82 protein-coding genes (2 of these 82 running past the window's edge) are annotated in these 86,978 nt (G+C 68.3%); 49 read left to right on the forward strand and 33 right to left on the reverse strand.

The window, feature by feature from the left end:
• A protein-coding gene (locus ABL308_08960) for a MarR family transcriptional regulator (protein XBQ15090.1) crosses the window boundary here: on the forward strand, positions 1-296 show its 3' portion. Its footprint begins 223 nt before the window's first position; only the last 296 of its 519 coding nucleotides appear in the window; the start codon falls outside the window, past its left edge; it ends in the stop codon at positions 294-296.
• A gap of 32 nt (positions 297-328) precedes the next feature.
• Positions 329-1,765, forward strand: coding sequence for a sulfotransferase (locus tag ABL308_08965; protein ID XBQ15091.1), 1,437 nt, complete (start codon positions 329-331; stop codon positions 1,763-1,765).
• Between the two features lie 16 nt (positions 1,766-1,781).
• On the opposite strand, the gene ABL308_08970 is transcribed toward ABL308_08965, so the two are convergent.
• Positions 1,782-2,936 carry a sensor histidine kinase gene (locus ABL308_08970; GenBank protein XBQ15092.1) on the reverse strand — a complete coding sequence of 385 codons (1,155 nt, stop codon included), beginning with the start codon at positions 2,934-2,936 and terminating at the stop codon, positions 1,782-1,784.
• A 381-nt stretch (positions 2,937-3,317) separates the two neighbouring features.
• Between ABL308_08970 and petA the strand changes: the two genes are divergently transcribed.
• The 8 genes from petA to ABL308_09010 all read left to right on the forward strand — a co-directional run bounded on the left by petA (position 3,318) and on the right by ABL308_09010 (position 9,306).
• Positions 3,318-3,932: a ubiquinol-cytochrome c reductase iron-sulfur subunit gene (gene petA, locus ABL308_08975; GenBank protein ID XBQ15093.1), complete on the forward strand. Its 615-nt coding sequence runs from the start codon at positions 3,318-3,320 to the stop codon at positions 3,930-3,932.
• A gap of 10 nt (positions 3,933-3,942) precedes the next feature.
• The gene (locus tag ABL308_08980; GenBank protein ID XBQ15094.1) at positions 3,943-5,253 is read left to right on the forward strand and encodes a cytochrome b/b6; all 1,311 of its coding nucleotides are present in this window, start codon (positions 3,943-3,945) and stop codon (positions 5,251-5,253) included.
• 11 nt (positions 5,254-5,264) lie between these two features.
• Positions 5,265-6,071 carry a cytochrome c1 gene (locus ABL308_08985; GenBank protein XBQ15095.1) on the forward strand — a complete coding sequence of 269 codons (807 nt, stop codon included), beginning with the start codon at positions 5,265-5,267 and terminating at the stop codon, positions 6,069-6,071.
• Positions 6,072-6,164: 93 nt separating this feature from the next.
• A complete protein-coding gene (locus tag ABL308_08990; GenBank protein XBQ15096.1) occupies positions 6,165-6,776 on the forward strand; it encodes a GrpB family protein in 612 nt (203 codons plus the stop codon).
• Positions 6,773-7,648 (forward strand): S-methyl-5'-thioadenosine phosphorylase, encoded by an 876-nt coding sequence (locus tag ABL308_08995; protein ID XBQ15097.1) that lies wholly within the window; start codon positions 6,773-6,775, stop codon positions 7,646-7,648. Before ABL308_08990 ends, ABL308_08995 begins: the two co-directional genes overlap by 4 nt.
• An 86-nt stretch (positions 7,649-7,734) precedes the next feature.
• Positions 7,735-8,559 carry a hypothetical protein gene (locus tag ABL308_09000; GenBank protein XBQ15098.1) on the forward strand — a complete coding sequence of 275 codons (825 nt, stop codon included), beginning with the start codon at positions 7,735-7,737 and terminating at the stop codon, positions 8,557-8,559.
• A gap of 87 nt (positions 8,560-8,646) precedes the next feature.
• Positions 8,647-9,066 (forward strand): hypothetical protein, encoded by a 420-nt coding sequence (locus tag ABL308_09005; protein ID XBQ15099.1) that lies wholly within the window; start codon positions 8,647-8,649, stop codon positions 9,064-9,066.
• A 3-nt stretch (positions 9,067-9,069) separates the two neighbouring features.
• Positions 9,070-9,306, forward strand: coding sequence for a helix-turn-helix transcriptional regulator (locus ABL308_09010; GenBank protein XBQ15100.1), 237 nt, complete (start codon positions 9,070-9,072; stop codon positions 9,304-9,306).
• Here the strand turns inward: ABL308_09010 and ABL308_09015 are convergent.
• The 6 genes from ABL308_09015 to ABL308_09040 all read right to left on the reverse strand — a co-directional run bounded on the left by ABL308_09015 (position 9,303) and on the right by ABL308_09040 (position 18,151).
• Positions 9,303-11,942: a ligase-associated DNA damage response DEXH box helicase gene (locus ABL308_09015; protein XBQ15101.1), complete on the reverse strand. Its 2,640-nt coding sequence runs from the start codon at positions 11,940-11,942 to the stop codon at positions 9,303-9,305. The genes ABL308_09010 and ABL308_09015 overlap by 4 nt on opposite strands.
• 30 nt (positions 11,943-11,972) lie before the next feature.
• Complete coding sequence (locus tag ABL308_09020) at positions 11,973-15,296, reverse strand: tetratricopeptide repeat protein (GenBank protein ID XBQ15102.1); 3,324 nt, start codon at positions 15,294-15,296, stop codon at positions 11,973-11,975.
• Positions 15,274-15,996: a hypothetical protein gene (locus tag ABL308_09025; protein XBQ15103.1), complete on the reverse strand. Its 723-nt coding sequence runs from the start codon at positions 15,994-15,996 to the stop codon at positions 15,274-15,276. The genes ABL308_09020 and ABL308_09025 overlap by 23 nt, the downstream gene beginning before the upstream one ends.
• A 4-nt stretch (positions 15,997-16,000) precedes the next feature.
• Positions 16,001-16,411, reverse strand: coding sequence for a DUF6468 domain-containing protein (locus ABL308_09030; protein XBQ15104.1), 411 nt, complete (start codon positions 16,409-16,411; stop codon positions 16,001-16,003).
• Complete coding sequence (gene fliM, locus ABL308_09035; GenBank protein XBQ17729.1) at positions 16,408-17,442, reverse strand: flagellar motor switch protein FliM; 1,035 nt, start codon at positions 17,440-17,442, stop codon at positions 16,408-16,410. Before fliM ends, ABL308_09030 begins: the two co-directional genes overlap by 4 nt.
• A gap of 145 nt (positions 17,443-17,587) precedes the next feature.
• The gene (locus ABL308_09040) at positions 17,588-18,151 is read right to left on the reverse strand and encodes a flagellar basal body-associated FliL family protein (protein XBQ15105.1); all 564 of its coding nucleotides are present in this window, start codon (positions 18,149-18,151) and stop codon (positions 17,588-17,590) included.
• A gap of 266 nt (positions 18,152-18,417) precedes the next feature.
• On the opposite strand from ABL308_09040, the gene flgF reads away from it, so the two are divergent.
• Genes flgF through ABL308_09065 form a run of 5 tightly spaced genes read left to right on the forward strand, consistent with a single transcriptional unit; the run spans position 18,418 to position 22,144 of the window.
• Positions 18,418-19,152 carry a flagellar basal-body rod protein FlgF gene (gene flgF, locus ABL308_09045; protein XBQ15106.1) on the forward strand — a complete coding sequence of 245 codons (735 nt, stop codon included), beginning with the start codon at positions 18,418-18,420 and terminating at the stop codon, positions 19,150-19,152.
• Between the two features lie 21 nt (positions 19,153-19,173).
• On the forward strand, positions 19,174-19,959 hold the full coding sequence (gene flgG, locus ABL308_09050; protein XBQ15107.1) for a flagellar basal-body rod protein FlgG: 786 nt from the start codon (positions 19,174-19,176) through the stop codon (positions 19,957-19,959).
• Positions 19,960-19,969: 10 nt separating this feature from the next.
• Positions 19,970-20,911, forward strand: a complete 942-nt coding sequence (gene flgA / locus ABL308_09055) for a flagellar basal body P-ring formation chaperone FlgA (GenBank protein ID XBQ15108.1) — start codon at positions 19,970-19,972, stop codon at positions 20,909-20,911.
• Between the two features lie 10 nt (positions 20,912-20,921).
• Positions 20,922-21,713: a flagellar basal body L-ring protein FlgH gene (gene flgH / locus ABL308_09060; GenBank protein XBQ15109.1), complete on the forward strand. Its 792-nt coding sequence runs from the start codon at positions 20,922-20,924 to the stop codon at positions 21,711-21,713.
• A 50-nt stretch (positions 21,714-21,763) separates the two neighbouring features.
• Positions 21,764-22,144 (forward strand): hypothetical protein, encoded by a 381-nt coding sequence (locus tag ABL308_09065; protein XBQ15110.1) that lies wholly within the window; start codon positions 21,764-21,766, stop codon positions 22,142-22,144.
• Here the strand turns inward: ABL308_09065 and ABL308_09070 are convergent.
• From ABL308_09070 to ABL308_09080, 3 genes are all read right to left on the reverse strand, one after another.
• On the reverse strand, positions 22,141-22,557 hold the full coding sequence (locus ABL308_09070) for a SufE family protein (protein ID XBQ15111.1): 417 nt from the start codon (positions 22,555-22,557) through the stop codon (positions 22,141-22,143). The two genes, ABL308_09065 and ABL308_09070, sit on opposite strands and share 4 nt — an antisense overlap.
• 41 nt (positions 22,558-22,598) lie before the next feature.
• Positions 22,599-22,958: a hypothetical protein gene (locus tag ABL308_09075; protein ID XBQ15112.1), complete on the reverse strand. Its 360-nt coding sequence runs from the start codon at positions 22,956-22,958 to the stop codon at positions 22,599-22,601.
• Positions 22,959-23,111: 153 nt separating this feature from the next.
• On the reverse strand, positions 23,112-24,128 hold the full coding sequence (locus ABL308_09080) for a hypothetical protein (protein ID XBQ15113.1): 1,017 nt from the start codon (positions 24,126-24,128) through the stop codon (positions 23,112-23,114).
• A gap of 161 nt (positions 24,129-24,289) precedes the next feature.
• Between ABL308_09080 and ABL308_09085 the strand changes: the two genes are divergently transcribed.
• Positions 24,290-26,053 carry a HAMP domain-containing sensor histidine kinase gene (locus tag ABL308_09085; protein XBQ15114.1) on the forward strand — a complete coding sequence of 588 codons (1,764 nt, stop codon included), beginning with the start codon at positions 24,290-24,292 and terminating at the stop codon, positions 26,051-26,053.
• A 388-nt stretch (positions 26,054-26,441) separates the two neighbouring features.
• The gene (locus tag ABL308_09090; protein ID XBQ15115.1) at positions 26,442-26,807 is read left to right on the forward strand and encodes a hypothetical protein; all 366 of its coding nucleotides are present in this window, start codon (positions 26,442-26,444) and stop codon (positions 26,805-26,807) included.
• On the opposite strand, the gene ABL308_09095 is transcribed toward ABL308_09090, so the two are convergent.
• The 4 genes from ABL308_09095 to ABL308_09110 form a co-directional block, all read right to left on the reverse strand.
• Entirely contained in the window at positions 26,789-28,051 is a 1,263-nt protein-coding gene (locus tag ABL308_09095) for a mechanosensitive ion channel family protein (protein ID XBQ15116.1), read from the reverse strand. The genes ABL308_09090 and ABL308_09095 overlap by 19 nt on opposite strands.
• Before the next feature lie 32 nt (positions 28,052-28,083).
• Positions 28,084-29,676, reverse strand: a complete 1,593-nt coding sequence (locus ABL308_09100; GenBank protein XBQ15117.1) for a peptide chain release factor 3 — start codon at positions 29,674-29,676, stop codon at positions 28,084-28,086.
• Between the two features lie 79 nt (positions 29,677-29,755).
• Entirely contained in the window at positions 29,756-30,169 is a 414-nt protein-coding gene (locus ABL308_09105; GenBank protein XBQ15118.1) for a hypothetical protein, read from the reverse strand.
• A gap of 55 nt (positions 30,170-30,224) precedes the next feature.
• The gene (locus ABL308_09110; protein XBQ15119.1) at positions 30,225-30,563 is read right to left on the reverse strand and encodes a DUF1491 family protein; all 339 of its coding nucleotides are present in this window, start codon (positions 30,561-30,563) and stop codon (positions 30,225-30,227) included.
• Between the two features lie 55 nt (positions 30,564-30,618).
• Here ABL308_09110 and ABL308_09115 point away from each other — a divergent pair, with 55 nt between their 5' ends.
• Both ABL308_09115 and ABL308_09120 read left to right on the forward strand, forming a co-directional pair.
• A complete protein-coding gene (locus ABL308_09115) occupies positions 30,619-32,277 on the forward strand; it encodes a hypothetical protein (GenBank protein XBQ15120.1) in 1,659 nt (552 codons plus the stop codon).
• Between the two features lie 12 nt (positions 32,278-32,289).
• A complete protein-coding gene (locus ABL308_09120; GenBank protein ID XBQ15121.1) occupies positions 32,290-33,180 on the forward strand; it encodes a hypothetical protein in 891 nt (296 codons plus the stop codon).
• On the opposite strand, the gene ABL308_09125 is transcribed toward ABL308_09120, so the two are convergent.
• The 3 genes from ABL308_09125 to tenA are packed head-to-tail and all read right to left on the reverse strand — an operon-like array spanning position 33,177 to position 34,594.
• Positions 33,177-33,629, reverse strand: coding sequence for a MaoC family dehydratase (locus ABL308_09125; GenBank protein ID XBQ15122.1), 453 nt, complete (start codon positions 33,627-33,629; stop codon positions 33,177-33,179). The genes ABL308_09120 and ABL308_09125 overlap by 4 nt on opposite strands.
• A 33-nt stretch (positions 33,630-33,662) precedes the next feature.
• On the reverse strand, positions 33,663-33,923 hold the full coding sequence (locus ABL308_09130) for a hypothetical protein (protein XBQ15123.1): 261 nt from the start codon (positions 33,921-33,923) through the stop codon (positions 33,663-33,665).
• Positions 33,917-34,594: a thiaminase II gene (gene tenA, locus ABL308_09135; GenBank protein XBQ15124.1), complete on the reverse strand. Its 678-nt coding sequence runs from the start codon at positions 34,592-34,594 to the stop codon at positions 33,917-33,919. The genes ABL308_09130 and tenA overlap by 7 nt, the downstream gene beginning before the upstream one ends.
• Before the next feature lie 136 nt (positions 34,595-34,730).
• Here tenA and ABL308_09140 point away from each other — a divergent pair, with 136 nt between their 5' ends.
• Positions 34,731-37,991: a S41 family peptidase gene (locus tag ABL308_09140; GenBank protein ID XBQ15125.1), complete on the forward strand. Its 3,261-nt coding sequence runs from the start codon at positions 34,731-34,733 to the stop codon at positions 37,989-37,991.
• 3 nt (positions 37,992-37,994) lie between these two features.
• On the opposite strand, the gene ABL308_09145 is transcribed toward ABL308_09140, so the two are convergent.
• Positions 37,995-39,938: an aconitate hydratase gene (locus ABL308_09145; GenBank protein XBQ15126.1), complete on the reverse strand. Its 1,944-nt coding sequence runs from the start codon at positions 39,936-39,938 to the stop codon at positions 37,995-37,997.
• A 338-nt stretch (positions 39,939-40,276) separates the two neighbouring features.
• On the opposite strand from ABL308_09145, the gene ABL308_09150 reads away from it, so the two are divergent.
• From ABL308_09150 to ABL308_09170, 5 genes are all read left to right on the forward strand, one after another.
• Positions 40,277-40,999, forward strand: a complete 723-nt coding sequence (locus tag ABL308_09150) for a hypothetical protein (protein ID XBQ15127.1) — start codon at positions 40,277-40,279, stop codon at positions 40,997-40,999.
• Between the two features lie 129 nt (positions 41,000-41,128).
• Positions 41,129-43,354 (forward strand): acyl-CoA dehydrogenase, encoded by a 2,226-nt coding sequence (locus tag ABL308_09155; GenBank protein ID XBQ15128.1) that lies wholly within the window; start codon positions 41,129-41,131, stop codon positions 43,352-43,354.
• A 2-nt stretch (positions 43,355-43,356) separates the two neighbouring features.
• Positions 43,357-44,622 (forward strand): acetyl-CoA C-acetyltransferase, encoded by a 1,266-nt coding sequence (locus ABL308_09160; protein ID XBQ15129.1) that lies wholly within the window; start codon positions 43,357-43,359, stop codon positions 44,620-44,622.
• 9 nt (positions 44,623-44,631) lie between these two features.
• The gene (locus tag ABL308_09165) at positions 44,632-46,677 is read left to right on the forward strand and encodes a 3-hydroxyacyl-CoA dehydrogenase NAD-binding domain-containing protein (GenBank protein ID XBQ15130.1); all 2,046 of its coding nucleotides are present in this window, start codon (positions 44,632-44,634) and stop codon (positions 46,675-46,677) included.
• Positions 46,674-48,617 carry an acetyl-CoA hydrolase/transferase C-terminal domain-containing protein gene (locus tag ABL308_09170; protein XBQ15131.1) on the forward strand — a complete coding sequence of 648 codons (1,944 nt, stop codon included), beginning with the start codon at positions 46,674-46,676 and terminating at the stop codon, positions 48,615-48,617. The genes ABL308_09165 and ABL308_09170 overlap by 4 nt, the downstream gene beginning before the upstream one ends.
• Here ABL308_09170 and ABL308_09175 read toward each other — a convergent pair.
• A complete protein-coding gene (locus ABL308_09175; GenBank protein ID XBQ17730.1) occupies positions 48,602-48,829 on the reverse strand; it encodes a hypothetical protein in 228 nt (75 codons plus the stop codon). The two genes, ABL308_09170 and ABL308_09175, sit on opposite strands and share 16 nt — an antisense overlap.
• A 93-nt stretch (positions 48,830-48,922) precedes the next feature.
• Between ABL308_09175 and ABL308_09180 the strand changes: the two genes are divergently transcribed.
• The 3 genes from ABL308_09180 (at position 48,923) to ABL308_09190 (ending at position 51,777) form a co-directional block, all read left to right on the forward strand.
• Positions 48,923-50,917: a protein-L-isoaspartate(D-aspartate) O-methyltransferase gene (locus ABL308_09180; protein XBQ15132.1), complete on the forward strand. Its 1,995-nt coding sequence runs from the start codon at positions 48,923-48,925 to the stop codon at positions 50,915-50,917.
• 114 nt (positions 50,918-51,031) lie between these two features.
• Positions 51,032-51,394 carry a hypothetical protein gene (locus ABL308_09185; GenBank protein ID XBQ15133.1) on the forward strand — a complete coding sequence of 121 codons (363 nt, stop codon included), beginning with the start codon at positions 51,032-51,034 and terminating at the stop codon, positions 51,392-51,394.
• 65 nt (positions 51,395-51,459) lie between these two features.
• Positions 51,460-51,777 carry an Hpt domain-containing protein gene (locus tag ABL308_09190; protein ID XBQ15134.1) on the forward strand — a complete coding sequence of 106 codons (318 nt, stop codon included), beginning with the start codon at positions 51,460-51,462 and terminating at the stop codon, positions 51,775-51,777.
• Between the two features lie 7 nt (positions 51,778-51,784).
• Here the strand turns inward: ABL308_09190 and ABL308_09195 are convergent, their stop codons facing one another.
• Positions 51,785-52,135 carry a chorismate mutase gene (locus tag ABL308_09195; protein ID XBQ15135.1) on the reverse strand — a complete coding sequence of 117 codons (351 nt, stop codon included), beginning with the start codon at positions 52,133-52,135 and terminating at the stop codon, positions 51,785-51,787.
• Positions 52,136-52,174: 39 nt separating this feature from the next.
• Complete coding sequence (locus tag ABL308_09200) at positions 52,175-53,365, reverse strand: VWA domain-containing protein (protein XBQ15136.1); 1,191 nt, start codon at positions 53,363-53,365, stop codon at positions 52,175-52,177.
• A 166-nt stretch (positions 53,366-53,531) separates the two neighbouring features.
• Here ABL308_09200 and ABL308_09205 point away from each other — a divergent pair, with 166 nt between their 5' ends.
• From ABL308_09205 to ABL308_09235, 7 genes are all read left to right on the forward strand, one after another.
• Positions 53,532-54,404, forward strand: coding sequence for a glycine--tRNA ligase subunit alpha (locus ABL308_09205; protein XBQ15137.1), 873 nt, complete (start codon positions 53,532-53,534; stop codon positions 54,402-54,404).
• Positions 54,404-55,000, forward strand: a complete 597-nt coding sequence (locus ABL308_09210) for a glutathione S-transferase family protein (GenBank protein ID XBQ15138.1) — start codon at positions 54,404-54,406, stop codon at positions 54,998-55,000. The genes ABL308_09205 and ABL308_09210 overlap by 1 nt, the downstream gene beginning before the upstream one ends.
• An 11-nt stretch (positions 55,001-55,011) precedes the next feature.
• Positions 55,012-57,816: a glycine--tRNA ligase subunit beta gene (gene glyS, locus ABL308_09215; protein XBQ15139.1), complete on the forward strand. Its 2,805-nt coding sequence runs from the start codon at positions 55,012-55,014 to the stop codon at positions 57,814-57,816.
• 69 nt (positions 57,817-57,885) lie between these two features.
• Complete coding sequence (gene ppdK, locus ABL308_09220) at positions 57,886-60,552, forward strand: pyruvate, phosphate dikinase (protein ID XBQ15140.1); 2,667 nt, start codon at positions 57,886-57,888, stop codon at positions 60,550-60,552.
• 229 nt (positions 60,553-60,781) lie between these two features.
• Positions 60,782-61,537, forward strand: coding sequence for a cell wall hydrolase (locus ABL308_09225; GenBank protein XBQ15141.1), 756 nt, complete (start codon positions 60,782-60,784; stop codon positions 61,535-61,537).
• 6 nt (positions 61,538-61,543) lie between these two features.
• Positions 61,544-62,128: a TetR/AcrR family transcriptional regulator gene (locus tag ABL308_09230; protein ID XBQ15142.1), complete on the forward strand. Its 585-nt coding sequence runs from the start codon at positions 61,544-61,546 to the stop codon at positions 62,126-62,128.
• 48 nt (positions 62,129-62,176) lie between these two features.
• Positions 62,177-63,589, forward strand: a complete 1,413-nt coding sequence (locus ABL308_09235) for a S41 family peptidase (GenBank protein ID XBQ15143.1) — start codon at positions 62,177-62,179, stop codon at positions 63,587-63,589.
• On the opposite strand, the gene nadC is transcribed toward ABL308_09235, so the two are convergent.
• The 5 genes from nadC to ABL308_09260 all read right to left on the reverse strand — a co-directional run bounded on the left by nadC (position 63,586) and on the right by ABL308_09260 (position 68,999).
• On the reverse strand, positions 63,586-64,428 hold the full coding sequence (nadC, locus tag ABL308_09240) for a carboxylating nicotinate-nucleotide diphosphorylase (protein ID XBQ15144.1): 843 nt from the start codon (positions 64,426-64,428) through the stop codon (positions 63,586-63,588). The genes ABL308_09235 and nadC overlap by 4 nt on opposite strands.
• Positions 64,425-65,951 (reverse strand): L-aspartate oxidase, encoded by a 1,527-nt coding sequence (locus ABL308_09245; GenBank protein XBQ15145.1) that lies wholly within the window; start codon positions 65,949-65,951, stop codon positions 64,425-64,427. Before ABL308_09245 ends, nadC begins: the two co-directional genes overlap by 4 nt.
• Positions 65,952-66,120: 169 nt before the next feature.
• Positions 66,121-67,236, reverse strand: a complete 1,116-nt coding sequence (gene nadA, locus ABL308_09250; protein ID XBQ15146.1) for a quinolinate synthase NadA — start codon at positions 67,234-67,236, stop codon at positions 66,121-66,123.
• Positions 67,237-67,413: 177 nt separating this feature from the next.
• Entirely contained in the window at positions 67,414-68,409 is a 996-nt protein-coding gene (locus ABL308_09255; GenBank protein XBQ15147.1) for an NAD regulator, read from the reverse strand.
• A gap of 14 nt (positions 68,410-68,423) precedes the next feature.
• Positions 68,424-68,999 carry an HD family hydrolase gene (locus tag ABL308_09260; GenBank protein ID XBQ15148.1) on the reverse strand — a complete coding sequence of 192 codons (576 nt, stop codon included), beginning with the start codon at positions 68,997-68,999 and terminating at the stop codon, positions 68,424-68,426.
• 151 nt (positions 69,000-69,150) lie between these two features.
• On the opposite strand from ABL308_09260, the gene ABL308_09265 reads away from it, so the two are divergent.
• The 6 genes from ABL308_09265 to ABL308_09290 all read left to right on the forward strand — a co-directional run bounded on the left by ABL308_09265 (position 69,151) and on the right by ABL308_09290 (position 74,164).
• A complete protein-coding gene (locus ABL308_09265) occupies positions 69,151-69,984 on the forward strand; it encodes a universal stress protein (GenBank protein XBQ15149.1) in 834 nt (277 codons plus the stop codon).
• 26 nt (positions 69,985-70,010) lie between these two features.
• Positions 70,011-70,391 (forward strand): hypothetical protein, encoded by a 381-nt coding sequence (locus tag ABL308_09270; GenBank protein XBQ15150.1) that lies wholly within the window; start codon positions 70,011-70,013, stop codon positions 70,389-70,391.
• A gap of 63 nt (positions 70,392-70,454) precedes the next feature.
• On the forward strand, positions 70,455-71,519 hold the full coding sequence (queA, locus tag ABL308_09275) for a tRNA preQ1(34) S-adenosylmethionine ribosyltransferase-isomerase QueA (protein ID XBQ15151.1): 1,065 nt from the start codon (positions 70,455-70,457) through the stop codon (positions 71,517-71,519).
• A 71-nt stretch (positions 71,520-71,590) separates the two neighbouring features.
• Positions 71,591-71,815 (forward strand): DUF3126 family protein, encoded by a 225-nt coding sequence (locus ABL308_09280; GenBank protein XBQ15152.1) that lies wholly within the window; start codon positions 71,591-71,593, stop codon positions 71,813-71,815.
• The gene (locus tag ABL308_09285) at positions 71,815-72,609 is read left to right on the forward strand and encodes an ATP-binding cassette domain-containing protein (GenBank protein XBQ15153.1); all 795 of its coding nucleotides are present in this window, start codon (positions 71,815-71,817) and stop codon (positions 72,607-72,609) included. The genes ABL308_09280 and ABL308_09285 overlap by 1 nt, the downstream gene beginning before the upstream one ends.
• A complete protein-coding gene (locus ABL308_09290) occupies positions 72,602-74,164 on the forward strand; it encodes an ABC transporter permease/substrate-binding protein (GenBank protein XBQ15154.1) in 1,563 nt (520 codons plus the stop codon). The genes ABL308_09285 and ABL308_09290 overlap by 8 nt, the downstream gene beginning before the upstream one ends.
• Here ABL308_09290 and ABL308_09295 read toward each other — a convergent pair.
• Complete coding sequence (locus ABL308_09295; protein XBQ15155.1) at positions 74,155-75,033, reverse strand: hypothetical protein; 879 nt, start codon at positions 75,031-75,033, stop codon at positions 74,155-74,157. The two genes, ABL308_09290 and ABL308_09295, sit on opposite strands and share 10 nt — an antisense overlap.
• Positions 75,034-75,174: 141 nt before the next feature.
• On the opposite strand from ABL308_09295, the gene ABL308_09300 reads away from it, so the two are divergent.
• The 5 genes from ABL308_09300 (at position 75,175) to ABL308_09320 (ending at position 79,130) form a co-directional block, all read left to right on the forward strand.
• Positions 75,175-75,771 (forward strand): PAS domain-containing protein, encoded by a 597-nt coding sequence (locus ABL308_09300; GenBank protein ID XBQ15156.1) that lies wholly within the window; start codon positions 75,175-75,177, stop codon positions 75,769-75,771.
• Positions 75,772-75,844: 73 nt separating this feature from the next.
• Positions 75,845-76,462: a PilZ domain-containing protein gene (locus ABL308_09305; protein XBQ15157.1), complete on the forward strand. Its 618-nt coding sequence runs from the start codon at positions 75,845-75,847 to the stop codon at positions 76,460-76,462.
• A 149-nt stretch (positions 76,463-76,611) separates the two neighbouring features.
• Positions 76,612-77,136: a DUF4339 domain-containing protein gene (locus ABL308_09310; GenBank protein ID XBQ15158.1), complete on the forward strand. Its 525-nt coding sequence runs from the start codon at positions 76,612-76,614 to the stop codon at positions 77,134-77,136.
• A 78-nt stretch (positions 77,137-77,214) separates the two neighbouring features.
• The gene (locus ABL308_09315) at positions 77,215-77,670 is read left to right on the forward strand and encodes a DUF4440 domain-containing protein (protein ID XBQ15159.1); all 456 of its coding nucleotides are present in this window, start codon (positions 77,215-77,217) and stop codon (positions 77,668-77,670) included.
• Between the two features lie 128 nt (positions 77,671-77,798).
• Positions 77,799-79,130 carry an outer membrane protein transport protein gene (locus ABL308_09320; protein ID XBQ15160.1) on the forward strand — a complete coding sequence of 444 codons (1,332 nt, stop codon included), beginning with the start codon at positions 77,799-77,801 and terminating at the stop codon, positions 79,128-79,130.
• A gap of 23 nt (positions 79,131-79,153) precedes the next feature.
• Here the strand turns inward: ABL308_09320 and ABL308_09325 are convergent, their stop codons facing one another.
• On the reverse strand, positions 79,154-79,717 hold the full coding sequence (locus ABL308_09325; protein ID XBQ15161.1) for a gamma carbonic anhydrase family protein: 564 nt from the start codon (positions 79,715-79,717) through the stop codon (positions 79,154-79,156).
• Positions 79,718-80,053: 336 nt separating this feature from the next.
• Between ABL308_09325 and ABL308_09330 the strand changes: the two genes are divergently transcribed.
• Positions 80,054-80,809 carry a PhoH family protein gene (locus ABL308_09330; GenBank protein ID XBQ15162.1) on the forward strand — a complete coding sequence of 252 codons (756 nt, stop codon included), beginning with the start codon at positions 80,054-80,056 and terminating at the stop codon, positions 80,807-80,809.
• Between the two features lie 368 nt (positions 80,810-81,177).
• Here ABL308_09330 and hfaD read toward each other — a convergent pair whose 3' ends face one another.
• From hfaD to hfaA, 3 genes are read right to left on the reverse strand one after another with little or no spacing between them, the layout of a single operon-like run.
• The gene (gene hfaD, locus ABL308_09335; protein ID XBQ15163.1) at positions 81,178-82,380 is read right to left on the reverse strand and encodes a holdfast anchor protein HfaD; all 1,203 of its coding nucleotides are present in this window, start codon (positions 82,378-82,380) and stop codon (positions 81,178-81,180) included.
• Positions 82,328-83,320 carry a holdfast anchoring protein HfaB gene (hfaB, locus tag ABL308_09340; GenBank protein XBQ15164.1) on the reverse strand — a complete coding sequence of 331 codons (993 nt, stop codon included), beginning with the start codon at positions 83,318-83,320 and terminating at the stop codon, positions 82,328-82,330. Before hfaB ends, hfaD begins: the two co-directional genes overlap by 53 nt.
• The gene (gene hfaA, locus ABL308_09345; GenBank protein XBQ15165.1) at positions 83,307-83,774 is read right to left on the reverse strand and encodes a holdfast anchoring protein HfaA; all 468 of its coding nucleotides are present in this window, start codon (positions 83,772-83,774) and stop codon (positions 83,307-83,309) included. Before hfaA ends, hfaB begins: the two co-directional genes overlap by 14 nt.
• Positions 83,775-83,862: 88 nt before the next feature.
• Between hfaA and ABL308_09350 the strand changes: the two genes are divergently transcribed.
• Entirely contained in the window at positions 83,863-84,549 is a 687-nt protein-coding gene (locus ABL308_09350; GenBank protein ID XBQ15166.1) for a rhomboid family intramembrane serine protease, read from the forward strand.
• Positions 84,550-84,590: 41 nt separating this feature from the next.
• Here ABL308_09350 and ABL308_09355 read toward each other — a convergent pair whose 3' ends face one another.
• Both ABL308_09355 and ABL308_09360 read right to left on the reverse strand, forming a co-directional pair.
• On the reverse strand, positions 84,591-85,196 hold the full coding sequence (locus ABL308_09355) for a GDYXXLXY domain-containing protein (GenBank protein XBQ15167.1): 606 nt from the start codon (positions 85,194-85,196) through the stop codon (positions 84,591-84,593).
• On the reverse strand, positions 85,193-86,488 hold the full coding sequence (locus ABL308_09360; GenBank protein XBQ15168.1) for a DUF2157 domain-containing protein: 1,296 nt from the start codon (positions 86,486-86,488) through the stop codon (positions 85,193-85,195). The genes ABL308_09355 and ABL308_09360 overlap by 4 nt, the downstream gene beginning before the upstream one ends.
• Positions 86,489-86,585: 97 nt before the next feature.
• On the opposite strand from ABL308_09360, the gene ABL308_09365 reads away from it, so the two are divergent.
• Positions 86,586-86,978, forward strand: partial view of a CBS domain-containing protein gene (locus ABL308_09365; GenBank protein ID XBQ15169.1) — the 5' portion only. It continues 39 nt past the right edge of the window; 393 of the gene's 432 nt are visible here — the first part of the coding sequence; the start codon lies at positions 86,586-86,588; its stop codon lies off the right edge, out of view.

An 86,978-nucleotide genomic window follows, 5' to 3' on the forward strand; every position in this document is an offset into this window, starting at 1 on the left:
ACGCCTTCCAGGTGGCGCAGCCGACGATGACGAGCACGGTCAAGAAGCTCGCGGCCAAGGCCTTGATCGAGATCCGCCATGATCCGGGCGATCGGCGGGTCCGGAGGATCGCGATCACGCCGGCGGGCGAGGCGGCGCGGGAGGAGGCGGTCGCCGCGCTCGCTCCCATCGGCGACCTCGTCGCCGGCGAGCTTCGAGACGTCGATTTCGAGACCCTGCTCCCCGTGCTGACGCGGATCCGGGTTTTCCTCGATGAGCGGCGCTCGATGCTGGCGCCGGGCCGGGCGGGCGGCTAGGGTCCGCCGCCTGTTTCCACAAACGCTTTGCAATGCCGATGTCACACTCGCTCGACCGCTTTCAATCCGCGCTTCAGTCCGGCGACATGCTCGCCGTGTCGGAGGCAGCGCGCGCGCTTGTCTCCGAGAACCCGCCGCTGGGCGGGGAATGGGGACAGATCGCGGACATCACGCTTCAGGCCGGCGACGAGATCGCCGCGATCGATGCGGCCAAGGCGTTGCGCGAGGCCTTGCCCGAGCACGCCGAGTCCCATGTCTGGGTCGCCTCGATGCTTTCGAGCGCCGGCGACCATGCAGGCGCGCTGACCGCCATAGACGCGGCGATCGCGCGATTCCCGGATCGCGCCGACCTTCATCGCCGGCGAGGCAGGTTTCTGACTGAGCTCGGGCGTATCGATGCGGCGCGCGAGGCTTTTTTTGCGGCGATCAGCAGGAACGGTCAGGACGCGCTGGCCTGGGAGGGGCTGGCGTCGGTCTACACGTTCACTGATGCAGATCCGATCCTTCTGAAGATGGAGGAGCTCCGAATCGGATGGCCGCCGGAGACGCCCGCCCGGGACCGCGGAATTCTCGCCTATGCTCTGGCCAAGGCCTACTCGGACACCGGGCAGCACGATCTTGCGGCGCGCCGGGTCGCCGAGGGCGCGGCCTTCGTGCGCGAGGGGCAGGAATTCGACGTCGATCATCACGAACGGGCGATGGATCAGATCATAGCGACCTATGACGATCGTTTCGCCGCCGATCATGACGAGGCCGGCCTGGTCGATTCCCGGCCCGTCTTCCTGATCGCCCCGCCGGCGGCCGGCGCGAGCTGGCTCGCCCGTGTGCTTGCTGCGGGTGAGGGCGCAGTCAAGCTGCCGCGGCGCAACGCCTTGTTCTGGCTGGCGTCTTCGCCCCTCGCCGACAAGGACGGCGACCGGCTTCTCCGAGAGCTCGAGGCTGGCGAAGCCGAGGGCCTTTTCGGCAAGGTGGGCCGCTTCTATCTCGACCGGGTTTCCGAGCGTTTCGGACGGGAACCCAAGAAGGTCGTCGATCCCAGCACGCTGAATGAAATGTCCGCCGGCGTCGCCGGGCTCGCTCTGCCCGCCGCGAAGTTCATCAGGCTGACCCGCGAACCGCGCGACCTCGCCTGGGCCATCTATGCGCGGCGCTTCGCTCAGGCGCGGACCTGGACTTACCATCCCGACGACATCGCCCGGGTGCTCGCCACCCATGAAAAGCTCTGCGCGCGTTGGGAGGCGCTGTTTCCCGACCGGTTCCTGACGATTTCCTACGAGGATCTCGCCGCCGATCCGGCCGCGACGGTCAAGCGCGCTGCGCAATTCGCCGGGATCGAGGCCGAGGGCCCGGTCGCCGAAGCCTGGCTGCGGGCGGACGTGTTCGAAGCCGATCCGGTCGGTGTGCACGAACGCGCCGGCAAGCGCTTCGAACCGGTCGAAGCCGCACTGAAGCGGGCGGGGCTGGTCTAGCGCGTCGCCGAGCGTGTCAACGCGGTTCGAGGCCGAAACTGTCGTCGACGATCCGTGCGGCCATGCGCGCGGACTCCTCGCCCTCCTCTCGGGCGGTGACCAGGTCGGCGTCGGCCTCGAGCCGGTAGACGAGGTCTCCGTCCTCCACCGCCTTGCTCGCCGATCCTTTCAGCACCGCCGGCACGACGCGCGTGAGAAGCTGGGTGCCAAAGCCTTCGGGCGCAGCGTCGCCATTCGTCGCCGCGTCGGCCAGGCCTGTTTCGCGCCAGATCAGTTCGAAGCGCTCGCCGTGAAGCCGCCAGGAGACGTGCACCCGGGCGTCCTCGTTCACGCCCAGCCCGTATTTCTGGGTGTTCGTGGCGAGTTCGTGCAGGGCCAGGCTGAGCTGCTGGGCCGCTTCGGGGGAGATCTCGATCGAGGGGCCCTCGATGGAGACGCGGTCGCTCCAGGCGTCTTTCAGTGCGGCGAGCCGGGTTTCGACGACCTGCTCGATCCCTGTCGACGACCGGTTCTTGCTTTCGGTGACCGACCGTGTCGCGTCCGACAGCGCTGCGACGCGCGCAAGAAACGCGCTCAGGAACTCGTCGGTGCGCTCGGCGCCCTTGGCGGTCTGGTTGGCGAGCGAGGACACCACGGCGAGCAGGTTGCTGCTGCGATGCACCGCCTCGCGCGCCTGAACCGCCAGCATGGCGTTGGCCTGTTTGAGTTCGGCGGTGCGCGCCTCCACCTGGCTTTCGAGCGAGGCGAGCGTTTCCTTGTGCGCGGCGATCTCCTCGCGCAGCTGCCGGTTCGCAAACTCCATCGCGGCGGGCGAGGGCAGGCGGACGAGCGTCGGAATCAGCCTGAAAAGGACGACCGCCGTAGCGAGCGAGACCAGCCCCGTCGCGAGCTTCAGCGCGCCGACGAACGGGTAGATCGGCCACCACAGAGTCACGATGCCCATCAGGTGGGTGAGGCCGCACAGCAGGATGAACGAGGCGAACAGCGCGACCAGACCGCTATGGGGCACGTCCTTGCGCTGGCGCAGCACGAGGAGCAGGGCGATCGGGATGGCCGTGTAGGACAGAAAGATCAGCGCGTCCGAGCCGGCCCAGAGAAGCACCAGCCAGGGCTGCCACAGCAGGCACATGCCGTGCGGCATATACTCGCCGAACTCCATTGCGTGGGTCACGTCCGGGTCCTCCATCCAAGCCGAACCCGCTGACCTTGAGGCGTCGTGCGCGAACCCGGGCGGATGCTGCTGGCGGAGACCGCGAAGCTAAGCAGAAAACGCCGCAACCGGCTATCCCGCCGCTCATGCGAGGATCAGCCCGTCCCGCCGCCGGCGCGACCTGCTGTCGCGCGCGGCGCGGTTTTACGCCGCCTCGCGCACTAATCCGGTTGAAAAACGGCGGGGGTCGTTCTAAGCCGCGCCGATGGCGGGGCGACGCGCGCCCGTGCGTCAGCTCGACGCACTGTCGCGCGCGGCCCCGGCTCTATGTCTGGCATGGCCGCCGACGGGCGCTTCGAAAACGGGGCGTGCGGCGGACGGTTCCAATCAAGAGGTCGGCACGTGACGGACGTTACCAACAATCCGGAGACCGGGCAGGAACCCAGCCGCCGGGACTTCATCCATATCGCGGCCATCGGCGCGACCGCCGTGGGCGGCGCGTTCGTGGTCTGGCCGTTCATCGACCAGATGAACCCGGCTGCGGACACCCTGGCGGCGGCCACCACCGAAGTGAATATCGGCGAACTCGACGAAGGCACGGAAATGACCGTGATGTTCCGAGAACGTCCGCACTTCGTGCGCCGGCGCACGGCCGCAGAGGTCGAGGCCGCCCGCGGCGTCGACGTCTCGCGCCTGCCCGACAACGACGCGCGCAACGTCAATATCGACTCCGGCGCGCCGGCCACTGACGAGAACCGGTCCGCCCTGACCGCCGCCCTCGACGAGGGCGTGCAGGTGGACGAAGCCCTGCGCGCGTCGCTGCTGGTCACCAGCGCGAACTGCACGCACCTGGGCTGCGTGCCCACCGAAGGCGCGGGTGAATACGGAGCCTGGTTCTGCCCGTGCCACGGCTCTCACTACGACACGTCGGGCCGCATTCGCCGCGGCCCGGCTCCGGAAAACCTTCCGGTGCCGCCGATGACCTTCATCTCGGCGACCACGCTGCGGCTCGGCTAGGAGACCTTCCATGAGCGGACCAAGCACTTACGAACCGAAAACCGGCTTTACGCGCTGGCTCGACGCGCGGCTGCCGGTCGTGCGGATGGGGTGGGACTCCTTCGTGGATTTCCCGACCCCGCGTAACCTGAACTACTGGTACACGTTCGGCGGCATCCTGACCGTCTGCCTGATGGTGCAGATCATCACCGGCATCGTGCTGGCCATGCACTACGTGCCGCACATCGATTACGCCTTCGACTCCGTCGAGCGTATCGACCGTGACGTGAACTTCGGCTGGCTGCTGCGGAACATCCACGCCAACGGCGCCTCGATGTTCTTCCTGGCGGTCTACCTGCACATCTTCCGCGGCCTGTACTACGGCTCGTACAAGGCGCCGCGCGAGCTTCTGTGGATCCTGGGCGTGGTCATCTATCTTCTGATGATGGCGGCCGCGTTCCTGGGCTACGTGCTGCCCTGGGGCCAGATGTCCTACTGGGGCGCGATGGTGATCACCAACCTGTTCGGCGCGCTGCCGCTGATCGGCGGCCCGGTCACCGAATGGCTGTGGGGCGGGTTCTCGGTCGGCAACGCGACGCTGAACCGCTTCTTCTCGCTGCACTACCTGATCCCGTTCCTGATCGCGGGCGTCGTGGGGCTGCACATCTGGGCGCTGCACGTGCCGGGCAACAACAACCCGACCGGGCTCAACGTGAAGACCAAGAACGACACGCTGCCCTTCCACCCGTACTACACGGTGAAGGACGGCTTCGCGATCGTGGTCTTCCTGATCATCTTCGCCTTCTTCGTCTTCTACTGGCCCGACGCGCTCGGCCATGCGGACAACTATATCGAGGCCGACCCGCTGGTGACCCCGGCGCACATCGTGCCCGAATGGTATCTGCTGCCGTTCTACGCGATCCTGCGGGCCGTTCCCGACAAGCTTGGCGGCGTCATCCTGATGTTCGGCGCGATTGCGGTGCTGTTCATCCTGCCCTGGCTGGACACCAGCAAGGTGCGCTCCATGCGCTACCGCCCGATGGCCAAGTGGTTCTTCGGCTTCTTCCTGATCGCCTGCCTGGGTCTGGGCTGGGCCGGTGCTGAGCTGCCTGACGATCCAGTGCCGGTGCTCGGCGCGATCGGCGTGGACTTCCTGCTGATGGGCCGGGTCCTGACGATCTACTACTTCGCCTACTTCCTGGTGATCCTGCCGGTGCTGGGCTTCATCGAGAAACCGACCCCGCGTCCGGCCTCGATCGAGGACTCCGTGCTGGGCACGGGCCGGAAGACCGAAACCGGCGGCACGGCCGACAAGCCGTCCGCTCCGGCGCCTGCCGAATAGGAGAGCGAGACATGAAGAACATCCACCGTCTCCTTCTCGCCGTGGCGGGCGCGGCTGCGATCGCCGCGCCGGTCGCCTGGGCTGCGGGCGAGTACAAGAAGCCCCGCGAGCACACCTGGGAGTTCGAGGGGCCGTTCGGCACCTTCGACCGGGCGTCCATGCAGCGCGGCTTCCAGATCTACCAGCAGGTCTGCTCGGCCTGTCACGGTCTGGCCCAGCTCGACTTCCGCCATCTCGGTTCGGAGGGCGGCCCCTTCTACATGGAGGAGTACCCCAACCCGAACGACAACCCGATGGTCCGGGCGATCGCGGCGGAATACATGGTCGAAGACGGGCCCGACGAATGGGGCGACATGTTCGAACGCCCCGGCCGTCCGTCCGACGATTTCCCCTATCCCTACGAGAACGTCCAGCAGGGCCGGGCCGCGAACGGCGGCGCCTATCCGCCCGACCTGTCGGTGATCACTAAGGCGCGCAAGGGCGGGCCGGAGTACATCTACTCGCTGCTGCTGGGGTATGATTACGAAGTTCCCGCCGACGTCGAAGTGCGTCCGGGCAACTATTACAATCCGTACTTCCCCGGCGGTCTGCTGGCCATGCCGCCCCAGCTCTACCCCGACCTGGTGGTGTTCGAGGACGGCACCGAAGCCACGCCGGAACAGATGGCCCACGACGTGGTCCAGTTCCTGACCTGGGCGGCCGAGCCGCACATGGAAGCGCGCAAGCGCATGGGCCTGATGGTGATGATCTACCTTCTGATCCTCGCCGGCCTGCTCTACGCGTCCTACCGTCAGGTCTGGTCGCGCGTGAAGCACTAGGACGTTCTGTCCACGCCTTTTTCGATGACGGGCCGTCTGCAGCGCAGGCGGCCCGTTTTCGTTTGCGCACGGACCGGCTAAAGCTCGCAGGCGATGAAGAAAGATCCGATCGAGGTGACGCCCTATCAGCCCGGCTGGGCCGAGGAGGGGCTGGACTGGGCCGAGCGCGTGGCCGGCGCGCTGGGCGAGGCGGGCCTGCGCGTCGACCATGTGGGCTCGACCGCGGTGCCGGGGCTCGCGGCCAAGGATGTGATCGACATCCAGGCGCTGATCATCCGCTTCGACGATGTCGAGGATCTGATCGCGCGGATGAAGGCGGCGGGCTTCCGCCATGCGCCGGAAAACATCGGCGACCCGCCCCATGAGGACACGACCCCGATCCTGGGCGAGGACGACTGGCGCAAGCTGTATTTCCGCGAGCCCAAGGGCGAACGCCGGGTGCATGTCCATGTCCGCCGAAACGGCGGGGCCGGCGCGCGCAACACGTTCCTGCTGCGCGATTATCTGAGGGACGACCCGGCCGCGCGGCGCGATTACGGCGCGTTCAAGCTGGCGCTCGCGACCAAGACCAAGAAGGACCGCGAGGCCTATCAGGCCATCAAACGGCCCTTCATCGCGACCGCGCTGCGCGCCGCGGAGGGCTGGGCGGAGCTCAGCCGCTGGCAGGCGGGCGCGCCGGACGCGTTCTGGAGGAGCGGGGAATGAGCTGGAAACTCGGGATCATCGGCGGGTCGGGCCTTTACGGCCTGCCCGGTCTGGAAGACGTCAGCAATGAACGTGTGCACACCCCCTGGGGCGAACCGTCGGGGCCGTTGGTCAGCGCCCGGCTGGAAGGCGTGGAGCTCGTCTTCCTTCCCCGCCATGACGAAGGCCATCGCATCCCGCCCAGCCAGATCAACTACCGGGCCAATATCGACGCGCTGAAACGCGCCGGGGTCACAGACGTGCTGTCTCTGTCGGCCTGCGGCTCGCTGAAGGAGGAGCTGCCGCCGGGCGCCTTCGTGGTCGTCGACCAGTATGTCGACCGCACGTTCGCACGCGAGAAGAGCTTTTTCGGGCCGGGCTGCGTCGCGCACGTGGCCATGGCCGACCCGGTCTGCAAGCGGCTCTCGGCCCTCGCTGCGGACGCCGCCGAGGCCGCCGGCGCGCCGTCGGTGAAGCGCGGCGGGACGTATCTCGCCATGGAAGGCCCGCAATTCTCGACCCGCGCGGAAAGCGCGCTCTATCGCAGCTGGGGGCTCGACGTGATCGGCATGACCAACATGCCCGAGGCCAAGCTCGCCCGCGAAGCCGAGCTGCCCTACGCCAGCGTCTGCATGGTCACCGATTACGACTGCTGGCGCTCGGCCGAGGACGATGTGGACGTCGCCGCGATCCTGAAGGTGATGAAAGCCAACACCGAGACGGCCCACGTGCTTGTCGGCCATCTCGCCCGGACGCTGGCCGAGACCGAGCGTACGCCGAGCCCGCAGGGCATCGAGACGGGGCTCGATTTCGCGATTCTGACCCCGCCCGAACACCGCGATCCGGAAATGATCGCAAAGCTCGACGCGGTTGCGGGTCGGGTGTTGCGCTGATCGCGCCCGGCAACACCGGACGCTTCTGGTACGTTTGACTGGGAGGCGGTCTCCGCCACCCTATTTCCGTATCCGGAGGTCGGCCCATGCGGTGCGTCGCTTTCGTTCTGCTTCTGCTTCTTGCTGCGCCGGCTGACGGCGCCGCGCAGTCCGGTCCCCAGGCCGCTCTGGATCGAGGCGACTGGGTGGTCGCGCGCAATCTCGGCCGCACAGGCTCTGACGCCGCAAGCCAGACCCTCGCCGCCGAGGCCGTGCTGTCGCCGCTTGTTCTCGGGCTCGACCGGGAGGTGCGGGCGCTGAGGGCGGGCGAGGACATGCGCGCGCCGGTGGGGATCGCGCTCGAGGCCACAGAGCGCGAAGTCCGCCGCGACGCGGCGCGTCAGGCCGCCGGCTACGCCCGCGCTGCAATCGACGCTGATCCCGACTACGCCCCGGCGCACCGGGCGCTCGCCGCCGCGCTGGGGATCGAGGGCCGCAACACCCATCCGCTCCGCGCCGCGCTCAGCCGCCTGCCGGGCCGCAGCCGCGAGGCGATCGACCGCGCGATCGAGCTCGATCCTGTTTCGCCCGCCGGCCGGGCCCTTCTGGGCGCCTGGCATCTGGAGATCGTGCGGCGCGCTGGGGAGGGCACTTTCGGCGCAGACCTCGAGACCGGGCTCGAACAGTTCCGCGCCGCCGCCGCCGCCGAGACCGGCCCGCCCATCCCCTATCAGTTCGCGCTGCACCTGCTGGCGCTGGACCCGGCCGTTTACGGTGATGAAGCCGAGGCGATGCTGGGCCGCGCCGTCGAAGCGGAGACGAACGGCGCGTTCGAAGCGGCGATCAAGGCGCAGGCCCAGACCCTGTTCGACCTTGCTCTGACCAGCCGCGCCGCGGCGGCTGAAGAGGCCCGCGACCGGCTCTCCCGCTAGCAAGTAAGAAATGTTTGACATGAGGTCGGAGATCTCTTACCTCTACGCATGTCAGAAATTTTTGACATGAAGTTAAAGGAGATCGACATGTCGTTTCGGGAAAAAAGCAACCTCGCCATGCTGGCGATCTTCTTGCTGGCCTATGGCTGGTACTTCATGGCCGTCACGCCGGTCGCGCTTTCCGGCGCGCCGAGCATCGCGGAGATCGACGGGCTGTTCCTGGCTGCGATCGTCTTTCTGGTCGCCGGCGGGATCGTCGCGCACATCCTGATCGCGATCGTGGGCAAGGACGACGAGGAGGACGCCGACGAGCGCGACAGGATGATCGAGATGCGCGCGGACGCGAAGACCAGCTACGTCATCGGCGCAGCGGCGATCATCGCCATGGGGCTCGCGCTCAAGGAGTTCGACCCGTTCTGGATCGCCCACACGATTCTCGCCGGCCTTGTCGTGGCGGAGATCACCAAGGCCGTGCTGCGCGCCATCGCCTACCGGTTCGGAGGCTGAGGCGTGGGCAAGCCGACGAAGATCAGGAACCGCATCCGCGAGCTGCGCTTTCACGCCGGGGAAATGACCCAGGCCGAGCTCGCCCGCCGGATCGGCATGACGCGCCAGACCGTCATCGCCATCGAGCAGAACAAATACTCGCCCTCTCTGGAAGCCGCGTTCCAGATCGCGCAGGTGTTCGGCGTCGGGCTTGAAGAGGCGTTCCAGTACGGCGAACCCCAGGCGGAGTCTGGCGGCTAACCGCCCATCGCGTCCGCGATCAGGTCTCCGCTCGCTTCCTCCAGAAGCGCGTCGGAGGCTTCGCCGTGCACCGCCTCGCGGCCGATCTCGAGCATGACCGGCACGGCGAGCGGGGAGACGCAGGTCAGCGCGGCGTGGTCGATCCGGCCGGCGATCCGCGCCAGCGCGTCAGACAGGCGGCGCACGTCGAGCAGGCCTTTAGCGGCGTCCTGCCAGGCGGCCTGCATCAGCACGTGATCGGGCTCGTGATCGCGCAGCACGTCGTAGATGAGATCGGCCGAGAAGGTGACCTGCCGTCCGGTCTTTTCCTGGCCCGGAAAGCGCCGTTCGATCAGCCCGGCGATCACTGCGCAGTTCCTGAAGGTGCGTTTCATCAGGTCGCTCTCGGCGAGCCAGGCGTCGAGATCGTCGCCCATCATGTCTTCTGAAAAGAGCCCCGCCATGTCCGCGCCGGACATGTCGCTGAGCGCCCAGACCGACAGGGCGTACTCGTTCGCCACGAAGCCCAGCGGCCGCAAGCCCGCCCGCTCCATGCGCCGGGTCAGAAGCATGCCCAGGGTCTGGTGCGCCAGCCGGCCTTCGAACGGATAGCAGACGAGGTAATGCTTGCCGCCGCGCGGGAAGGTCTCCACCAGCAGCCGGTCCGGGGCGGGCAGGCGGGATTTCTTCTGCTGCATCTCCAGCCATTCGCGGATCTGATCGGGCAGGGCGGACCAGCTCTGGGGCGCGTGAACCATGTTGCGCACCCGCTCGGCCAGATAGGTGGAGAGCGGGAACTTGCCGCCCTGATAGCTCGGCACCTTCGGATCCTCGCTGGCCGCCCGGCTGACCAGGCAGTCGGTCTCCTGCACGCCCTCGAAGCGCAGGGTCTGGCCGGCGAAGATGAAGGTGTCGCCGGGGCTCAGCTGATCGCAGAACCATTCCTCGATCTGGCCGAGTTTCGGACCGCCCGCACGCATGCGGCGCGCCTGTCCGGTTCCGCCCGCAGACGCGGCTTCCGACGCGCGGACGGAAGCCGGCGCGAGACCGCGCGACAGAGCGGCGAGCGAGTAGTCGGGGCGCATGCGGCGGCCGTCGCCGGTGTTGCGATCGGAAGCGGATCCCGCCTCGCGCCGATCCTTGCCTCCGCCGCGCACCACGCGCACGTCCAGCATCGGGCTTTCGATGATCGTGCCGACATTCATCCGGTGGCGCTGGGCGAAGTCGCGTGAGCGTGCGCGCCACAGCCCGTCCCGGCCCTTCACGATGCGCTTGAAGCGGTCATAGCCGCCCAGCGCATAGCCGCCGTCCGCGACGAAGGCGAGCACCCGGTCGAAGCTCGCCCGGTCGAGATGGCCGTAGGGCGCGGCGCTGGTGATCTCGGCGAACAGATCGTCCTCGGCGAAGGGCTCGCCGCAGGCCCGGCCCATCACGTGCTGGGCCAGCGCGTCGAGCGCGCCGGCGCGCAAGGGTTCGCCGTCGAGCGCCTTTTCCGCGACCGCGTCCTTGGCCGCCCGGCATTCGAGATGCTCGAAGCGGTTGGTGGGCACCAGCACCGCCCGGCTGGGCGCGTCGAGCCGGTGATTGGCCCGGCCCAGCCGCTGGATCAGCCGCGCGCTGCCCTTGGGCGCGCCCATCTGGATCACAAGATCCACATCGCCCCAGTCGATGCCGAGATCGAGCGTGGAGGTGCACACCACCCCGCGCAACCTGCCCTCGGCCATCGCGGCTTCGACCTTGCGGCGCTGCTCGGCGCTGAGTGAGCCGTGGTGAAGCGCGATGGGAAGCGCGTCCTCGTTCACGCTCCACAGCATCTGGAAGGTGAATTCGGCCTGGCTGCGGGTGTTCACGAAAACGAGCGCCGTCTTCGCTGTCTTGATGAGATCGTAGACCGCCTTGATCGCATGCCGGCCGGTATGGCCCGCCCAGGGGATGCGGTCTTCCGGCGTGCAGATCGTCACCTCGGGCTCCGCGCCGCCTTCGCCGCGCACGATGCGGGCGAAGCGGGCAGCCTCGCCGGTCTGCGCACTCAGCCAGCGGGCGTGGCCCGCCTCGTCCTTCACCGTCGCCGACAGCCCCACCCGGCGCGCCTGGGGCGCATAGCGCTGGATCGTTGCGAGCCCCAGCGAAAGGAGATCGCCGCGCTTTCCGGGCGCCAGCGCGTGCACTTCGTCGACGATCACGGTCTGAAGATGTTCGAAGAAGGCCGCGCCGTTCTCCTGCGCGCAGAACAGCGCCAGCTGCTCGGGCGTGGTCAGAAGGATGTCGGGCGGCCGGGCGCGCTGGCGGGCGCGTTTGGATTGCGGGGTGTCGCCGGTCCGGGTCTCGATCCTGAGGTCGAGCCCCATCTCGGTGACCGGAACCAGCAGATTGCGCGCCACGTCCTGGCTCAGCGCTTTCAGCGGCGAGAGATAGAGCGTGTGCAGCCGGTGAGGGCGGGTCTTGCCGCCTGCGTCCGCGATTTCGGCCAGATCGATCAGGCTCGGAAGGAAGCCGCCCAGCGTCTTGCCCCCGCCGGTCGGCGCGATCAGAAGCGCGTCCTCTCCGGCGTTGGCGGCGGCGACCATTTCGCGCTGATGGGCGCGAGGCGCCCAGCCGCGGCTGGTGAACCAGGCCTCGAACCGGTCGGGAAGGGCGGGCAGGGCGCGATGCTCCATCCCCGCCTAGATAGCGCGGACCGGCGCGGCTTAGGAGGGCCCGGCGCCGTCTTCGTCTGCTGCGGCGGCGGAGAAGCCGCGCATCAACGTGCTCGCATCGTCGAGATCGGCGAGCTCGTTGACCATGGCGGCGAGCCGCGCATCGCCCGGCGCGACGGTCTCGCTGGCGACCATCGAGAAGGCGCGGGCGTGATCGGTGCGGGACATCTTCGCGCCGTAACGCGCCTCGATCCGGTCCATGCCCGCGCTGTCGCGCGCCAGCGCGTAGGCGATCAGGGCGCGCAGCACGTCATGGCTTTCACGCGGCGACAGATCGCCCTCCTGCCGCCAGCGGTCCGCCAGCAGCGATTCCGCGCGCCGCCCGGCCTCGGGCCAGATCCTTTCATCCCAGGCGACCCGGGCGCGCAGCCTGTCGGCGGCTTCGGTGCGGTCGTTGGCGATGAGCTCGAGCGCGTGCTCGGTGCGGCCGACACCGGCCAGCGAGCGGGCCTGCAGAAGCCGGCGGCGCTCGACGAGATCTGTGGGCAGGCCGGCGATCCGCGTGGACTCGATCGCGCGCATCGCGGCCTCGGGGCGGCCGTCGGTGAGGTAGATCTCGGCGAGGTCGGCGGCGATGGTCGCGCGCGCCTGGCCGGTCATGGTGATGGAGCGTTCGTCGATCCAGTACTGCAGATAGGCGGCGGCCTGATCGAGCAGGTCGATCTCCACGAGCCGGTCGACCACGCCCATCACCATGCGCACCCCGTCAGGGCCCGGCGGGGTCAGCGACTGGTGCTCGCGCCAGAGCGCGACGGCGCTGAGCGGGTCCATCCGATCCGCGCCGCCGTCCAGAAACAGATCGCGGAAGAGCTGGTCCATCTCGAGGCTGAGGTCTCGCGCGACCGGGCTTTCGGGGAAGCGCCCGCGCGTGGCGTCCATCGTCCTCAGCGCCTCGTCATAACGGCCGGCCTGGGCGTAGACGCGGCCCAGCATGGCGGCGGCCTCGACTTCGGTGTCGTCGCCGCGCCACTGGAAGCGCAGCGATTCCAGCGCCTCGACGGCTTCATCGGCGGCGACAAGGCCATGCTCGGTCTGAAGCTGGATCATGGCGAGCCCGGCGCGGGTCTGAACGGGCCGCCAGGGATGGCTGCGCAGCGCGTCATAGCGGGCGACCGCCGCCTCGATCTCGCCGCTGGCGGCCAGAAGTCCGGCTTCGGCGAGCCCGGAAACCGCATCGGCTTCGGGATCGTCAGCGCCCGCGTCCACCAGATCGAGCAAAGGCCGCACTGCGCCCAGATCGCCGGTTTCGAGCGCGGACAGCGCATGCCAGGCGGAGATGCGCGCCCGCCAGACCGGATCGAAGAAGAAGGCCGCGTCCCGTCCGCGTTCGAAACGCCGGCGCGCGGTCGGCCAGTCGCGGCGCTGCGCGGCGACCAGGGCGCGCCAGGACTGCACCGCAGGATCGTTGAGCACGGACGCCTGATCGAGCGTCTCGGCGGCTTCGTCGTAGCGTCCGGCCATGTAGAGCGCTGCGCCCTGAAGGGCGGCGGTCTCCGGCGCGGTTTCCAGCGCCGGGTTCGCCTTGACCGCGAGGGTCATGTAGGCGAGCGCTTCGTGCGCCAGACCCCAGCCGAGCGAAAAGCGCGCGAGCGCGGTCAGCGCCTCGGGTTCGAGATCGACCGCGGCGCGCTGGAGACGGGCGCGGCCCTCGACATAGGGCTGGTCGCCCCGCCAGCGGGCGAGATCGAGAAAGCCCGGCGTCATCGGCCGGTCGAAGGCGGCGGCCAGCGCGGGATCGGCCGTGCGCGAGAGCTTCAGCCCGCCCGGGCGTTCCAGGCGCGCGCCGCCGGGCTCGACCGTCATGGCGAGATCGTCGGCGTAGGCTTCGAGCGCCAGACCGTGAGCCGAGGCGAGGATGCGCCCCTCCACGAACTGGCGCGGGGAGAGCACGCCGCGCTTGTCGCCGTCTGCGGTGAGTACGAGCAGACGGTCGCCCACCACCGGATCGAGCAGGTTGACCGCCGAGCGGGCGCCGTTGAAGCCCACCCGCATCACGGCGGGCCGGTTGAACCCGGTCTCGCGCGCCAGGCGCACCGGCGCGGGCGGCTCGTCCAGCGTGTCTGTCAGGATCACCGTCCAGGTCGCCCCGGCGGCGTGCACGTCAGCCAGGGTGGAGACCGGCGCCTCGATGCGAAGCGCGGCGTAGTCCGCGCCGGTGAACGCGCGATAGGCTTCGACATGGTCCCCGCCCGCCGCGGCGATCTCGCCGGCTTCGAGCTGGGCCGGTGCGTCGAAGACGATCCACAGCGCTTCGGCCCGCCGGAACACCGCCGCGCCGGGCAGGTTCGCGAAGGGAAAGCTCATCACGAGGTCCTGACCCGCCTTGCGGACCTCGACCGGCACGACGCCGGAGGCGGGCAGCGGATCAGGGCGCTCGGCCTCGGGCAGAACCGGGGCGGGCTCGGGCGTTTCGGCGGCGGCGGCGGCGTCCTGGGGGGCTTCGGTCTCGGTTTCACCGGGCGCGAGGCTGTCGGCGTAGCCTGAAAGCGCCGCAAGCGTCGCCTCGATCCCGCTCGCGCCGGGAACCGCGACATCCAGCGCCACCCGGCCCGGCGCGTCCGACCAGACCCGCGCCTCGGCGTCGGGCGAGAGCAGGAAGGACAAAGCGAGCGTGTCCTCGTCGAGCCGGGTGACCGCGTCGACCCGGCGCGGCGGCGCGGCGGTCAGCTCCGAAAGATCGATCTCGGCGGCCCGCGAAAAGCGCAACACGGCGCGCGCGTCCGCCTGTTCCAGCGACCAGGTCACCGGTTCGGGCCACTGAAAGACGATGCGGGTGTACTCGCTGGCCTCGCCGACGCGCAGCTCTACGGGAAGCGAAGGCGGCGGGGGAGGCGGCGCGGCCGCGGCGGCGTCGGCTTCGGCCCTAGCGCGCGCTTCGGCCTGGCGGGCGCGCTCATAGGGGCTGACGACCGCAGGCTGGGCCGGCGCGCCGGGCGGGGCGAGATCGATGGCGAGCACGTTGTGGGAGACCGAAACGCGCGGTTCGAGCTCGCGATTTAAGGCAAGCCGGAGCGTGCGTCCGTCCGCGTCGAGCCTCGCCATCGCGATGTAATCGGGCGCAGCCTGCCTCAGCCCGCTGACGTCGACTTCGACCGCATCGGACAGGCGCGCGACGATCACCCGGTCCGCGGCGATCTCGGCGTTCACGGTGAGGTCGCCGCCCTCGCTTTCAGGCAGCACGAGGCGGATCCGCGCGGTGTCGCCCAGCCGGTCGACCTCCACGTTCGCCGGGGCCTGGGCGAGCGCAGGCGCGGTCAGCGCGGCGGCGGCCGCGCCGGCCAGAAGCGCGGCTCTAACCTTCGCCGGCCACCGCATTGCGGGCCTCCGCTTCGGCGCGGCTGGGCTGGGGATCGGCGGTCGCTCTCAGCCGCGAGGTCAGCCCTGCGGCGAAGCCGGGCTCCATCTCCGCCATCACGGCGGCGAAGCGGCGGGGATTGGTCTCCTGCAGCTGGCGGGCGACCATGAGCAGGGTCTCGGGATCGGTGTCATCCATCGCCTGAAGGATCGGGGCGGCGGCGTCCGGTTCGAGCTGGGCGTAGGTGCTGACGATCGAATCGATACGCCGCTGGCGCTGATCGTCGAGCTGGCCGAGCAAGTCCTGGATCTCGCTGCGCACGGTTTCGAGCTCGGCGAGGCGTTCGTCGTAGCGGGCTTCGGCGACGGCGAGCAGCTGTTCGCGGGTGTCCAGCGCGTCTTCGCGGCGGTCGAGTTCCTGGCGGCGGCGGGCGAGATCGGTCTCGAGACCCAGCTGGGAGGCGGTCGGCATCTGCATCGGCGCGGCCCGCCGGTCGAGGGCGGGCGGGGTCGCAGCCGGCCCTGCAGGCGCGTCGGATTCATCTTCTGCAGTGGCCGCTCCATCATCAGGATCGGCCGCTTCGTCGTCAGCGGCTTCCGGCGCCGCGGCGAAGGCGCGCTCGGCGAAAAACGCCGAGGCGCCGTCGGCGAGCGACAGCGCCTTGAGCGCGAGCAGTCCGCCGAGCAGGACCGCGAGCAGGAGGAGCGGACGGGGGCTCATCAGATCACCTCAGCGCCTTGAGCGCTTCGAGCCGGCGGCGGGCGCCGGTGTCTTCCTCACGCACCGGAACCGGTTCGGCCGGGGCGGGGCGGGTGCGCTCGCGGCGGCCGCGCACCCCGCGCTCTGCTTTCGCTTCGGCGTCGTCGTTGAGGAAGCGCAGCTCGTCGGCGAGCTTGCGGGCGGTTTCGACTTCCTCACGCAAAGCCGCGCCGTTCTCGCGGCTGGCGCGGTCGAGCGCGGCGAGGCTGGCGCGGGCGCGGTCCACCGCGTTGTTGAGTGCGCCGATCGTGTCGCGCAGCCCGTCCTGCCCCTCGCGCATGGCGCGCAGGCGGCGGTCCACCCGCCAGCACATCACGGCGGCGGCGAGCAGCAGCACGCAGACCAGAGCTTCGAAGGCGAGGGAGGCGATGCTCATGAGAACCCCATCAGGCGTTTCTTGGCCCCCTGGCTCAGAGGCTTGTCCAGGCGGACCCCGATGTTGTGCCCGATTCGGCCCATCCGGCCTTGCGTCAGCCGGATCTGTCCGCATCTGAGCTCGACCGCGCCGTCCGGCCCGGTGTCCAGCATCAGGGTGTCGCCGACCTTGAGGTTCATCACCTCGCCCAGCGGCTTTCTCATCTCGTCGAGCACGGCGGCGACCTCCATCTTGGTCGACCACAGCTCGGTGGCGAGGTGGCTTTCCCAGATATTGTCCCGGCCGAACTTCTCGCCCATGAACTGCTGGAGCAGCATTTTCCGGATCGGTTCGAGCGTGGCGTAGGGCAGAAGAAGCTCGATACGCCCGCCCCGGTCTTCCATGTCGATCCTGAGCTTGACCAGGATCGCCGCGTTTGCGGGCCGGGCGATGGCGGCGAAGCGGGGGTTGGTCTCCACCCGGTCGAGGTCGAACTCGACTTCGGTCAGCGGCGCGAAGGCGGCCTTGGCGTCGGCGAGCACGACCTCGATCATCCGCTGCACGAGCGTGCGCTCGATCGTGGTGTATGGCCGGCCCTCCACCCGCATGGCCGAGGTGCCGCGGCGTCCGCCCAGCAGCACGTCGACGATCGAGTAGATCAGGTTGGAGTCGACCGTCAGCAGGCCGTAATTATCCAGCTGCCTGGCCCGGAACACCGCCAGGATCGCGGGCAGCGGGATCGAATTGAGATAGTCGCCGAACCGGATCGAGGAGATGTTGTCCAGGCTCACCTCGACGTTGTCGGAGGTGAAATTGCGCAAGGATGTCGTCATCAGCCGCACCAGGCGGTCGAAGACGATCTCCAGCATCGGCAGGCGTTCGTAGGAGACCAGCGCGGAGTTGATGATCGCGCGGATTCCCGACCGCTCGTTGGCGTCGTCGTCGGAGACCGAGAAGCCCAGAAGGGAGTCGATCTCTTCCTGATTGAGGATGCGTTCGGGCCCCGAGCCGCCCTGGCTGGGCAGGAAGGTCTCGGCCTCGTCGCCGACCATGGCCTCCCATTCGGAGGCCAGATCGTCGCCGTCCGCCCCGTCCCCGCCGATGGCGTCGAAGTCCGGCTGTTCGCCGGAGGCGGCCGCCTCCCACTCGGCGGCCAGGGCTTCCTGGTCGACTTCGCTCACGGCGATCCCCTCCTCGTCAGCCCATCACCAGGTCGACGATCAGCACGTCCTCGGCCTGCATCGGCGCGATCAGCAGATTCACGCGCCGCAACAGCTCGGCCTTGATGCGGTAATTGCCCATCGATCCGTCGAGATCCTCCACCCGCAGCGTGCGGGCGAAATCGATCATCGTGTCGCGCAGGCGCGGCTCGAAATCGGGATGGGCGAGCACGGTGGAGACGCTGTGATCGTCGTAGACGATCGCAAACTTCAGCTGCATCACCAGCGAGCCGCCGTTCTCGTCGGCGATGTTGGCGGTGACCGAATACTCACCGCTCTGTTCGAACCGGTCGAAATAGGCGGTCAGCTCGGCGGCCGGATCGATCTCTTCCTCGACCGCTTCTCCGCCCTCGGCGACAGCAGTCTCGTCCTCGCCGCCGCCGAACAGCAGCAGCGCGCCGGCCACCCCGGCCAGAATCAGGATCACGACAGGCAGGCCGATGAACAGGGCGAGCTTCTTGATCCCGCCCTTTTTCTTCTCGCCCTCGACGCCTTCGGCTTCGGCGCCGTCTTCGATGTCGTCTTCGGCTTCGTCCGCCATGGCGAACCACCCTCGGCTTTGAAAACTAAGGTTTCTGAGGCCATTAACGATTGCTGCGGTTAACGATCCGTTCAGACAGAGGCGCGAGTGGGCAGAAATTGCCGCGCGCCCTGCAGATCGTCGCCGGCGGGGCAGAATTCGCCCATCCGCCTTCATCCGCAATCCATTGAAAAGAAACGGTATTAACCTTGGCACGGGGCTTGCGCCGGAGAGCCGCGCATCCGCGCAGAAAGACTGCGGACCGCGCCGAGAAGGAGGCGATCGACATGGATAACGCGATGCTCGTGGGGCTCTCCCGTCAGCTGACCCTGCGCCGCGCCATGGATGTTGCGGCCAACAACATCGCCAACAGCCAGACCGCCGGCTTCAAGGCCGAATCCCTGATGCTCGAAAGCCAGACCGCCAGCCGGGCCCGTCACGCCGACGGGCCGGACCGGGTGGCCTTCGTGGACGAGTGGTCGATGGGCCGTGATTTCCGCCAGGGCGTGCTGCAGCAGACCGGTCGTCCGCTCGATCTCGCGCTTCAGGGCGAAGGCTTCTTCACGCTGCAGACCGAGGCCGGCGAGCGCTTCACCCGCGACGGCCGGTTCACCCTGAACGACCAGAACGAGATCGTCGCCTCGGACGGCGCGCGCGTGCTCGACGATCTGGGCCAGCCGGTGCGGGTCGATCCCGCCGCCGGCCCGGTGACGATCGGCGCGGACGGCACGGTCAGCCAGAACGGGATCCCGGGCCAGCGGATCGGCGTGGCCCGTTTCGCCGAGCTCGGCGTGCTGGAGAAGACCGGAGACAACCGTTTCCGCGCGCCCGAGGACGCCGAGCGCCTGATGGAGGACCTGCCGGTCGTCCATCAGGGCCATAGCGAAGGCTCCAACGTCCGGCCGATCGCGGAAATCACCTCGATGATGGAGGTGAGCCGCGCCTACGCGTCCGTGACGAAGATGATCCGCGACGCCGACGAACTCAGCCGCAAGGCCATCGAACGGCTCGGCCGTCCGTAAGCGATTTAGAAGGACACGCCCATGCGCGCTCTCTCCACCGCCGCCACCGGGATGGAAGCCCAGCAGATGGCCGTCGAGGTCATCTCCCACAATCTGGCGAACATGAACACGACCGCGTTCAAGCGTCAGCGGGCCGAGTTCCAGGATCTGCTCTACCAGACCATCACCTCGCCGGGCGCGAACTCCTCCGACGCCGGCACGATCCAGCCCACCGGCGTTCAGGTCGGCCTGGGCGTGAACGCCGGATCGGTATACCGCATCACCGAACAGGGCAGCCTGACCCAGACCGGCAACACGTTCGACATCGCCATCGCGGGCCGGGGCTATCTCCGGGTCAACCTGCCCAATGGCGGGGACGCCTTCACCCGCGCCGGCAATCTGTCGCTCTCGCCCGAGGGCGAGCTCGTCACCTCGGACGGCTACACCGTCGCGCCGGGCATCGTCATCCCGCAGGACGCGCGCGAAGTGTCGATCAACCAGGAAGGCGTCGTGCAGGTGATCCGCCCCGGCCAGGCCGAACCCTCCACCCAGGGCCGGCTGGAACTGGTCACCTTCCCCAACGAGGCCGGGCTCGAGCAGATCGGCGACAATCTGCTGCTGGAAAGCGCCGCCTCCGGCGCGCCGCAGGCCGGCCTGCCCGGCGATCAGGGCTTCGGCATCATCCGGCAGGGCTTCGTCGAGGCCTCGAACGTCGACGCGGTGACCGAGATCACGGCGCTCATCCAGGCCCAGCGGGCCTATGAGATGAACGCCCGCGTGATCACGGCCGCCGATGAAATGCTCGCCGCCAGCTCGAACCTGCGCTGAGGTCCTCGCCATGATCCGCACGCTCCTCGCCGTCTCCGCCGCGCTGGCCGCCAGCCTCTTCGCAGAGGCCGCCGCGCAGGACTCCCTCCGTGTGGTCCTGAAGGAGCGCCCGGTCACCGACGACGCGGTGGTCACCCTGTCCGACCTGTTCGACGGGGCTGGCGAGGCGGGAGGTGTTCAGCTCGCCCGCGCGCCCGAGCCCGGCGCTGCGGTCAGCCTCGATCCGGAATTCGTGCGCCGCACCGCCGCCCAGGCCGGGCTCGACTGGCCGAATGCGGCCGGCCTGCCGCGGGTCACCGTCGAGCGCGCCGCGCGTCTGGTCGAGCCGGCCGCGCTGACCGCGCTGATCGAGGAGATGCTGTTCGTCGAGCACGGCCAGGCCCATGCGGTGGAGCTGTCCGGCGCGCAGCGCGCGCTCGCCGCCCCGCTGGACGCAGCCGGCGGGCCTGAAGTGCTGAGCTTCGATCATGATCCGCGCTCGGGCCTGTTCAGGGCCGAGATCGCCGCCTGGCCGGGCGGACCGGCCCAGACCGTGGGCGGCCGCGCCCAGCCGGTCGCCGACGTGCCGGTGCTGGCGCGCGCGATCGAGCGCGGCGAGGTCATCGAGGCGGGCGATATCGACTGGGTGCGCCTGCCCGCGAACCGTGTGCGGCCCGAAACCGTCCTCAGCGCCGACGCGCTGATCGGCCAGTCCGCGCGCCGTGCGCTGCGGCCCGACACGCCGGTGCGCACGCTCGACATCGAAGCGCCGGTGATGATCGCCCGCGGCGAGGTCGTCTCGCTGGTCTACCGCTCCGGCGCGCTGGTGCTGACCGCGCGGGCGCGTGCGCTTCAGGACGCCGCCGAGGGCGAGACCGCCCGCTTCGTCAATCTCGCTTCGAACCGCACGATCGAGGCGGTCGCCGACGCGCCGGGCCGGGCCCGCGTGCACGGCGCGGCCTACACCCATTAGGAGAGACCCCATGCGCCAGACCCTTCTTCGCACCGCGCTTCTGGCCGCCTTCGCGGCAGGGCTCGCAGGCTGCGCGGCGAAAGACCGGCTCTCCTATGTGGGCCAGACCCCGCCGATGAGCCCGATCGAAAGCCAGGCGGCGATCCGCGGCATGAGCGGGGAGGTGATGAGCCCGGCTCAGGCCGAGGCCGCCCGTCTCGCCCGCGCCCAGGCCATCGCTGCGGCCAGTCAGCGGCCGGCCAATCCCAACTCGCTGTGGCGGTCGAACTCGACGACCTTCTTCGGCGATCCGCGCGCGGCCGATATCGGCGACATCCTGACGGTGAAGATCGACATTTCCGACCGCGCCCAGGTCTCCAACCAGACCGCGCGCTCTCGGGCGACTTCCGAAGATACGTCGCTGACCAACTTCTTCGGCGGCGAGGCGGCGCTGAACCGGTTCTTCAACGACATCTACGATCCGGCGAACAGCTCGGGCTTCGGCTCGAACTCGTCCACGCAAGGGGCAGGCAGCGTGAACCGGTCGGAAACGATCGAGATGACGGCCGCAGCCATCGTCACCGAGGTGATGTGGAACGGAAACCTCGTCATTCACGGCCGGCAGGAAGTGCGCATCAACAACGAGGTGCGCGAGCTTCTGATCGCCGGGATCGTGCGGCCCGAGGACATCGCCGCGGACAACACGATCGACCATCAGAAGATCGCAGAGGCGCGAATCTCCTATGGCGGCCGGGGTCATATCTCCGACATGCAGCGCCCGCCGATCGGTCAGGAACTCTATAACCTGCTCTGGCCGTTCTGATGAGCGCGCCCCTCGACACGGGCGGCGAAGCGTCTACCTCTTCGCCGGCCATGACCTCAGACCTCCAGATCATCCGTTCCGAACTCGACGGCGCGAACGTGTTCGTCGTGCGCCTGATCGGCCGAAATCGTGTGCAGGACAGCCGCGAAAATGCGCTGAAGCTCTGCGAGCGTATGGTGCGCGAGGGCCGGGACGGGCTGATCATGGATTACCGGCAGTGCCGGCTCGACCACACGCTCGCCCAGTTCGAAGAGGTCGCCGCCATCTTCGCGCACAACCTGCCAGAAGGGCTGCGGGTTGCGTACGTGCACGCGCCGGAGAACTTCATGCACGCCGCGCGCATGACCAAGGTGCTGCACAAGGCGGGCTTTCCCGCGCGCTGCACGCCCGATTTCGACGCCGCGGCCGCGTTCGCTTCGGGCGAAGACTAGGCGGCCCGGGCTTCGGCCTCGGCGCGGATGCGCGCGATCATCGAGGACAATCCGTTCGAGCGCTGCGGCGAAAGGTGCTCTGCGAGCCCGATCCGGCCCAGAACTTCCTTGGGGTCGATGGCGAGCGCGTCGGACGGCGTGCGGCCGTCATAGAGCCGCTTCATCAGCGCCACGAGGCCCTTGACGATGTGCGCGTCGCTGTCGCCGCGCAAAGCGAGCCGCTCGCCGTCCTGGTCGATCACGACCCAGACCTGGCTGACGCAGCCTTTGACTTTGGTGAGGTCGGTCTTCTCGGCCTCGGGCAGGGGATCCATCGCCTGCCCCAGCTCGATGAGATAGCGATAGCGCTCCTCCCAGTCGCCGAGAAACTCGAACTCGTCGACCAGGGCGTCGATGTCGTGGCTGGTGCTCATGGCCCGGCAGATAGAGCCCGCGGCGCGCGGCCGCAAGCCCGCTAGCGGGCGTGGCGCTCGCGGGCGACCTCTTCGAGCACGGAATCGAGGCTGCGGGCGCTCGCCTGCTCGGACGGCGCGAGACGCTCTTCCAGCGCCTGCTCGGCGCGGTTCGCAGCGACACCGCCGACAAGGCCGGCGAAGGCGCCGAGCTCGCGGGCGACGGTGCAGAAGGCGGTCTCGGCCTCGCAGAAGCGGGCGGTTTCGGCCTGCGCGACGTAGACGCCCTCGCGGGCGGGCCGGTCCAGGACCGCGCGGGCTTCGCGGGCGAAGGCGCCCTCCTCGGGCGCGCTGAAGCCGGCGGGCACGAAGGCGGCCACGACCGCGGTCCAGAAAATCGCTCGGGCTGTGAAGGTCAGCATTCGGCCTCTCTCCCATCTTCCCTTCTGGAAGCAAGAACGAGGCTAACGCAAACGGCCGGAGTTTCGCCATCGAAACCCCGGCCGTTGGTAAAAGGCGTGTTAAGCCAGAACGCTTTACGTGAATCCCGGCTTAACCGATCGGTCAGGCCTGTCTCAGTTCGACACAGGACGGGTCGCGGTCAGGCATTCGGCGACGTCGAGCAGGGCGTGCTCGGCGATGCAGAAGCTGTCTTCGTACTTGAAGTGACCGGCGGCCACGCACTGGGCCATGGTCAGCCGCGCCCAGGTGATGCAGCGCTCCACGCTGGGATCGTCGAGCATGTAGTCGAGCGCGGTCATGTCGCCGGATTCGATCGAGGCCAGGGCGGCGACCGCCAGCATGCGGCCCACGCGGCGCTCGTCGGGTTCGAGCTGGGCTTCGCCGACATTAAGCTCGAGCGCGGGCAGGGTGGGCCCGGTGGCCGGGGCGCGCGCCTCGAACAGCGAAGACGCCGAACCCAGCCGGCCCGTGCCGTTCACCGAGCCTTCCGCGCCGTCTGCGAGGCGGAAATTGGTCTCCAGCCGCTGCGAGGCGGTTTCCAGCGACGCCAGGCGCTCCTGCCGGTCGCGGGCGCGGCGGGCGGCCCAGGTCTCGTTCTGAAGATCGTAGGCGGCCTGCTTGTAGCGGTCGCCGACCGCTTCCATCGCCGCGACATCCTCGCCGATCGCGCCGACCACGGAGTCCGACGCGACGTCCGCGCCCATGAAGCCGGTGACGTAGACCGGATCGCCCATCAGGGCCGAGCGGGCGACGTCAGTTCCGTAATAGTCCGCGACCGCGCGCACCGAGTCGATGAATTCGGGGTTCTGCGCGGCGATGAGCGCGGCGTAGGCGATCTGCGCGTCGACCAGCCGGTCGCCGTCGTAATACTGCGTCAGCGCGTCCATCGTGGCGTCGAGATCGGCGCCGGAGCGGATCTCGCGGCGGCCGGCCTCGCCGACATCGGCGTGATAGGCGGCGTAGGTCTCCGCATTGCGCAGCACCGGATCGTCTGCGGCGGGCGCTTCGAGCGCCAGCACAGGGCCGGATTGAGGCGTGGCGTCTGCAGGCTGCGGCTCGGACGGCTGTGCGTCCTGGCCGGCGTTGAGCGCGGCCGCGAGGGCGGCGGCGGCGAACCATGCGTGGGTCATGGCGTGCCTTTTCCTTCTGGAAGCTGGGGGTCGTGGGCCTTTCGACCCGCTCTCAGTCTGCCCGTCATTCGTGACCTGATCGTTTAACACAGATTCAATAATTGTTAACGCAGACGGCGCAGCGTGCGCTCGTCAAAAAAACCGCTCGAATCGGTAACCCCATGACCGCGCTCACAGCCCGCCTCGCCCGTTTCGCCGACCGTAACGCCGGGCGCGCCGTGCACGCCGGATGGCTGGGCGTGGTCGCAAGCGCAGGACTGGCGCCGGCGCCGTCCCTGGGCGCGGCCCAGCTCGCCTGGCTCGCGCTGGCCGCCCTGCCGGGGCTTGCGGGGCTCGTCTGGGCGGGGCCCGAGCGGGGGCGCAGCGACGGCGCGCGCCTCATCATGGCGCTCAGCTGGACGCTGCCCGGTTTCGCCGCCACCGCCGCCTTCACCACCGTGATCTCGCCCGCAGCCCTGGTCTTTCTCGCAGGTCCCGCCGCGATGACGGCGGCCGGCGGCCGGCCCGACGCGCGTCTGGGCTCGACCGTCGCGGCCTGCGCCTTCCTTCTCGCCGCAGCCGCCGGACTGCTCGGCCCGGCGGGGCCGGGCGCGACAGGGCTCGCCGCGGCGCCCGCGCCGTGGGTGGCGTTCGCCGCCTTCCTGGGCGCGGCCGGCTTCTTCGCCCGCGCCCGTCTCGGCGCGCGGCTCGACGCCGCCCTGGAAGCGCTCCGCAAGGCCCGGCCGGCCGCTGAGGGTTTCGCGCGCGCGCCATCGCCGCTCATCGCGCTCAACACCGAAGGGGAGATCATGGCCGCCTCGCGCGCGCTGCGTCGGGTCGCGCCGGGCGCGCCGCGCCGGCTCGACGGGCTTCCCGTGGACGGGCTCGCCTTCGATGAAGACCAGCAGGCCGCCGTGCGCGCCGGTCTTGAAAGCGCGCGCCGCGGCGGCGCGGCGGACGGCGGCCGCTTCAGCTTCACCGTGCGCGGCGCGAACGGCGCGCAGAACGTGCTCGACGCGCGCGCCGTGGCCACGCCCGCAGGCTTCGTGCTGTCGCTGGACAAGCCCGAAGCGGCTGCGCGCCCGGCGAACGATCACGCCGAAGCCGAAGACGCTGCGCGCCTCAAGGCCGAGCGCGACGCGGCGATCGCGGCGAACCGGTCGAAATCGGAATTCCTCGCTGCGGTCAGCCATGAGCTGCGCACGCCGCTCAACGCCATAATCGGGTTTTCCGACGTGATGAAGCAGCGCCTGTTCGGCCCGCTGCCCGCCCGCTACGCCGAGTACGGCGACCTCATCCATGAAAGCGGCACGCATCTGCTCGAGCTGATCGGTGACGTGCTGGACATGTCCAAGATCGAGGCCGACCGCTACGAACTCAGCGCCGAGGTCTTCGATGCGCGCGACATCGTGGAGATCTGCGCGAAGATGCTGCGCCTGCGCGCCGAGGAGAACGGGCTCGCGCTCTACGCCGACACCGGCGACGCGCCGCTGACGGTGGAGGCCGACCGCAAGGCGCTGCGCCAGATCCTGCTCAATCTTCTGTCCAACGCCGTGAAATTCACGCCCGAGGGCGGCGCGGTCGTCGCCATGGTGCGCGCCCAGGGCCCCGATCTGGTGCTCGCGGTGGGCGACAGCGGCGTGGGCATCGCGGCGGACGAACTCGACAAGGTCGGAAAGCCCTACGCCCAGTCCAGCGCCGGCCGGAAGACCGACGAACGCGGCACCGGCCTGGGCCTGTCTCTGGTCCGCGCGCTCGCCGAGCTTCACGGCGGGGACATGACGGTCCAGAGCGCGCCGGGCGAGGGGACCACCGTCACCGTGCGCCTTCCCGTGCTGGTCGAGGCTGCGGGCGACATCGCCCCTTTCGAGCCTCTTGAAGTCCATCAGCGCATCGCCGCGGCGCAAGCCGCGGGCGCGGCGATCAGCGGTCAGGCGAGCGCTTGATTTCCCCTGAGGGTTGTTTTCGGCGCGTTTTTGCCATACGCCTCTCCTCCAGAGGGTAAGTCGGGCGGGGCGAAACCTTGCGGGAAGCGGTCGAGCGCGCTCCGGGAAGTTTCGTATTTCACCGGCTCTGGTCTCCCACCCAATCGGGCGAGACGGCTGCTTCGCAGATTAAATCGCTCGAGATCTGGGGCCTGACGCCGAGAGGCGCTGAGCGCCCGATCGTTCAGGCTTATGTCGGCCCTTTGCCGCCGGACGCCAGCGGGGCGGAGTTCGTCACGCGGATCCCTGCGTCCAAGGTGAACGGCTTCAGCGGCGAAGCGCGTTGGTTCCCCGACCATCCCGATATAGACTTGCGTCAAACGAAGCTTGGCGAGACGGCGGTTCTGAGATGCCACGCGCTCAAATCAGTTTCCTGACCGGTGGGGCTGCGGTCCGTCCCGAAAAGCTCGTCTATGACGAGGACCTTCAGGTGTTCGGCCAAGCGGTCGGCAAGGTCGACAGCGCGCCGTCCGAGATCGCGGCCAAGCTCGGATTCACCGTCGATCGGGGCGCAGACGGGCTGGACCGCTTCGACATTCTGGCTCTCAGCACGCCGGCCGGGCGCTTCGGCTTCGTCCGGCATGACGGTGAACCGGCGCAGTTCGCCCATGTCTGCGATTTCGACAAGCAGGACCCGGCGCGCGCAGAGCGCTTCGTCAAATCGCTGTTTCCAGAGCAGGCCGCCAGCTTCGAGGCCTATCCCGAGCCGTGGTGAGCCCCCGCGTCCGCCTTACCGCCCTTCGCCCTCTTCGCCGTCCTGCGCGCCTTCGGCTTTTCCGGCCGTGATCGCGGCGGGGACTGGGCGGGGCCGCCGGAATGTTTGGCGACCTGGGGCGGGGTGAAGATTTCCGCGCCGTCGTCGAGGTAGACGGTGGTGGACGGGAAGGCGAAGGCCGTGCCTGCGCCGTCTTCCACGATACGCTTGACCTCGAAGGCCAGCTCTTCCTTCAGCCGCAGCCACTCGCCCCAGTTCGTGGTCTTGGTGAAGCAGTAGAGCAGGAAGTCGATCGAGCTCGGCCCGAAGGAATCCACCCGCATGAAGGTCGCCACTTCGGGCGGCCGGGCGAATTCGGGATGGTTCATTATGTAGTCGAGCACGTGATCGCGGATGTATTGCAGCTGCGCGGTCGTGGTCTTGTACTCCACCCCGATCGCCCATTTGATCCGGCGATGGGTCATGCGGGTGAAGTTGACCACCGCGTTGTCGGCGAGGTCGGCGTTGGGCACGTAGACCGGGCTCTTGTCGAAGCGGCGCACCAGGGTGGATCGGAAATTGATCTGCTCGACCGTGCCTTCGACCACCCCGTCCACCATGATCCATTCACCCGGCACGAAGCGCTTTTCGGTGAGGATCAGAAGCCCGGCGATCAGGTTCTTGAACAGGTCCTGCGCGCCAAGGCCGATCGCCACGCCCAGAAGGCCCAGGCCGCCGATCACCGGCGCGACGGGGATGCCCCAGACCTGCAGCACGGCGGCCGCGCCGACGATGACGAAGAAGATCTTCAGCGCCTTGGCCAGCCAGTCGATCATGACCGGGTTCAGCGTGTTGCGGATCGGCTTTGAGAGATAGGCGACCGGCTCGACGGCGTTTCTGAGCGCCCAGAACAGCGCGATGATGACCAGGCTTTCGGTCACCTGGCCGCCGTCCACCGGCGCGTCCTCGCTGTGCAGATTGAGGAAATGGAAGGCGATGTAGATCCCGACGATCACCGGGATCAGCTTGACCGGGCCGGCCAGTCCCTTGACCAGCTTGTCGTCGAGCTTGCTCTCGGTCTTTTCCGCGCGGGCGATGAAGCGCCGCATGACGACGCGGGAAAAGACGCCGCGGACCAGAAAGGCGATCGCGATGATCAGCAGCGCAGCCAGCCCGTCGCCGACATTGTAGCCCAGGAAGCTGGTGTTCCAGACTTCCACCACGATGGCCCAGAACTCGGCGGCCTGTGTGCGCAGATCGTCCATCGCCCCTGTCCCCCGTTCTTCGGCTTCGGCCCTCAGGCCCGCTCCTTGGTGCGCGAGAAGGTGATGTCGGGCCATTTCTCCTGGGAGTAGTTCACCTCCCAGGCCGATTTGGCCATGAACACGAGCGCCCCGTCGATGTCCTCGGCGATGGCGGACTTATGCCGGTCGATGAATTCGTCGAGCTTGGCCTGCGGTCCGGTGATCCAGCGCGCCGTATCGTAGGGGCTGGCCTCGAACATCACTTCCAGCCCGTATTCGTCGGCGACCCGCTGGGCCATCACGTCGATCTGCAGCGCGCCGACCGCCCCGATGACGAAATCACCGCCCAGCTGCAGCCGGAAGAGCTGGGTGACGCCTTCCTCGGCGAGGCTTTCGAGCGCCTTTTTCAGATGCTTGGCCTTGAGCGGATCCTTCAACCGCGCCCGGCGCAGCATTTCGGGCGCGAAGTTCGGGATGCCCGCGATCTTCCATTTGCCGGTTTCGCTCAGCGTGTCGCCGACACGAAGCGCGCCGTGATTGGGCACGCCTATGACGTCACCTGCGAAGGCCTCGTCGGCCACCTCCCGGTCGTCGGCGAAGAACATGACCGGGGCGGAGACCGTCAGAAGCTTGCCGGAGTCGGTCTTCAGCTTCATGCCGCGTTTGAACTCGCCTGAGACCAGCCGCATGAAGGCGACGCGGTCGCGATGGTTGGGGTCCATGTTCGCCTGGACCTTGAACACGAAGCCCGCGACCTCCTTGTCGCCCGGTTCGAGCACTTCGCGCGGGCCGGCGCTGACCGGCTGGGCTTCGGGGCCGGGGGCGATCTCGGCCAGCGCGTCGAGCAGTTCGCGTACCCCGAAACGCCTGAGCGCCGAGCCGAAATAGACCGGCGACAGATGGCCTTCGCGATAGGATTGGGGATTGAAGGGGGGAAGCAGCTCGCGCGCCATCTCCGCGCCTTCGCGCAGCTCGGCGAGTTCGTCCTCGCTCAGCTCCGCGGCGATGGCGTTTCCGTCCATCGAAATCCGTTCGCTGGGCACGTACTCGTCGCCCTCGGGCCGGCGATAGGCGACGAACTCGTTCGCCTTGAGATCGGCCACGCCCTTGAAGCGGTTTCCTGAACCGACCGGCCACTGCATCGGCGCGACGTCCAGGGCCAGCTTGTCCTGGATGTCGTCGAACAGCTCGGACGGGTCCATCGCCTCGCGGTCGAACTTGTTGATGAAGGTCAGGATCGGGATGTCCCTGAGACGGCACACCTCGACGAGCTTCAGCGTGCGCGGCTCCACGCCCTTGGCCGCGTCCAGAACCATGATGGCGCTGTCGGCCGCAGTGAGGGTGCGGTAGGTGTCTTCCGAGAAGTCCTCGTGGCCGGGCGTGTCCAGAAGGTTGAAGGTCAGCCCCTTGTGCTCGTAGGTCATCACAGAGGCGCTGACCGAGATGCCCCGCTCGCGCTCGATCTTCATCCAGTCCGACCGCGTGCGCCGGTTCTCGCCGCGCGCGCGCACCTGTCCGGCCAGGCGGATCGCGCCTGCGGTGAACAGAAGGTTCTCCGTCAGCGTGGTCTTGCCCGCGTCGGGGTGGGAGATGATGGCGTAGGTGCGCCGGCGCGCCCATTGCGCTCCGTCAGCCGCAGAGGTCATGAAACTGGTCCGCTCAAGGGATCGATACGTCCCGCGGACTAGCGCGCGCTGGCGAGAAGGGCAAGAAGCCCGGGCCGCCTCACGCTCTCAGCCGGGCCGGCGCCTGGGACCAGACCGACAGGTTCGCGGCGTGGCTTGAAAGCTTGCCCTGGCTTTGCAGTTCGCGCAGCTGGGCCATGGTGACGAGCGACACCGACGCCAGGCGCAGCCGCACCTGCGTGGGCAGCTGGGCGTGGCGCGGCGCGACGGCGAGCATGGCGTTCGCCTCGTCGGTCTTCCACGCGATCATCGCGGCCAGGAAGCAGCCCAGCTCGGGATTGGTGCGCGCCAGCTGCGGCTCGTCGAAGATCGCCTCGCGGATCATCTTGGCGACCTTGCCCACCCGCATGCCCAGCAAGGTCTCCTCGGCATAGCCGTGGGCCAGGCCGAGTTCGAGCGCGGTCGCGCGCGCGTCGCCGATATCGAACATCGCGTCGTTGAACAGAAACAGCATCGCCGTCGCGTCTCACAGGGCTTCGTGAACGGGAGCGATCATGCCAGCTCAGCCGTTAAGACTTCTCAATCGGCTCGTTAAGGAAGTCTCGACCATGCGGATCATCGATCTCGACCACCCAGATGTCGGGGTCACGATCCCGGCGGCGCTCGGCGTAGGCGTCGGCGTCCCGTTCCGGCACGGGCTCTTCGCCCAGTGGCCGCGTCCAGACCCGCTCGCCCTGAAAATCGCGCGCCGGCGCATAGAGCGCGGCCCGCCCGCCGGGCAGCAGCACCTTGACCAGCACCGCGCCCGCATCGGGGTCGCCCTTGCAGCTGACATAGACAGAAGCGCCGGCGGCCTCGGCCCGCCAGCGCAGGGCGTCGACCCAGAAACGCGCCTTAATATCCGACATTCCGGTTGATGGCCGCTCAATTGCTTAATAATCTCTTAAGCGAGGGGAGCGTGCCATGTCGATACAACGAGGCTTTTTGAGCCTTTGCGCCGTTATGTGCGCCGCGTTTGCGGCCACCGGAACGTCGTTCGCAGACACCGCCGCCGACGCCGGGGCCGCCGCCTCGGCTGAACAATCATCCGTTTCACCAGCATCCAGTTCAGAAGAGACCCCGGCGCTCGCCGAGGTCCGGCCCGCCCGGTCCGAAGAGGCGCTGATCTCCTCGATGACCGGCGAGAGCAGCGTTCTGCGCCTGGACGCGGACAGCCGCGAGATCCGTATCCCGTTCACGATCGCGCCGAACGCTGTTCCCGAAGGCGTCGAGCTTCTGATGAGCGCCGATCCTGACGGCCGCCGCTCCGGCGGGCGCATCGAAGTCTTCGTCAACCGCTCCCGCGCGGTGGAGCTTCAGCCCCGCGCCGAGCCGTTCGAGGCGCGCTTCGCGCTTTATTCCGACGATCTGCGCGCCGGCGAGAACATGCTGGTGATGCGCATCCACGACGCCGGGGAGACCGGCTGGACGATCGACGCTGACGCCTCGCGCCTGCGCGTCTCGGCCCGGCCCGCCGGCGGATACGCCGCGCTCGACGAGATCGAAAAGGCGCTGGCCGCCGACTTCGCCGCGCCGCGCCGGGTCTTCATCGACGCCGATCCGGCCGGCGAAGACGCGCTCGCGGTCGCCGCTCTGGTCTCCCAGGGCCTCGCCCTGCGCATGGGTGAAGCGCCTATCCTGGTGCGCGATCCGTCCGTGGCCGAACTCACCGTCCGCGCCGAGCTGCGCAGCGGCGCGGCTGCGCCCGCGATCGACCTGACCGGTCCGTCCGAGCTTCGTCTGAGCGCGGGCAGCTCGGGCTCGCTCATCGCTGCGGCGCGCCTGTTCGCCGCCCGCTCGATGGACGCGCACACCGTCCGCTTCGACATGACGAGCGCGCTGACCGCCCGCCGGCTCGACCGGCCGCGCGTTCCCTCGCTCGCCGACGCCGCGCTCGAGGGCCTTGCGTCCGGCGGCGCGCCGTTCGGGGCCGATCAAGGGGGCCGCGCCGCCGTGGTCTTCGCCGGGACCGACCCTGAAGAGCGCGCCGCCAGCCTCGCCGTCGTCGCGCGCGCCGCGCTGGCTTCGGGCTCGGCCTGGCTCTACGCCTGGTACGGCGAGGACGCCGACGCCGCCCCGCTCAATCACGATCTTCTGGTGCTGGGACCGCAGTCCGCCATCGATCCGCGCCTGATGGCGCTGGCGCCGGCCGAGGTCCGCGCCGCAGCCTCGGCGGCGGCCAACCGCGCCCCGCGCGAGCGGCGCTATTACGGCTCCACCGCCTTCGCGTCCGACGATGTCGAGCGCGATGCGATGATCACCGGCGTTGCGGCCCTGTTCGAACGCAGCGACGGCCGCCGCGTGGCGCTGATCACCGCGCCCGAAGGGGCGGACTACGCCCGCGCCGCCAAGCGCCTCGCGCGCTCAGGCCTGTGGACCGGGCTTTCGGGCCGCGCCGCGCTCTGGGACGCGGCGGACGTGACGCCTTTCGGGCCGAGCTCCGCGCCGCGCTTCTCTGCTGAATGGGCGTCCAGCATGGTCCGGGCGAACGATCACTGGCTGGCGATCGGCGCGTTCGGCCTCGCCGTGCTGCTGCTTCTGCTCGGTCACGGCGTTAAACGGACGTCAAGCCGCAGGGCTTAAGACCCTGCGGGCATGACGCCCGCCGCCATCCTTCTGAGCCTCGCGCTCGCCGCCTCCGAGGCCGCGCCCGATCCTTACGCCGACCGTGTCGCGCTGAGGGCCGCCGACAGCGCGTGCGCGCTGTTCGCTCCAGCAGAGCGGGCCTTGCTGGACGCGCTGGTCGCGCTCGCCCGCGACGACGCGGTGCGCGGCGGCGCCGACCCGGCCGCGCTGGATCGCTACGAAGCCTCAGCCGGCGCGCCCGATTGCGACGGCCCGCTCACAGCCCGGCTCGCCGAAGGCCACCGCGCGCAGATCGACCGGCTGGCCCCGCTCACCGAGATCGCCTTCCCCGGCCGTCATCAGCACTGGATCAGCGAGCGCCGCCGCCGCGGCGCGCCGGACTGGCGCGTGCGTCAGTCCACTGCTGAGGCCGAAGCGACCCTCGGTCTTGCGCCGGGCGAAGAGGAAGACCGGTTCGTGCTGGCTTATCGCGCAGAGGCCGCGCCCGCCTTCGCGGTGATCGTGTTCCGCGATCCGGCCCGGCAGGCGCATCCGCTGGACTTCACCGCGGGCGGGCTTCTGCCTGCGCCGGGGGGCGATCCGGTCAGCGCCTGGGGCGGCGGCGCGCGGGCGGAAATCCGCATTCCCGCAAGCGGCAGGCTGGATCCCGACACCGCCGCGAGGCTGGCGCCCGCAGGCGGCGCGCCCGCGCGCGGCTTCGTCTTTCCCGACCGCGCGCTCAGGGCGATGACCCACCTCACGCCGCGCGACGGCGTTCGCGTTGAATTCACCGGGGCTGACGGAAGGCCCGCCGGCGCCTACTGGTTCGAAACCGGGATGCTCAACGCCGCGCTCGCCGTGCAGGGCATCGCTCTGCCGGAGCCCGAACGTCCCGAAGGCACGCAGACCGCCTCGCGCTAGCTGACCACTACCAGGCTCAGCCATTTCGCGGCCAGCGCCGGGGTGTCGTGCCCCTCGATCTCGACCTCGACGTCCTGGGTCAGCTGGAACTGGCTGGGCTTTCTTTCGGTCACGTCGGCGAGGGTGAACTTGCCGCGCAGCTTCGCGCCCACCCGGACGGGGGACAGGAAGCGGACCTTGTCGAAGCCGTAATTGATCCCGATCGCCTTCTCGGGGAAGGGCGGAAGGGCGTCCTCGGCGAACTTCGACAGCATGGACAGGGTCAGGAAGCCGTGCGCGATCGGTCCGCCGAACGGCGTCTCGCGTTTCGCCCGCTCGGGGTCGACATGGATGAACTGGTGATCGAGCGTGACGTCCGCAAAGGCGTTCACGCGCGGCTGGTCGACGGCGAACCACTCAGACGCATGGGTCTGACCGATCCGCTCCCTAAAAAGATCGATGGCGCTCATGGGTGTGAACTTCACCGTCCGGCGCGGCTAACGTCAAGCCGGATCGGAACTTTTCCACCGCCGCCAGGCGAGCTTGCCCAGACCGAACAGTGAAATCGCCAGCCAGAAGATCTCGATCACGAAGCTCGCCAGATTGAACGTCACCATCAGCGAGATGATCAGAAGGCAGGCCCCGACCGTGTTCAGAAGCAGATAGGCGAGCGTGTCTCCGCGCACCTTTTCGATCTGCAGGAGGAAATAGGCGAGCAGGATGCACGCCACGCCTGCTAGGCCGATGAAATCGGTGATCAGCATGCCGGTTTCACCGCCCAGTCCTCGCGCCGCCAGGCCGCGTCCCAGAACATGTATTCGTATTGCGAGCAGCGCAGGAAGGCTTCGTGCATGCGCGCCCGCTCGGCCTGCCCGGCCGCTTCGGCCGCCCGGTCGGTGATGTCGATCACGGCCCTTGTGGCCGCTTCGAAATCAGCGTCGGCGTAGGTGTCGATCCAGGCGCGGTAGGGATTGTCGTTGGCGGCCTGTTTGTGGATGCGCGTGCCGACGTCCTGATAGATCCAGAAACACGGCAGGATCGCCGCAGCGAGCTCGGCGAAGCTTCCCGTCGCGGCGACGCCCAGAAGATAGCTCGTATAGGCGAGACAGGTCGGCGAGGGCTCGGCTTTGGCGGCCGCCTCGGGGTCGATGCCGAACTGTTTGAAATAGGTCTCGTGCAGGATGCGCTCGACCTCGATCGCGCCGGTCGCAGATCCGCAGAACGTCATCAGCGCGTCGCCGTCGGGCGCCTTCGCCCCGCAGATCGCCAGCGCTTTGGCGTACTGGGCGAGATAGAGGCTGTCCTGGACGACATATCCTGCGAACACGCCGGAATCGAGCGTGCCGTCCGCAAGCCGGACGTTGAAATCCATGTCGTAGATCGCCTGCCGGATCGGGGCGATGCGCGCCCAGGCCTCGTCGGTGAAGCTCGCCATGATCGGTCCTTTCTGTCGCCGGGGCCGGACTTAAGCCCGCACGCAGGCGCGCTCAAGCTCTCCTGACCGTAACTTGGCCGAGCCCGGCGGCTCTGGCAGGGTGGTCGCAATTATCGAATCCATCAGGGGGCACGCCATGATCAGGATCGCCGCCGGCGCTTTCGCCGCGCTCGTCACCGTTTCAGCCGCGAGCGCGCAGACCGCGCCGGAAACCTGGCTCCGCCAGCCTGCGGTCAGTCCGGACGGGTCTGAAATCCTGTTCACCGCCTGGGGCGATGTCTGGCGCGTCTCGGCGCGGGGCGGTGTGGCGAGCCCGGTCACGGTGGACGACGCCTGGGACGGCCATCCGGTCTGGTCGCGCGACGGGTCGAAGGTCGCGTTCGCGTCCGACCGGTTCGGCGATCTGGACGTGTTCGTGATGAACGCGGACGGCTCGGGCCTCGCCCGGCTGACCCACCACTCCGCCGACGACCGGCCGAGCGACTTCACGCCTGACGGCTTGGCGGTGCTGTTCAGCTCGGCGCGGACGGACTCGGCGAGTTCGAGCTATTTCCCGACCGGCGCGCTGCCCGAGCTCTATCAGGTCTCGGTGCAAGGCGGCCGGCCGGTCATGGTCTCGACCGCGCCCATGGAGCAGGCCCGGTTCAGCCCGGACGGCACGCGCATCGCCTATCGCGAGGAGAAGGCCTACGAGGACGAGCTGCGCCAGCGCGACGTCTCCAGCTTCGCCCGCGACGTCTGGATCATGGACCTCGCCACCGGCGAGCATGAACAGGTCACCGACAACGCCGGCGGCGATCACGCCCCGGCCTGGGACGGGAACGACGCGCTGTTCCTGCTGTCCGAGGTGGACGGCGACACCTTCAACGCCTGGCGGCTCGATCTTGCGACCGGCCAGCGCGAGCGGATGTCCGATCACGGCCCCCAGCCGGCCCGAGAGCTGAGCGCCTCTGACGACGGCCTGGTGGTCTACTCCCAGCACGGTGATCTCTACACGGTGCGCCGGGGCGAGGACCCGAGGCGGATCAGCGTGCGCTTCCCGGCCATGCCGCTGCGCGACGCGCCGCAGCCTTTCCCGGTCGCGGGCCGGATCAGCGATTTCGCGGTCAGCCCGGACGGCAAGGAGATCGCCTTCATCGCCCGCGGCGAGGTGTTCGTCACGTCGGCGGACTTCTCCACCACGGTGCGGATCACCGACACGCCTGAGCAGGAACGCTCGGTGGACTTTCACCCCGAAGGCCGGGCGATCGTCAACGCCGGCAATCGCGACGGCGCCTGGTCGCTCTACGAGACCCGGCTGACCGACCAGAACGAGCCGCGCTTCTCCGCCGCCACCCGGCTCGAAGAGCGCTTGATCTACACCGCCCCGGACGGGGAGGCCTTCCAGCCGCTCTACAGCCCGGACGGTGAGAAGATCGCCTTCATCGAGAACCGCGACGCGGTCGCGGTGATCAACCGCAACGGCTCGAACCGCCGCGTGCTGTTCGGCCCGGAGCTGAACTATTCCTACTCCGACGGGGACATCAGCTTCGACTGGTCGCCGGATTCCAGCTGGGTGACCGCGAGCTATATCGCGGGCAGCTATTTCTACGGCGATATCGGGATCGCGCCGGCGGACGGTTCGGCCGAGCCGCGCAACATCTCGATTTCCGGCTATGGCGATTTCGCCCCGATCTGGCATCCCAGCGGGGAGGCGATCATGTGGGTCTCCGACCGCTATGGCGAGCGCTCGCACGGCTCCTGGGGGTCGGAAGTCGACGTGGTCGCGACCTTCCTGACGCAAGCCGCCTGGGACCGGTTCAACCTCACCGAGGACGAACGCGCCCTGCTTGAAGAGATCGAGGCCGAAGAAAACGGAGACGAGGGCGAGGAAGAGACCGAGCGCACCGGCGGGCTGTTCGATTTCTTCACCTGGATCGAAGCCTGGATGGAGGAAGATCTCGAGATCGAGTTCGACCGGGTGGAAGACCGCACGGTGCGCCTGACCATGCACTCCTCCGCGCTGGCCGATGCGGCCTGGAGCGAGGATTACGGCAAGCTCTACTATCTCAGCCGGTTCGAGGGCGGGTTCGACCTGTGGGTCCAGGATCTGTTCAAGGACGAGACCAAGAAGCTCGCGAGCCTGGGCGCGCGCTCGGCCTCGATCGAACTGGTCGACGACTCCACGGCGATCCTTCTGGTGGACGGCTCGCTTCGCAAGGTGACCTTGTCCAGCGGCGCGGTCGAACCGATCCAGGTGTCCGGCGAAATGACCCTGCGCGCGGACGCCGAGCGGGAGTATTTCTTCGAGCATGTCTGGCGGCAGGTCGAAGACAAGTTCTACGACCCCGGCTTCCACGGGCTCGATTGGGAGGCCACGCGCGCGGTCTACGCGCCCAAGGTCGGCGCGGTGGCGAACAATCGCGACTTCGCGGTCCTGATGAGCGAGATGCTGGGCGAGCTGAACGCCAGCCATACCGGCATGCGCTATCGCTCCGGCGACGGGGACGACGACAACACCGCCGCTCTGGGCGCGATCTTCGACATGAGCGCGGACGGGCCGGGGCTGGTGATCTCCGAAGTGCTCGCCGGCGGCCCGCTCGACCGCGAAGGGCTGAACATCGCGCCGGGCACGCGGATCACCGCAATCTCCGGCGTGACGCTGGACGAGACCACCAACCCGTTCAGCCTTCTGAACCGCAAGGCCGGCGAGCGCATCCGCATGACGGTGCGCGGGCCCGGCGCGCTGGATCGCCCGCGCGACGTGATCGTGCGCACCTATTCGCGCGGCGCGGAGAACGAGGCGCTCTATGAGCGCTGGATCGACCGCAGGCGCGCCATCGTCGAGGAAGCGTCGGACGGCCGGCTGGGCTATGTGCATATCCGCTCGATGAACGACACCGGCTACCGGCAGATCTATTCCGAGCTGATGGGCCGGAACTTCCACAAGGAAGCGGTCGTCATCGACACCCGCTTCAACGGCGGGGGCTGGCTGCACGACGATCTTCTGGTGCTGCTGACCGGCGAGGCGTACTTCAATCTGCGCGCCCGCGACCGGATCATTCCCGGCGCGCCGGAGGAACGCTGGACCAAGCCCAGCGCGGTCGTGATGAACGAGGGCAATTACTCCAACGCTCACATGTTCCCGTGGATCTACAAGATGTTCGAGGTCGGCCCGCTGGTCGGCATGCCGGTGCCCGGCACGGGTACGGCGGTGTGGTGGGAAACGCTGATGAGCGGAGATCTGGTCTTCGGCATCCCGCAGCTGCCCGTGCTCGATCCCGACAACCAGCCGGTCGAGAACCAGACCCTGATGCCCGACATCATGGTCGACAACCCGCCTGAAGCGGCGACCGAGGGCGAGGACCTGCCGCTGCTCGCCGCGGTGGAGGTCCTGCTCGAAGGGCTGGAGGAGTAGCGCTCACGCGGCCAGGGCGGCGCGGATCTGATTGACCGCGCCGCCTGCGGCCAGCCGTTCGCGTTCGCGGTCTGACAGATCGAGCCGGCAGGTGATCGTCTCATCGCCAAGGGCGACCTCGATCTCCTCAGCGGTCTTCACCGCTTCTTCCAGGCCTTCGATCGAGAGCGCCGCGCCGGTCCGGGCGGCTTCGTAATCGTCTTCGCTCGCGAAGATGAGCGGAACGATCCCGAAATTGATCAGGTTCTGGCGGTGGATCCGCGCGAAGCTTTTCGCGATCACGCACCTGAGGCCCAGATGGCGCGGGGCGAGGGCGGCGTGCTCGCGCGAGCTGCCCTGGCCGTAATTCTCCCCGGCGATCACGGCATGGCCGTCGAAGTCCTCGCTCAGCGCGCGGGCGTTCTCGACATAGGTGTCGTCGACGCGGATGAAGGAGAACTCCGCGATCTTCCCTATGTTCGAGCGCAGGGGCAGAACCTCCGCGCCGCCGGGCAGGATCTCGTCGGTGGAGACGTCGTCGCCGGCCTTGATCAGCACGCAGAGCTTCAGCGCATCGGGCAGGGCGTCGAGCTCGGGCATCTCGCCGACATTCGCGCCCTTGACCAGCTCGACCTCGCGCGCCTCGTCCTCGGGCAGAGGCGCGCGCATCATGTCGATGCGCACCGGCTGGTCGGCCTCGGCGATCTTCGGGATGGGCGCGCATGAGCACGGATCGGTGATCTTTCCGGTCAGCGCGCTGGCCGCCGCGGTTTCCGGGCTGCACAGATAGACGCTGTCCTCTTCGGTGCCCGACCGGCCGGGGAAGTTGCGCGGCGTGGTCCTCAGGGAGATCGTGCCGCTGGCGGGCGCCTGGCCCATGCCGATGCAGCCGTTGCAGCCGGTCTGGTGGAGCCGCGCCCCGGCCTCCAGAAGCGCGCCCAGCCAGTCGTCGCGCAGCAGCGTCATCAGGATCTGCCGGCTGGTGGGGTTGATGTCGAGACTCACCCCCGGCGCAGCCTGCGCGCCGTCCAGCATGGCGGCGGCGACGGCGAAATCGCGATAGCCGGGATTGGCGCTCGAGCCGATATAGGCCTGCCCGATCGGCTCGCCTTCAAGCTCGCTGACCCTCACGACATTGCCCGGGCTGACGGGTTTGGCGATCAGCGGGACGAGCTCTGACAGATCGATCGTGTCGGTCTCGTCGTAAGCGCAGCCCTCGTCGGCGGACCATTCCTCGAAGGCGTCGCCGCGGCCTTGCGCCTTGAGGAAGCTGCGCACCGCGGCGTCGGCGGGAAACACGCTCGTCGTCGCGCCGAGCTCTGCGCCCATATTCGCGATGACGTGCCGGTCCATGGCGCTGAGACATTTCAGCCCGTCGCCGTGATACTCGACGATTTTGCCCACGCCGCCGCGCACGCCGTGACGGCGCAGCATTTCAAGGATCACGTCCTTGGCGCTGACGCCCTCGGGCAGCTCGCCGGTGAGTTCGACGCCGAGGATTTCGGGCATCTTCGTGCGGAAGGGTTCGCCGGCCATGGCGGCGGCGACGTCCACCCCGCCCGCTCCGATCGCCAGCATGCCCAGAGATCCGGCCGCGCAGGTATGGCTGTCGGAGCCCAGAAGCGTCGCGCCGGGCCGGCCGAAGCGCTCCATATGGACCGGATGGCTGACCCCCGTCCCCGGCGGGGCGTACCACAGCCCGAACCGCTCCGCGGCGCTTTTCAGAAAGGCGTGATCGTCGGGGTTCTTGTGGTCGGCCTGGATGAGATTGTGGTCGACATACTGGGCGCTCACCTCGGTCTTCACCCGGTCGAGATCCATCGCTTCCAGAGCGAGCATGACAAGGGTGCCGGTCGCGTCCTGGGTCAGGGTCTGGTCGATCTGAAGCGCGATCGGACCCCCGCGCTCCAGCGATCCGTCCACGAGGTGGGCCTCGATCAGTTTCTCGGCGAGGGTGAGGGCGGCCATGGCGGCGCTCCGGCGGCGAAAGGGGGCTTTCGCTCAACCGGGGCGCGGCGGGGGAGGTTCCTCGCCGACGCACGCGGGCGTCGGCGGCAACAGGCGCGGCCGGTCTCCCGGCTATTCGCAAGAGGTCCGGGAAGCGCACTAGGTCGAAAGAAATCCAGCCGGCGTTTCTTGCATCGCATCGGCTAATGCGACCTAATGAAGTCGGTGCAAACACGGCAGTGGGGGTGGTGACGATGCGTCTGATAGCTTTGCGAGCACTATTTTTAATTGCGTTATGTCATGCATCCGCAGGATCCACCGCCTTTGCTGACGGCCTCATCATTAGAGGCGCTCAAGGGATGGTGCCCGCCAATGGCGGGCTCATCGGTTCGAGAGGCGATTATACGATGATCGTGAGTTCCAATCTGGGTTTCGCCGGATTCGGTACGCGCGAACGGTTCGACAAGCCCTGCGCCGTCGAACTGATCCGTATCATCGGCCACAACGGCGGATATGGCGGAGGAATCGAGCGGGGAGAATATGGCCGCGTCGAATTAGAAAGGGTGATGATTGACGGGCCTTGCAAAGGGCGCCGGCTGACCGGGGGCGCCCAAGAGTGGGTTCCGCTAGCGCGGATCGACGACCCTCAAGGCGCGACCGCGGTCATGCGTGGCATGTGGGCTTGCACGTCAAGGCTCAGCGGACGGCGTCAGCCTCCATCGATCAAAGGGTATCGGATCGCCGGACCCGTCATTCAGCGCCGGCATGATGTCCGCTCCGACGAGTATGTCCGTATCGCGTGCCTGGATCAGGAGGGTGTCGACCGCGCCGAGTGGGACTTCGCGTCGTGCGGCGCCGGGACTTTGCCGACCACGCTGCACCTGCATTTCGCCGGTGACCGGGCGTCCTCCCGAGCCGACCGCCTCGTCGGGATCGAACTCGGCTGTGCTCCGGCGCGGATCGCGTATGTTTATAATGTCGGGCACGGATGGGATGAACTGAACGGCAGAGTTTTCACGTATGACATCCGCCACATCGTCGGACTGGAAAATCCGGTCGGTGCGGGCAGCGATAGAAACTAGACGAGCAGTCATCCTCAGACTTGGCGCCATTGACCGTCATCGGCTCGCCTCGGCCATCGCCCGCCCCGGAACCCTCCCTTCTTCGCGCGCGTTCGGATCGGTGTATCCGAACCGGGAGGGAATACGTCCATGGGGCTGCGCAAGAGCCTGATCTCCAAGCCGATGATGGGCTGGTTCAAGAGCCTGTTGCCGGAGATGAGCGACACCGAGGCCCAGGCCATCGAGGCCGGCACGGTCTGGTGGGATCGCGAGATCGTGTCGGGCAAGCCGGACTGGGATTATCTGCGCGGGCTGAAGGTCGGCCGGCTGACCAAGGCCGAGCAGGACTTCATCGAAGGCCCGACGAAAAAGCTCTGCGCCATGCTCGACGATTGGGAGATCGAGCACGAGCACAAGGACCTGCCCCAACCGGTCTGGGACTATCTGATCAGCGAAGGCTTTTTCGCGATGATCATCCCGACCGATTATGGCGGCAAGGGCTTCTCCGCCTACGCCCACTCAGAAGTCGTGCGCATGATTGCGACACGCTCGATCACTGCGGCGGTGACCGTGATGGTGCCCAATTCGCTCGGGCCCGGAGAGCTATTGCTGCTTTACGGCACGGACGAGCAGAAGAACCATTACCTGCCCCGGCTCGCGAGCGGGGAGGACATTCCCTGTTTCGGCCTGACCGGGGTCGAGGCCGGCTCGGACGCCTCGGCGATGACCGATTACGGCGTCGTCGTCGAAAAGGAGATCGACGGCGAGACCAAGCTCGGCGTCTCGATCACCTGCAACAAGCGCTACATCACGCTCGCCCCGGTCGCCACGATCGTCGGGCTCGCCGTACGCCTGTTCGATCCTGACGGCCATCTCGGCCACGAGGAGGATCTCGGGATCACGGTGCTTCTGGTGCCGACCGACACGCCGGGGCTGGAAACCGGCCGCAGGCACTACCCTTCCGGCATCGCGTTTCAGAACGGTCCGGTGCGCGGTCAGGACGTGTTCGTCCCGATCGATCAGATCCTCGGCGGCAAGGACCAGATCGGCCAGGGCTGGAAAATGCTCATGGGCGCGCTCGCGGCCGGGCGCGGCATTTCGCTGCCCTCTCTGTCGGCGGCCGGCTGTGCGGCGATGTCCCGCGCGGCGGGCGGCTATGCGCGCATCCGCCACCAGTTCAACCTGCCGGTCGGCGCGTTCGAGGGCGTCAAGGAGAAGCTCGCCCCGATCGCAGGCTCGGCCTACACGCTGGACGGCGCGCGGCTCCTGACCTGTGCGGGCATCGACGAGGGCGAAAAGCCGGCCGTCGTCAGCGCGATCATGAAATACCACGCCACCGAGCGGCTCAGGATCGCGATCAACGACGCGATGGACGTGCTCGGCGGCAAGGCGATCTGCGAAGGTCCGCGCAACCCGGTGGTCACCGCCTACAAGGCGCTGCCGGTGGCGATCACGGTGGAGGGCGCGAACGTGCTCACCCGCTCGCTGATCATTTTCGGCCAGGGCGCGATCCGCTGTCACCCGTATCTGCTCAGGGAGATGCAGGCGATCCGGGAGAACGATCTCGACTCCTTCGACAAGGCGCTCTGGGGCCATATCGGCTGGCAGTTGAAAACGGTCGGCCGCTCCTTCTGGCACTCGCTGACCGGCGGCCGGTTCGCCTCCGCCCCTGACGGCGCGGGCGATCAGGACTGGTACTACAAACAGCTCTCGCGCTGCAGCGCCCAGCTTGCGATCTCCACCGAACTCGCGCTCGCCACGATGGGCGGCGCGCTGAAGAAGAAGGAGAGCCTGTCCGCCCGGCTCGGCGACATGATGGCGGAGATCTACCTGCTGTCCGGCGCGCTCAAGCGCTTCGAGCATGAAGGCTGCCCGAAGGAAGACCGCGTCGTGCTCGACTATGTGTTCGAGGACGGGCTCTACCGCTTTCAGGAGCGGCTGCAGGCGGTGCGCCGGCACTTCCCCAACCCGGTCTGGCGCGGCGTGCTCAGCTTCCTGACCGGCCCGCTCGGCCTTCATCGCCAGCCGCCGCACGACAGCCTGATGCACGCGGTCGCCGAAACCATCCAGGAGCCCGGCGACACGCGCGAGCGGATCGGCCGCAACGTCTACACCGGCGAGGGCACGATGGCGCTGATCGAGGAGGCGCTGCCGCGCGTGATCAAGCGCGATCGTCTTCTGAAGAAGGCGAAGAAGCAGAAGCTCGGCCTCGACGAGGCGGTGCGCTGCGGCGTGATCAGCCGCGCCGAACGCCAGGAGATCGAAGAGACCGACGATCTCGTCCGCAAGATTCTCGTCGTCGATGATTTCGAACCCGAAGAACTGACAGGAGCCACGTTATCGCCCAGCGCACGCAACGACCGAAGCGCCGCGTAGCGGTGCTCGACGGCGCCCGCTCGCCTTTCATCAAGGCGCGCGGCGAGCCCGGCCCGTTTTCGCCCGTCGACATCGCGGTGGCCGCCGGCCAACCCCTGACCCTGCGCCAGGCTGCGGTGATGGAGCGGGTCGAGGAGGTGATCCTGGGCTGCGGCGCGCCGACCTCAGAAGCGCCCAACACCGCCCGTGTCGCAGCCCTGCGCATGGGGATCGGCGAGCACGTGCCCGCCTATTCGGTGCAGCGCAATTGCGGCTCGGGCATGCAGGCGCTCGACAACGCCTTCCAGCAGATCGCCATGGGCCGCAACGAGATGATCCTGGCCGGCGGAACCGATGCGCTGAGCCATGCGCCGCTGGAGCTCACCGAAGACACCGCCGCCTGGCTGGGCAAGCTCAGAAAGGCCAAGGGGACGGGCGAGCGCATGTCCGCCCTGGCCGATTTCCGCCCGGCCATGGCCCAGCCGGTGGTGAGCCTTGAAAAGGGCCTCACCGACGACGTGGTGGGTCTGGGGATGGGCGAAACCGCCGAGGTCCTGGCCGACGAATGGGGGATCACGCGCCGGCAGGCCGACGAGTACGCGGTCGAAAGCCATAAGCGTCTCGCCCGCGCCCAGAAGAAAGGCTGGCTCGAAGACGAAGTCGTGCCGGTCTTCTCCGAGGACGGGCAGGTCTTCGACCATGACGACGGCGTGCGTCCCGACACCGACGTCGATCAGCTGGCCGGTCTCAAGCCAGCGTTCGAAAAGCCGCACGGCCAGGTGACGCCGGGCAATTCCAGCCAGGTGACCGATGGGGCGTGCTGGCTGCTGCTGGCCAGCGAGGAAGCCGCCGAGAAGATGGGCGTCGAGCCGCTGGGTTTCATCGAGGACGTCGAATGGGCCGCGCTCGATCCCAAGCGCATGGGGCTGGGGCCGGTGCTCTCGGCGACCCCGATCCTCAAGCGCGCCGGGATGGGCCTGAACGACCCGGACGTCTGGGAGATCAACGAGGCCTTCGCCGCCCAGGTGCTGGCCTGTCTGGCCGCCTGGGAGGACGAGGATTTCTGCAAGGATCGGCTCGGCCTCGACGGCGCGATGGGCCGGATCGACCGCGACAAGCTCAATATCGACGGCGGGGCGGTGAGCCTGGGCCATCCGGTCGGCGCCTCGGGCGCCCGGATCGTCCTTCATGCGCTCTATGCGCTTCAACGCACGGGCGGAAAGCGCGGCCTCGCCACCGAATGCATCGGCGGCGGGCAGGGCGGCGCCATGCTCGTCTCCGCGGCTTAGGGAACCGACATGACAGATATCTGGACCCTCGAACGCGACGACGACGGCGTGGCCTGGGCGGGCATGGACATGCCCGGCCGCAGCGCCAACGTGCTCGACCGCGCCGCGCTGGAAAGCTTCAACACGATCATCGAGCAGATCGAGTCCGACACGCCCGAAGGGCTCGTCATCTATTCGAAGAAAGCCTCCGGCTTCATGGCCGGGGCGGACGTCGAGACACTCGACGAGATGAGCGCGAACGAGATCCGCGCGATGATCACCGACGGCAAGGATCTGCTCGAACGCATCGAGGATCTCGACTGCCCGACCGTAGCCATGGTGCACGGCCATTGCATGGGTGGCGGGCTCGAGGTGGCGCTCGCCTGCGATCACCGCGTGGCGCGCGACGACACCAAGGCGGGCCTGCCCGAAGTCAAGCTCGGCCTGTGCCCGGGCCTGGGCGGCACGTATCGCCTGCCCGCCCTGATCGGCGCCGCCGAAGGCATGCAGCTCATCCTCGCCGGCAAGACGGTCGATGCGAAGAAAGGCGCAAAGCTGGGTCTCTTCGACGAGACGGTCCCGCAGCGTCATCTTCACGCCGCGGCCAGAGCGCAGCTCGGCGAGGAGCCCAAGAAGCCCGGCCGGCTGGACGCGCTCAAGCGCGACGCGCTCGACACCCGGCCCGCCCGCGGCTTCATGGCGAGCCAGATGCGGCGCAAGACGAAGGAGAAGGTGCGGCCTGATCACTACCCTGCGCCTTTCCGCATCATCGATCTGTTCGAGGAACACGGGATCGATCACGACCTGATGGACGCGGAGACCGAGCTCTTCGCCGAGCTGTCGGGCTCGGTCGCCTCGCGCAATCTGCGCCGGGTCTTCCTGCTACAGGAAAAGAAAAAGCGCGAGGCGCGGCTTTCCGAGGACGATCTCGAGATCCGCCGCGTGCATGTCATCGGCGCCGGCGCGATGGGCGGCGAGATCGCCGCCTGGGCCGCGCTCAAGGGCTTCGAGGTGACGCTCACCGACGTGCAGCTCGATCCCATCGCCGAGGCGATCGGCAAGGCGCAAAAGCTCTTCTGGAAGAAGTCGGCGAAGACCCGCGGCGATCTGCGGCCGCCGCGCAACCGGCTCATCCCCGACCCCAGAGGCGACGGGATCGAGCGGGCCGACCTCGTCATCGAGGCCGCGCCGGAAAAGCTCGACCTCAAGGAACAGCTGTTTGAAGAGTTCGAGCCGCGCATGAAGCAGACAGCGATCATCGCGACGAACACCTCCAGCCTGAAACTGAAATCGATGGCGTCCGCGCTGAAACGCCCCGGTCGTCTCGTCGGGCTTCATTTCTTCAATCCGGTCAGCAAGATGCCGCTGGTCGAAGTGGTCCGGCACGGCCGCACGACAGAGCGCGCGCTGACCCAGGCCGCCGGTTTCGCCGAAGCGATCGACAAGCTGCCCATAACCACCAAGGACGGCGCGGGCTTCATCGTGAACCGGGCGCTGACGCCGTATCTTCTGGAAGCCGCGCGCCTGATGGAAGAGGGGACCGACCCCGAGCTCATCGACGCGGCCGCCGAGCAGTTCGGCATGGCGCAGGGCCCGGTCGAGGTCGCCGACCATGTCGGGCTCGACATCGCGCTGGACGTCGCAGAGCACCTGCGCGAGGACTATCCGAAAGAAATCGGCGAGATCCCGGCGATCGTGAAAAAGACGCTCGAGACACGCGGCGCCGGGGTGAAGGACGGCTGCGGGTTCTACGACTACGAGGACGGCGAGGCGCAGAAGCACAAAGTGTCCGACGACGATCTCAGGGACGGCCGGCTCGATCCGATCTGCGATCGGCTGATCCTGCCGCTTCTGAACACCTGCGCAGAGCTGCTTTACGAAGGGATCGCCGACAGCGAGGAAGACGTGGACGCCGCGCTGATCTTCGGGGCCGGCTTCGCGCCGTTCCGGGGCGGGCCGTTCGGCTACGCCCGCTATCGCGGGATCGAACCGGTCGTCGCCGATCTCGAAAAGCTTCAGAGCAAGCACGGTGAACGCTTCGCGCCGAGCGAGGGCTGGTCCATTCTCACCGGATGAGCGATTCCGCGCCCTCAGACCTCGCAGCCCGCGCCGACGCGATCGTGCGCGACACGATCGCGCGCATCGGCAAGACCGTCGTGCTCGGCCTGCCGCTGGCGCTGGGCAAGGCGAACCATCTTGCGAACGCGTTCTACCGGGCCGCGAAAGCCGACCCTGAGATCGATCTGACGATCTACACCGCGCTGACGCTGAGCCCGCCGGCCGCGCCGAACGCGCTCGCCGCGCGCCTGCTCGACCCGATCGCAGAGCGGCTCTATGCGGGCTATCCGCGGCTCGATTACACCGCCGACCGGGCGAGGAACGCGCTGCCTGGGAACGTCACGATCAAGGAGTTCTTCCTCTCGCCGGGCGGCCTTTTGAAGAACCCGCACGCCCAAGCCAATTACGTCAGCGCGAACTACACCCATGCCGCCAGGGACATTTTCGACTCCGGGCTGAACGTCATCGCCCAGATGGTCGCCCCCGATCCCGAGGCGCGCGGCCGGCTGTCGCTGTCGTGCAATCCCGATCTCACCCTCGACCTCATCCCGATGATGAAGGCGCGCGCCGAGGCGGGCACGCCCACAGCCCTGCTCGCCGAAATCAATCCCGAGCTTCCCTTCTTCGGCCATGAGGCCGCCGTGCCGGCAGAGACCTTCGACGCGGTGCTGGAAACGCCCGGCTACACGCTCTTCCCCGTGCCGAGCGAGCAGGTGAGCGATCAGGACTGGGCGATCGCTTTCAGGGCGGCTGCGCTCATCCCCGACGGCGGCACGCTTCAGATCGGCATCGGCGCGCTGGGCGACGGGCTGGCGCGGGCGATCTGTCTCAGAGACGGAAAGAACGCGGAATTCCGCGCCGTGCTCGACAGGCTCTCAGGCCCGCAGGTCGATCCCGCGATCGGCGGGACGGGACCGTTCGAAACCGGGCTTTACGGCTGTTCGGAGATGATCACCGAAGGGCTGATCGAACTGCTCGAAGCGGGCGTTCTGCGCCGCGGTGTGCATGACGATCTCGACGCCCAGCTGGCTCTGATGCAGAGCGGCGAGGCGAACGCGGCCCATCCGCTGATCCGGCTGCACGGCGGGTTTTTCCTCGGTTCCATCCGGCTCTACGACCGGCTGCGCAAGCTTTCTCCCGAGCTGCGCGAGGCGGTGTCGATGACCGCGATCAGCCGCATCAACCAGCTCTACGGCTCAGAGCCGCTGGACCGGGCGCAGCGGCGCGATGCGCGGTTTTTCAACACCGCCATGATGGTGAACGGGCGCGGCGCGGCGATCTCCGACACGCTGGGCGATGGCCGCGTGGTGAGCGGGATCGGCGGGCAGTACAATTTCGTCGCCATGGCCAGGGAGCTCGACGGCGCGCGCTCGGTGATCCTGGTGCGTGCGGTGCGGTCGTCGGGCGGAAAGCCGGCCTCGAACATTCGCTGGCAGGCCGGAGAAGTCTCCGTCCCCCGCCATCTGCGCGATCTCGTCGTCACCGAATACGGCGTGGCCGATCTCAGGGGCGCGACCGACCGCGAGGTCGCCGTCCGCCTCGCCCGGGTCTGCGATTCGCGCTTCCAGTCAGAGTTCCTCGACGCGGCGAAGGCGGCCGGCAAGGTGGAGCAAAGCTTCGAACTGGAGCCCGGCTTCACCGGAAACACCCCTGAAGCGATCCGGGAAGCGCTTGCAGAGGCGCGGTCGTCCGGCCTCGCGCCGGACTACCCGCTCGGCTCCGATCTCGACGAGACCGAGCAGGCGCTGAAGGACGCGCTGGGCCTCTTGAAAGAGCGCACGTCCACGAAGGTCGGCCGCGCGAAAACGATCGCCGCGGCGCTGACCTCCGGCGACCCTTCAGAGCATCCCGCCGCGATGGAGCGCATGGGTCTCGGCGCCCCCTCGCGCTTCAAGGACCGGCTCGAAGCCCGGCTGGTCGCCTGGGCGCTGGATCAGACCGCTCAGGCGCGCGCCTGAGCGCCGGCGCTCTCTGCACAATTGCCGCAGCAATAGATCGTGCCGCCCCCGGTCTCCAGGCCGTGGCCGAGCACGCGCACGCCGCAATTGGCGCAATTCGGCGCGAGCTTCTGGGCGGCGCATTCGAAGCTGTCGAAGGTGAAGGTCTGACCGCCCTTCGAGACGGTCAGCGGATCGTGATAGTCGTTTCCGCACTGGTCGCACTGCGCCATGGGTCCCTCCTTGATCATGAATAGGCTTCACTCGGGAACAGCCGCCCGGGCGGCCTTGTTCCTCGCGGACACGCGAAACAAGGAGGGCTCTTCATGAAACCCGCCGCCCGCCGGACCCCGACCCGCGACGTCTACACCGATCAGCGCAAGGCGATGACGACCTTCCAGCTCGCCCGGCGCGGGATCGAGACCGCCAGCGTGCTCGAGGCCATGGCCGCCACGCCGCGCGAGGCCTTCGTGCCCGAGAGCCTTCAGGAATTCGCCTATGAGGACAGCCCGCTGCCGGTGGAGGCCGAGCAGACCATCTCCCAGCCCTATATCGTGGCCAGGATGATCGAACTCGCCGAACTCACGCCCGGCGACACGGTGCTGGAGATCGGCGCGGGCACCGGCTATGCGGCGGCCGTGATGAGCCATATCGCGCGCAAGGTTTTCGCCGTCGAACGTCACGAGATCCTCGCCCGCTCCGCCCGCAAGCGGCTCGCCGGGCTCGATTACGGAAACGTCGAGATCGTTCATGGCGACGGGACCAAGGGCCTTCCCGGCGAAGCGCCGTTCGACGCCGTGGTCGTCAGCGCGGGCGGCGAGTTTCCCGAAGCGCTGAAAAGCCAGATCAAGATCGGCGGCCGGATCGTCATCCCGCTCAGCGTGAACGGCGAGCAGGTGCTGACCGTCTTCCGCAGGGTCGACGAGACGCATTTCGAGATCAGCGATCACGGCCTGGTGCGTTTCGTGCCGCTGGTGGCCGAGCCGGCCGGCGGTGAGACGGGCGCGGCGCCGGCCGCCGAGGCGGTGACGCGGCCCGAGCGCTCCGCGGCGGCGACCGTCATCGCCGAGCACGCCGAACCCGCCCCGGACGACGAGGCGCTGGCCGATCTCGTCGCAGAGCGTTTCGCCGGCCGCAGGATCGTCGCCCTGGGCGAAAGCACCCACGGGACCAGCGAGTTCTACACCGCGCGCGCGGCGATCACCGAGCGGCTGGTGCGCGATCACGGCTTCACGATCGTGGCGGTGGAGGCCGACTGGCCCGACGCCGCCTTCTATGACCGCAAGATACGCGACGGCGCGCAGGGCCGGCCCGCCGGCGATCCGTTCGCGCGCTTTCCGCGCTGGATGTGGCGCAACGAGGAGACCTTTGCGCTGATCAAGGCGCTGCGCGATCTCAATCACGGCCGGCCCGAAGCCGACCAGGCGGGCTTTTACGGCCTGGACGTCTATTCGCTGTCCACCTCGATCGACGCGGTGCTCGAATACCTCGAAGCCCGCGCGCCGGAGGCGGCGAAGGTCGCCCGCGAGCGCTACGCCTGCCTTGCGCCGTACTCCACCGATCCGGCGGCTTACGGGCGCATGCGCCTTAATGACGGGTATGAACGCTGCGAGGACGCGGTCGTTCGCGTGCTGACCGAGCTGCTCGAAGCGCGAACCGACGGCGAGGCGCTGTTCGACGCCGAGCAGAACGCGCGCATCGTCACCGAGGCCGAGCGCTACTACCGGATCATGTATTACGGCGGCGCGGAGAGCTGGAATTTGCGCGACAGCCATATGGCCGACACGCTGGACCGGCTTCTGGAGCAGCGCGGACCGGACGCGAAGGCCGTCGTCTGGGCGCACAACTCCCATCTCGGCGACGCGCGGGCGAGCGAGCTGGGCTGGGCGCGCGACGAGCATAATCTCGGCCAGCTGATCCGGCAGCGTCACGGCCGCGAGGCGGCGCTGGTGGGCTTTTTCACCTCCGAAGGCGAGGTCGCCGCCGCCGACGACTGGGGCGGACCGATGCGGGTCAAGGCGCTGCGCCCGGCGCGCGAAGGCTCGCTGGAAGGCGAGGCGGTGCAAAGCGGACAGGACCGTTTCTTCCTCGACATGGACCGGCTCGACCAGCCCGGCCGCAGCGTGCTCGCCGAACCGCGCATCCAGCGCGCGGTGGGTGTGATCTACCGTCCCGAGAGCGAACTCGCCTCACACTATTTCCACGCCGACCCCACCGGACAGTTCGACGCGCTCGCCTTCATGGAGAACACCCGCGCGGTCGCCGCCCAAGCCGGCGAACCCGACAGCGGGGCGGAGGAGACGTTCCCGTTCGGAGTGTAGTCTGATCATAATAGGCCGCAATAAAGGCGATTAATATTTTATAAGTTGCACATTTTGGCGGCGCGCCCGAATAGCTCGAAATCCCATAAGGGGCTGAAGCAAATGAGGGCTGACATGAAAAAGCTTATGATTCTTGCAGCGTGCTGTGCTGCGGTAAGTGTCGCCGCCTGCGCGAGCCGAGCGAACGGCGTCGCGCCGGTGTCCATTTCTGCGACCGAGTACGAAGGGCTCTCCTGTGAAGATACGCGGGCCGAGCTCGATCTTGCGCGCGAGCGCGAAAGTGCGCTGACGCGGCGCCAAAACAACGCGGCGACAGCTGACGCAGTCGGGGTCTTCCTCGTGCTCGTGCCGGCTGGCTCGGTGTTCGGTGGCGATGTGTCCGGCGAACTCGCTCAAGCGAAAGGTGAAGTTCGCGCTCTGGAGCGTGCGGTCGTGACAAACTGCGCGCGCCCGGCTGCTGAACCCGTCGCCAGCTGAACCCCGCTCACCTCGCCTTAACGCGCGCCGTGGCAGTCTCCGCCCGTCTCAGGGAGGAGACCGTCATGGCTGCGCCTGTGCTCGATCTTGAACATCTGGCCCGCTACACCGGCGGGGACGCTGCGCTGGAGGCCGAATTGTTCGGCCTTCTGGACGCGCAGATCGAGGCGTGCCTAACCGCGCTCGCCGCCGCGCAGGCCGAAAGCGGCTGGGCGGACGCGGCGCATACGCTGAAGGGCGCGGCGCGCGGCGTGGGGGCGATGAAGCTCGGCGACGCCTGCGCGGCGGCCGAGGCCGCCCCGTTCGATACGCGCGTGCTTCAGAAGGTGCGCACCGCCGCCGAAGAAGCGCGGCTGGCGATGGAGCAGGCGAAGGCCGGCTGAGCCGGGTTCAGCTCCGGGTCGCGTCCCAGACCTCGAACTCATACGCGATCGAGCGCTCGACCAGCTCGCGCCAGACCGGCTCGGCGATTGCAGCCGACAGACCGGCTTTGTCGGCCTGGGCCAGCACCTTGCTCACCACGTCTTCGATCCGGTCCTCGTCGCGCACCACGCCGCGGTCGGGCTTGATCCGCGCAGCCGCTTCCATGTAGCGCGAGCGCTCGGCGATCAGAGTGACGAGCGCGCGGTCGAGCCGGTCCACGCCGTCGCGAACCTCCGCCATCGAACGGCAGGTTTCAGGCGCGGTGCGGGCGGTCAGGTCGGCCAGGTCGAAACCGGCGGGGGGCGGGGTCTTGCTCATGGCGCGCTTATAGACGGGGGCGGGCGGGAAGCGAAAGCCTCACCGCCGCGCAAGCTCCTTCATGGCGCGGTCCACGCCGTCCAGGGTCAGCGGGAACATGCGCTGGGGACCCACGATCTCGCGGACGAGCTGCACCGAATAGGTGTGCGGCCACCAGGTTTCCGGGGTCGGGTTGATCCAGGCCAGGTGCGGATAGGTGTCCACGATCCGCCTGAGCCACACCCCGCCCGCTTCATCGTTCCAGTGCTCGACCGAGCCGCCGGGATGGGTGATCTCGGTGGGGCTCATCGCCGCGTCGCCGACGATCACCACCTTGTAGTCGCTGGGGTATTTGTGCAGCACGTCCATCAGCGGCGTGGTCTCGGACCGCCGCCGCAGATTGGATTTCCACACCGCCTCGTACGGGCAGTTGTGGAAATAGAAATACTCCAGATTGGCGAACACCGACCGGGCCGCAGAGAACAATCGCTCGGTCAGGTCGATGAAGGGGTCCATCGACCCGCCGACATCGAAGAAGACCAGAACCTTCACCGCGTTGCGCCGCTCGGGCCGCATCTTCACGTCCAGAAAGCCCCGCCGTGCGGTGGCGTGGATCGTGTCGTCGAGGTCGAGTTCTTCCTCCGCGCCTTCGCGGGCGAATTTCCGAAGCCGGCGCAGCGCGACCTTCAGATTGCGCGTGCCCAGTTCGCGATCGGAGTCGTAGTCCTTGAAGCGGCGCGCCTCCCAGACCTTGGTGGCGCGCTTGTTCTTCGACTGCCCGCCGATGCGCACCCCGGCCGGGTTCCAGCCCGAATGGCCGTAGGGGCTCGTCCCGCCCGTGCCGATCCATTTCGACCCGCCCTCGTGACGGTCGGTCTGCTCGGCGAGCCGCTTTTGCAGCGTCTCCATCAGCTCGTCGAAATCCATGGCCTGAAGCTCGGCCATCTCTTCGGGCGAGAGGTGACGCTGAAGCTCGGCGCGCAGCCAGTCTTCGGGAATTTCTGCGCCCTTGAAGATGTCGCCCAGCGCCTCGATCCCTTCGAAGACATGGGCGAACACCTTGTCGAACTTGTCGAAATTGCGCTCGTCCTTGACCAGGGCGGCGCGGCTGACCGCATAGAAGCTGTCGAGATCGGGGCTGATCGCGCCCTTCTCCAGCGCTTCGAGCAAGGTGAGATACTCGCGCGTGGAGACCGGAATCTTCGCCGCGCGCAGATCGGTGAAAAAGCGATGGAAAAGCGGAGCGCTCATGGGGGGCGAGACTAGCGCGGGCCGGGGGCGGGGACAAACGGCCCGGCGCCCCGAAGCCCGGCTTGATCGCACCTTTCCCCGCGCCTAGTGTCGCGCCGCCCTTTCAAGCCCGGCGCGGCCGCGCTATGGGCTCGGCTGGATATTCAACGGTTGCGAGCGCGCGGCGATGGCGAAGGCCCCGTCCTTTCAGGACCTGATTCTCACTTTGCAGCGGTACTGGGCCGACCAGGGCTGCGCGATCCTGCAGCCCTACGACACCGAGGTGGGCGCAGGCACGCTGCATCCGGCGACGACGCTGAGATCGCTCGGGCCCAGGCCTTGGCGGGCGGCCTATGTGCAGCCCTCGCGGCGGCCGGGCGACGGGCGGTACGGGGAAAACCCCAACCGGCTTCAGCATTACTACCAGTTCCAGGTGCTTTTAAAGCCGAGCCCGGCGAACCTTCAGGATCTCTATCTGGGCTCGCTCGACGCGATCGGCGTGGACCGCAAGCTCCATGACGTGCGCTTCGTCGAGGACGACTGGGAGAACCCCACGGTCGGCGCCTGGGGGCTGGGCTGGGAGGTCTGGTGCGACGGCATGGAAGTCAGCCAGTTCACTTATTTCCAGCAGGTCGGCGGGCTCGATGTGGAGCTGGTCTCCGGCGAGCTGACCTACGGCCTGGAACGCCTGGCGATGTACGTGCAGGGCGTGGAGAATGTCTACGATCTCGACTTCAACGGCGCGGGCATCAGCTATGGCGACGTGTTCCTGGAGAACGAGCGCCAGCAATCGGCCTTCAATTTCGAACACGCCGACACCGCGATGCTGATCGAGTGGTTCAAGGGCGCGGAGGCCCAGTGCAAGGCTTTGCTCGCGCTTGAAAAACCGCTGCCTCTGCCGGCGTATGATTTCTGCCTGAAGGCCTCTCACCTGTTCAATCTTGTCGATGCGCGCGGCGCGATCTCGGTGGCCGAACGTGCGAGCTGGATCGCGCGGGTGCGCGATCTGGCCAAAGGCTGCGCGGACGCCTGGGTGAAGCTCGAAAAGGACGCGGCGTGATGGCCGACATCACCGTCTGGCACGGCCCGAACACGCGCTCGACCGGTACGGTCTGGCTGCTCGAAGAGCTGGGCGTGCCCTATGACCTTAAGAAGGTCGACGTGTTCGGCGGGGCGACGCGCGAGCCCGAATATCTGCGCATCAACCCGGCCGGCAAGGTCCCCGCGATCCGCCACAAGGGCAAGGTGCTCGGCGAGATGGCGGCGATCTCGCTCTATCTCTGCGACGAATACCCCGAGGCGGGCCTCGCGCCGGCGATCGGCGATCCGATGCGCGGGGAGTATCTGTACTGGTCGGTCTTCCGCCCCGGTGTGCTGGAGCCCGCCATGATGGCCAAGGTGCAGGGCTGGGACGCCGATCCGGGCCGGGTCGGCTGGGGCGACTGGGAGACCGCGCTGGCGCTCATCGAACGGCCGCTGAGAGACAGCCCTTATCTGCTCGGCGAGGCGTTCTCCGCCGCCGACATTCTGGTGGGCGGCGCTTTGGGCTGGCTTCGCCATTTCGGCGTTCTGCCCAAGGACGGCCCGTTCGACGCCTATATCGACCGGCTGCACGACCGGCCGGCCTATGACCGCATGCAGGCCGCGAACCGTTAGGACTTATCCAAGTGGCTCAATTCCTTCTCGAATTCTTCTCCGAGGAAATTCCCGCCCGCATGCAGGCGCGCGCCGAGGCCGATCTCGAGCGGCTGATGACGGCTGCGCTGAACGAGGCGGGCCTGGCCTGGGAGAGCCTTCAGACCTTCTCCGGCCCGCGCCGGCTGGGCCTTGTCATGGAGGGCGTGCCCGAAAAGACCGCAGACGTGCGCGAGGAGCGCAAGGGTCCCCGCACCGACGCGCCTGAAAAGGCGATCGAAGGCTTCCTGCGCGGGGCGGGGCTGTCGAGCGTCGATCAGTGCAAGGTCGAGGAGGGCAAGAAGGGCGCGTTCTACGTCGCGGTGATCGAAAAGCCCGGCCGCTCGAGCGCCGAGGTGCTGGCCGAGGCGATCGAGGCGACGGTGAAAGCCTTCCCCTGGCCCAAATCGATGAAGTTCGGCGAGGGCGCGCGCGCCCAGCGCTGGGTGCGTCCGCTGCAGCGGGTCGTCGCGCTTCTGGGCGGCGAGGTGATCCCCGCCGAAGTGTTCGGCGTGACGGCGTCCAACGTCACCGAGGGCCACCGCATCCACGGAAGCGGGCCGTTCGAGGTGTCCGGCTGGGACGATTACTGCGCGAAGTTGAAGGAAAACGGCGTCATCCTGATGCGGTCCGAGCGCAAGGCGAAAATCCTGCTCGACGCCCGGAAGGTGTGCGCGGACGAGGGCCTGACCCTGGTCGAGGACGAAGGCCTGCTCGAAGAGGTGACGGGGCTTGTCGAGCACCCCTGCGCGATATTGGGCGACATGGAGCCGGGCTTTCTCGATCTGCCGCCCGAGGTGATCCAGCTCACCATGAAGACGCACCAGAAATATTTCGCGGTGCAGGACAAGGATGGAAAGCTCGCCCCGAAATTCGTCGTCATCGCCAACCAGGACGCGCCCGACGGCGGGGCGGCGATCGCGGCGGGCAACGCCCGCGTGCTCTCCGCGCGCCTGTCCGACGCCCGGCATTTCTGGGATCTGGACCGGAAGAAAGGGCTCGAGGCGATGGCCGGCGAGCTCGGGAAAGTCACCTTCCACGAAAAGCTCGGCACGGTGGCGGACAAGGTCGAGCGCGTCGCCGCGCTGGCCCGCGAACTCGCCCCGTCCGTCGGCGCCGATCCCGAGCTCGCCTACACGGCCGCCAAGCTCGCCAAGGCCGATCTCGTCAGCCAGATGGTCTACGAATTCCCCGAGCTTCAGGGCGTGATGGGCCGGTATTACGCGCTGGAGGCTGGCGCCGCGCACCCCACCCCGGCCCTCCCCTCAAGGGGAGGGAGGGATGCGGAGAGCGCCGTAGCCAGTCCCTCAGACGCTTCCGGATTTGAGCCGGATCAGGGCTCGCCGAGCGAACCGAACAGCGCTCCCTCCCCCTTGGGGGAGGGCTGGGGTGGGGGGCTCGCCGGCCTCTCAGACAAGGACCGCCAGGCCGTCGCCGACGCCATCCGCGATCACTACAAGCCGCAAGGCCCGTCAGACGCCGTGCCGACCGCGCCGGTCAGCGCCGCGGTCGCGCTCGCCGACAAGCTCGACACGCTGGTGGGCTTCTGGGCCATCGACGAAAAGCCGACGGGCTCGAAAGACCCGTTCGCGCTGCGGCGCGCGGCGCTGGGGGTTATTCGGGTGTTGGAAGAGACATATGTAGAACTGCCACTGCGTCGACAATTCATGAACGGTACAACTGCGTTATTAACGCGCTGGATCGGCGATTATAATGATGGATATTTAAAGACCGGCGCCTCTTTTGACGTTTCCGAAGACCCGCCAAATCCTGACTGTACGGAAGTGCCCATACGGAGTTGGGTCAACTGGGACGGAATTCTGGATGGAGAACGGGGCGAATTTGTTGCCGACGCAAGGCTCGGCTTTCCTGATGTTTTTGACGAGAACGACTGGACCGAAGAGCACGCACAAGGGAAACGCGATCTGGCGGAATTGACCTCGCGCCTAGAAATTTTGGATCAAGCTGTAATGCATACAGTTTTTGATAATCTTGATGATCCTTCAGAAACAAGACTGCAAGCTGCTCGGAAAGTGCTCACATGTAACGCCCCGCGGGTGACTGAGTACACGCAATCTCTCCTCGCCTTCTTCGCCGACCGTCTGAAAGTCCACCTCAAGGACGAAGGCGTCCGCCACGACGTCATCGATGCGGTGTTCGCGCTGGGCGACGACGACCTCGTGCGCGTCACCAAGAAATCGCGCGCGCTGCAGCGCTTCATCGAGACCGAGGACGGCGCGGCGCTGCTGGCGGGGTATCGCCGGGCGGCGAATATTCTCAGCGCTGAAGAGAAGAAGGGCTTCGATCTGAGCGAGGCTCTTTCTGAAGTGCTGGGCGAGCACCCCACCCTGGCCCTCCCCTCGAGGGGAGGGAGGGATGCGGAGAGCGCCGAGAAGTCTCCTTTGAACGTCGCGGCGGATGAGGCGGGCCAGAACAAGCGGGGCGGGTCCCACAGCACTCCCTCCCCCTCGGGGGAGGGCCGGGGTGGGGCGCTCACCGAAGACCAGGCCGCCGCTCTGCTGATCGAGATCGCCAAAACCGCCGAGGCGGGCGAGGAGCGCGCGCTGATCGCGGAAATCCAGGCGGCCGAAGAGGTTGCGGGCGCGGCGCTGGGCAAGGAAGACTTCGAAGCCGCCATGGCGGCGCTGGCGCGGCTGCGCGCGCCGGTCGATGCGTTTTTCGACGCAGTTGTGGTCAACGCCGAAGACCGTATGGTGCGGCGCAACAGGTTGCTTCTGCTGTCGCGGATTCGGGCGGCGGCGGACGCCGTGGCTGACTTTTCCCGGCTCGAGGGCTGAGGACGACCGGCAACGCGCCGGGCCGCCTCAGCGTATCAAGAGGCGGCGAAGACCAGGAGTGAGGCCGATATGGCGAAATGGGTGTATGCGTTCGGCGGCGGTTCGGCGGACGGCGAACGCGGCGACAAGAACCTTCTCGGCGGCAAGGGCGCGAACCTCGCCGAGATGGCGCGGCTGGGCCTGCCCGTCCCGCCGGGCTTCACGCTGACCACCGAAGTCTGCACCGCGTTCTACGACAACGACCGGAACTACCCCGAGGACCTGAACGATCAGGTCGAAGAGGCGCTGGCCAAGCTCGAGGCGGAAGTCGGCAAGAAATTCGGCGATCCGAAAAACCCGCTCCTGGTCTCGGTGCGCTCGGGCGCGCGCGCATCCATGCCCGGCATGATGGACACCGTCCTCAATCTGGGGCTCAACGACGAAACCGTCGAAGGGCTGGCCGAGCTGTCCGGCGACCGCCGCTTCGCGCTCGACAGCTATCGCCGCTTCATCACCATGTATTCCGACGTGGTGCTGGGCGTGGGCCACTCGAAGTTCGAGGAGATCCTCGAGACCTTCAAGGAGGAGCGCGGCTACGACCTCGACACCGAGGTGGCCGCCGAGGACTGGGAAGACCTCATCGAGAAATACAAGGCCGCGGTGAAGAAGGCGCTGGGCGAGCCCTTCCCGACCGATCCGCGCGACCAGCTCTGGGGCGCGATCAGCGCGGTCTTCGGCAGCTGGATGAACACCCGCGCCATCGCCTATCGCAAGATGTACGACATCCCCGCGAGCTGGGGCACGGCCGTGAACGTGCAGGCCATGGTGTTCGGAAACATGGGCGACACCTCGGCCACCGGCGTTGCGTTCACCCGCGACCCCTCCACCGGCGAGCGCGGCTATTACGGCGAGTTCCTGATCAACGCCCAGGGCGAGGACGTCGTGGCCGGCATCCGCACGCCGCAATGCCTGACCGAGAAGATGCGCGAGAAGATGGAGGATCATCTGCCCTCCATGGAGACCGCGCTGCCTGACGTGTTCGCCCAGCTGGTGGACGTGTTCGAAAAGCTCGAACGCCATTATCGCGACATGCAGGACATCGAGTTCACGGTCGAGCAGGGCCGTCTGTGGATGCTGCAGACCCGCAACGGCAAGCGCACCGCGCGCGCCGCGCTGAAGATCGCCGTCGACATGGTCGAGGAAGGCCTGATCAGCGAGGAAGAGGCGGTGCTGCGTGTCGAGCCCGGCGCGCTCGACCAGCTGCTGCACCCGATGATCGACGAGGACTATGAGCGCGACGTCATCGCCAAGGGTCTGCCCGCCAGCCCCGGCGCCGCGGTCGGCAAGGCGGTCTTTGATTCAGACGAGGCCGAAGAAATGAAGGCTAAGGGCGAGAAGGTCATTCTCGTCCGCGTCGAGACCAGCCCTGAAGACATTCACGGCATGCACGCCGCCGAAGCCATCGTCACAGCCCGCGGCGGGATGACCAGCCACGCCGCGGTCGTGGCGCGCGGCATGGGCCGTCCCTGCGTGTCCGGCGCCGGCGAGATCAAGATCGACGCGGCGAACAAGCGCTTCACCGCGCGCGGCCGGACGATCTCCCAGGGCGACATGATCACCGTGGACGGCGCGACCGGCGAGGTGCTGTTCGGCGAAGCCCCGATGATCAAGCCCGAAGTCACCGGCGATTTCGCCTCGCTCATGGTCTGGGCGGACAAGGCGCGGCGCATGAAGGTGCGCACCAACGCCGAAACCCCCGCCGACGTGCAGACGGCCAAGGATTTCGGCGCGGAAGGCATCGGGCTGTGCCGCACCGAGCATATGTTCTTCGACACCGACCGCATCGCGGCGGTGCGCGAGATGATCCTCGCCGAGGATCAGGACGGCCGGGTGAAGGCGCTGTCGAAAATCCTGCCCATGCAGCGCGAGGACTTCGCGGCGATCTTCCGCATCATGGAAGACCGGCCCTGCACGATCCGCCTGCTCGATCCGCCCCTGCACGAGTTTCTGCCGCACACCGAGGAAGACGTGAAGGCGGTCGCCGAGGCCACGGGCCTTCCCGCTGATCAGCTGCTGCAGCGGGCGCGGGATCTGAATGAAACCAACCCGATGCTGGGCCATCGCGGCTGCCGGCTGGGGATCACCTTCCCCGAGATCTACGAGATGCAGGCCCGGGCCATCTTCGAAGCCCAGGCGCTGGTGGAAAAGGAGACCGGCGTTCAGCCGGTCGCCGAGGTGATGATCCCGCTCGTCGCCGTCGCCAAGGAACTCGAGATCCTGAAAGTTCGCATCGAGGCGATCGCGAAGAAGGTCGAGGAAGAAACCGGCACCGCGCCGGTCTATCTGGTCGGCACGATGATCGAGCTGCCGCGCGCGGCGCTGCAGGCCGGCGCCATCGCCGAGCACGCCGAATTCTTCTCCTTCGGCACCAACGACCTCACCCAGACCGCTTTCGGCCTGTCGCGCGACGACGCGGGCAAGTTCCTGGGCGCGTATCTGGAAGCCGGAATCTTTGAAAAGGACCCGTTCGTCAGCCTCGATCAGGACGGGGTCGGCGACCTCATCAAGATCGGCGTCGAACGTGGCCGCGGCGCCCGGGAGGGCCTGAAACTGGGCATTTGCGGCGAGCACGGCGGCGATCCCGCCTCGATTCGTTTCTGCGAATCCGCAGGGCTCGATTATGTGTCCTGCTCGCCATACCGCGTGCCGATCGCGCGTTTGGCGGCGGCGCAGGCCGCGCTCGGCAAGTCGAGCTAAGCCTCGGAACGAAATAGCGGTTATTTGAGTTAGGTTGAATTAAGGCGGGTCCGCCTTAATTCCGTCCACGGCGGAGGTGTATTGACCCTCCGCTGGGGCTCGGCGTACCACACGCGACCCTTTGGTGCAGGCCTTGCAAAGGAATGCCGGAACGGCGTTCCCATTGACGCGGCCCCTCGAAAAGACCCCGATGACGGGGCTCGGGCGGCTGCTGGAGAGAGAAGGCGTCATGACCGCTGGATCGCTATTTCCGCGCCTGAAGCGCGTGTTCACCGTTGCGGGCGTCTGTGCGGCGTTCGTGCTGGTGGGCGGGGCTGCGACCCTCGCGCCCGAACGTGTGCGCGATCAGGACGAGGCGGCGACCTGGCGGACGCTGGCTGAAACCTATCTTGAAAAGGGCGACGCGCTGGACTGGAGCGCCGCTCCGGCCGCGCTGGAATTCGCCAGCTTCACCGTGGAATCAGACGAGGTCTACGGCGCGCGCATCACCGCACGCGCGCTCGACGATCTGCGCAGCTTCGACACCACGCATCTGGACGCCGCCCGCGCCGCCGCGCGCGAGCGCCGCTGCCTGGCCGAAGCGATCTATTACGAAGCCCGCTCCGAAGGCTTCGCCGGCCAGCTCGCCGTCGCCGAAGTCGTGCTCAACCGCGTGCGCCATCGCGCCTATCCCGACAGCGTGTGCGGCGTGGTCTATCAGGGCAGCGAGCGGGTGACCGGGTGCCAGTTCACCTTCACCTGCGACGGCTCGATGGAGCGCGTGCCCTACGGCCGCGGGTGGCGGCGCAGCCAGCTGGTCGCCGAGCACGCCCTGATGGGCTTCGCCCGGCCGATGACCCGCTCGGCCACGCACTACCACACCACAGCGGTCGATCCGGTCTGGAACGATTCCCTGGTGCGCACCCGCCGCATCGGCGCGCACGTCTTCTACCGCTTCCCCAACCGCTCCGAGCGCCAGCTGCTGATCCGCGAACGCGAGGCGTAAGGACCGGTGAGCGAGGAGGGCCTGCGCGAGCGCAAGAAGCGCGCGGTCCGCGAGCGGCTCTATGAGGCCGCGATCCAGCGCTTCGAAGCCGAGGGGTATGACGCGGTCAGCGTCGCCTCGATCTGCGCTGCGGCCGGCGTCGCCAAGGGCACCTTCTTCAATCACTTTCCCACCAAGGAGCATCTGCTCTTCAAGTGGTATGAACGCGCCACCGACGAGGGGGCGGCCCATACGCCCCCGCCAGGTCCGCTCGCGGACCGGCTGGTTTCAGCCTGTAAGGCTACGCTGTCGCCCGTGATCAGCCGGCCCGGGCTGTGGCGGGCCAAGCTGCGCCTGGCCGCCCTTCATCCCGAGCTGCGCGCCGCCGAGCACGCCGCGGACGCGCGCGCCCGCGCCGCGTTCGAGCGCCTGATCACCGAAGCCCAGGCGCGGGGAGAGGTCCGCGCCGGCGTCGATCCCGGCGAGGCGGCCGGGCTGTTTCTCGCCCAGCTGACCGGAACCGTCCGCGAATGGGTGAACGCCGAAGGCGCGTTCGACATCGCCGGGACCATCGACGCCCGCGCTCGCGCCTTCGCGGCTCTGCTTGCATGAGCGCATGACCTCCTATAAAGGTGACCGCGGTCATTTTTGGAGTTTATCATGCGTCTGAGATCCAGCCTCGCCGCACTCGCTCTGTCGGCCTGCGCCGCCGCGCCCGCCTCGGAGGCCCCCTGGGAGCAGGCGGGCGCGCTTCAGCCTCTGGTGCTGGGGAGCGGGGAGACGAACCCGGACTTTCGCGGCGTCTGGCGCTCGCGCGGCTATGGCTGGGTGGTCGAGATCGATGAGGCGGGCCTGACGCGCTATCAGGAGGGTGCGAGCGCCTGCTATCCCACGCCGGAAGCGACACGGCGGCTCTCCGCCATGGCCTCGGTCGAATACCGCTATGGCAGGGCCCTGCCGGGCGATGCGGCGATTTTCCAGCTGCTCGACGGCGACACAAACGTGGTCTTCGACCGGCTGGACGCTCTGCCTCAGGGCTGCGCCGCACCGGTCGACACCTCGCCCACCGCCGTGGCGGCGGCGTTTCTGGACGCGTTCGAAACCCATTACGCCTTCTTCGATCGCCGCCTCGCAGATCGCAAGGCGCGCGCCGAGCGCCTGCGCGCAAGCGTCCACGACGCCATGAGCGAGGCGGAGCTCTGGGACGCGCTCACCGCCTATATGGACGGTCTGTCCGACAGCCACACCAAGCTGATCGGCGCGGTGGACGGTCAGATGCGCCGCCAGCAGGACGGGCAGGGCGAAACCCTGCCGATGATCCGCGCCGGGATGGGAGAGCAGGCCTGGCTCGTCGGCCTGATCGATCAGACGCTGGAAAATCTGGGCGGGACCGGGGTTCACACGCTGAACGACCGGCTGGTCTGGGGCGTCATCGAGCCCGAGCCGGGCCGCCGGGTCGGTTATCTGCAGCTTTTCGTCATGGGCGGGTTTACCGACCGCACCGACTTCGCCAGCCCCGAATGGGCCGAGGCGGAGATGTCGGCGTTCAACGCGGCGCTCGATGAGGCGTTCGCCGCGTTTCAGGGCGCGGACGCGGTGATCGTGGACCTGTCCAATAATCGCGGCGGGTGGGACCGGGTGGCGAAGGCCCTGCCGGGCCGGTTCACCGATACGCCGGTCACCGGCTTCACCACCCAGACCCGCGGCTCGGGCCTGCCGCCTTTTCCCCACGCCGTGACGCCGGCCGGCGGGCCGCGCTTCACAGGCCCGGTTCGCCTTCTGACCAGCGACGTCACCGTCAGCGGTGGAGAACTCGCCACGCTCGCCTTCCGCCAGCTGCCGAACGTGACCCAGTACGGCGCAGCCACGCGCGGATCCTTCTCCACCCCGCTCGCCAAGCCGCTACCCAACGGCTGGCTTCTGGAGCTCTCCAACGAGGTGTTCGCAAGCCCGGACGGAGCGGTCTTCGAAGAGACAGGCGTTGCGCCGGACGTCCCGATCGAGGTCTATCCGGCCGATAATCCCGTCGGCGGGCACTGGCGGGCGGTGATGGCCGTGGCCGGCGCCCCCTAAACCGCGTCCAGCCCCAGATCGAAATTCGTCGCCGAATGAGTGAGGGCGCCGACGCTGATCACGTCCACGCCGGTTTCCGCGATCGCCCGGACGGTCTGAAGCGTCACCCCGCCCGAGGCCTCCAGCGTGACCCGCCCCTCGGCCTGACGCACCGCGTTGCGCAGATCGTCGAGGCTGAAATTGTCGAGCAGCACGCTTTCCGCGCCGGCCTCGATCGCATCGCCCAGCTGGTCGAGCCGGTCGACCTCCACCGCGACGCGGGTCATGTGCCCGGCATAGGCCTTCGCGCGGCGCACCGCTTCGCCGACCCCGCCGCAGACCGCGACATGGTTGTCCTTGATCAGGATCGCGTCATCCAGCCCGAAGCGGTGGCTGGCGCCGCCGCCCGCGCGCACCGCCTGAAGCTCGAGCGCGCGCAGGCCGGGGGTGGTCTTGCGGGTGTGCGCGATCACCGCGCCGGATCCGGCCACCGCGTCGGCGTAGGCGCGGGTGAGGGTGGCCACGCCCGAAAGCCGGCCCAGGAAATTGAGGACGGACCGCTCCGCCGTGAGGACGGCGCGGGCGTTGCCCGTGACCCGTCCGACGGGATCGCCCTTGCTCACCCGTTCGCCGTCTTCGGCCTTCCACTCGATCGACACCCCGCCGAGCTGGGCGCAGACCTCGTCGGCCGGCTGGCGCCCGCACAGAACGCCCTCAGCGCGGCTCATGATCATGAAGCTCGCCGTAGCGTCTGCAGGGATGGTCGCCAGAGACGTCAGATCGCCCCGCCCGCCCAGGTCTTCATCCAGCGCCAGGGCGACGATCTCGGCGACGATGCCGCGAGGGACGAGCGCGATCATTCCGCCATCCCCGCCGCCGCATAGCCCGGACCCGACGCCGCGCGCGCCGCAGCCAGCGTCAGCCGTGTCGAGACCGCGTCATCGCTCACCTGCGGGAAGTCGTTACGGAAATGCCCGCCGCGGCTTTCCTCGCGCAGCAGCGCGCCAGCGGCGACGAAGCGCGCGGCGATCAGCGCCGGCGCCGTGCCGTAGCGCGCTTCGAGCTGGTCGATCACCGAGATCAGACGCGACAGGCCCGCCGCGTCACGTTCGACGCCGGCCTCGGCGGCCATCACCTGGCGCAGGCGCTGCAGCGCGGGGCCGGGCAGGGCGGGCGGCGCGTCCGCCTTGCATGCGGTTACGGCGCGCCCGGCCTCGCGCAAGGCGCCCGCTGCGCGCCGTCCGAAAACCAGCCCGTCCAGAAGCGAATTCGAGGCGAGCCGGTTCGCGCCGTGAACGCCGGTGCAGGCGCATTCGCCGACCGCCCAGAGGCCCGGAACGCCGGTGCGGCCGTGAAGATCGGTCTCGATCCCGCCCATGTGGTAATGCGCGGCCGGCGCGACGGGGATCGGCGCTGTGCGCGGATCGATTCCGGCGCTCATGGCCGCTGCGAACACCGCCGGGAAGCGCTCGGGGAAGGCGTCGCCGACCGCTTTGGTCGCATCCAGAAACGCGCCCTTGCCCGATTTCGCCTGGCGATGCACGGCGCGGGCGACGACGTCGCGTGGAGCCAGCTCGGCGTCTGCGTGAACCGCCTTCATGAAGCGCTTGCCCGACCGGTCGATGAGGATCGCGCCTTCACCGCGCAGCGCCTCGGTGGCGAGCGGGGCGGGATCGCGGCCGATATCGATCGCTGTGGGGTGGAACTGGACGAATTCGGGATCGCGGATCACTGCGCCGAGCGCCGCGGCCATGGCCAGCGCCTGACCCTGGCTGGTCCAGGGCGTGGTGGTGACCGCGTAAAGCCCGCCGAGCGAGCCGGTGGCCAGAACGGTGTCCGACGCCTCGATCCGGTGCAGCGCACCGTCTGCGCCGTGCGCCAGAACGCCGGCGCAGCCGCCGTCCTTACCGGGAAGCAGCGCCTCGGCGCGCCAGCCTTCGCGGAGGTCGATATGACCGGCCTTGCGCACCGCCTCGATGAGTGCGGCGAGGATCCCTGCGCCGGCCTGATCGCCCTTCACGCGGGCCACGCGCGCCCGGCTGTGCGCCGCTTCGCGCGACAGCGCCCAGGCCTGGCCGTCCTTCTCGAACGGCGCGCCGAGCGCGAACAGGTCCTCGATCTCGCGCGGGCCCTGTTCGGCGAGCAGGCGCGCGGCGGCCTCGTCGACCAGGCCTGCGCCGGCGGCGATCGTGTCGGCGGCGTGCAGCGTGGGCGTATCGTCGTCAGCCAGCGCCGCCGCCACCCCGCCCTGCGCCCAGACCGTGGAGGACCCTTCGCCGAGCGGGCCGCCGGTCAAGAGGATCACCGGCCGCGGCGCAGCGTGCAGCGCGGTCCAGAGGCCTGCGATCCCGGCGCCGGCGATGAGGAGGGGGTCTGAGTTCAACGGCTGCTCCCTAATTCCCTCCCCCTCTGCGGGGAGGGTGGGCCGGCGCGCAGCGCCGGGTCGGGTGGGGGCGGCGCCGGGATCTGACGACCATCGCGCCGGCGGCCCCACCCCACCCGTCCGCTTCGCGGACACCCTCCCCGTGAAGGGGAGGGAAGGACGCTCGGCGCTAAACGCTCACATACGGCACGGCGACGGCGTCCCGGCCCGTATCGAAATGCGGCGGGGTCGCCGCCTTGGGCAGGTCGAGCATCGCCTGCAGGCTCGCGCGGGCCTTCTCGGCGATGACCGGATCGACCTCGACCGCGTGCTTCATGTCGCGCAGCGCTTCGTAGATGCCTTTCAGGCTGATGCGCTTCATGTGCGGGCAGAGATTGCACGGTTTGACGAACTGAACGGCCGGGTTCTCGACCGCGACATTGTCGCTCATCGAGCACTCGGTGATCAGGATCGCCTTTTTCGGCGCCTTGTCCTTCACATACCCGGCCATCGCGCCGGTCGAGCCGGCGAAATCGGCTTTCGCCATCACTTCGGGCGGGCATTCGGGGTGGGTCAGGATCACCGCGTCGGGGTGGGCGGCGCGCAGATCGTCGAGATCTTCGGGCGTGAACTGCTCGTGCACTTCGCACGAGCCCTTCCAGGTGAGGATCTTGATCGAGGTCTGGGCGGCGACGTTCTTGGCCAGATACTCGTCGGGGATCATGATGACGGTGTCCACGCCCCATTGCGCGGCGACGGCCTCGACGACCTGCACCGCGTTCGAGCTGGTGCAGCAGATGTCCGAATACGCCTTCACCTCGGCGGAGGTGTTTACATAGGTGACGATCGGAAGGTCGGGATAGGCCGCCTTGATGCGCTGCACGTCCGCGCCGGTGATGGAGCTCGCGAGCGAGCAGCCCGCCTCCATGTCGGGGATCAGGACGGTCTTGTTCGGCGAGAGGATCTTCGCGGTCTCGGCCATGAAGTGAACGCCGGCCTGAAGGATGACCTCTTCCTCGGCCTCGGCGGCGACCTGGGCGAGCTTCAGGGAATCCCCGGTGATGTCGCCCACGCAGTTGAAGATTTCCGGCGTCATGTAGTTGTGCGCCAGGATGGTCGCGCCGCGCTCTTGTTTCAGGCGGTTGATCGCGTCGATCAGCGGGGCGAATTGCGGCCACTCCATCGGCGTGACCACGTCCTTCACACGCTCATAAAGATGGTCGACGCGCGCCTTGACGCCTTCGTCATAGACCAGCGCCTCGGCGGCGGGCCAGTCGGTCTCGCGCGGGAAATTCATGCCGTCCATCGCGCTGTCCTCCCTGCGTGGGCCGGGGTTTTGCTCGATATGAGCATTACCCGGGCCCGAGAAACGGCGACCAGACCTGATCGCCGAGGGTTTTGCTCCGAGTGAGCCTAAGGTGGGGCCGGACTATACGCCTGGCAAGCGGGGGCGCAAGGGAAAATCCGGGCGGGGACCCGCGCGCTATTCCTTCACCCGCGGGATCGTCAGGCCCAGCGCGCCTGCGGCCTGGGTGCGGGCCGGCGTATGGCGATACAGCTCGGCGGGCCGGCCGCCGGTGCGGGACTCCATCCGGCCGGTGCCCTGCACGAAGCCGCCGCGGTCGAGCGCGCGGCGGAAATTCTGCTTGTGCAGGGTCAGGCCCGACACGCTTTCGGCCAGCTTCTGAAGGTGGGAGAGCGTGAATTCGGCCGGGGTCAGTTCGAACAGGATGGGCCGGTACTTGATCTTGCCGCGCAGCCGGGAGAGGGCGGTGGCGAGGATGCGGCGATGGTCGGACGCCATCGCCTCGCCGAGTTTCAGGCCCGCCTCGGCCTCGCCGCGGTCGCGGGCGGCTTCTTCCACGAGCCCGGCTTCGTAGAGAAGTTCGTACCGGTCGAGCGCCCGCTCCTCGTTCCATGCCGCGCCGTCCAGGCCGAAACAGGCGCGCACGCGCTCCATCCGCGCCGCGCGGCGGCCGGGGGCGGCGGCTTCGTCGGCCCAGGAGCGCAAGGCCGGCTCGATCGTGTCGGTGAGCAAAGCGGGCCGGCCGGCGCGATGGTCCTCCCACGGGAAATGCCGCGTCCAGGCCGACCAGTGCGCGGCTGCGCCTTTCAGCGGCTTCGCTTCAGGGGTCAGGCCAAGATAGCCCACCGAGATCACCCGCGCGCCCTCCGCTCCGGCGAGCGCGGCGACCGGCGCTTCCCGGCCGCGGTCGCCGAAGGTGTAGAGCTGTTCGACATAACCGAGCTCGAACCTGGTCTGGCCGCGCACCCATTCGCGCAGGCCGATCTCGAAGGTGCGGTGGGTTTCGGGATCGAACGGACCGAAGGGCAGGGCGGGCTGGCCGCCTTCGGGACCGTCTGTGACCAGCACGTGCAGCTCGCCGTCGCCGGCGGCGAAGATCACCGCGTTCAGGCCCACGACGACCCGGCCCAGCGTCACCGAAGCGTCGGAATACATCGCGCTCGAGGCGGGCATGTCGGCGGCTCCGGTCAGGTGCGCGCGGCGCGTTCGACGCGGCGCAGCAGGGTTTCGAACCGATCCAGGAACAGCGTCTGGGCGTCCTTGGCCGGCAGGGGCGTGATCTCGACCTTAAGCCCTTTCGGCGGGCGGCCGAAGAATTTGCGCGACTCCTCCACGCTGAAGCCCGCGATCTGGGTCGCTTCGAAGAAGGCGCAGATGCGGTCGGCGCGCTTGATGGTCTTCTTCACCTCGGCGGGCAGCTCGGGCGGCAGGCCGTAGCGCATGTGGATCGCACCTTCGAGCCGCGCCTCGAACGCCTTGTAGTCGTAGCCCAACGCCGCCTTGAACGGGGAGATCATGTCCCCGATCACGTATTCGGGCGCGTCGTGCAGCAAGGCTGCGAGCCGCCATTTCGCCGGCCAGTCGGGTTCGAGTTCGGCGCACAGCGCTTCGACGATCACCGAGTGCTCGGCCACCGAGAACGCGTGATCGCCCATGGTCTGACCGTTCCAGCGCGCCACCCGGGCGAGGCCCTGGGCGATGTCGTCGATCTCCACGTCGAATGGGGAGGGGTCGAGCAGGTCGAGCCTGCGGCCAGACAGCATGCGCTGCCAGGCCCTCGGTTTTTTCGGTTGCGAGGAAGGGCGCGCCACTTTGTCCCGCCATGTTCAGCTTCCCTCCCGTCCTAGCGTGAAAGCCGGTAAGTTCAAGACGATCCCGCGCGCTGAAAACGCGGGACCTGACAGGGAGACCGAGATGAACCGCGAACGAATCCTCGTCGCGCTTCAGGGCGCTGAGGCCGACGACGCGCCGCTTCAGGCCGCCAAGGCGCTGGCGAACGTCTACGGCGCGGACGTGCGCGGGCTGTTCGTCGAGCCCGACCCCGCCGCCTACATGCTCTGGACCGGGCCGGGCGCCGCCGGCGCGTCGGTGGTGAGCTCGGCGATCGACGCGGTGCGCGAGGAGGCCGACAAGGCCTGCGCGGAGGCCAAGCAGCGCTTCAAATCGGCGATGGACGGCCCGCTTTCGCCAGGCGCGAGCTTCCGGCGGATCTGCGACAGCCCCTCGGACGCCGCCCAGCAGGCGCGTCTGGTCCGGCTGCTCGTGACCTGCCCCGAAGCCGCCGCGGGCAAGGGATCGCTGGCGGACTTCACCGCGGCGTGCCTGGTCGACGAATCCTGCCCGATCTTCGTGCCGCGCAAGGGCGCGCTGCCGCCGAAGAAGATCGCCGTGGCGTGGGACGGCTCGAAGGAAGCCGCTCGCGCCGCCTTCGCCGCCGAGCCATTTTTCGAGCCGGGCGTCGAGGTCTCCATCCTGCACAGCCCGCGCAATCTCGATTACGCCGACCGTGCGGCGGCCGCGCCGAACCGGCTGGCGAACTGGCTGCTCGCGCGCGGGATCGAAGCGGCGGCGACCGAAGTTTCAGGGTCCGGCCCGCTGGGCGAGGCGATCCTGAAGGCTGCGGACGGCGCCGACCTCGTCGTCGCGGGCGCTTACGGACAATCGCGCATCGCCCAGTTCATCTTCGGCGGGGTGACCCGGACGCTGCTGACCGCCACGGACGGCCCGTCCTTGCTCATCGCGCACTGATCTCATTGTCTAAAAGGGAGTTTCACATGGCTCTGACCCGTCTCACCCTTCGCCTCGGCCGCAACCCCGACGCCGGAATTCCCGACGGCGACGACGAGCGCGGCTATGTCATCACCGCGCCGCTGGACCGCGAGGGCAAGCTCGATCCCGAGGTTTGGAAAAAGCACAAGAAGGCCTGCACCGTGATCCGCTTCTCGCCTGACGAGGACGAGCGGGCCGACGGCTGGCTGACCCATCGCGGGTCGAACTGGTTCTTTCATTACGACGAAGAGCACGAGGGCCCGGACGAGCCGGTCTACAAGCTCGGCGATCACACGCTGCGGCTCGGCGATTACGTGACGATCCACGAAGCCGACGGCGACGATCTCGTCCACAAGATCACCGATGCGCAGGACGTGCACGCCTGAGGCGGAACGACGCCCCGCGCGTTCAGGCTTGAGCGCGCGGGGCGGTCCGGCTAAGGCCGGGCCATGAAGCTCAGCGATTTCGATTTCGACCTGCCTGAAGAACTGATCGCCCTGAGGCCCGCCCGGCCGCGCGATTCTGCGCGCCTGCTGCATGTGAACGGCGTGCGCATCGAGGACCGGGGCGTTCTGGATCTGCCTGATCTGCTGCAGCCCGGCGACCTCATGGTGTTCAACGACACCCGCGTGATCCCCGCCGCCCTGAAAGGCGTCCGGCCGCCGCGCGAGCACGGCGGGGGCGGGGCGGTCGAGGTGGAGATCAATCTTCACAAGCGAGACTCCGAAGCGGTCTGGCGCGCCTTCGCCCGCCCGGCCAAGCGCCTGAAAGAAGGCGACCGGCTCTATTTCGACGGCGGGCTGAGCGCAGAGGTCGGCGAGAAGCGCGAGGGCGGCGAGATCGTGCTGCGCTTCGACCGCTCCGGCGTGGAGCTCGATGCGGCCATCGTGGCCGCGGGCGCGCCGCCGCTACCCCCGTATATCGCCTCAAAGCGCGCCTTCGACGCGGCCGACCGCGAGGACTACCAGACGATCTACGCCGACCCGGAGAAATCGGGCTCCGTCGCCGCGCCGACCGCCGGGCTTCACTTCACCGAGCGGCTGTTCGACGCCCTTGAGGCGCGCGGGGTGAAGAAGACCCATGTCACGCTTCATGTCGGCGCGGGCACCTTCCTGCCGGTGAAGACCGAAAACGTCGCCGACCACCAGATGCACGCCGAGTGGTACGAGGTGAGCGCCGAGGCCGCCGCGCTGATCAACGCCACACGCGCCGCGGGCGGGCGGATCGTGTCTGTGGGCACGACCTCTCTGAGGACGCTTGAAAGCGCCGCCGAGCCTGACGGGACGGTGCGGGCGGAGAGCCGGGAGACCGACATCTTCATCACGCCGGGCTATCGGTTCCGCGCCGTCGACGCGCTGATGACCAATTTCCACCTGCCCAAATCGACGCTGTTCATGCTGGTCTGCGCGCTGGCGGGGTTCGAGGAGATGCACGCCGCCTACGCCCATGCGGTGGCCGAGCGCTACCGCTTCTTCTCCTACGGGGACTCCAGCCTGCTCTGGGCCAAGCGGTGACGCGGTTGCGCGACGCGTCCTGATCGCTAGGCTCGGCGCGATTCCATATCTCCAGCATGAAAGGGATGCGCGTGGCCGCACCTGTGTTCACTCGCGACGAAGCCGGCAAGGTCGAAGCCTTCCTGCGCGGTAAGCTCAACCCCGAACTGAGGGTGCAGCTGCGCCAGCGCGCCGACGAGTGCGCGGAAATCTATATCGGCGCCGAATGCCTCGGCGTGGTCTCGAAAAACGTCGAGGAGGGCGAGACCTCCTATTCGTTCGAGATCACCATTCTCGACATCGACCTCGAGGGCTGATGGCGGCGGCGCCGCTGCTCCGGGTCGAGGCGCTCGCCAAGACGTTTCCGGGCGGCGCCGAGGCGGTGCGCGGGGTGAGCTTCGAGGCCGCCGCAGGCGAACTCGTCGCCCTGGTCGGCGAATCGGGCTGCGGCAAGACCACCACGCTGAAATGCATCAACCGCCTGCTCGAACCCAGCGCCGGCCGGATCGAGATCGGCGGACAGGACGTCTGCAGTCTCGATCCGGTCGCGCTCAGGCGCACGATCGGCTGGGTGATGCAGGGCGACGGCCTGTTTCCCCATCTGAGCGTGGCGAAGAACATCGCGGTCGTCCCTGAGCTTCTGGGCTGGGAGAATGACCGCATCGACGCCCGCGTGCGCGAGATGCTCGACCTCGTCCGGCTCGATCCGGACGCCTACGCTCACCGCAAGCCGGACCAGCTTTCCGGCGGCCAGCGCCAGCGGGTCGGGCTCGCCCGTGCGCTCGCGGGCGGCGCCCATCTCATGCTCATGGACGAGCCGTTCGGCGCGCTCGACCCGCTGACCCGCGACGGGCTGCGCACCGACGTGCGGGACCTTCAGTCCGAACTCGGCTTCGCAGCCGTCATGGTCACCCACGGCATGGCCGAAGCGCTGCTCACCGCGGACCGTATCGCGGTGATGCATGACGGCGAGGTTCTGCAATACGACACGCCTGAAGCGCTGCTGCAGTCGCCCGCCGACGAGCGGGTCGCGCGCATGCTGCAGGCGCCGCTGCGCGAGGCTGAAAAGGTCGATGCGCTGAAACAGGCCGCGCGAGGCGGGCATGCTTGAAGACCTGCCCGACCTGATCGAACGCCTGCCCGCCTTTCTGGGCGGGCATATCCGGCTCTCGCTCGCGGCGATCCTCACCGCGCTGGCGATCTCTGTGCCGCTGGGCGTGTTCGCCGCACGCCGGCCTGCGGTCGCGGGGCCGGCGCTGGGTGCGGCGAGCGTACTCCAGACCATTCCAGGCCTGGCGCTTCTGGCGCTGATGGTGCCGCTTCTGGGCGGGATGATCGGGTTTCTTCCCGCCTATCTGGCGCTGATGCTGTACGGCGTTCTGCCGATGCTGCGAAACACGATTGTCGGGCTTCAGGGCGTCGACCCGGTGGTGCGCGAAGCCGCGCGCGGGATCGGGATGAGCGAAACCCAGAGCCTGTTCCGCGTCGAGCTGCCGCTGGCCGCGCCCACCATCATCGCCGGGGTGAGGACCGCCAGCGTCTGGGTGATCGGCGCGGCGACGCTCGCAACCCCGGTGGGGGCGACGAGTCTCGGCAACTACATCTTCTCGGGGCTTCAGACCCGGACTTGGGCGGCGGTGGTGTTCGGCTGCATCTGCTCGGCCGGGCTCGCCGTCCTGCTCGACCAGCTGATCCGTGCGATGGAGGCCGGCGCGCGGTCGGGCCGGGCGAGAGGCGCGATCGCGGCCGGGCTCGCCATGGTGATCGTCCCGGCCGCCGCGATCCTCGGCGCGGAGTACGCCAGCTCGGGTCGCGGCTTCGAGGCCGAGCGCGGGCTGCAGGGATCGGGCTTCGGCGAGCGGCCCGTGATCGTCGGCGCCAAAAGCTTCACTGAACAATACGTGCTCGCCGAGCTGATCGAGGACCGGCTGCAGGCGGCCGGCGCGACGGTTCGCAGGCGCGACAATCTGGGTTCGACGGTGGCGTTCGACGCACTGGTGTCCGGCGAGATCGACGTCTACGTGGATTACACCGGCACGCTCTGGTCCAACGCGATGGGCGAGGACGCCCCGATCGGGCGGCACCGGATGAACGCGGCGGTCACCGCCTGGCTCTACGAGACCCACGGGATCGTCAGCCTGGGGCGGCTCGGCTTTGAAAACGCTTATGCTTTTGCAGTCGCTCGCCCGCTGGCCGAGGCTGAAGGGCTCGAAACGATCGGCGACCTCACCGGAGTCGAGAACCTGTCGATCGGCGCGGACCCTGAATTCTTCTCCCGTCCCGAATGGGATCGGGTGAGAGCGCTCTACGGCGTGGAGGGGGCGGAGGAGCGGGGCATGGATTCCACCTTCATGTATTCCGCCGCGCGCGACGGTCAGGTGGACGCGGTCACCGCCTACACCACCGACGGGCGGATCCTCGCCTACGACCTGGTGCTGCTCGACGACCCTCAGGGCGCGCTGCCGCCCTATGACGCGGTGATCCTGCTCTCTGCGGACGCCGCTGAGCGCCCCGCGATCGCCGAGGCGCTGGCGCCCTTGATCGGCCAGATCGACGCCGCGCTGATGCGCGCTGCGAACGCCGTGGTCGAGGTTGACCGCGAGCCGGTCGGCGCCGCGGCGGATTTCCTCGGTTCAGCGCTCGCAGACGAAGACGATCAGCGGTAGCCGCCCACCCCGCCGTCGAGCATCAGCGTCATGGAGCTGACCTCGCTGCGTTCGGTGCGCCGCTCATAGCTCTCCATGTAACGCTCTTCATAGCGCAGATAGATGAGCTTCACGCCCGGCCCGTGAAGGCGGAGCAGAGAGCGCTCATTGCAGTTCCGGCGCGCCTCCTCGGTGGCGCAATAGAGCCTGCCGCCCGCTCCGTGGCGCAGCGCCTCGCCCTTTTCGCAGCTGATCACCTCGCCGCCGTCGAACGCGTCCCGGCCGTCCTCGCGCCAGCCCAGCGTCGCCTGAAGCGCGGTGCCGGACATGCAGCGGAAGATCTCGCCGTCATAGTCGGGGTGGACGCGTTCGTCCGGGTCAGGGCGCGACGCCGGATGCGGCGTACCGCTGTCGTCCACGCAGACCGCGCGGACGACGCGCCACTCCTCGATCAGGCGCGTGCGCTCTTCCTCGACGATCTCGACCGCAGAGCCTGCGAGCCGCAAGCCCGTCAGCGCGGTCGCCGCCGGCGCGTAGCCGCCCCCGACATAACCGCCGCCCGAATAGATGAAGGTCTGCGCGCCCGCGCCGGCCCGAGATCCGGCGGTCGCGGTCGCCACAGCGTTCGCTGACGCGGAGACGTTCACGTTCACACTCGAATTCACGTTCACGCCGACATTGATGTTCGGCCCGCCCACATGAATGGACGGCCCGCCGATATGCACGCTGGGCGGATGGATCACCGGTCCGCCGGGATGCCCGCAGCACGGATTGTGCGAGGGCGGCGGCGGGGAGGGCGGGGTCGGCGCGTGCTGCGCAGACGCCGCGGCCGCCATCATCGAGCCGGCGACGGCGGCGATCACGGCGGCGTATCGGGATGAAACGCGCATGGCGGTCTCCAAAGCTGTCTCGCACCGCCCCATGCAAGCGAAGGGCCGGTTCGCACCGCCGCCCGCTTTTTCAGTGTCAGGCCGGAGTTTCGCCGGTTCTGGCAAGCCGCTTGCAACCGAGCGCTCCTCGAAGGGGCCGGCGTGCCGCGACGCGCCGGACGAGGAGAGGACGACACCGCTTTGAAACATCCCAACACCCGCACGCTGCAGGCTTACTGGGACGCGCGCCGCCGCGGCGAGCCCGCCCCGGCGCGCGCCGACATCGCCCCGCAGGATCTGGGCGGGCTTTTATCCAACCTGTTCCTGCTTCGCCGCATGGATCGGGATCATCACGTCTTCCGTATCGCGGGCACGGGGCTGTGCGCGCTGCACAAGCGCGAGTTCCGCGATCAGAACTTCCTGTCGCTCTGGGCCGGTCACGACCGGGTCCACATGACCGCGCTTCTGGAAGGCGCGCTGGCCGCGCCCGGCCCGGCGCGCGCCATGGTGGACGCGGTCGCGCTGGACGGACGGTCCTGCCAGGTGGAGCTGAGCCTGTTTCCACTGCGCGGGCCTGAAGGCTGGCTCGACCGGGCGCTGGGGCTCTACCAGCCGATCGACGCGGCTGCGCTCAGGGGCCGTCCCGTGATGCGCCACCGGCTGAACCAGATCTTCCCCGCCGGCGCGCCCGCGCCCAGCGTCAGCCTGTTCGGCCGCACCGAAGCCGGAGCGCGGACGCTGGCGGCGAACGACGTCTGAGCCGTCGCGAGAAGCGATTTCTTAAGCCTGCGCGCCTAGCCTGCCCGCTCCTTCGGGTTTGAAAAAGCGCGCGATGAACAGCCTTTCGGACTTCAGGGCCCGGCTCGACCGGCGCAAGATCAAGATCGCCGCGCGCGGCGCGCAGGAGCGCCGCCGGCATCGGCGCGTGCATCTGTCCCTGCCCGGCCGTGGGCTGGCCGCGAGCACCGGCGAGTTCGGCTGCACCCTGATCGACGTCTCCCCCGGCGGCGCGCGCATCCACACCAGGACCCCGCCCAGGCGCGGCGAGCGCGTCGTCCTCCTGTTCGACGGGCTCGGGCGGCTCGAAGGCGAAGTCGTCCGCGCCGGACAGACCGGCTTTGCGGTGCGGCTGACCGGTTCGCAGCGCAAGCGCGACCGGCTCGCCGACGCCATCACCTGGCGTTTCAACATGGAACGTCTCGGTCTGACCGAAGACCGGCATGCGCCGAGAAAGCCGGGCCGGGGCCGGGCGAAGATCCGCCTGCGCGACGGCGTGGTGATCCAGGCCGACGTCATCGACGTCTCCATCACCGGCGCCGCTTTCGCCTGCCTGGAACGGCCGCGGATCGGCGAGCCGGTGCGCGTGGGCGACATGTCCGGCCGCGTGGCGCGCTGGCTTGAGAACGGCTTCGCGGTCTCCTTCGACCCTCCGAATGAACGCACCGCCTGATCGCGCGTTAACCAGAGCGGAGCGGCGCGGGGCGCAGGTCCGGGGGGTGTATTCCACCCTCGCGCGCCCATATTCCGCTTGGACGGCCCGATTCTTGCCTCACAGGCGTGAGAGCTTCGGGATCAGCGAGCCGAGGCTGGGAGACGATCATGCCGCGCGATGACGGAATCACCATGTCCTGGTTTGTGAAAGTCGAAGGCCGTGTCTACGGCCCGTATACCGGCGCGCAGATGCGCGCCTTCGTCGGAGAAGGGCGCATCGCGCCACATTCGTCGGTGTCAGAACACCGCGATCAGGGATTCCGGCCCGCCTCCGAGATCAGCCAGCTGAAATCCTGGCTCGATGAAAACCGGCGCGCCCCCGGCGAACGTCGCCCTGCGCCGTCCGACGCGCGTACGGCGAACTTCCTCGTCGTGGCCGATCTCCACGCCGACAGCCGCGGGGCGTTCGATGCCGCGCTGCACGAGTTCGGCGAGGTCGAGCAGATCACCGCAGGCGTGTTCATCCTGCGCTGCGCAGCCAGCGCGGCCCATCTCAGGAACGAGCTGAGCCATCTTCTGGCGCGTGACGACAAGCTGCTCGTCGTGGACGCCTCGCGCGACCGCTCGGCCTGGTTTAATCTGGGCCGCGACGCCGACCAGCGCATTCGCGAGCTGTGGGGGCGGCGCGACTAGGCGCAAAGCCGCGCTCACGCACTCGTCATCCGGCGAACGGCCGGAATGCGCTTTACTGGCGGTCTGAAGGAGATCGCCATGTTCACAGCCGCATTGCTCGCGCTTGCCGCCGCCGCCCAACCCTCAGAACGCGCCGCCGACGAGGCTGCGCTCGTTCATATCAAGACGATCGTCTGGCCGGCCTTCTACGCCGAGCAGGACGTCGCCGGGCTCGACGGCTTTCTCGCGCCCGGCTTCGTGACCTTCGCTCCGGACGGCGCGGCCACGACGCGCGCCGACGCGCTCGCCTCGGTCACCGCCGCACCCTGGACCCCGACCGATTTCACCTACACCGTGGAGAGGCTCGACTGGCACGGCCCCGATCTCGTCGAGGTCTCCGGTTTCGGCCGCAGCCTGCGCGAGACCGCCGAGGGCGAGCCGTGCCGGCACAGCTATTTCTCGTCCAACCGCCTGGTGCGCGCTCCTGAGGCTGTTCACGGCTGGCGCGCGCTCTCAAGCCATGTGTCCGGCGTAGGCTGCGAACCGGCGGGCTAGCGCCCGCGCACTGCGATTCGCCTGCAGACTAAAGACATTACACGGGAACCCGCGTGTTAGCCGCGCGGTTCGAGGAACACTTCGTCCTCGAACCATCGAGCCGCACGTAACGATAAAAAGGGTTCCCCATGTCCGCTCCCCGACATCTCGCCGCCCGCGCCGGCTTCGCCGCCGCGCTGTGCCTGACCGCCGCTGCACCGGCGCTCGCAGACGGCTTCAAGCTGTCTGAAAACTCCCCGCGCGATTTCGGCATGGCCGGTTCGGGCTACGCCGCGCTGGCCGCCGATCCCTCGACGATCTGGTCCAATCCGGCCGGCCTCGCCCGGCTCGAGGACTGGCAGGTCACCGCCGGCGCCTACTACGTGCACGGGCGCGGCGAGTTCGAGGACGCCGGGTCTGTCGACGCTCTGGGCCGGCCGATCCCGGGCACCCAGGACGAGGACCTGTTTGAAGACAAGGTCGTTCCGAACCTCTATCTCGCCGCACCGGTCGGCGACCGGATGACGCTGGGCCTCGGGGTGAACGTACCCTTCGGCCTTGCGACGGATTACGAGCCGAGCTCGATCACGCGCTTTCAGTCGGTGAAATCCTCGCTCCAGGTGATCGACATCAATCCCAGCGTGGGATTCGCGCTCACCGATCAGCTCTCCTTCGGTCTGGGCGTGTCCGCGCAATACGCCGACGCGAAGTTGTCGAACGCCATCGACTTCACCGCCGTGTGCCTAAGCCAGGCGCCGGCGGCGAGCTGCCAGGCGGCGGGGCTCTTCCCGGCCCGGTCGGAAGGCTATGTGAAGGTCGAGGGCGACGACTGGTCCTACGGCTGGAACGCCGGGATGCTGTTCGAGCCCGAGCCGGGCACGCGGGTGGGGATCTCCTACCGCTCCGAAGTCAGCCACGAGCTCGAGGGCGATGCGAATTTCGAACCGCCCGCGGGCGCTGCGATCTTTTCGCCCGCCTTCACCGACACCCAAGGCGCCGCCCCGCTCGACCTGCCCGCCGAGGCCGCCGTCAGCCTGCGCCACGAGGTGAGCGGGACGTTTGCGTGGAACGCCACGGTGCGGGTGAGCTTCTGGGATCTCGACGCGCTGGTCGTCGACTACGCCAACCCCGCCCAGCCCGACAGCGTCGAGCCGCTGGGCTATCACAACACCACCCGCGTCGCGCTGGGCGGTGAATGGGCGCCGCAACCCGACTGGGTGTTCCGCGCCGGGATCGCCTATGACGAAAGCCCGACGCCCGAAGACGAGCGCTCCCCGCGCGTGCCCGACTCAGATCGCGTGATCGCCGCGCTGGGCGCGAGCTGGACGCCGATGGACTCCTGGACGGTCGATCTGGGCTATCAGCACCTGTTCTTCGACGACGCCGAGATCGACCGCATCGGATCGAGCGGCGACCGCCTGGTCGGCGAGTTCGACAATGTCGCCGACATTTTCGGCGTCGGGATCACCTGGCGGCGCTAGGGTTCGGGCTGCTCGGCCGGGCGCTACGCCCGGTCGAGCAGGCCTGATTTGCGGCCCCCGCCCTGAGCGGGTCTGAGGTCGGTGGCGTAGCGCCGGGCGTTCTCGACATAATGGTCGGCGCTGGCCTTGAGCATTTCGTCGACGCCGTCTGCGATCTGTTTGACCACCTTGCCGGGCGAGCCCATCACCACCGAGCCGTCGGGAATTTCCTTGCCTTCGGTGATCAGCGCATGCGCGCCGATGATGCAGTGCTTGCCGATTTTCGCGCCGTTCAGGACCGTCGCCCCGATGCCGATCAGCGAGTAATCGCCCACCGTACAGCCGTGCAGCATGGCGTTGTGACCCACCGTCACGCCTTTACCCAGCACGAGCGGAAAGCCCATGTCGGTGTGCATGACCGTGCCGTCCTGAACATTGGAATCCTCGCCGATCGTGATGAGCTCGTTATCGCCGCGAATCGTCGCGCCGAACCAGACTGAAGCGTTCTTCTCGAGCTTCACCTTTCCGATCACCGCCGCGCTCGGCGCCACCCAGGCGCCTTCGGGGTGCAGTTCCGGCTCGTCGTCGTTCAGGGCATAAAGGGTCATAATTTCAGGGCCTTTCCTGGCGTGTGCCTCGCGAGTGTGGCGCCCGCGCTTCAGTTTCGTGACCGAGTGGCGAAGGCGGGACTCAGAATTCGTTCACCGTCTTAGAATGACACTGCGGGAGCGATTCGGGATCAAGGGTCCCTTACCGCATCCGCCGCGCCGAAAGCGCGTATAGAGCGAACGGAGAGGACGGCATGCCGCCTGCTGCGCCGCCAAGCCCCGGACTGGTTCCGCCGCCCCCGGCGCCGGAATCCCCGGACTCCCGCCTGTTCGACTCTGTCCCGACCCCTCCGCTGCCGCGCGAGGGGTTTTTTCTTGTCTTGTGGAGGGCCTGACATGGGCAAGCGAGCCGCCAAACGCCGCCAAGCCGGATCGTTCAACGCCGAAGCCTACGAGGAGGAGAAGGTCCGGGCGCTGTTCCCGGGCACGAACTGGACCCCCGACGACAAGGAGCCGATGCGCGACCAGAGCTACGTGAAGAACGTCAAGCCGCGCTCGAAGAACCAGGCCGTCCTGATGGAGGCCATCGACACCCATAATCTCGTTATGGCGCTGGGGCCTGCGGGCACCGGCAAGACCTATCTCGCCGTCGCGAAGGGCGTGGAAGCGCTCGAAGCGGGGCAGGTGGGCCGGATCGTGCTCTCCCGCCCGGCGGTCGAGGCCGGCGAATCGATCGGCTTCCTGCCCGGCGCCATGGAAGAAAAGCTCGCCCCCTATCTGCGCCCGCTCTACGATGCGCTGTCTGACCGGCTGAGCCCCAAGCGCCTGAAGGCGCTGATGGCCGAAGGCCTCATCGAGATCGCGCCGATCGGCTACATGCGCGGCCGGACGCTGAACAACGCCTTCGTGGTGGTCGACGAGGCGCAGAACTGCACCTACGCCCAGCTGAAGATGCTGCTGACCCGGCTTGGCTGGAACTCCACCATGGTGGTCACCGGCGACCCCGCCCAGACCGACCTTCTGCCCGAGCTGTCGGGCCTGAAGACGATCGCGGAGAAGCTCGAAGCGGTCGACGATATCGGCGTGGTGCGCCTGCAGTCCGAAGACATCGTCCGCCACCCGCTGGTGGCGAGCATGCTCGGCGTGCTCTGACGGGGAGGGGAGCTTCAGCTGACTGTCTTCCCTCCCCTCGACGGGGAGGGTGTCCGCGAAGCGGACGGGTGGGGTGAGGATCGTTAAGCGCCAGCGTCTTCAGACGTTGGCGCTCCCCCACCCGACCCGGACCTGCGGTCCGGCCCACCCTCCCCACAGAGGGGGAGGGAGTAAGGCGTTGCGGTATTCGGAGCCGTCGGAACGTAAAAGCCGAGCCGCAACTCCCTCCCCTTGATGGGGAGGGTGTCCGCAAAGCGGACGGGTGGGGTGAGGATCGTAGAGCGCCGTACTTTGAAACTCTGGCGACCCTCCATACGACCCACAGAGGGGAAGGGAAGAAGACGCTGCCTGAGGAGGGCGCCCTTGCCCTAACCCCCCGGCGCGCGGCTGGCGAAGGTCGCTGCGTTGCCGACCGCCGTCGCCGAGCTGGTGAGCGCGCCGATCTGGCCGTCATGGGTGGAGAAGACGGTCGCGCCGACCGGACCGGAATTGGTCTGGTTGAAGTTCGCCGTCATCGAGACCGGGCATTCCGAGCAGATATATCCGCTCTGCGCGTTGCCGATCGCGCTGGCCGACAGCGCCGCGCCCGCGCCTACGCCGGTCTCCGATCCGCCGCCGTTGAACACGACCTCGGCCAGGACCGGGCCGGAATTGGTCTGATCGAGCCCGGTATAGGCGTCCGCGCCGATATTGGACACCAGCGACGCGTTGCCCATCGCGCTCGCCGAGCCGGTGATCAGACCGCCTCCGAAATCGCCGACATTGAGATTCGCCGTCGCCCGCACCGGGCCTGAGTTGGTCTGCGCGCCCTGGGCGTGCGCGTAGCCGTAATCGTTCGCGATGGTGAGATTGTTGCCCACCGCGCTGGCCGCAGAGATCCCGCCGTAATCGGCCGTGGCGACGTCGACGCCGGTGAAGGCCTCGACCGTGCCGGTCTGGGACTGGTCGACGGTCGCGACCGGATTGCCTTCCCAGCCGCCGGCGGTCAGCGAGTTGCCCGCCGCCTGCGCGCCCTGGGCGAAGGTTTCCACCTCGGCGCCGGGCGCGATCAGGGCCGCGCCGGCGCTCACCTCGCCGTCCGCGCGCTGGATCAGCGCGAGTTCGTGCGACCCGTAACCGGTCACCTGCACGGCGTTCGCGCTGGCGCTGGCGCCCTGCACGGTGTGCGCGGCGTAGTCGGTCACCCGAAGCGCGGAGAGGGCGGAGACGCGCGAACCCGCCGCCGCGCTCTGTTCCAGATCGAGATCGACGTTCGCCTCCGCGCCCACGGTCAGGCCGTTGCCGGCCGCCGTGGCGTTGGAGATCGCGTACGACCAGATCGAATCAGCGCTGATCGAGGAGACTGCGTCCGCCGATCCGGTCAGGACCTGCGAGCCGTACACGCCCGTCCAGTTCGTCACCTGACCGGTGGCCGAGTTCGCCTGGGCCAGCGCGGAAGACGTCGCGATCTCGACCCCGCCGGCGGACTGTGCGTCCTGGGCGGTGACGGCGCTGTCGGTGCGCTGGTCGAGATCGACCCTATCGGTAGGTTCCGCGAAGCTGGCTGCGGATGTCAGGGTCGCGGCGGTCATGGCCGCGATCGACGCTCGTGCGAGCCTGGACATAAGGGACCTCCGATCCCGCATAGGCGGTGTACATCTGAACCCCGCCGGTGGCGTTCGAGCCGCCGATCGGGTCGTCAAAGGCGCAGGTCTGCTCGGGGGCGACGCCGTAGAGCTGTGCGCTGATTTCAAGAACGGCGCGCTCGATCACCGAGCGCACGGCGAGCTGGACGGGCTCGAGGCTGCGGCCGCCCGCGCTGACGTCGACCACGGCGTCGCCGAAGAAGGCGAAGACGCCGGCGCTGAGCTCGCGGCCGATGATCTGCTTCTGGTAGCTGACCACGTCGACGACTTCGAGCGTGCGCGAATCGATCAGGCGCAGGTCGAGGCCGACATTCATCACGTAGACGCGGCGCGAGAACACGCCCGAGGGATCGGAATCCACGCTATCGCCGGCGAACAGGTCCTGCCCGTTCGAGCGGATGTTGGCGTTGAGCTCGGTGATCCCGCCGACGAGATAGTAGTCCGAACCGGGGATCGAGCCGGCGTAGATCTGCCGGAAGCCCTGCTCTTCGGCGGGGTCCTCGATCAGCTGGTTGTTGGCGTAGCGCAGCTCGAGTTCGGCCACGGACGTATCGAAACGCTCCACAAGGCGCGCGCCGGATTTGGCGAACGCGCTCATCGCCATCAGCGCCGCGCCCTGGGTGACCCGGGTGCCGCCTTCAGGGGCGATCTGACCGGTGTAGTCCGCGATCCGGCCCACCGCGACCCGCGGTGCGGCGCGGCCCTGCGAGCGGGCGTGCGCGGCCATGCAGACCAGCGCTTCGGTGTAGGGGGTCGGGTTCGCCGTGACCGGCGCGCCGCCGGTCGGCGCGGCGTAAAGCCCGTCCGAACCGGGGTTCGATGTGGTCGCGCACGCGGTGACGGCGAGCGCCGCACCGGCTGCGAGGAGCGCCTTAACCGTCCGCATCGTCGCTCTCCTCTTCGCTGCGGCCGTTCGCAGACGCGCCGGCCGTGGCGGTGACGTTTCCGGTGTTGGTCTGGGTGCTGTTGACCACCACCGTGTTGTAATTGCCGTTGACCACGACGTTCAGCTGGTTGCCGACCGCCAGGGCGTTCGACGAGGCGAAGGGGCCGGAAAAGCCGCCTTCACCGCCCGCGCCTGCGCTGATCGAGCCGTAGGCGCTGGCTTGCGCCGAGACGCCGACACCGGTCTGGATGATGCCGTTGATCACCACCCGGTTTCCGGCGCGGCCGCGGGCGCCCTGATAGGGCCGGGTTTCCTGCCCGTGGGCCTGGCCGTAGGGCCGGGTCCAGTCGGACGGGTGGCTCGACTGGGCGGCGGCGGGGCTTGCGAAAGCGCAGCCTGCAGCCAGTGCGGCCAGTAATGCGTTCGCCTGGACGGCTTTCAGGGGGCGGGCCATGGTCTATGTGTCCTCTTTGAAGACGCTTCGGACCCACACGGTGCAACCCGCGTGCCAGCGCGGCGGACGCCGGATCGAAAGGACGGCCATGAACCAGACCGGCCCGGACCCTACCGGCATCGACCAGCCCGGCCGGCCGCCGCGCGCGCCGATCTTCACGCAAGGCCCGTCCCCCGTCGTGCTCGCGCTCGCCGCGGCGATCCTGCTGGTGCAGACGCTCGTCTGGTGGTCGACGGTCTACGGGGAGGGGTTCATGCACGGCGTCGCGATCTGGCTCGGCGCGGTCAGGACCGGGACCATGACGGGCCAGATCCCGCCCGCGCCGGTCGCAGGGCTCAGCCCCTACCTCTTGCACGTCTTCGTGCATTTCGGCTGGTTTCATACGCTTCTGAACGTCGGCGCGCTGATCGCCTTCGGCGCGGCCGCCGCGCGTCCCTTCGGCGGTGGTTTCAAAGGCGGGCTGGGCTTTCTCGCCTTCTTCTTCGTCTGCGGAATCGCGGGCGCAGCGCTGAGCAAGGCGGTGCACTGGTCAGAGCCCAGCATCATGGTCGGGGCTTCGACCGCGATCTCGGGCATCCTCGCTGCGGCGGGCTGGGCCTATGGCGGCCGGGCGGGCATGCTGCGCATCGCTCTGCCCTGGCTGGGGATCAATGTCGCGCTGGCCGTCGCCGACCCGTTCTTCAATCACCCGATCGCCTGGGCCGGCCATCTGGGCGGGCTGGTCGCGGGCATGGCGCTCTATCCGCTTTTCGTGCAGGCGTTCAGGCGGCGCTGACAGAAACTTCCCTCCCCGTCGAGGGGAGGGAAGGACGGGCGCTAGAAAAGCCGGTCGATACGGCGTTCGCCGTCGATCTCCAGCCCCTTGATGACCGCGCCGCCGTCATCGCCGACCGACACGATCAGCCTCAGGCGGTCTTCGTTGCGCTGGCGTTCGAGGGCGAGGGCCTGGTCCTGCGGGGCGTAATAGCGCTCGATATTGTACTGCACCCACAGCTCGTCGCGCTGCGTGCCCGGAACAGGTTCCCGCCGCCAGCCGATCGAGCCGTCCTCGAGCGGCTCGGGTTCTGTGTATTCCTGCTGGGTGGAGACTGATTGCACGCGGCCCCGGATGAAGAGGCCGCCGGGCGCCTCTCGGAACGCGCCCACGGGAAGCGCCGCGCCGGCGGCGGTCTCTTCCAGCGCCACATAGACCAGATCGCCGCGCGCCCAGCCCGTCTCGGGGCCCTCGAGCGCGCCGGTGTCGAGCCGGTGAACGGGCGTCGTCAGGATGACGTAATGGCCGAGCAGCACGTCGCGGGGATCGACGGGCTCCATCTCCAGGAGGACTTCTGTTCCGCTGGACCGCCTGTAGGCGTGATGGCCCACGAGGCCGGCGAGCACGGCGGTCATCATGGTCGCGACGGCGAGAAGACGGATGGTCATGAGCGGGCCTCCCCTTCGGCGGCCAGGCGCCGCGACACGCGGGCGAGCAGCATCGAGACGCCGAACAGGACCAGCCCGCCGACGAAGAAGAAGACCGCCGTGTTCAGAAGGTCGCCGAACAGCCGGCCGTAGACATAGAGGGTCTGGGCGACGAACAGCACCACGCCGATCACCCCGATCGCGCCGCGGCCCGGGCCGGCTCCGGCGAAGATGAGCGCACAGGCGAGGCCGTAGACCGCCGCGCCGGCGAGAAGCTCCAGCCCGAACGCCCAGCCGTCTTCCGCTGCGGCGAAGGCGATCGGCATGATCAGCGCGGCGAGGCCGGCGAGGGCGTAGGCGCCCGCCGAGGCCTTGCCGATCTTGCCGGTCGCCAGGCGGAGCAGCGTCACACCGAGGAAGACGGCGAGCGGCGCTGCGGTGAGCGTGAGATAGAACGCGCTGGTTTCAGCCTCGCGGTCGTCGAGGAATTCAGGGCTCTGCAAGCCGAACCCGGCGACGAGGGCGAAGACGGCGAACCACGCCGACAGGATTCCCGCGCCGAGCACGCCGCGATCTTTCAGGAGCGCGAAGACCATGGCGGCGGCGGCCGCGATCAGCGTGTAGACCGCGTTGCGCTGGAGGAACTCCAGCGTGGACTCCGTGGTCTCGTAGACGGTCCAGCCGGTCCAGACGATGGCGGCGGCGGCCAGAAGGTGAATCGCGACCTTCGATTCGAGCCGGATCGCCGCGGCGAGGGTCGCTATCCAGACCGGCACATACCCCCAGGCCACGCCGGGCACGAGCGGATTGTTGCTCTCGAGCGCGGCCCAGAACCCGCCGAGCAGGGCGGCGAGGATCAGGACCGGCCTCGAGGGTACGGCGATCGCGGTGACGAGCGCGCCGACCGTCCAGATGAGGATCCCTGTGTTGCGGAACGCGCTCATGTTGAAGGTCTGGGCGGTCAGTGCGATCGCCGCGCCGAACAAAGCCGCGCCGAGCAGGGCCAGGGCGTGGCCGATCGCGGTGTTGTTGCGGGCGAAGGCGAAGGCCGCCCCGCCCAGGCTGGCCCAGAGCGCGCCAATGATCACCGCGAACCGGGCCAGGCGCGGCAGCTCCGCCCAGTTCGCCGCCACGAAGCTGATCGCCGCAAAGGCCAGAAGCACCGCGCCGAGAATGGCGGCGGCCCCGGCCGCGTTCCAGCGCGGCGCTGCGGGCGCGATGTCGGCGAGGATCGCGGCGCGATTGTCCGCCGGCACCAACCCTTTTTCGATCCAGCGATCCAGATCGCGTTCCAGGCGTTTCCTGTAGGCCATGCGCCGCCCTTTCCCCTCGCGTCCGGCGGACGATTTGCCGCCGCGCGCCTGCTCAGGCACTATCGAGAGCGCATATTACGCCGAAACGGAGGCGAAAATGAACGCGTCGCGAATCATCGCCGAGAAGGGCGGGACGGTGTTCACCGTCAGCCCCGGGGACACGCTGGTCGAGGCCGCCCGGACTTTGACCGAGAAGAAGGTCGGCGCCGCGGTCGTCGTGGACGGGGCCGGCGCGCCGGTGGGCGTGTTCTCCGAACGCGACCTCGCCCGCGTGGTCGCCGAGAGCGGCGAGGCGGCGCTGTCCACTTCCGTCGCGGACGTCATGAGCAAGCGGCTCTTCACCGCCGAACCGGCGGCCTCCGTCGACGAGCTCATGAGCCTGATGACAGAGCGCCGGATCCGACACGTCATCATCATGGACGGCGGCGCGATGGCCGGCGTGGTCTCGATCGGCGACGTGGTCAAACGCAAGATCGCCGAAGCCGAAGCC

The sequence above is a fragment of the Oceanicaulis sp. genome (assembly GCA_040112665.1).
Taxonomy (GTDB): Bacteria; Pseudomonadota; Alphaproteobacteria; order Caulobacterales; family Maricaulaceae; genus Oceanicaulis.

Coding starts and splice junctions, on each gene's coding strand:
- flgF (XBQ15106.1), top strand. CDS start 18,418: ATGGATAACGCGATGCTCGTGGGGCTCTCCCGTCAGCTGACCCTGCGC.
- ABL308_09140 (XBQ15125.1), top strand. CDS start 34,731: ATGATCAGGATCGCCGCCGGCGCTTTCGCCGCGCTCGTCACCGTTTCA.
- ABL308_08990 (XBQ15096.1), top strand. CDS start 6,165: ATGAAGAAAGATCCGATCGAGGTGACGCCCTATCAGCCCGGCTGGGCC.
- hfaB (XBQ15164.1), bottom strand. CDS start 83,320: ATGCGGACGGTTAAGGCGCTCCTCGCAGCCGGTGCGGCGCTCGCCGTC.
- ABL308_09040 (XBQ15105.1), bottom strand. CDS start 18,151: ATGGCGGACGAAGCCGAAGACGACATCGAAGACGGCGCCGAAGCCGAA.
- ABL308_09020 (XBQ15102.1), bottom strand. CDS start 15,296: ATGCGGTGGCCGGCGAAGGTTAGAGCCGCGCTTCTGGCCGGCGCGGCC.
- fliM (XBQ17729.1), bottom strand. CDS start 17,442: ATGGTCGGCGACGAGGCCGAGACCTTCCTGCCCAGCCAGGGCGGCTCG.
- ABL308_09030 (XBQ15104.1), bottom strand. CDS start 16,411: ATGAGCATCGCCTCCCTCGCCTTCGAAGCTCTGGTCTGCGTGCTGCTG.
- flgH (XBQ15109.1), top strand. CDS start 20,922: ATGCGCCAGACCCTTCTTCGCACCGCGCTTCTGGCCGCCTTCGCGGCA.
- ABL308_09015 (XBQ15101.1), bottom strand. CDS start 11,942: ATGGAGCATCGCGCCCTGCCCGCCCTTCCCGACCGGTTCGAGGCCTGG.
- ABL308_09115 (XBQ15120.1), top strand. CDS start 30,619: ATGTCGATACAACGAGGCTTTTTGAGCCTTTGCGCCGTTATGTGCGCC.
- ABL308_09190 (XBQ15134.1), top strand. CDS start 51,460: ATGGCTGCGCCTGTGCTCGATCTTGAACATCTGGCCCGCTACACCGGC.
- ABL308_09120 (XBQ15121.1), top strand. CDS start 32,290: ATGACGCCCGCCGCCATCCTTCTGAGCCTCGCGCTCGCCGCCTCCGAG.
- ABL308_09130 (XBQ15123.1), bottom strand. CDS start 33,923: ATGCTGATCACCGATTTCATCGGCCTAGCAGGCGTGGCGTGCATCCTG.
- ABL308_09070 (XBQ15111.1), bottom strand. CDS start 22,557: ATGAGCACCAGCCACGACATCGACGCCCTGGTCGACGAGTTCGAGTTT.
- ABL308_09350 (XBQ15166.1), top strand. CDS start 83,863: ATGAACCAGACCGGCCCGGACCCTACCGGCATCGACCAGCCCGGCCGG.
- ABL308_09075 (XBQ15112.1), bottom strand. CDS start 22,958: ATGCTGACCTTCACAGCCCGAGCGATTTTCTGGACCGCGGTCGTGGCC.
- ABL308_09090 (XBQ15115.1), top strand. CDS start 26,442: ATGCCACGCGCTCAAATCAGTTTCCTGACCGGTGGGGCTGCGGTCCGT.
- ABL308_09095 (XBQ15116.1), bottom strand. CDS start 28,051: ATGGACGATCTGCGCACACAGGCCGCCGAGTTCTGGGCCATCGTGGTG.
- queA (XBQ15151.1), top strand. CDS start 70,455: ATGAAGCTCAGCGATTTCGATTTCGACCTGCCTGAAGAACTGATCGCC.
- ABL308_09150 (XBQ15127.1), top strand. CDS start 40,277: ATGGTGCCCGCCAATGGCGGGCTCATCGGTTCGAGAGGCGATTATACG.
- ppdK (XBQ15140.1), top strand. CDS start 57,886: ATGGCGAAATGGGTGTATGCGTTCGGCGGCGGTTCGGCGGACGGCGAA.
- ABL308_09155 (XBQ15128.1), top strand. CDS start 41,129: ATGGGGCTGCGCAAGAGCCTGATCTCCAAGCCGATGATGGGCTGGTTC.
- ABL308_09355 (XBQ15167.1), bottom strand. CDS start 85,196: ATGACCATCCGTCTTCTCGCCGTCGCGACCATGATGACCGCCGTGCTC.
- ABL308_09105 (XBQ15118.1), bottom strand. CDS start 30,169: ATGCTGTTTCTGTTCAACGACGCGATGTTCGATATCGGCGACGCGCGC.
- ABL308_09260 (XBQ15148.1), bottom strand. CDS start 68,999: ATGCTGTCTGGCCGCAGGCTCGACCTGCTCGACCCCTCCCCATTCGAC.
- ABL308_09310 (XBQ15158.1), top strand. CDS start 76,612: ATGCCGCGCGATGACGGAATCACCATGTCCTGGTTTGTGAAAGTCGAA.
- ABL308_09170 (XBQ15131.1), top strand. CDS start 46,674: ATGAGCGATTCCGCGCCCTCAGACCTCGCAGCCCGCGCCGACGCGATC.
- ABL308_09165 (XBQ15130.1), top strand. CDS start 44,632: ATGACAGATATCTGGACCCTCGAACGCGACGACGACGGCGTGGCCTGG.
- ABL308_09205 (XBQ15137.1), top strand. CDS start 53,532: ATGGCGAAGGCCCCGTCCTTTCAGGACCTGATTCTCACTTTGCAGCGG.
- hfaA (XBQ15165.1), bottom strand. CDS start 83,774: ATGGCCCGCCCCCTGAAAGCCGTCCAGGCGAACGCATTACTGGCCGCA.
- ABL308_09235 (XBQ15143.1), top strand. CDS start 62,177: ATGCGTCTGAGATCCAGCCTCGCCGCACTCGCTCTGTCGGCCTGCGCC.
- ABL308_08985 (XBQ15095.1), top strand. CDS start 5,265: ATGAAGAACATCCACCGTCTCCTTCTCGCCGTGGCGGGCGCGGCTGCG.
- ABL308_09320 (XBQ15160.1), top strand. CDS start 77,799: ATGTCCGCTCCCCGACATCTCGCCGCCCGCGCCGGCTTCGCCGCCGCG.
- ABL308_09125 (XBQ15122.1), bottom strand. CDS start 33,629: ATGAGCGCCATCGATCTTTTTAGGGAGCGGATCGGTCAGACCCATGCG.
- ABL308_09200 (XBQ15136.1), bottom strand. CDS start 53,365: ATGAGCGCTCCGCTTTTCCATCGCTTTTTCACCGATCTGCGCGCGGCG.
- flgA (XBQ15108.1), top strand. CDS start 19,970: ATGATCCGCACGCTCCTCGCCGTCTCCGCCGCGCTGGCCGCCAGCCTC.
- ABL308_09195 (XBQ15135.1), bottom strand. CDS start 52,135: ATGAGCAAGACCCCGCCCCCCGCCGGTTTCGACCTGGCCGACCTGACC.
- ABL308_09025 (XBQ15103.1), bottom strand. CDS start 15,996: ATGAGCCCCCGTCCGCTCCTCCTGCTCGCGGTCCTGCTCGGCGGACTG.
- ABL308_09330 (XBQ15162.1), top strand. CDS start 80,054: ATGGGCAAGCGAGCCGCCAAACGCCGCCAAGCCGGATCGTTCAACGCC.
- ABL308_09325 (XBQ15161.1), bottom strand. CDS start 79,717: ATGACCCTTTATGCCCTGAACGACGACGAGCCGGAACTGCACCCCGAA.
- ABL308_09145 (XBQ15126.1), bottom strand. CDS start 39,938: ATGGCCGCCCTCACCCTCGCCGAGAAACTGATCGAGGCCCACCTCGTG.
- tenA (XBQ15124.1), bottom strand. CDS start 34,594: ATGGCGAGCTTCACCGACGAGGCCTGGGCGCGCATCGCCCCGATCCGG.
- ABL308_08980 (XBQ15094.1), top strand. CDS start 3,943: ATGAGCGGACCAAGCACTTACGAACCGAAAACCGGCTTTACGCGCTGG.
- ABL308_09110 (XBQ15119.1), bottom strand. CDS start 30,563: ATGTCGGATATTAAGGCGCGTTTCTGGGTCGACGCCCTGCGCTGGCGG.
- ABL308_08995 (XBQ15097.1), top strand. CDS start 6,773: ATGAGCTGGAAACTCGGGATCATCGGCGGGTCGGGCCTTTACGGCCTG.
- ABL308_09005 (XBQ15099.1), top strand. CDS start 8,647: ATGTCGTTTCGGGAAAAAAGCAACCTCGCCATGCTGGCGATCTTCTTG.
- nadC (XBQ15144.1), bottom strand. CDS start 64,428: ATGATCGCGCTCGTCCCTCGCGGCATCGTCGCCGAGATCGTCGCCCTG.
- ABL308_09295 (XBQ15155.1), bottom strand. CDS start 75,033: ATGCGCGTTTCATCCCGATACGCCGCCGTGATCGCCGCCGTCGCCGGC.
- ABL308_09225 (XBQ15141.1), top strand. CDS start 60,782: ATGACCGCTGGATCGCTATTTCCGCGCCTGAAGCGCGTGTTCACCGTT.
- ABL308_09185 (XBQ15133.1), top strand. CDS start 51,032: ATGAAAAAGCTTATGATTCTTGCAGCGTGCTGTGCTGCGGTAAGTGTC.
- ABL308_09085 (XBQ15114.1), top strand. CDS start 24,290: ATGACCGCGCTCACAGCCCGCCTCGCCCGTTTCGCCGACCGTAACGCC.
- ABL308_09080 (XBQ15113.1), bottom strand. CDS start 24,128: ATGACCCACGCATGGTTCGCCGCCGCCGCCCTCGCGGCCGCGCTCAAC.
- ABL308_09265 (XBQ15149.1), top strand. CDS start 69,151: ATGAACCGCGAACGAATCCTCGTCGCGCTTCAGGGCGCTGAGGCCGAC.
- ABL308_09285 (XBQ15153.1), top strand. CDS start 71,815: ATGGCGGCGGCGCCGCTGCTCCGGGTCGAGGCGCTCGCCAAGACGTTT.
- ABL308_09305 (XBQ15157.1), top strand. CDS start 75,845: ATGAACAGCCTTTCGGACTTCAGGGCCCGGCTCGACCGGCGCAAGATC.
- ABL308_09270 (XBQ15150.1), top strand. CDS start 70,011: ATGGCTCTGACCCGTCTCACCCTTCGCCTCGGCCGCAACCCCGACGCC.
- ABL308_09255 (XBQ15147.1), bottom strand. CDS start 68,409: ATGCCCGCCTCGAGCGCGATGTATTCCGACGCTTCGGTGACGCTGGGC.
- hfaD (XBQ15163.1), bottom strand. CDS start 82,380: ATGACCGCCGCGACCCTGACATCCGCAGCCAGCTTCGCGGAACCTACC.
- ABL308_09175 (XBQ17730.1), bottom strand. CDS start 48,829: ATGGCGCAGTGCGACCAGTGCGGAAACGACTATCACGATCCGCTGACC.
- ABL308_09360 (XBQ15168.1), bottom strand. CDS start 86,488: ATGGCCTACAGGAAACGCCTGGAACGCGATCTGGATCGCTGGATCGAA.
- ABL308_09000 (XBQ15098.1), top strand. CDS start 7,735: ATGCGGTGCGTCGCTTTCGTTCTGCTTCTGCTTCTTGCTGCGCCGGCT.
- ABL308_09290 (XBQ15154.1), top strand. CDS start 72,602: ATGCTTGAAGACCTGCCCGACCTGATCGAACGCCTGCCCGCCTTTCTG.
- ABL308_09065 (XBQ15110.1), top strand. CDS start 21,764: ATGACCTCAGACCTCCAGATCATCCGTTCCGAACTCGACGGCGCGAAC.
- ABL308_08965 (XBQ15091.1), top strand. CDS start 329: ATGCCGATGTCACACTCGCTCGACCGCTTTCAATCCGCGCTTCAGTCC.
- nadA (XBQ15146.1), bottom strand. CDS start 67,236: ATGGACGGCATGAATTTCCCGCGCGAGACCGACTGGCCCGCCGCCGAG.
- ABL308_09100 (XBQ15117.1), bottom strand. CDS start 29,676: ATGACCTCTGCGGCTGACGGAGCGCAATGGGCGCGCCGGCGCACCTAC.
- ABL308_09315 (XBQ15159.1), top strand. CDS start 77,215: ATGTTCACAGCCGCATTGCTCGCGCTTGCCGCCGCCGCCCAACCCTCA.
- ABL308_09210 (XBQ15138.1), top strand. CDS start 54,404: ATGGCCGACATCACCGTCTGGCACGGCCCGAACACGCGCTCGACCGGT.
- ABL308_09180 (XBQ15132.1), top strand. CDS start 48,923: ATGAAACCCGCCGCCCGCCGGACCCCGACCCGCGACGTCTACACCGAT.
- flgG (XBQ15107.1), top strand. CDS start 19,174: ATGCGCGCTCTCTCCACCGCCGCCACCGGGATGGAAGCCCAGCAGATG.